The following is a 115,343-nucleotide window of genomic DNA, read 5'->3' on the forward strand; positions in this document are numbered from 1 at the left end:
CCAATGAGACCAAATCCCAGCGTAGCGACAAGCAATACATAAAAGTCTGTGTTTTTGACCGCTGAGAATTTAAGAAACGCCAGCGTGAACGCAAGTAAGATTACAACTCCGCCCATCGTTGGGGTTCCGCTTTTTTTCAAATGGCTCTGAGGCCCGTCTTCCCTGACCTGTTGTCCGAACTTCATCCGCCGCAAGAGCGGAATAAGCAGCGGTGCGGCAATCACCGCCAAAATAAATGAAACGCCGATTGTTAACAGTAATACCTGAAAATCCATGGGTTCACCCCTCTAGTCTACTCGATTCTGTAATGGTGCCGTCTGCAGTGCTTGAGCTACATCCTCCAGTTTCATGCCCCGTGAGGCTTTAAACAAAACTGCATCTTTCGGATGAAGATTCTCCAGCAGATAACGGGTTAATTCTTCTTTATTATCAAAAGCATGCACAGCTTCAGCTGCCATATGCTTCTTTGCTCCCTCAGCAATATGCACAGATAATGGACCGTATACCAGCACTTTATCCAATTTATCAGGAGTAATATACGTTCCGATTTCATGATGAAGCTGCTGCTCCTCCGAACCTAACTCCAGCATATCTCCCAGTACAGCCACTTTCATCCGATATCCTTTTAACCCTTCTAACACATCGATCGCAGCCTTCATGGAAGTCGGGCTTGCATTATATGCATCATTCAGGAGAGTAAGTCCGCTGACCGCTTGTGTAACCTCGATACGCATACCTGTCAATTTCAACTGTGACAAGCCTGTTGCCATATTTTCCTCAGTCACCCCAAAATGACGTGCTACGGTCATGGCAGCCAAACAGTTAATTACATTGTGCGTACCCAGCAAGGGAAGGGTATAGGCTTTGTCGCCAGACTGTTTGGTTGTAAACACCATCCCGTGCTGCGCATTCATCAGCCCTGTTGGATAATCATCATTATCCGTTTGTAACCCAAATCTAAACCGCTGCATGCCCTCTGGCTGCTTCGTTGCAGACTCTTCAAGCACCTGAGCGATTAAAGGCTCGTCTCCGTTGTATATGAGTAATCCGCCAGGTTTCATACCAGCAGCAATTTCAGCCTTTGCTCTAGCAATTTCAAGTCTTGAGCCAAGCTGAAGCAAATGCGATTCGCCAATGTTCGTGATGATTGCTACATCCGGCTGAGCAATGACAGAAAGGTCATAGATTTCACCGCGACCGCTCATGCCCATCTCCAAAATGATGATTTCCGTGTCTGGAGTCATACTCAATACCGTTAGCGGCAGACCGATATGATTGTTGAAATTGCCCTGCGTTTTATGCACCTTAAATGTGGAAGAGAGAAGCGCGTTAACAATATCCTTGGTTGTTGTTTTCCCATTACTGCCTGTGATGCCAACGACAGCTGCCTTGTTCTCATGAAGATAAGCCGATGCAAGTGTCTGTAGTGCAGCCAAGGTATCGTCCACCAAAATAACAGCTCCCTGCGGGGGAACACCATGATTCTTTTGCCACATCGCACCGGCAGCACCCTGCTCCAGACAAGCTTGCACAAACTCGTGCCCATCAAAACGTTCACCCACCAAAGGGATAAACAAACTGTCTGCCACCGGTTTACGTGAATCTGTAAATACCCCTTCGGCGATAATTTCACTATAAACCGCGGCATCACTTAGTGTGCCACCACACATATCGGCGATTTGCGCTAATGTTCGTTTTATCAATTGGATTTGCCCCTTATCGCTTCTTTGGCTATGATCCGGTCATCGAAATCTGTCTTGGTTGTTCCAATAATTTGATAAGTCTCGTGACCCTTGCCCGCAATCAATACTACATCGGCCGGGCTTGCCATTTCAATAGCTTCATGAATGGCCTGACGCCGATCCACGATCATTGTGTAGCGCTCAGACGGAACAGACTCTTCCAGCAAACCTTGCTCAATGTCTTTGAGGATCAGAGCCGGATCTTCCGTCCGCGGGTTGTCAGAAGTCACTAATACAAAATCACTGTACTTCGCAGCAATCTTACCCATCAATGGGCGTTTTGTGCGATCCCTGTCACCTCCGCACCCAAATACGCAGATGACACGTCCTTCCGCAAACTCATTGACTGTACGCAGTACATTTTCAAGTCCATCCGGTGTATGGGCATAATCAACGATAACCGCGAATGCCTGACCTTCATTGACAGCTTCTACCCTGCCATCGACACCCGGTACGGTTTCCAGACTACGCTTGATTTCTTCCAGTGGAACACCTTCCACCAGCGTTGCCGAGATGGCTGCCATCGCATTGTACACGTTGAACTTACCTACCATACGCAGCTCAATGTCTGCGCTACCCGCAAAGGTATCTACATGAAAGGTCGTCCCCTGAGCTGTGATTGAAATTGCAGATGCACGAACATCCGCTTGTTCTTCCATGCCGTATGTAATAACCTCAGCAGCCGTTACAGCAATAAAATAATCCGCGGCTGGATCATCCGCATTGATCACTGCATACTTCCGCTCGGCAGCATCTTCCGCATAACCGTTACCCAGCCGAGCAAAAAACAACCCCTTAGCTCCCCGATACTCCTCCATGGAATGATGGTAATCGAGATGATCCTGAGACAGGTTTGTAAACACCGCTGTACGGAAATCCGTGCCTTTCACCCGCCCTTGCTCCAATGCATGAGAAGAAACTTCCATAACACAACATTCCGTACCAGCCTGAACCATATCATGCAAACTACGTTGCAAATCCAAAGCTTCAGGTGTTGTTCCCGACATCGGGTAAGTGCGCCCATCATAACGCATCTGGATGGTACCGATCAGTCCGGTTTTCTGACCGTAATCGCTCATAATTTTTTCAATCAAATACGTCGTTGTTGTTTTGCCGTTCGTTCCTGTTATACCAATCATTTTCATCTTGCGGCTTGGCGAATCAAAAAAGAAGTCAGACAGAACTGCCATCGCAAAGCGACTGTCTTTCACGATCAACTGCGGTACAGGCAAGTCAAGCTGCCGTTCCACAACGAGAGCAGATGCTCCGGCCTGAACTGCTTTATCTGCATAATCATGTCCATCGACCGTATGTCCCGGAAGACAGATAAACAGATCACCCGGTTTGACTTGCCGGGAATCTGTCTGAAGGTTGTGACATTCTGTATGGGGGTCGCCCACGAGACGGGCGGTAATCAACTTGGATTCAAACTGTTTTAAAAGCACATGAATAACCTCACTTTTCCAAATATACTTCTGTATCCACAGATTCCTATAGTATTAATATCGACCAGATCACCAAATAATGAAACGCGATCCCCTGAATTTTGTTGCGGTGTGAGACTGAATCTCCGTTTAAGCCTTTATAAGAGCGTCACTAAACGATCCATTCGAGAACTTTATTCGTGCTTCGAATGATCATGCCCATCCTCTTTCAGGACGTTGCCCATATAGATACGTATCGTTGAGCCTTGCTCTACTCTTGCTCCTGGTTTAGGTGCCTGATTAATTACGTATTTGCCACTGCCCGACTTCGCCAGCATAAAGTTCATGTTGAGATCCTCGTACAAATCTTCCACCGTAGCCCCAGTAAGATCAGGAACCGTCACAATTTTGGTTTCACCATATTTGTACTCTTTAGCGAGTTGGTCCTTACGTACAGGCACATTCATATAATGGAGCGAATCTTCCAAAATATTTTGTACGATGGGGGCTGCAACGACACCGCCAAACTGAATACCTTTCGGATTGTCTACAGCGGTGTATACTACGATCTGCGGATCATCAGCCGGAGCAAACCCGATAAACGAAACGATGTGCTCACTCGACGAGTAACGCCCGTTAATAACCTTCTGGGCTGTACCTGTTTTGCCTCCAACCCGGTATCCATCGATAAATGCTGGACGACCCGTACCTTTGGCAACAACACTTTCGAGCGCTTCTCGTACTTGTTTGGACGTATCCTCCGAGATGACCTCGCGAACGAGTTCAGGCTTTACTTCCTCAAGCACCTCTCCGGTTTCTGGATGTACCCAGGCTTTCGTAACGAAAGGTTTATAGAGCTTGCCACCGTTGATGGCAGCCGATACCGCTGCTACTTGCTGAATGGGGGTTACGGATACCCCCTGCCCAAAGGCGGTCGTTGCAAGTTCAACTGGCCCTACATTTGCTAATTTGAAAAGAATACCACTCGCTTCTCCGCTAAGATCAATTCCAGTTTTGGAACCAAAACCGAAATTTTTAATGTAGGAGAACAACGATTCTTTACCAAGCTTTTGTCCCAAAGCAACAAATCCAGGGTTGCAGGAGTTCTCCACCACTTGAAGGAAAGTCTGGCTTCCATGTCCACCTTTTTTCCAACAGCGCAAGCGTGCTCCGCCAACTTCTACAAATCCGGGATCAAAAAATTGATCATGCTGCAGGTTTACCTTTTTTTCTTGCAGCGCAGCAGCCAGTGTAATAATTTTGAAAGTTGAACCCGGTTCATACGTCATCCAGATGGGCAAGTTCCGGTTATAAATTTCGGAAGGATATTGCTGATAATCTGCCGGCTCGTAGCCTGGTCTGCTAGACATCCCTAAAATTTCTCCTGTTTTGGGATTCATTGCAATAGCCAAAGCGGAATTGGCCTGAAACTTAACCATGGCCTGATCCAATTCCCGTTCCATAATCGACTGAATGGATTTATCAATGGTCAGCTTGAGGTTAAGCCCGTCCTTCGGTTCCACATACTTCTCAGATGAGCCCGGCATGAGCCTTCCGGCCGCATCGGACAAGTAGGATACACTCCCATTTAAACCATTCAGCTTGTCATCATATCTTTTTTCAACGCCAGTCAGTCCCTGATTATCAATCCCTGTAAATCCGAGAATATGAGCAGCTAGATCATCATACGGATAGAAACGTTTGTTATCCTCGGCAACAACGATACCCGGAAGCTTCAAATCACGGATGCGCTGAGCTTTCTCCATCGTAATTTTGCGGCCACCGGGTTGTAGTCGTACAATCAATTCTCGTTTCTTGATGGTTGCCAGCACTTTCTCTTCTGTCATACCCAGTAGCGGTGCCAGCGATCTGGCTGTTGTCTCCGCTTCCTTAACTTGAGCCGGGATCGCCATGATCGTTGGGGTTGTCACATTGTAGGCTAGAGAAGTTCCGTTTCGATCCAGAATCTCTCCCCTTTTAGCCGTGTACGGAATGTTACGACGCCAAGATTCCTCCGCTTTGGCCGATAACTCCGGCCCTTTCCCTAACTGTACATAAGCAAGCCTGATGACCAAGGCCGAAAATAACATAACCAGAATCAACAAACTCCACAGCAACCTGCGTCGCAGATTAACACTTGTTCCCTTCACGAAAAGATCCCCCCACTCGTCCCAAAATCATGAACTGTCTCATTCATGAATATTCAGGACAACCGGGGGTTAGAACAAGCTGTCTATGCAGTCTATGGCAGGGAAGCCCCTTCAGTAGCTGGTTTACCAGATGTTTCGTCTTGACCCTTTTGCTTGTCAGACTGACTCTGATTCGAGGCGCTTCCTGGCGGGTCAGCCCCCTCCGTTTTACCCTCATCAGCTGTTTTCGTATTTTTGTCTTGGTTTTTCGCATTCGGATCAGAAGAATCCGGTGCTTCATCAGCAATACCGGTTACCGCTGCCTTTGCTGTCTGTAAGGTTAGCTGCACCGTTCGTTGCTCACCTGACACCTGCTCCTTCTGTTTCACGACATAGCCTTCACCCTTGACTGTTACGCCTACTTTCATCAGTGAAAGAACCTCCAATGCATCACGAAGAGATTCACCTGTCAGATCTGGAATCTTCATTTTACTGCTTTCTTCCGTCAGTAAGTAGACTCGTTGGCCTGGATTCATCGAAGCACCCGCTTGTGGATACTGGCGAATCACGTTCTCACCCTGACCAAGCGTGACGTAAGCAATTCCGGAGCTGAGAAGCTGGCTTCTGGCCTGTTTGGCCGTTTTACCACTCAAGTCTGGAGCCTTAGCCTGTACGACAGCTAAATCCTTTGATTTTTTGTCTGTTGATTTGGCTGTATCTTTCGGTATGCCCATATATTGCAACGTCTGGCTTACAACCTTTTTGAACACTGGAGCCGCTGCAGTTCCTCCGCCAATGTTTGTACCGTCTGGCTGGTCAATCACAATCAACATCGCAATCTTCGGATTGTTGACCGGTGCAAATCCGATAAACGAAACAACATCTTTGTTTTTACTGTATTGACCGTTAATAACTTTTCTCGCCGTTCCTGTTTTGCCCGCAACGCGATATCCCTCGATATAGGCATTACGTCCTGTGCCTATTGTCTGATCTGCTACGACCTGCTCAAGATAACCGCCAACAAGCTTGGCCGATTCTTGCGAGATGACCTGTCGAATCACTTTCGGCTTGATCACTTCCGTTGTGCCATCATTCGGGTTAATAATCTCCTTCACGAGATGAGGCTGGAGTAACTTACCGCCGTTTGCAATCGCCGAGATGGCAGATAACTGCTGGATCGGTGTTACTTGTACGAGACCATGACCATATGCTGCGGTAGCAATCTCTGATTTGTATACAAGAGGTTTGATTGGCGAAGCCGCTTCACTTGGCAGGTCAATGCCCGTCTTTTTACCAAAACCGAACTGATCGATATAGTGACGCAACCGCTCTCCCCCAAGCATGCTGTACCCAAGATTGACAAAGGCAATGTTACTGGAACGCTTCACGCCTTCAAGATAAGAGATTCGTCCATATGAATGACCGTTATCACCGATGGTATAACCACCGATACGCGTTGGCTTGGATTCAAATGTAGCATTCGGATCAAACAATTTTTCCTCCACGGCTCCTGCAAGCGTAACAATTTTGAATGTGGAACCTGGTTCGTAGATCGACTGCGTTGCATGGTTGATGAAGTTTTTCTGATCCGGCGTGCTCGCATACGTATTCGGATTAAACGTTGGCCAGTTTGCCATCCCCAGAATCTCCATCGTGTTTGGATCGGCTGCAATGACGGTCATACTCATCGGGTTATATTTCGCAATCGTTTCTTTCATTGCACTCTCAATGTACAGCTGGATGGTATCATCAATCGTCAGCTTCAGATTTTTACCATTCTTTGGAGGCAAGTAGTTATCCTGTGAATTGGGTAGTTTAGTTCCTTTAGCGTCCTTCTGATAGTTGAGAAAACCATCTGTGCCTGTCAGCACGTCGTCATACGAGACTTCGAGCCCATTGACAGCTTTGCCATCACGACTCATATAACCCAGCACATGAGAGGCAAGCGACTCTTCCGGATAAAAACGTTTGGATTCCTGCGTCATGACAATTGCATTTTTTGCCTTATGTTCATCCTGAAGCTCTTCGCGCAGCTCGTTTACTTTTCCGGCAAGTTCAGGACTAATTTTGTACCCTTCACTGCGTACTTCACGTTGTTGAAAAAAATCTCCATCACTTTTTTTCGCTGTAACCAGAGCACGCATCTCACTCTCATTTTTCTTGAGCAGTGCGGACAATTTTGTCGTCACCTCGTCCTCAATCCCCAACTGATTGATCAGGAGCGGATTAACCGAAACGGTATACGCTGGCGAATCCGTAGCAAGCACATTCCCATTTCGATCTGTAATCGTTCCACGAGCAGCCTTGATCGTCTGTTCCCTTTCGATTAGACCCGCCGCACGCTCCTGCCATTTGTCACCATTAACGACCTGAATGAAAAATATACGGGTTACGAGTACAAGAAAAAAGAGGGTAATGAATCCCCCTATTAACAACGTGCGCATTTTTATTCTTTTTACCATCGAAACACCTCTTTACTTGCTACTGGTTGCCTTCGAGGATGATTCAGTACCTGTTGATGTATTCGTTGTTGAGCGTGGTACAAAAATAACATCCTTATCGGAAGCTTCTACGTAACCCAGCCTTTTTGCATTCTCGACAACCTGGTTATTCAATGTTTCTCTCTCCACCCGTAAATCGGCAATGGTCTTCTCAGCCTCTTTAATTTTTACAATGGTCGACTGAGCCTGCTTGTTTAGTTCATAAATATGAGCGTAACGAGACATCAGAGCACCACCTACAATAATGACGGCTAAGAGTGTGATCAGGTATAAAAATTTTTCACGGGCTGGCAGACCTGTGCGACGTGTCACGACTTTGGTTGTTTCCTTGTACCTCTGCTGCGTTACACGTTCCTGGGCTTTTTCTTTGACCGCTAGATTGCCGCGTGTATATGCCATTAGAAGGCTCCTCTCCACTTTTATTCTACAATTTCTCAGCTACACGCAACTTGGCTGATCGTGCACGAGAGTTCTCGGTCAGTTCCGCTTCTGTTGGAATCAGCGGTTTTCGGTTGACGAGACGTAACGTCCCTTTACCATTGCATACACATAACGGAAAGTCAGGTGGACATGTACATTTTTCAAGATAGCTGCTGAAGATCTGTTTACATATCCGGTCCTCAAGGGAATGGAAGGTGATAACAGATACGCGCCCCCCTGGCGCTAAACAACGAACAGCCTGATGCAGTCCTTCTTCAAAAGCCCCAAGTTCATCATTCACAGCAATACGCAGCGCCTGAAAACTTCGCTTCGCAGGATGTCCACCTGTACGGCGGGCTGCTGCAGGAATACCTTCTTTGATCAATTCCACAAGTTCACCTGTCGTTGCGATTTCAGACTGACTACGTCGATTCACAATAACACGAGCAATCCGTTTGGAAAACTTCTCTTCACCATAGCGATACAGAATTCGCGCAATCTCTGCTTCTGGCCATTCATTCACAATCTCCTTGGCTGTCAAAAGTGCATCCTGGTCCATTCGCATATCAAGCGGTGCATCGTGATTGTAACTGAATCCACGTTCTCCTTCATCAAACTGTGGTGATGACACACCAAGGTCATACAGAATTCCATCAACCTGTGGTACACCATCCTTCATAGGAACATCAAGATCTTTGAGAACCTGCTCCAAATCTCTAAAATTGGTTTTCACCAATGTAACCTGGTTTTCATAAGCAGCGAGTTTCTCGCGTGCATTGTCCAAAGCCCAATCATCCTGATCAAGTGCGATCAGACGTCCCCCCGGACCTAGCTTGGATGCAATCACGGAACTGTGTCCCGCCCCTCCTAAAGTGCAGTCCACGTATATACCGTCCTGCTTGATGTTTAATCCCTCGGTTGCCTCTTCTTTGAGTACGGTGATGTGGTGAAACAACCTGCACCCCTCCTTACTTTATAAGTCAAAATTAAAATCGACCAGCTTTTCGGCAATGTCGTTGAATGCTTCTTCGGATTGATTGAAATAACTTTCCCATATGCCTTTGCTCCAAATCTCCACCCGGGTCGACACGCCAAGAACAACGCAATCCTTGTCCAATTTGGCATACTCTCTCAGGTTACCCGGCAGATTTACCCTGCCCTGTTTATCCAGTTCACATTCAGTTGCACCTGAGAAAAAAAACCGGGTAAACGCACGTGCGTCGGATTTCATCAGCGGCAGTGCTTTGAGTTTCTGTTCCATGACCCCCCACTCCTCCATGGGGTACACGAAAAGACACTGGTCCAAACCTCGTGTGACAACGAAAGTGGATCCAAGAGATTCGCGGAATTTAGCCGGAATAATGACCCGGCCTTTATCATCAATGCTATGTTGAAACTCGCCCATAAACATTGCCGCACTCACTCCTCACCCTTTTCCCCCACTTTGCCCCACTTTCCACCACCTAAGCATAATAGATTCGGTTAAAAAAATCAAAACCCTTCTTGACTTTTCTATTTTTTTATTTAATTTCACCGAAAAAAACGCCTTCGATCCTGTCATTCAGGACCAAAGACGTTTCCCGGTTACGGGCGATCGTATGTGCACCCGTACATGAGCCATATCTTCAATACACCATTCTACTACTTTTGAAGCAGTTTAGCTGTTTGTAATTATTGGATAACCTTTAAAATTTCCAACTATCCAAGTATTTTTCTTGCTCAGCGGATAAAGAATCAATGGCAATATTCAGGCTTTCCAGCTTATAACTCGCCACTTGCTGATCAATATCATAGGGAACATTAACTACGTTTTTACCAAGAGATTCATAGTTTTCACTCACATAACGCAAACCTAGTGCTTGCAGTGCAAACGTAGTATCCATGATCTCGGCCGGATGTCCGTCAGCCGCTCCCAGATTTACCAAGCGACCCTCGGCGAGAAGATACATTTTACGCCCATCTTTGAAACGGTACTCCTCAATGTTGCGGCGAACAGTACGAATGGATTCGGAACGTTTGGCAAGCTCCGGTTTGTTAACCTCAACGTCGAAGTGACCTGCGTTGCTCAAAATAGCTCCGTCTTTCATAACATCGTAATGTTCACCCGTAATAACATCCTTGTTCCCTGTTACCGCAATAAAGAAATCACCCAACTTTGCTGCTTCCAGCATCGTCATAACCCGGAAACCATCCATATGTGCTTCCACAGCTTTGATCGGGTCAATTTCAGTTACAATGACATTGGCACCCAAACCTTTTGCACGCATGGCCACTCCTTTACCACACCAGCCATACCCAGCTACAACAACATTTTTACCTGCGACCACCAGATTCGTTGTCCGAATGATACCGTCAAATGCAGACTGCCCCGTACCATAACGGTTATCAAACAGATACTTGCAATATGCGTCATTTACCGCAACCATCGGGAATTTCAGTTGTCCTTCTTTCGCCAATGCTTTCAAACGGATAATACCTGTTGTCGTTTCTTCTGCGCCCCCGCGAATCGTTGCTGCAAGATCAGGACGCTCAGAAGCAATGATCGTTGCGAAATCCCCACCATCATCAATAATGAGATCAGGCTTCGCTTCAAGAGCACGGAGTTGCAGTGCTTTGAACTCGGCTGGCTCAGGATTATATTTCGCATAAACAGTCACACCGTCTTCTACCAAAGCCGCACAAACATCATCTTGAGTAGACAGTGGGTTGCTGTGCGTGATCGTCACTTCAGCACCACCAGCCTGAATGACTTTTGCCAGATATGCAGTTTTAGCTTCCAGGTGAAGGCAAATCGATACCTTCAGACCTTTAAAAGGCAAATCCTGCTCAAATTGACGACGAATCCGGTTTAACACTGGCATATGCGCCTCGACCCAATCAATTTTCAAATGGCCCTCAGCAGCAAGCCCTATATCTTTGACGATGCTGTTTTGTAATGCAGATGTGGTCACTTTATCTCCTCCTCAAATGTGTTTCTTCTATTATAAAGATCAATATAATCTAAATAGATACTTACAGGGATATAACCTTGTGTTCTCCCCGGAAGTCAGTAGATGCTTGAATCAGTTCCTCGATCCAGTCGGTTCCATAACGATTCAGGTAAAAGAGTGCATTATGTACTCGTTCCTGGGGTTTGCCCATTGGGAACAGAGCATTTTGAATACCGTTCCAATGCCTCAAACTCACTTGATGTTTATCCTCAATAGCCTTGCGAGTCTGACGTTCCAAATACTGAATCTGTTCGTTCATTTTGGCTAAATTCGCTTCACCGATCCGGTTCAATCCTGGATGCACTTCTGCAACCTGATCCAGCAGCGGACGATAAAGCGCCATAAATTGCTCACGGATCTGTGTGAACTGCTCGTCAACCTGGAATGTTTCCTGCTGAGCCAGCCACTGTGCTTTCTTTTCTTCCAATTGGTTCTGTACATCCTGGAAAGAAAGTCCGTATTGTTTCATATATTTGCACTGCACATCCTCCATAATTGTGAAGGAAAGGCGTGGAAGTAATATCGGCATTTGTAGCCCAAAAGTACGGAACGCTTCGCGAGTCAGTCCCCAATATGCAATTTCTCCATGCCCTAAAATAACTGCCGCCACAGGCAGCAATGAATCTTGCATTAAAGGTCGGGTGAGCACATTGTTACTGAAACGCTCAGGATGATCTGCTAATTCTTGTAACAAACGTTCCTCCGTAAAAGACACCAGCCCTTTTCGATCTTGATACAGGTTATCTTTCAGCGTTAATAACAAGCGGGTGCCTTCATGAATATAAAAGAGATTGGCCCCATCTTCAGCTACTTCTGCTGGCATAGCATAACCAGCTTGTTCTACAAGCGATGCTCCTTGTAAATAGGCTTCACGCAACGAATCATTCTTCCGAATTAAACGCTCGAATATGGGCTTCTCTAACTTACGCAATTCAGGATCAGCAGCATCCATGAGTACCAGTCCAGTGCCTGCAAACAAAGCTGATATCATTCGCGCAAACGCATCACTTAGATTCGTAGTGGACTGATGGATTTCTGTAACCAGCTTTATTAACTCCGGCTTATGAATGGTATCAGGCAACAATTGTTCTACCTGCTGCAGTACCGTCCTCCACTGTTCCCACTTCACTTCCACACGACTTACCGAATCTCTGCCTTTAAAATGTCCTTGCAGTTTGACTTTGTGAATCTGTCCTTGCGTATCAGGTAAATGCGTATGATTTACCTCATCCCAGTCATGGTCTTCGCCCGCAATCCAGAACACAGGAATAACTGGACGTTTCAATTGCTGTTCTGCTTCACGCGCAGCTGCGACCACACTAGCCGCCTTGTATATCACAAACAATGGTCCAGTGAACAAGCCGCTCTGTTGTCCCCCAGTAACGACGAGTGCATTCTCTTCAACAAGGCGGGTAATTGAAGCATGAACCTTGTCATGATCATTTACTCGCTTATTATATAAACGTAAATACGCCGCCAGTTCACGACGGTCAACACGTGTATGCTCCGATTGTTTCAGCCATTCAGCACGCGCGTGGAGGCCATCTTCCCAGCGAATGTTATATTCGTAAAGGCTTCGCGCAGCATCTGTCATACAGATATAATCCTCTGCAAGCTTTGATCCGCTGCGGAGCGCCTCGGTGATCCCTTTCATGAGGTCTGCCTCCTATTCTGCTTCTAAAGAGCCTTCCTTGATTGTACCGAATTCAGTAGCTCTTCGTCAAAGCAAAGTCATAAATAATATAAAAAAAACCGCCGATTTAAATCGGCGGTTATGATGTATATAATAGCATATTCGTTTTCGAAACTATTATACGTAAGGTTCTGACACCCAGTGCCCTTTGGAAACCTCAATCAATTGAGCATTTTCCAAATTATACGGATCATTTTTAGGACCGCCCGATGCATTTTGAATTGGGCCAGATTGTTCTTCCGGCAACAAAATGCGGCGTTTATTCGCTTCTACTTCCGGATCTGGAACAGGGATCGCAGAAAGCAATGTTTTGGTGTATGGATGAATTGGATTCGCGTACAGCTCTTCACTCTCAGCCAATTCTACCACTTTACCCATATACATAACAGCAACACGGTCACTGATATGTTTCACCATGGACAAGTCATGGGCGATAAAGAGGTACGTCAATCCAAGGCGTTGCTGCAATTCCTCAAGCAATTTAACAACCTGAGCCTGAATGGATACATCCAGTGCAGAAAGCGGCTCATCACAGATGATAAATTTAGGGTCAACAGCAAGTGCACGCGCAATCCCGATCCGCTGTCTTTGTCCACCGGAAAATTCATGCGGATAACGCAAAGCATGACTTGGGTTAAGACCTACGAGGTCTAATAGCTCCTCTACCCGTCTCTTGCGCTCTTTAGAACTTGTTGCCAGCCCGTGAATATCCAAAGACTCTCCGATAATATCCATAACGTTAAAACGCGGATTCAGTGAGGCATATGGATCTTGGAAAATCATCTGCATGTCTTTACGCATTTCTTTCATCTTGCGCGGAGACAATTTGTAAATGTCTGTACCATTGAAGTTAACACTTCCGCCCGTTGGTTCATAAAGGCGCAGAATAGTGCGTCCAGTCGTCGATTTCCCGCAACCTGACTCACCTACAACACCAAGTGTTTCTCCTTCAAAGATGTCGAAGCTCACATCGTTTACAGCTTTAAGGATATTACCTTTGCCAAGGTTAAAGTATTGTTTCAGGTTTTTCACTTGAACCAAAGGCTTGTTACTTCCTTTGACAATACCTGCCGGAGTTGGCTTTTCTTTTTTCGGCTCGTCCAGACGCGGGAGAGCATTCAACAATTTAATCGTGTAAGGATGCTGTGGGTTACTGAAGATTTCAGCCGTTGTCCCTGTTTCTACAACTTCGCCTTCCTTCATAACAACTACACGGTCACACATGCCCGCTACAACACCAAGATCATGAGTAATCAGCATAATGGATGTTCCAAGCTTTTTCTGCATGTCTTTCATGACATCCAGAATTTGAGCCTGAATGGTAACGTCGAGTGCTGTTGTCGGCTCATCCGCAATCAGCAAAGACGGACGACAAGCAAGTGCAATTGCAATCATCGCACGCTGACGCATACCACCAGAGAATTGGTGCGGATAATGATTCATGCGAATCGCTGCATTTTTGATTCCTACAAGTTCAAGCATCTCAAGAGCAGCTTTGTTCGCTGCCTGCTTGGACATATTTTGGTGTTTACGCAATACTTCCGTAATCTGTTTACCAATTTTAATTGTAGGATTCAAGGAAGTCATTGGATCCTGGAAGATCATACCGATATCTTTACCACGAATAGATTCCATTTGTTTATCTGTCTTATTTAGCAAATCCTGCCCGTGAAACGTAATTTCTCCGCTCTTAACCTTCGAAGGCGGGGAAGGGATCAATTTCATGATCGTCTGGGCGGTAACACTCTTACCACTACCGGATTCACCTACGATCCCTAGCGTTTCTCCTCTGCCAATTTCGAAACTCACATTTTTAACGGCATCAAATTCACCCGAGCGCGTCGAAAACGATACACTTAAGTCTTTGACTGTTAAAATCGGCTCCATAATCCCACCTCCTCTTTCTATTTACGTAATTTCGGATCAAGTGCGTCGCGCAGCCCATCACCGAGCAAATTAAATGCAAGCATTGTAACAACCATCAAACCAGCCGGGAACCACATCCGCCATGGATACAGCGTCCAGCCCGTAAGTGCATCGTTAATCATGGATCCAAGGGAAGATCTTGGTGCAGATACACCCAGACCGAGGAAACTCAGGAATGCCTCAGCAAAAATCGCATTTGGAATGGACAATGTCAATGTAACGATAATCGGCCCAACTGCATTTGGCAACAAGTGGCGGAACAATTGACGTCCAGTACTTGCCCCCATCGATCTTGCAGCAAGGATAAAGTCTCTATTTTTCAGTTGCATAATCTCACCACGTACAATCCAGGACATACTAATCCAGCCTGTAATAGTGAGCGCAATAATAATCGTTGTAAGACTTGGCTCCAAAACAACCAGCAACAGGATAACAACCAGCATGTAAGGCAATGAGTACAAAATCTCGGAGAACTTATTCATAATCCCATCAACTCGTCCACCGTAGAAACCCATGATCGCACCATAGATGACCCCGATCACAAGGTCAATCAACGCCGCAGCCAGACCTACTGTCAAGGAGACACGCGCGCCTACCCATGTTCTTACCCATACATCGCGGCCCAGATCATCTGTACCAAACCAGTGATCCGCACTTGGAGCAGCGTTCGAATTAAGCAAATCATTGGAATAATAATTGTACTTCGTAAACAAAGAAGTTGGTCCAATTATAGCAAACAGTACAACAAGCACCAGCACACCCAGGCTAATCATTGCCGCTTTATTGGTTGCCAGTCTGTACATTGCGTCTCTAAAAAGGGAAATACTCTCTTGCGGCTTTACCGCTGCCTGACTGTTCAGGTCAGTGTTCGCCGTTCCATTATTGTTATTATTCATGCCAGACAACGTTATGCCCCCTTCCGGCTTTCCAGCTTAATTCTAGGATCAACCAATACGTAAGCGATATCTGTAAGGAAACGCGCTAACATTAGGAGAATACCATAGAAAATAGTAATTCCCATGATCATAGTGTAATCCCGGTTCGTAATACTTTCGACAAATACTTTGCCAATTCCACCAATGTTAAAGATCTGCTCAATGACAACAGAACCTGTAATAATGTTAGCGGTCATTGGTCCTACATACGTAACAACAGGCAAAATACCGTTCCGTACAACGTGCTTAAACATGATGGCAGGCCATTTCAAACCTTTGGCTTTCGCCGTTTTGATATAGTCTGCATGTAAAACTTCCAGCATGCTTGAACGCGTTAGACGTGCGATAAAAGCAATCGGTGATGCGGACAGAGCAGCAACAGGCAGAACATAGTCAAGCGGCCCATCAAAGCCCATAACGTTAAACCAGCCTAGTTTAAACGCAAACACATACTGTAATAAGGATGCGAGCAAGAAACTCGGTACAGCGATCCCTATGACAGCAAGCACCATAGTTACATCATCAATCAGTTTACGGTGATATACTGCTGCAAGCAGACCAAGCAATACCCCTACAATGATAGAGATGATGATTGCAAAGATACCTAGCTTCAACGAAGCTGTAAATGTTTCACCAATCATGTCAGAGACATCCCGGTTTAGATACTTCATTGAAACTCCGAAGTCTCCTTTAACAATCCCACCCATGTACTTCAGGTATTGTTCATACATCGGTTTGTTCAGACCGTACTTTTCTTCGAGGAGAACCCGAATTTCAGGTGAGACTTTTTTCTCCGATGTAAAAGGGTCACCAGGAATGGCCTTCATCAGGAAGAAAGTCATCGATGCGAGTATGAAAAGCGATAGCAGCATAAATAGCAGTTTTTTCAAAACGTACTTAACCAACCCTTGCACACCTCCACAAACAATATTTTGTATACAAATCGATTGTAGAATCAGACCACAATAAAGTCCAATCCATTTATCGGAAATTTCAAGAATTATAAGGAAAATCAGTGCACATACAAAAAAATCGGGATATATATGGAATTCCACATATATATCCCGAAGCAATCATATTAGACTTCAGAACAACTTACTTCTCTTCCAGATATGCACGAGTGAAGTCAATCGCTCCACTGAAATCAAGTTGTACACCTTTCAGGTAAGGCTTAGTCAAAGATACGTTAGTGTAGTAGTAGATAGGCATTACAGCCATTTCATCTTGAACCAAAATTTTCTCAGCATCAGCAAAAGCAGTCATACGTGCTGCTGCATCAGCTGTTTTCACAGTGTCTTTTACATCTTTATCATACTGCTCGTTGCTGAATTTAGAGTCGTTGTTTGTGTTGCCAGTAGTCCACATTTCCAAGAAGTTGTACGGATCATTATAGTCAGCAGACCAGCCCGCACGAGCGATTTGGAAGTTTTGATTTTGGCGGTTCTCAAGGAATACGCCCCACTCTTGGTTTTCAGTTTTCACATCAACACCAAGGTTCTTTTTCCACATATCAGCAATAGCCAAAGCAATTTTAGCGTGATTGTCACTTGTGTTGTAGATCAAAGTGACTGTTGGCAATGTAGTATAGCCTTCTTCTTTCATACCTTCAGCAAGCAACGCTTTAGCTTCATCCACATTTTCAGTGAAGTAGTCGTCTTTGTGCTCGTCGCGGAATTCGCCGTTTTCACCACGGATACCTGGAGGAACGAATCCGAATGCTGGAATTTGTCCACCTTGTGTTACTTTATCAACAATCAGTTGACGTTGAATAGCCATTGCAAATGCTTTACGGATTTTAACATTGTTGAATGGTGCTTCATTTACGTTGAACTGATAGTAGTACGTACTTGCGATACCCGTAGCTTTGAACTCGTTTGGCAATTCAGCCTTCAAAGAAGGAATTTGGTCCGTAGGAACCTCACCGTTAGGTGCACCAGTATAGTCCAGTTGTCCTGATTTGTAAGCTTGCAGTTCGGAAGCACTACTGCTTGTCAGAGACATATCGATTTGAGTCAATTTGATATCAGAAGCTGCATGGTAGCCTTCGTTTTTCTTCACTACAATTTTTTGACCTTTAGAATATTGATCCATTACAAACGGACCGTTAACGATCATGTTTTTATAGTCTGTGAAGAATTTGTCATTCGTATCAGCAGATTTGTGTACTGGATAGTACGTGTAGAATGCTGTCAGACCCAAGAAGTAAGGCGTTGGGTTTTCCAATGTAACTTCAAGTGTGTGCTCATCATTAGCTTTCACACCCACTTGGGAGAAATCAGTGATTTTAGTACCTTTGTAGTCTTTATCTTTGCTCATGTTGAAACCTTCAGCACCCTTGATGTAGTACAATTGGTATGCATAAGGAGAAGCTGTTTCCGGTTTCAAAGCACGTTCCCAAGAACGAACGAAATCTTCAGCAGTAATAGGATCTCCATTGCTCCATTTTGCATCTGGGTTCAGGTTGAACACATATTTCAAACCATCTTCAGAAACTGTCCAGTCTTTAGCAACACCAGCGGCTTCTTTGCCGTTTTCGTCAATGCGTACCAGACCTTCGTACAAAAATTTCAAAACCGTGTTCGTTTGGCTGTCTTTTGCTTGAGCCGGGTCAAACGTAGGAGGTTCAGCCGTTAAGTTAATTTTCAAAACTTGATCTTTGGCAAGACCTTTTTCTCCGCTTGCAGAATTGTTATCTGTTGTGGTACCTGTGCCTTCATTTTTCGATCCGCACGCTGCAAGTACGGTACCGAACGCCAAGATCAGCGTCAAAAGGACTAATAGACTTTTCCTTTTCATCTAACTTTTCCCCCTAAATTGATGTGGTTTATGTTTATAGATTATACAACCACCGGTCAAAAAAATCTACATTACTTTTTCAGAAAGTAATGTTTTTTTCAGTTTTCGACAAAATCGACACATCTTTTCGAGATTTCGCGTTATGTAACCTCACATTTGATTCATAATGTATCTAAATAATCCAAATAAAGTAAACAAAATATAACCAAAACTCATCATTACAAACGACATGCGCCATACGGCCCGGAACATTCTTCCCCCATCAACCTTTCCTTTTAGTCGATTTTGCGCACCCCCGATAAAACCAAGCGCTATTAGTATGAGTATTAATGTCAGATAAAAACCAAAATTCGAATCAAATGTTAAGTTGAATAACGCAGACACGGAGAAAATAAGGAAAAATGTAGTGACATCCATAGCTGCTCGCAGTGCAGTCGACTTATCTTTCTTCCATACCATCATGCCCCAATACATGAGTAAAAAAGGAAAAAAGGGCAATATACTCAATACGATGAAAAATCCCATTAACTCACCCCTTCTGATTGCATACCTTGGATCAAATGAAAAAGCATTTCATGTGTAGGTACCTTCAGATTGAACTCCTTTGCCATTCTTATGATTGATCCGTTAATTGATTCAACCTCTGTTATGCGTTTATGTAGTACATCTGCCAGCATGGAGGACGTATTCGAAGCAGTGTCGCGGCATACCCCCTGAATCTGATCCCACAAATCTCCTTCCAATTGCACGTTCATAGCTCCATACACGGTCATTGCCTCATCATACAACTGGCGCATAATGCTAACTCGTTCCTTCATGTGAAGCAATTCACCATTGGGGATTCTCCATATTGCCGTAAGCGGGTTGATCACCGCATTAATGAGCAGTTTTCTGTATATCAGCTTATCGATTTCATTCGACACTGTACAGTCAAATCCTGCCTGTTGCACAACCCTGGCTAAAGTAAATATTTGTTGTTCATCTATTATTCCCACGTTTGTTTTCGTCAAACTCTTGCTCAGGCCCAGAAGTGTTTTTCCATCGCCGGCCCGGTTCACCTCACCTTTGGTACGTTTAGCCCCTTCAGTTGTAATCGCACTACACAGCAATGCATTTGGCAAAGCAGCCTGTAGCTTCTCCAGATGACCAAGACCATTTTGATAACAAGCAATCTTTAATGGCTGCCGTGTCTCTAACGTTAACGTTGCTGTCTGTTCAATAAAATGATCAATATGAGTTTGCTTCACAGTGAGTAGTATCCAGTCTCCAGGCTCCTTGTTCCAATGATTCTCCAGTTGCGATGCCGGGTAAGCCCGAATCTCGTTGGGCCTAATGTGAATTTCTTTCTCCTTCTCAGTAATCGTAATCCCTTCTCGCTTAAGCTCATCGGCCTGTACTGATGTTCTAGTCCAAAAACGTACACTTTCACCTGATGCTTGCAACTTCCCTCCATATAAAAGTCCTAGCGAGCCTGCTCCTACTACATCTATAATCATCTGATCCCCCTGTTCTGGTCATGTTACTGTACCATTTGAATCAATCCGAAAAATCTTCTTCTATAATAGAACAAAATGCACACAACTAAAAACCCGTCATACCAACCGTATAATTACGGAGGTTTGGCGGGTAAATATTACAAGGTTACTTTTACTTTTGAATATAGCTACTCAATCCGTTCCAAGTTTCCGTTGGCATCCATTTTGAACCTTGTCTTGAGTTCTTCTTCTTCTTCAGATAAAAAGGCAAGCCTGCGTGCACGATCCATAATTTGGATCAATGCTTTGTAATCATCGTTCACCACGCGATAATCGGTTTGAACCTCATTAACTTCCTTGGACAACCTGTCGTTCTCACAACGTAATTCATGCAGTTCGTCTTCCTTCTCACGCAATTCCTTTTCAAGCATTTTAAGCTGACGATTACTCTCCTGTGCAGTTCCTTTCCACTGCCTTAGGAAACGGATGACTGCATCCATAGATAAGGATTCATCCGACACACCCTCCGTCTTGAAAACACCTTCCTCAGCGTCTAATGTTGCCAGTGCAGCAACCTGTGGACCAAGCATTGCCGGCTGTTTTCTTAGATAGCTCCGCTTCTGCCTTTGTGCTTTAGCATTGCTAATCGCAGATTCATACTTTTTACGCACACAGCTGTTCCAACGGAACCCACAGGCAGCCGAAGTTCTGCCTATTTTTTCGCCCACTTCTTCAAAAGCGGCTAGCTGCGTACTGCCTTCCCGAATATGACGCAATGTAACCTCCGCCAAAATCAAATCATCCTCTGTGCTCCAAGCATCCTGTCTCACTGCAGTCATGCTATAATACCCTCCTAACACCATCCTGAAATAACCGTCCCCATAACCGGTAACCCGTTATGTGAATTAGGTATAAAAGTTGCTTTACTCAATCTTATGCCTCTCATAGAGTTCATAGAATTGATTTCATACTAAAATGTATTTCCACATTCAGGTCCCCTCATACGTGATTAATATAATTCTGCATACTTTTAATCTAAAGCGTATTAAAAAAAGAATTCGCTTTCATACCCAAATTTGTTTACACGTTTTTCCTTTGTCGGTATAATATTATGTAGACAATCTATGAACGTACATAAGAGAGGAGGATTTACCGTGGCACGCATGTTTCGGGTACTCGGGTTCTTCACGCTTGCGATTGGCCTGATGGCTTTTGCAGGAGATTTAGTCGAAATGGCTTTACTGTTCTTCCTGCAGACTGCGTTTTTTGTTCTTTTGGGATACTTGAAGTTTACAGAACGTACGTACATATTGCTCTTCTGGGGTTATATGATCGTGACGTTCACAGGGTTCAGCTACTGGACTGTATTTCAAATGGGACTGCCGCTCTAATCCGCCAGCAGCATCAAAGCAATCCGGCTCTTGTCGGATTGTTTTTTTGTTTTTAAGATTACATATGAAGATATAATGGTATGTAACCATTAAGGATATTTTTCGTACGGATTTCATATATTGTTTGGAAGAGTACTCATCTGCAGGATTTTACAAGGATTAAAGAAAGGAGAATGATTGTGAAGCATCGATATGGCCTAATCGCCATCTTGTACATTATCATATTGTTCGTGCAGTCCGCCTCATCATACGTTTATGGAGAAACTTCACCCGAAGAGACGCAAGCCATTCTGCAAAAGACATTATCTATTGTAGAGATTGATCATGAAATTAAACGTATAACTGAACAGCAGACACAATTAGCCAAGCAACATGAGACACTAACTGCCCAACTGCTGCAACAGAAAAAGGAAATACATATCCAGCAAGACCGCGCCGGAGCTGTTGTAAGGTCCTACTACACGGGAGAGCGTGACAGCCTGCTCATGACAGTACTTGGAGCAAGATCATTTAAAGATTTGTTTGTTCTATATGACTACTATCAAATCATCATTGGTAAAGATCAAGCCGTTTTGGACAAGTATCAGACCCGCTACAATCAACTGCAGCATACGTCTGATCAAATCCGCCAAACCTCTATAGAGCTCACCGAGATGAAAACCAATCTCGAGAACCAGCGAACAAGGGTAGCCTCACTGCAAAAAGAAGTGGATAAGCAAATAACCGCCAGCGGTGACGCGGCAGCTATCCAAAAATTAATGAATGAATTAACGTTGTATTGGGAAAACGTCGGCATATACGAGGTAAAACGTTATTTCAAGGCATTGGCGTCAGCCATGCAAAACTTGCCCGATTTTGTGCAAAAGCAAAACGGAGCCATTTCTACTACGGGCACAACGTATACCATCCGCATTGGTCAGGACGAATTAAATGCGTTTTTACGCTCACAAAATGAAATTTTTGAAGATTTTGCGTTCACATTTGATCAGGATAAAATTACAGCTTCGGGTAAGCGTGATCAATTACAATTAAGCATTGAAGGACACTATACGGTCGAGAACGAACCGCAAAATTCCATTCGTTTTCATGTGGATAAGCTGGTGTTCAATCAGCTTGAACTGCCTGATACAACACGCAGCATGTTGGAGAAAGAGTTCGATCTCGGTTTTTATCCGCAAAAAATACTGTCCTTTGTCAAAGCTACGGATGTTTCCACAGATGAAGGGGTTTTGGAAGTGAAATTAGCGATTTCATTTTAGGGGTTAACCGTTTTTCTAATGCTGCTCACATACTGGGCAGCACTGATCTCCCCTTCGAGAACCTGTTGCACTCGTTTTTGAAAACGATCGATCATCATTTTGTTTTCAATCGATTGCACCGGAGACTCTTTGGCGAACCATGATTGGTTTAAAGCCATATTATACCGACTCTCAACATCCCCAACTTCCTTCTCACTCTCTTGTTTTCTTGCAGGCAAACGTTTGGTTTGTTTATACCACTTTTTCTGCGTTACTGCAGAAGACATGCCTTCAATCCAATGACTCGCTGCATCCGTTTCCACAGCTCCTGCTGTAATAACCAGACTTCTGGATTCTACCGCCCGCAAAGCCTGCAAAGAGACAGGTGAAGAAAATGTCCCCCGACCTTTGGCAGCTTCATCTGCATGTAAAATACGAGATAATGTAGATACAAACATCGGGGTTGGCACCTTATCATCCGAAGCAGCTAATACTGGATCTACAGACATGGTTATAATATGGGGTTGGAGCTCGCCGAGTAAGCTGATCCCCTGTTGAAATTCATTTGTCATAGAGGTACGCTGCATTCTTAGAATCTGGTCGGGACTCATTCCTGGCGGCAAGTAACTCAACCACGCACTCGCTTCGTAAATATCATCTATATTCAACGAAATCAAAGGTGCGCTCTTTGTTTGAGATTCCTTGATTAACTTAGACCATTGCTCCCTATTCTGTGGAAAGCCCTGCAACCCAGCCTCATTCAAATATGAGGGTATTACTCCCATCACATAAGGATCTACATCAAAGGGCATTGCCCATTGATATCCGTTCCACTCTGTTATTCCTCGTAACTCAGCAACTGAATCGCCAAGAGCTTTGGAAAGCGTTGTCGCATTTAAAGGAAGCAAATAACCTTTTTTGGCATAATGTTGAACTTGGTCACTATCCAATAAAATAATATCTCCGTTCTCCCCCAAGGAAAACTCCTGATCGAGCACCTCTTTATACTCATCCGGTTCCACATTGCGGAGATTAATCTCAACGTAAATAGAAGCCGCTACTTCTTTAGCCACTTTTTGAAAAGACTCAAACTCGGCTTTGGACATGGATACCATTACATCGAGAGGTGCACTTGTATTTTGATTACGGGATGAAACACCCGTGTATGTATCTTTCTCTTGATTTCGTCCCTGATTATGCTGCGAACCTCTAAAATCAAAGCTAGGTGAAAGGATTGTTAGCGAAAGCAGTAAAACTGCAAATAAAACAACCTGATGTCTACGCTTCATTCACTCTCCCCCTTGAAATAACTTATTTTATATTTTCTCGCAACCATTATTGTAACAAATATGTAGTGCTCTTGTCCTACCCTGCCAAAAAACACTTTTCTTGTATTTTGCATATTAAGAGCATATACAGTTCTGTATAACATTTGATTTTAATTTTTTCAGCAAAAAAAGCCGACTTCAAAAGTCGGCTTGTGCTTTAAATCATTTTCCGGGAAATAAATCCAACTTTGTAACGATCGAGAGCTTGTTACAACAAGTCTGCCGCAAGCTGTGCCAGCTTGGAACGTTCTCCTTTTTCAAGCATAATATGCCCACTGATTCCCTCTTGTTTGAAACGTTCGACAATGTAGGTCAATCCGTTGCTTGCGGAATCCAGGTAAGGGTGGTCAATCTGCTCAGGGTCACCCATCAAAATAATTTTACTACCTTCACCCACCCGGGATACTATTGTTTTCACTTCATGACGAGACAAGTTCTGTGCTTCATCGATAATGATGAATTGACCGGGAATCGATCTTCCGCGGATATAGGTCAGTGCTTCAACTTGAATGCTGCCGAGACCCATCAGTATTTTGTCTATATCTCCAGCCTTTTTTGTATCAAATAAAAATTCAAGATTATCATAGATGGGTTGCATCCAAGGACGAAGCTTTTCTTCCTTCTCTCCTGGCAAATACCCGATATCCTTGCCCATCGGCACGACGGGACGCGCGATCAGCAGTTTTTTGTATTTGTGATCATCCTCTACTTTCAGCAATCCTGCTGCCAAGGCGAGCAGTGTTTTACCTGTACCCGCTTTGCCAGTTATTGTCACAAGCGGAATATCGTCGTTCAACAGAAGCTCCAATGCCATCCTTTGTTGTGCATTTCGGGCGCTAATCCCCCAGACATTATCATTACTGAGGAACAATGGCTCCAGCTTTGTACCTTCGGTATTCACTTTAAGCAAAGCGGATTTGTTCGTACCCATCTCATCCTTCAGAATGACAAATTCATTCGGATAGAGTGAATAAGACAGTTGTAACGGTTTGATCGGCAAGAAACGATATGTGTAAAACTCATCAATGACAGACGGGTGAACTTTCAGCGCTGTATATCCAGGGTACAACTCGCTAAGTCCAGCAGTCCGATCCGATAAGTAATCCTGTGTGATCAGTCCAAGTACGTCCGCCTTGATCCGTACCAGAACGTCTTTACTAACAAGAACAACTTGTCGCTCCACCACTTCTTTTTCATTCTCTTCAATCTGATAATTCAGCGCGACGGCCAAGATTCGATTGTCATTGGACACTTCCCCGAACATTTCCTGAACTCTCACAAAACTGCGGTGATTAAGCTCAACTTTTAGATTGCCTCCATTCGCAAGAGGTACGCCACTGTGCAAGTGACCCAGTTCCCTGAGTCCATCCAGCAGTCTGGACACATTGCGTGCGTTACGGCCGATCTCATCGGCATTTCTTTTTTTGGAGTCAATCTCCTCCAGTACAACCGCGGGAATGATTACCTCATGTTCTTCAAAGGCAAATATGGCATTGGGGTCATGCAGAAGCACGTTGGTATCCAATACAAAAATCTTTTTCATTCAATCCCCTCCAAAGCGGCGTCGTTAAAGGCATGGGCTGGAACGTGTTCTCGGGAATGACGAAGTTGCTCTTACGAGCCTTCCGTTTCCCCTCATTCCCGAGTTCATCTTGATCATGTGATCTTCAGCAGCGGCATGGACAATCATGCTCCCATACATAAATGTATTCGACTAGGGCAAAATAATTGTCAACCATTCTGAAAAACTCCAAGAAAGGATGAACATTTATGAAAATGGGGATATGCACGCTGCTTCTAATCTTTGTTCTTACTGGCTGTAATACTTCTACACGTAACGCTTCACAGGAACCGCATGAGATGCATCCAAGAAGTTACGGAGGAAACATAACCACACAGCAAGAAGATCGAATGAATCCTTCACGCTTAGATCACTTCAACGAAAATACAGGCGAGGTACATGATCTCAATGTTGCGGATGATACAGAAATGGGCCGAATGACAAATAAAAAACGAGTGAGTCACCTCAAAGCACTTGCCAAGCAAGTTGAAGGTGTGCAAGATGCTAACTGCGTTATACTCGGCAACACAGCGGTTGTCGGCATTGATGTCGATGGTGATCTCGAACGGGCACGCGTTGGTACGATTAAATACGCCGTTGCAGAAGCTTTGCGCAAAGACCCGGAAGGTGTGGATTCCATCGTAACCGCCGATGCTGATGTCACGGAGCGTATCAAAGAAATTGGTGAGCATATCCGTAAAGGCCATCCAATTTCCGGTTTTGCTTCAGAACTTGCCGATATGGTTGGGCGCATCATTCCACAGCTTCCGAAAGACGTCAAAGTTCGCCAAAACCCGGATGAACCTGCTCAGGATCAGTACATGCAACAACACAAATCGGAAAAAAGACAACAAAAAGCCCAGTGATCTCTCACTAGGCTTTTTTCATTGCCGCAAAGACTTGCTCATCAAGCTTCTCTGCGGCACGTTGGTCGTATATTTTGACAAATTGAGGCACAGAGGACAGTTGAGCACCATAGAACAGGGCATTCCTCACCGCTTCAATCCGAATGTCGAAACAGCACATATTAAAGGGTACGTCTTGCAATGGATCTTGTCGCACGGAAGCACGTCCATTGACTGCATACACCATCTCTTCGCCAAAAACAGTAATCGTAATCAGCGGATTGTGTATCATATTATTTACCAGACGGGAACGATGATCAATCGCCAAACGAAAAGTCGATGCATTTTCAGCATAAATCCAGGAGATTGCTGTAGAAGTCGGACCTCCAGATTCGACATCAACGGTGTTAAGAAGCACAAAAGTCTCGTCTTTAAACTGCTGTAAAAGAGAATCTGTTAACTGTGTGACGGCTTCGGACATTCAACCAGCCCCCTAACCTTCTTTATGCAATTCTCATCTTGGTTGATGTTATTATAGCACACCGCGAACCGAGCTTCCAATCCCCAAAACGTAAGCTATTCTTTGGGGGTTGATGCCGTCACTTTACCTGAAAGTGTATCTTGCAGCGCCTGTTTGGCATTGGCCAATTCTGTCTCATTAATATATACATAAGGACTTCTCCACTCCCCCGTAACCGGAGTAAAGTGTACATTTTCGGTGGAAATATTCCAATAAGTCGCTATAAAGTTTTTCATTTGTTCGGATTCCACATCCGTAGTCATGTTTTTATCTACCGCACTAATCACTTTGCCAATCTTGGTGATTCCGCCAAGCGATTTCATCTGATCCAGCATAGCATTCATTACTTGGCTCTGGCGTTTATTGCGATCAAAATCATTGGACTCGGCCGTCTTTGGCTTACAGTTGGACTTACGATAGCGAACAAAGTCAAGCGCCTCTTTTCCGTCCAAATGCTGGGCTCCTGCCTTCAAATTAATATCCGTATTGTCAGCCGTATCTCGGTAACACATGTTTTTATCAACCGTAACATCAACTCCACCGACGGCGTTTATCGCATCACGGAAAGCCTGAAAATTCAGAACCGTTGTATAGTTGATATCCACACCGAGGTACTTTTCCATCATTTCTTTCATCTGATCCTCTGCCTTTTTGCCAGAGGTCTTTTCTTGTGTTTTGAATCGTGGATAATAAGCATTTAGTTTGTTCGACTTGTAGCCGCCCAGCTGAATACGCGTATCACGAGGTAAGGATACTACCGTTGCAGTCTTCGTATTCGGATTAAGTGCAGCAACCATCACAACATCGGATAAAAACGTACCCGTTTCGGGACGATTATCTGTACCTAACAGCAACATCGTCAGTGGTTTGGTTGTAGCCGACATGCCTGGAGGAACGGGTTTATCAATCCCCGTATTCGCAACTTGGTTGTATAGCCAGTACACATATCCCCCACCGACCAAAATACCGATCACAAGCAGACTGAGAAACACCCTGATGAATCCGCGCATACGCTTCTTCTTCTTCGGCGGCTTTCCCTTATTGCTTTTGTTGCCTGAATTGCTAGGTGAATTCGAAGCTTGTCTTCGTGGAGGCAATCCGTTTGAATTTGAATTCATGTTCTCAACACCTTTATCACATCTGTTTGGTCTACATAAAACACAACCGCTTTCCCAAGGGAAAACGGATGTGTTTATGCATAGACAGCATTATGAGTTTCGAGCGGAAGCTTCCGCTTTTTTCTTTTGACGACCTTCAACGAAATAACGCACGCGCACTAACAGCATCAGACCAACAGCTACCAGCAAACATTGAATGATGGGCAACTTATCGATCTGAAAAATAAGAAGCATGAACGTACCCATCGCCATCAAGATATATAACACAATTTCCTTACCGATTGGCAATTTCTGACGAACCCGAAAGACCTTGTTATACACGTAAGTAATCAGTACAAAGATGACGATATAGGCGATGATCGGGTGTGATGCAAACCATGCTTGCATGTTAAGGCATCTCCTTTCATGATCATGCTGTACAAACTTCAAGCATTGGCGGGACTTTACTGCTGCACAATGAGATTCTTCGTCGCTCGTTCGACCGTTCCGAGATCGGATCGTTCTTTTGATCGCTGTTGTCCCCGAATTTCTATGAACACTCTATCAAGTGTTGAAATTCGGGGACAAAGGCGAGCGCTTCGCTTCTGCAGAATCGATTCCTCTCCCTCCACTACAAGTGGCGAGAGACAGGAATCGTTCCATCGTGCAATAGGGTCCCTTCAAACATTGACTTTTGTATCTCTTAGGGTAGTGGGTGTTACGCGTTATTTTGAGCCATTTTGCGTTGTTTTTCTGCACGCTCACGCTCGGATTTGTTCAAAAGCTTCTTACGAAGACGAATGGATTTCGGCGTGATTTCACAGTACTCATCATCGTTCAAATATTCAAGCGCTTGTTCCAACGAGAAAATAATCGGCGTTTTAATTTTAACCGTATCATCTTTACCGGAAGAACGAACGTTAGTCAGTTGTTTTTCTTTACAGATGTTAACAACGATATCATTGTCACGTGTATGCTCACCAACAATCATACCTTCGTAAATTTCTGTTCCAGGCTCAAGGAAGAGCGTACCACGATCCTCAACACCCATCATTCCGTAGAACGTAGATGTGCCCGTTTCCGTTGAGATCAGTACACCTTGGTGACGTCCACCCACTTGACCGGATACGACTGGAGCATAGCTGTCAAATGCATGGTTCATTACGCCATAACCACGAGTCAATGTGAGGAAGTTCGTGCTATATCCAATCAGACCACGTGCAGGAATCAGGAACTCCAGACGTACTTGACCGCTACCATTGTTGATCATGTTAACCATCTCTGCTTTACGTGCGCCTAGGCTCTCCATAACGGAACCCATGCTTTCTTCAGGGATGTCAATCAACAAGCGCTCAACAGGCTCCATTTTCTTACCGTCAACTTCTTTGATGATAACTTCCGGTTTGGATACTTGAAGCTCATATCCTTCACGACGCATATTTTCAATCAGGATACCGAGGTGAAGTTCACCACGTCCGGAAACGATAAATGCATCTGGGCTCTCTGTTTCTTCAACACGAAGAGATACGTCGGTTTCTAATTCTTTTAACAAACGCTCGCGCAGTTTACGGGAAGTTACCCATTTACCTTCGCGGCCTGCGAATGGACTGTTGTTTACGAGGAATGTCATTTGCAGTGTTGGCTCATCAATTTTCAGAACCGGCAAAGCTTCAGGGTTGTTCGGATCAGCAATCGTTTCACCGATGTTGATATCCTTAATACCTGCGATCGCAACGATGTCACCTGCGCCGGCTTCCTCTGTCTCTACACGTTTCAGACCTTGGAAACCGAACAGTTTCTCGATACGAGCTGTTTTGCTTTTGCCATCACGCATAATAACAGTAACGGATTGGCCTTGACGGATCACACCGCGGTTTACACGACCGATAGCGATACGTCCAAGGTATTCATTGTAGTCCATCAGCGTAACGAGGAATTGCAGTGGCTCTTCAACGTTCTCTGTTGGATGAGGGATATGACTTACGATGGTATCGTAGATCGCCATCATGTTGTCATCTTGTTTGGCAGGATCGTCTTCCATGCTGGATGTTCCGTTCAATGCGGAAGCATATACAACAGGGAATTCGAGTTGTTGATCGTTGGCACCCAGTTCGATGAACAGGTCAAGTACTTCATCAATAACCTCAGCCGGACGAGCCGCTGGACGGTCAATTTTGTTTACAATTACGATTGGAGTCAGGTTGTGCTCCAGGGCTTTACGAAGTACGAACTTCGTTTGTGGCATACAGCCCTCATAAGCATCAACAACGAGCAATACGCCGTCAACCATTTTCATGATACGTTCTACTTCACCACCGAAGTCGGCGTGTCCAGGTGTATCTACAATGTTAATCAGATAATCTTTATACGTTATAGCCGTGTTTTTGGCCAAAATCGTAATACCGCGTTCACGCTCCAAATCGTTGGAGTCCATTGCGCGCTCCTGTACAGTCTCGTGGTCACGGAATGTACCGGATTGCTGGAGCAACTTGTCGACTAGTGTCGTTTTCCCGTGGTCGACGTGGGCAATAATCGCAATATTGCGAATGTGTTCTCTTGAATGCATGGTTTGTATCCATATCCTTTCCAATTTCAATTCTTATCTACTAAACTTCCCGCAAAATCGCAGGTTACTCACAAAATAAGCGTCGGTGATAACCCGACGCATGTCTATATCCCTTATATTATAGTTTATCATAGGTAAAAATCAAGATATTTCGCTCGAAACTCCATAGGTTAAGACAGGAGATGTTTACCATCCCTTACCTCGCCCTATACGCCCTCGCCCAGCAAGCAACCAGACTCCACCCAAGATGAGCAGAACAGCGAGTACATAAATGATCCCTGTCTGTAGCAGCGTAAACGCCAGCAATACGATGGAAACCGCCCCGATAATTAGGGCAGCAGGATAGACAAATTCGGGTCTTCGCCGCTCAACTGCACCGTATCCAAGCAAGCCGACAGCAATTGCAAGCAACAGGATTGGCCACAAATTTCTCATGAGTCCAGCCCCCCATATATTCGTTATACTGAACAGTACACCATATACTGTGAGAACTCCCGCAGGCACTAACGACCAGGACGGCGTCATCCGGGCATAAAACAACGCATAAAGAGCAATACCTGGCAGTAATAGCAACAGTGGCCAGAAATTTCGACCGATAAACCCAAACACCCCTAATTTGCCGAGCAAAATGACAAGACCAGCAACTACAATAAATAGTCCGATTGCTCTTTCATTCTTCATTATAATCACCTCTGGTTTTTGTTAATTATGTAATTTCTAAACTGTGCTGATTCCCGGCACTGAACACCTTTTGAATTGCAAAAGCGAGCTATAACCTGATGTTAACAGTGTATCTGATGTTTCCACAAAAAACTATACTGATGTCGAAAATGAGTCGTCCTAGCTCAGGTAAAATAAACATAACGCCTCCAACCTTAATCTGTATTCCCCTTAGAGACACCATATATAATATTATAGCAGCTTACGACACAAAGATTACTTTCCCTCCTTAATGCTCTATCCTCTACACCTTTATCGTTCACAGGCGAAAAAAACGCAGACTCTTCTTGGCGGAACTCCTCAGGAAGATTTAAAAACAGAAAAGGTATCCCTTATGGGACACCTCTCAAACAAAAATTATTCCAACCCATGTTGACATCTACGCATTCCGTCGAACAAATCTGTGTGCCCCTCCCGCTGCTATAACCAGACAAGCCAGAGCTGCTGGCAACATCGCATGAGCTTGTGCTGCCATTCCACCTAGCCAGTCCCCCAGCTTCGGATCTCTCATTAACATTTCTCCTGCAGTAAACGCCAGTATACCTGAACCCGCAAACACCAAAATCGGAAACCGTTTAAGCAGACCCACAATGATGCCGCTGCCCCACACTACAATAGGAATACTAATTGCAATCCCGATGACGATTAGTGCCAGATCTCCGTCCGCCAAAGCAGCTATCGCTAATACATTATCCAGACTCATCACGAAATCAGCAACCAGAATCGTCTGAATCGCTTTCCATGTTGTAGATGCATTACGGATATGTACTTCATCGTCGTTTTGAAGCAACAGCTTCAGCGCGATCCAGAACAATAGCAAACCGCCTGCCGCCTGAATAAAAGGGATCCCCAGCAACAGTACAGCTGCGAAAGTAAGTACGCAACGTAGAAGTACTGCACCAAGTGCGCCCCACCACACCGCTTTTTTACGTTGAGCCGGAGGTAAATCTTTGCTAGCCATTGCAATGACAACCGCGTTATCTCCACTCAACACCAGATTGATCATTAAAATTTGCGTTAATAACCATAGTGTATTCATCTCCTCATCCCCCCACTCTAACTTGTATGTGAAAGATGTACATGCTATTCTTAGTGTTTGAAGAATATATAAGGAGTGACATATCGCATGGAGCTGTTTAGTCCAACATTCTGGCTGTCCTTGTTGAATGTTGTTTTTATTGATCTGATCCTGGCTGGCGATAATGCCATCGTCATTGGTCTTGCAGCCAGAAATCTCCATTCTTCTGTGCAAAAAAAGGCGATCCTGTTCGGCACTGGCGGTGCACTTCTCATCCGAATTGCAGCTACCGTCGTTGTATTATGGTTGCTCAAAGTGCCTTGGCTCTTGCTTGTAGGAGGTTTGCTTCTGGTCTGGATTGCCTATAAACTGCTGGCTGATCAGGGAGAGGAGCACAATGACATTCAAGCTGATACTTCCCTCTGGGCCGCTGTTCGTACAATCATTATTGCAGATGCAGCCATGGGACTAGACAATGTGATTGCCGTAGCGGGGGCTGCACAGCAACATCTAGTACTTGTTATCCTCGGATTGCTGATTAGTGTCCCGATTATCGTTTGGGGCAGCACCTTATTTATCAAACTGATTAACCACTTTCCCTGGATTATCTATCTTGGCGCCGTTGTACTAGGTTATACTGCTGCCAATATGATTACTGAAGAAAAACGGATTATGCCTTTTTTCACGGAGCATCCGGCACTCCGCTTCCTGTTCATCGTTGTAGTGATTGGAGGCGTTGTCTTTGCGGGTTACCGTAAACGAACCACAAGTAGGAAAGCTCACCAACGTTCCTATTCATAGACGAGTCAGGGATATGGAAGCAATACAAGCAATGCATTTACGAGATAACGTCTCACAAAAAAGAACAGGACCGAACCCTTCTTACATGGGTTAGTCCTGTTCTTTTTGTGTTCTATTTACATTTCATTTGTTATGTCTACCTCTAATGTAGTATGCCTACAGATAGCAATCACAATTAAAACCAGTCATCCTTCATTTCACTGTTCTCTGGCTGCCCCGTCAATACTGAAGCTTCCCCGGCATACAAAGTTATTGTTTCTGTCTGTTCTACCGCTTGATCCAGCCATTCCGGCAGATGGCTCATCGTTGCTTCGATTTTGTCCACAATCCGCAGATTCGGATTGGTTGATGGTGATTTTGGAACAAACAATGTACAGCAATCCTCATAAGGCAGAATGGAGATGTCATAGGTACCAATCTGTTTGGAAAGTGAAACAATCTCCTGTTTGTCCATCATGACCAGTGGTCTCAGTAGAGGCAGGTCTGTAGCGCGTCCGATGACATTCATGCTCGGAAGGGTTTGGCTTGCCACCTGACCCAGACTATCACCAGTAATGAGCGCCAGTGCACGTTCGCGTTCTGCCAGCTTGGTGGCAATTCGTAGCATGGAACGCCGCATTAATGTAATAATCAGATTATCCTGGCCCAACTGAGTGAATGCGGTCTGAATCTCCGTAAATGGAACCAAATGTAATTTGATTGAACCGGCATGATCTGCAAGTGCACGTGCAAGATCAATCACCTTTTCTTTGGCCCGCTGACTGGTAAAAGGATAACTATAAAAATGCACACACTCGACTTCAAGCCCCCGGCGCATGGAAGACCATGCGGCTACAGGACTGTCTATCCCCCCGGATAAAAGAACCATTGCCCTGCCATTTGTTCCAAGCGGGAACCCACCTGCGGCAGGAATGACTTCACTGAAAATATAAGTGCCTTGTTCGCGGATTTCTACACGCAGCTCGATATCAGGGTCACGAACATCGACCTTCAACTGTTGAAATTTGCGTAAAATCGGTGAACCAACCAAATGGTTTGTTTCATGAGAAGAATGCGGGAAGACCTTCCACACTCGACGTGCGTTTACCTTGAAGGTCGTGACTTCGCCGAATTCTTGAGCTCGTTCATCCATAAAAGCAACCGCTGTTTGCACAATTTCTTCAATCTCGGAAGGCGTTACTTTCACAGGACTGATGGACGCCACACCAAATACACGTTTGAGCACGGGAATAAGCTGTGTGTGGGATTCACCGCCAAGATCCACGTAGACTCGGCCATATTCTTTACGCAGACTTGCACCCGGATAAGGCTTAAGCAGTGCCTTAACTTGAGTGATGATGGTTTTCTCAAATCGCGCACGATTTTTTCCTTTTAACATAAACTCTCCAAAACGGAGAAGAAGCATATCATAATTCAACATTTAATTTACAACCGCCTTTCGAGTGGCCGTAATTGTGCCACCATCTGATGCAGCGCCTTTTCCAACATGGCTGCATCCTCTTCTGTATGTTCATCACCAAAACTAATTCGCAATCCCCCAGAGGCACAGGCAACATCTCTTCCCATGGCAAGCAGCACCCGGCTTGGTTCAGCCGAACGGGAGGAGCATGCAGACTGGGTGGACACCGTGCATCCAAATTGCTCTAGGGTATGCAGTGCTACTTCTGCTTTCATAGCAGGATAGGAAAAATGCACAATATGTGGCGCTCCGTCTTGTGTACTGTTGAGCTCGAGCTCTGGGATAGAAGCAATCGTCTTCATCACCCGGTCTCGGAGTAAGCGGATGCGACTCGAAAAATCAATTTGTCTTTCCGTTGCGATCCGCATCGCCTTGGCCATGCCCACAATCAGAGCCGTATTCTCTGTTCCTGCCCTGAGCCCATGCTCCTGCGAACCACCAGATAGAAGAGGTGTAAGCTCTACGCCACTTCTCACATAGAGGAGCCCGGCACCTTTCGGCCCACGGACTTTATGAGCCGACAAACTGTACAGATCAGCTTTCCATTTGGCTGGTGCAACGTGCACTTTTCCGAACCCCTGAACACCGTCCACATGAAAAAGGACTCGCGGTGCGTTTTTTTTAAGCAGATTACCAATCTCTTCTACCGGGTGAATCGCACCCGTCTCATTGTTTACATGCATCAGACTAACAAGCACGGTATCCGAACGAACAGCTTTTACTACCTGCTCAGCAGTAACGACACCTGTTGAATCTACAGGGATAAAGGTTACGTCCCATCCCCATTGCTGTAACTGCAACACACTTTCATACACAGATGCGTGCTCCGTTGCTGTCGTTATAATATGTTTTCCCCGTGAGCTATACCGAAGAGCAGCCCCCTTGATCGCAAGATTATTACTCTCCGTTGCTCCGGATGTAAATACGATTTCATCTGCTTTTACACCGATTGCAGCAGCACAGCCTGTCCGCGCTCGGCGTAGTAATTGATCTGCACGTTCACCGTATCCATGAATCGACGACGCATTTCCGAACTGTGTTTCCATAATTTCCGTCATTGTGCGAACCACATCTGGATATGGAGGAGTCGTTGCCGCATAATCAAAATATTTCAAAACGAGGCGCACCTTCCTTATTCGTTCGTTCATTCATTAACCTATAGTGAGCATTGTACCACGATCTCCGTACAACACAAAAAAAGACCAACCGAAAGCAGGCAATGAAGGCCTGCCTTTTAAGCTGGATCTCTATGTTTGGGGCATGCTCAGAAAATGTCCCTTTTAGATCATAAATTTAGAACGAGCTCGCTCCACTTTAGTAATATAGTTCTGTGTTTCCACAGGCAGCAGATGAAGCATGCTCATCAGTTCATTATCATTCGTAACTCCAAGTCTAGATACTCGCCCCGGGCCAGCATTATATGCAGCTAAAGCCATTTTCTCCTGTCCGCCAAAGCGCTGGAGTTGAAGGGATAAATATTGGGTCCCGGCATCAATATTTTGACCCGGATCAAAGGAGTCACTCACACCAAGTCCAGCTGCCGTACCATCCATTAATTGCATCAGACCCTTCGCACCTGCAGAAGAAACAACATTTGGATTAAAACCCGATTCTGTATCGATAACAGCTTTGATTAAAGATTCAGGTACACCGTACTTCGCACTAGCCTGTGAGATTAGTGATTCGAAATCCGTAGGCACCGATTTGCTGGAATCAGCTTGTCCTGTATTGCTCAAAGCAAGCAATGAATCCGGATTACCTGCCTGGGAAGAACCCGTTATATTCATATCGGGACTATAGGTACTGCCAAGTTGCAACCACAACAAACCGTCGTTGGATCGTTTAGAGGTCGAAGCCTGAATCACCGTATCGCTCAGACTACGAGTATCCGCATTTAACAATCCATCCATCATATTTGAAAAGTCAGTCGTCGAACCAGTCGGCACAGCAGATCCGTTCGTTTGATTATTGATATTAGACAATTGCAGCTCCAGTAATTGCCGCGAATTGCGTGGATCGATTTGCATGAGTTATCTCCACTCCCGTTTCATTCAAGCTAGATGACTTTATTCTACATGGTTTTACAGACAGGTTCCATCATTTTCATAAAAAATAGCTGATTAGGCGTTAAAAATATGCGCAAATGTGAAAAAACCTTCTGATTCACTATAAGGAAGTGAATACAGAAGGCTTTTCTAATGTCCTGCGATCTGAGGATAACTTTCTCATCCCATGAACGGATGTCCGCTTTTTTTAACGTGCAAAAGGAATCATAAAAAAGTAACTGAGTGTAGCGACGATGCCCAATCCGATGGACCATGCGCCCGCTGTTTTACGGCCATTCACGAATGCAAAATAGCCAAGCACAGCCGCTGCGGGACCCAGTACAATAGACCACATAAACAATGATGCAATACCAAAAGCAAGACCCATATAACCTGCAACGCGGCCCGAAGACTCCATTACACGGTCAGCCTCATGTTTCTGCGGTACTGCATCTGAATGCACGCGGTCGCTCTCCCTGGTTCGCACGGTTGCTCGCGGCGTAATCTCCGCACCGTACTCCTCACGATATGCTTTTCTTGGATAATCCACACGCTGGCGCTGTTGTTGACCCTGCGATTCTGTGTTGTAACGATCCAGATGTTCGTCTTTGAAATCATCATTCTTCACGTGAAAGCACCTCCGTTAATGGATGGGATGACTGCTTACTTAGGTCTGAATGTGTGACAGCATGTTGCTGAAGAGGTACGTGCATGATCATGATGATCGGAGTCAAATGTCTCTCCGGCAAATTCCTCATGCAGACGACGGGTAGCGTGCTGGTCAATGTCAATCATGATGGCATCGGCCTGGCAAAAGTTGTTTTCTCCCCAGAAATGACAGTTGGAAACGCTGCATTTGACAATTGGTTTGTCATGGCTCATTTTTTATCACCTCGACATCTAATGTTCCCACGCACCAAATCCGATATTCTTCGCCAAAATGCCAGATGATAACATGTCTCAGGGTATACATTTATCTAGAGCCATTCAGGTCGAAACGAACGTTCCATCTTTACATCCAAACAAAAAAAACCGCCTCAAGGGCGGTCTATGTTTTACGAAATATTAAGCGTGGTTACGTTGGCTTTGCATACGACGCTGGGTCAGATAATCACTCTCGTAATAGGCCAAGTCGTCACGCAGTTCTTCATAAGTCTTGGAAATTTCCAAAATGACGTCGCGTACAGCACGAATGGGCTTATCACGGAAACGGATAGCATCCTGACCTGTGTAAGCATATCTTCCGTCCTCAGAGTAGCACTCATTTTTCGGATAGAAAAAGCTGTTCACACTTTGGTGATACGTATTATAAAGAGCCTTTTCGGCAAATTCGACATCAAAGTTGGCACGACGCAGCACAACGCCAAGTTTTTCGTAAGAAACTTCAGAAAAAACGAGCAAATGACGGAGATCTGAAAGGAAACCTTTGTAGAAGGCGGTTGATTCCTCCGTCTGGTTCTGATCCAGTTCAGGCAAAGCATTTTCATTCAAAAACTTTTCGATCCGATCGATCGCCGGTTTTAACTTTTCTCTGGTTGACTCACATGTTTTTTGTACATTGGCTGCTGACATAAAGGTAGCTCCCCCTTAAATAAGTCCTTACATTTTTACATCCAGGTAGGCCAAACCATGTTTGTTTCCTGACCTTTTGAATACTCAGATATAATCCTACCATAAAAAGTTGACGAGCGGTATCCCTTAATCGCGCTTTCCATTCCTGTCATGATACATGCTTCGGAATAAGCAATGACTCGAAACTCTTTTGTATAAAAATATGTGCTTCTCCTAACGATAACTACATCCGTGACAACGACGATGCGTTCATGCACGCCGTATGATCATCGTCCAAAATGAACGAGGAGGTTCTGTCTTATGTCCAGACCAAGGTGGATCAACTGGGCTCTTGCAGCAGGTGCAGGCGCATTAGCGCTGACCTTACTGCTTCCAACATCCAACCGTACCGTACCCAAGCCAAGCGCTATGCAGGAAAATCCTCAGAAGGAACATGCCAGTAAACAGCGTTTGAAAGTTCAGGATATCAAAGCCACTGATCTGCTGACACGTGTAGATGCCAAACAGCACCTCGGGATCATACTGAATAAAACGAACACGATGACAGATGCACAGGTGACCCGTTATATGAAAGATCTTCAAGATTCACACGGGCACATGCGGTCTATTCAATTGATGAATATCGATGACTCATCGAGTAAAAGATTTGATCGTGCGTTCAAAGAAGGAAGTAAACTGGAGCAGCAAAAATTATCTCATGCCATGAATTTGGCAAAAAAAGCGGTACACAAGCGTCAAAGCTTCGAGTCCTCTTCGTTTCCACTTGGAAAGGAAAAATACTTTGTCATGGGACAACCCTCCAAGGATGGCAAACGAGCTATCATCGCTCTGTTTAGTCAAAGCGTATTAAATGCCGTGGAAGAACATCAGCGCAAAAATTTACGGATGATTCCTTATCCACGTGAAGGAAAATTTAAAATCGAATCGGTTCATCCCGACACGTTAAACGAAATCACGGTAAAAACCGGGCATGACAACGCCAATGCAAGCCATTTTTACGAAAATGAAATCGTCATTCGTTTCCGGCAAGATCCGGGTGAACGAGATATGCGCATGATTCGTTCTGACGTGAAGACGCAGTCTGCTCGCAAGTTAGGTTATACGTATGTTTTTCGGTCTGAAACAATGAGTTATGCACAGCTGCGGGATTATTTCGGAAGTAAATGGAATCCCCTGTATATGGAGCCTCACTATATGTACTTAACCAATGAAACGGCTGCTGAACAACCGGATGTCCCCATCCCTAACGATGTACTGTTTTCCGATTATCAGTGGAATCTTCCTGCCATTGAGACAAATCGCGGGTGGAACATTACGAAGGGCAACAAAGATGTTATCGTAGCCGTGGTAGATACAGGTGTTGATGTGAATCACCCGGATCTCAAAGGAAAATTGCTCGAAGGATACAATGTTGTGAATCCGGGCAACAAACCGCTCGATGATGTCGGTCACGGGACCCATGTTGCCGGAATTATCGGCGCGATTGTGAACAATAACGAAGGTGTAGCTGGCATGAGCTGGTACAATAAGGTGCTCCCCGTCAAAGTGCTGGATAACTCGGGATCAGGTACAACGTATGCCGTAGCTGAGGGAATCATTTGGGCAGCCGATCATGGCGCCAAAGTCATTAACATGAGTCTCGGTAACTATGCGGACGCTCAATTTCTCCATGATGCTATTAAATACGCTTTTGATCGGGATATCGTGCTTATCGCTGCAACCGGCAACGATAATACCGAGCGTCCAGGATACCCTGCTGCTTATCCCGAAGTTTTTGCTGTCTCTGCTACAGACCCGGATATGAATAAAGCCTCCTATTCCAACTATGGCGACTATGTGGATGTCATGGCTCCCGGATCAAGTATTGCTAGTACGTACCCGGACAATCAGTACGCCGCTCTGTCAGGTACATCCATGGCCAGTCCCCACGTTGCAGCACTTGCAGGATTAATTCGCTCGTTGAACCCGGATTTGACCAATACGGAGGTCATGGATCTGATGCGACAAAGTGTAATTGATCTAGGAGAACCCGGCCACGATAAGTACTACGGCTATGGGCAGATTGATGTATACAAAGCGCTGCAAGCCGCATCCGGAAGCAGTGCCCCGTTACAGTTCTGGCCTCAGCATGTCAGACAGCAGATGGATAACACGATGAAAAAATATATCCGATAATAACTTATGGCATAATCGTTAATTTCCAGGTTATTCGGATATCAGAGTGAACGTGCCACATTTTCCAAATAGAGTTATACAAGAAAATAAAAGCAGCTGCGCCCCGGGGCGTATGCTGCTCTTTGGTTTGATTCTTTATTCCCGGGGCGCCAACTGCGATTAGCGCTTGCGAGAAGTCGAGCGGGCTTTGCTTGATTTTTTCACGGATTTTTTCTTATGGCTGGATACATACATCGGACCTTCTTCTCTTATAACAACGGGGTACATATGATGAGGTATTGGAACACAGTGGTGTTGCTTCACAACTTCAATCGGGTGGATTACAGGCACAATCTGTGGAATGTAATAATCCTGAACAACCTGAATCGGGTCACATACAATCGGTGAAACCTGTGGACAACAATGGTTCATTTCAAACCAACTCCCTTTCAAGTGATACTATAACCTATTGCAGTGAACCCGATGTGGTATGGATGGATGTCCATATCCTTAAAAATTAAATGAGCGGTAGCCTGTCCGCCGTTGCCCCAGATTGTTGGGATGAGACCTTCTCAATGACAGTGCACAGAATTCGAAGCCCTTGCTTCAGCGCTTCGCTACTCGTCACAGTGAAACATATTCTTAAACTCGTCGTGTCACTTTCCGCAACATAACAAGCTGAACCAGGCAGAAAAGACACGCCCGCAGCGAGAGACTGCCGATGCAGTTCATGCATATCCATATTCCCCTGCAATTCGAGCCATAAATTAAGCCCTCCCTCAGGAAGACGCCATTGCATCTCCTTCGTTGCACACTGCTCCAGCACCTCTGAGGCAGCACACAAGCGTGAGTAGAGTTCTTCTCGGAGCTGATAAACGTAAGTGTCATACTGTTCCTGAATATAAGCCTGAAGTGCTTTCTGTGTTAATAACGGACTCCCCAGATCGGCCGTAGACTTCGCGGCCACAAGCCGGGTTAGCACACTCCCATCGGCTATAGCACAAGCTACACGGCAACCGGGGGAGAGTACTTTGCTGAAACTTTTAATATATACCACATGCCCTGCACGATCCATGGACTTAATCGAAGCCGGTGGCGGCTCACGAAAGTATAAATCTGCAAACGGATCATCTTCCAGAATGAGGCAATGATAACTTTGTGCAATATTTAGCAATTGGGCCCGCCTTTGAGCACTCATCGTCACACCTGTCGGATTGTGATATGTAGGGATCGTATAGATTAACTTGGGTGGATATGTGTCACACAAGCGGGTAAGCAGATCAATACGCATACCTTCATTGTCCACAGGAACGGTAATGATTTTGGCTCCTCGACTCGTGAACACATCTATAGCCCCTGTATACGTTGGTGCCTCCATATATACGACATCTCCAGGACCGATAAATGTACGAGCTACCAGATCAATCCCCTGCTGTGCTCCGCTTGTAATTAACATTCTTTCGGGTGTGACTTGCATTCCGCGAGAAGCAAAATGTGTTGCAAAGGTCTGTCTTAGTTCCCAATCCCCCTGAAATGATCCATAGGCCGCCATGCGCTCTGCATGTTCTGAGGACAAGTGATAGGCGCTATTGATAATATCACGTGTAGGTAATAACTCAGGTTGAATCGCTGACATATGCAGTTCATAGCGGACTTGAGGGGATGCGTCAAAATGTCTCCATAGTTGTGCTCTGGGTAAATAATCAACCAGTGTCATCTGCCAGTTCAACGAAACGCCTGAGCCTCTGATGCTCATTTTGCTATGGGCAACTGCTTCTCTGGACATTTGACCGGAAGGCTCTGTTCCCCTTACATAACAGCCCTTTCCCTGAGAGCAACGAACGAGTTGTATAGCCTCCAGTTCCGCATAGGCTTTAGTTACAGTTACCAAGCTAACGCCTAAATCAGCGGTAAGCTTACGAACAGATGGCAATCTCGTTCCCGGTTCAATCAAACCTGAGCGGATACGATCTGCAATGGTCAGAGCAATCTGCATATATAATTTGGTACTGCTTCCCCGTTTAAGCTCAATATGCATGTCTACTCATCGCCCCTAACTGTTATGATCGTTGTTTTACTGTTATAGTGTGCTACGTCTAATATAGGTTATAGTATCAGTATAACAGTGAATAACAGGAGATGAGAATAATATGAGTACACCTTGGTCTAAAATGGCACAAAACACACCGTCCTCTGTCGTTCGCGACATGTTGCAGGCTGCTCAGGCACCTGGAATGATATCACTTGCTGGTGGATTGCCAGCACAGACTTCATTTCCGCTGGAAGCTATTCGTCTGGCGTATGAAAAAGTATTTATGAGCGGATCAGCCGCTCTTCAATATGCAGAAACGGAAGGTTACCGTCCTCTTCGTGTCAAAATCGCCGAGCGCCTGGAATCGAAAGGACTTCCGGCATCACCTGATCATATGCTTTTGACTACTGGATCACAGCAATCTATTGATCTCATCTGCCGAATCCTTTTAGATCCTGGTGATCGCGTGCTCGTGGAATCCCCCACTTATTTAGCTGCCTTGCAAGTCATTCAATCCTATCAAGGAGTCTCTCATGGGGTGGCCTGTGATGATCACGGCATGTTGCCTGAATCACTCGAAGAACTGCTTCAGCTACACCGCCCTAAACTCGTCTACATCAACCCTACGTTCTCCAATCCGACAGGAAAAGTCTGGTCACGAGAAAGAAGACAACAAGCCGTCGATTTGTGCCGCAAATATGGTGTGCTTATTCTGGAAGATGACCCTTATGGCGAAATTCGCTTTAACCCGGAACAGCTGGACGTACCCGCTCTCGCTGCACTGGATGCCGCTTCCTATGAAGGACCATCTAACGTAATTTACACCAGCACTTTTTCCAAAACGGTAGCCCCAGGTCTTCGTACGGGCTGGATTCTAGCCGCTCCAGATATTGTAAAAATCGCTGCTAGAGCCAAACAGGGTGCAGACTTGCATTCGAGCAGCATCGATCAGCGTGCACTCCATGCCTTGCTTGAAACCTTTGATTTGGATGGCCACATTCGTCACATCTCTCAGGACTATGAAGAACGCATGAAAAAGCTAACTACACTCATGGCTTCTAAATCTTGGGATGGAATTACATGGAATTCTCCACAAGGTGGGATGTTCCTATGGTTGCAATTGCCTGAAGGCATGCTCGCTAGCAATCTATTTACTTATGGCATTCAGGAAAAAGTGTGCATCGTGCCTGGAGATTCCTTCTATGCCGGCACACCAGAGCTTAACCGGATGCGTATTAACTTTACGCATACTGACCCTGAACTTCTTCCTGAGGCCGCCCAGCGAATGGATCGCGCGATTCAGCGCTGGCATGCTTCCAATCAATCAGATCATGTCGTTACCATGTAACTAACAGGCAAGCATGTAACTGTAATCATCTGTAATTGATCAACATAACAGTTAGCCGCTTATTCCATATAAGGGATAGGCGGTTTCTTTATGCGTGGGTGTTTCTCTTTTCACACATGATATATAAATAAAAAATAAGGCGGCAGATTCGTTAAAACGAATCTGCCGCCTTATTTTATATAACCTGTCCTGGCGCGAACAGGAGCATTACATTTTAAAAGGTCAATTTTGAAAAGTTCCTCATGTGATGAGCATTGATAATGCCTAACATCAAAACTCTGATGCTGTTAACTATTGTTGTTGCAGTTAGGAAAGCTTACCGTAAGCCGGGTTCTGTGCTCTTCGTGGTTCAAACGGGAACTACCCTCCCACCAGAAGCGACAATCATCTATCTAGGCCATGCATTGCTGCACAGCTCAAGCGACCAACCTAGACACACCTCGGGCTAAGGCTGTCTCCTCCAAAGAGGAGACCGTGTCCCATTAGGTCTTGCTCCAGATGGGGTTTACCAGGAACGAAGTCACCAGCGTTCCTCGGGGTCTCTTACACCTCGGTTCCATCCTTGCCTGTGCCGGGAAACCCGGCCATCGGCGGTCCATTTCTGTGGCACTATCCTTCAACTCGCGCTGACTGGACGTTATCCAGCATCCTGCCCTGTGGAGCCCGGACTTTCCTCTCGTGGCAACAAAGGCCACCAGCGATTGTCTGTCAAGCTTTCCGAACAACATTACATAGTATACAGGCATTTGCTGTCCCACACAAGCTAAATATTAATGGAAATCAGACTAACATGCTCGCTTTTACAGAAAGCGAAATACTTCGGTATCTACCTCGGATGCAGTCACCTGTGTCTCATATCGCTGATCCTCTAGCCGGACACGAAGCCAATCTGCTGTTTTAGGTTTCATGATTTTCTCCGTGTTATGACCCGGATCAATAATGCACATCCCAGCCATCAGCGCGTCATGTGCCGTGTGGTAATCAATATCTCCGGTTACAATGACATCCGCACCCTTGAAGCGTGCAGTAAGCGCATAACGACTACCCGAGCCGCCGAGCACAGCCGCTTTCTTGATCCTTTTGCTCAAATCACCGACAACGCGCACATGAGGCACATTTAATTGGGCTTTCACGACCTCTACCAGTTCGCCAAGTGTTTTAGGCTCCCGAAGAGGACCAAGACGTCCTAGGCCAAGTGTGCGCCCTTTTAAATCCAATGCATAAAGATCATATGCCACTTCTTCGTACGGATGCGCCTTTAACATCGCCTGTATGACCTTGCCCCGCAAACTTTGAGGTACGACCGTTTCAATACGTATCTCTTCCACACGTTCCATCTGTCCCTGTGATCCGATAAACGGCTGCGTCCCTTCACCAGGTACAAATGTGCCTGTTCCTTCCGTGCTAAAACTGCATTTATTATATTGACCGATGCTGCCTGCTCCCGCTTCCAAAATCGCCTGTAGTACCTGCTCATGATGCGTTCTAGGCACAAATACCGCCAGCTTGTACAACTGATCTGTGTGCACATCCTCGAGCGATTCCTTGCTCTCAATGCCAAGCGCCTCAGCCATCCAGTCATTGATACCACCCTCAGTAACGTCGAGATTCGTATGACTGATGTAAACCGCGATATCATGCTTGATCAACTTTTCATACAATTTGCCCATAGGCGTATCCGTGCTGAGTGATTTTACGGGACGGAAAATAATAGCATGATGGGCAATAATCAGATTGGCTCCGATCCGAATCGCTTCATCCACAACCTCGTTTGTGACGTCCAGCGCTACAAGCACATGAGTAATGTCCTTTTGCAAACTTCCCAGTTGCAGACCAATACGGTCGTCGGGTACAGCCAGATGTTTGGGAGCAAGTTGCTCCATCAATTGAATTACGGTTTGACCTTTGGCAAACATGCCAGTACCTCCTTCAAACTCGTGATAAGCTGTTCCACCTCTGCTGCTTTGTCCCTGGAAGAATCTTGATCGGACTTGGAGATGGATTGCACCACGCTCTCTAATTTGAGTATCTCACTTTCCCATTTGGAAAAAAATACGTCCGTTGCACGGTCTACCAAGTATGGCCCCATACGTAACAGCAAATCTTCCGTCAACTCCACCTCACCCTGCAGGGGACGAGCACGGTATACCTCTTCATTCGTGATTGGGCTACCATCCTCCGGCATTGCGGTAATAATTTCATAAATCTTGCCATCTTCTTCAAGAAGTTTCTCAGCCACAACAACCCAGTGATGCTGGAGTAGCCAGCGTCGCAAGATATCCTCGCCTACATTGGGCTGCAGAATCAATAACTGTACACCTTCCAGTTTGGAGATTCCCCGGTCTAAAATGGAAGCGATCAGTGCGCCGCCCATGCCAGCAATGGTAATTACATCGACTTCTCCAGCAGTAATGACATCGAGACCATCTCCACGATGTACCGTAATTTGCGTTTTAAGTCCGGCATCACTGACTTGTTTAGAAGCGGCATCATAAGGACCAGGATTGACTTCCCCAGCTATTGCACTCACCGCTTTTCCGCTACGTATTGCAGCGACAGGTAGTAAAGCGTGGTCTGATCCAATATCCGCCATCCGGCTGCCTTCAGGAATTTGATCAAGTATTTGTTGTAATCGATTCGAAAGTTTCATGGAGCACCTACACCATTCTTTTAATTTATTGATTTGCATTGCGTAAAGAAAAGCGATAAAATAAAATCCAATCAAACATTTCAAGGATGAATTTCCAAAAGAAAGAAATCTAACCGTTCAAATTAAAACGAAAGGAGACCCCGCCGCCGCCAAAGCGTCTCGCAGAAAGTCTCCTACAGTTCAATTATTCGAGGAAATCCTTAAGTCGTTTGCTTCGACTCGGGTGACGCAATTTACGAAGAGCCTTGGCTTCAATCTGACGAATACGCTCACGCGTAACACCAAACACTTTACCAACTTCTTCGAGTGTTCTCGTACGTCCATCATCCAGACCAAAACGCAGACGAAGAACATTTTCTTCACGCTCCGTCAATGTGTCCAGAACATCTTCAAGTTGCTCTTTCAAAAGCTCATAGGCAGCAGCATCTGCAGGAGCCAGTGCTTCCTGATCTTCGATGAAATCACCCAGATGGGAATCGTCTTCTTCACCGATTGGTGTTTCCAAGGAAACCGGTTCCTGAGCAATCTTTGTAATCTCACGCACTTTTTCTACGCTTAGATCCATCTCCGCAGCGATTTCTTCAGGAGTCGGTTCGCGTCCAAGTTCCTGCAATAGTTGACGGGATACCCGAATCAGCTTATTAATGGTTTCTACCATGTGCACAGGGATACGGATGGTACGCGCTTGGTCAGCAATCGCACGTGTAATCGCCTGACGAATCCACCATGTCGCATACGTACTGAACTTGTAACCCTTTTTATGGTCAAACTTCTCTACCGCTTTAATCAGACCCATGTTACCTTCCTGAATCAGATCAAGGAACAGCATTCCGCGTCCTACATAACGTTTGGCAATACTTACAACGAGACGAAGGTTGGCTTCAGCCAAACGGCGTTTCGCTTCTTCATCCCCGTTTTCGATCCGTTTTGCGAGTTGCACCTCGTCATCAGCGGACAACAAAGGTACACGTCCGATCTCCTTCAGGTACATCCGTACAGGGTCATTAATTTTGATACCAGGTGGCAAGCTCAGATCATCATCAAAGTGGAACTCATCGTCTCCATCTCTGCCGCCATTTTCGGAATCATCGTTGGGACGAAGAGTCACCTCTTCATCATTTTCGTTAACAACATCAATACCGAGGTCGCTGAGTTGTTCGTAAAACTCATCCATTTGCTCTGCATCCTGCTCAAATGGAGAAAGTTTCTCAATAATTTCCTTATAGTTGAGTGAAGCTCTTTTCTTACCTGATTCAATCAATTGATCTTTAACCTGATCCAGTGTCAATTCTGTTTCTAGTTCAGTATGCTGATCATTCGCCATAACTCGACTCCCTCCTCCCTAGAAACATCCAAGTCATCCAGACGTTCACTGTCTCTCTAGGGCAATCATCTCAAGTGCAATTTGTGCCGCGCGTACAGAATCCCCTGCCCGCTCTGCAGCAATCATTTCTTCCTTTTTTAAATCGTACTGTTTTTTGCGCGGATACTTCAACACTTCCCTGATGCAATCATCGAGCACTTGGACGCTCCATTCACCTGGGCCATCCATCATCGAGATTGAGCTGACCGTCTTCTCCAGACGATCATCATGTAGCGAAGACATAAAACGACTTGTATCCGGCGGTTTGCCCTGTGCATAATAGGCATATAGATAAGCAGCAATTGCTGCATGATCATCTAAGTTAAAAGCTTCGCCAAGATGTTCATTTACATACTGAGCCGCTTCATCATCCTGTAACATCCAGGCAATCAGCTTGCGCTCAGCAGCATGGTATGCCGGCAACAGATTGGGTGTAGGTACCTGCCTATTTTGTTGCCTACCATTATTCCACCTTTTCGGGTTATTATCCCCATAATCCTCGTTATTTTTCATCGCTTCCCGTTCCTCGTTACATTCTTGCTTCAATGTTTCGAAGGATACGTCGACTTCAGCAGCAAGTTCACGAAGATACACTTCACGCTCTGTTGGTGAGGACAAGGGAGCAATCAATTTCACTGCTTCTTTGGAATAAGCGATTTGTCCGCCGCCTTCTAGCAGTATATGGTTTTTTTTGAGGTTTATAAGCTTAAATTTTGTAGTTGTTACGGCACCATCTACAATCTGGTTACGGAATCGTTCACCGCCGTGCTTTCGGATAAAATCATCTGGATCAAGCCCTTCAGGAATGAGCGCCACCTTAACCTGCAACCCAGCCTCCTCCAAAATGGGGAAGTTTTTCATTGCGGCAGCCTGTCCGGCTCGGTCGCCATCATAACAGAGGATAACCTCATCACACATGCCTTTGATCATCAGAGCCTGATTTTCCGTAAGCGCCGTCCCCATGGCTGCGACACCATTCTGAACGTCCTGATCCCACGCAGAGATAACATCGCCGTAGCCTTCAAACAAAATGACCTGTCTCTGTTTGCGTATTGCATTTTTAGCTTGGTGCAGATTGTAGAGAACACGGCCTTTGTTGAACAACCTGGTTTCTGGTGAGTTCAAATATTTCGGCTGTCCCTCTCCCAGAATCCGGCCTGCAAATGCAATCGGTTTGCCGCTTCTACCATGGATTGGAAACATGATTCGATCTCTGAATTTGTCCACATATCCTTGACCTTCACTTCGCTCTGACAGAAGTCCGCCTCGTTCCATCTCTTCTAGCGGATAGTTGCGCTTTTCCAGAAATTGCACGAGCGTGTCCCAACGATTTGGTGCATAACCAATCTGGAACTGATCAATCAATTTGTCACCAATACCTCGTGAGCGTAAATATTCCATGGCTACTTTGCCATGCTCTGTATTTTTCAACAGAAAATGATACAGCTTCGAGGTAAGCTCATAAGCTTCCAGCAGACGTGCCGTCTCCGGATTTACATGAGCGGATTCACGCCCCTGCCAGTCACCCATGGAGATATGACTTTCTTCTGCCATCGTTTTGACAGCCTCGGGAAAGGATAACCCTTCGATTTCCATCCTAAATTTGATGGCATTTCCGCCCGTGCCGCAACCGTAGCAATAGAAAATCTGTTTCTCAGGTGTAACGGTGAACGAAGGCGTCTTCTCGGAATGAAAAGGGCAGAGGCCTTTCATGTACTTCCCCTGCTTGGTCAGATGCACAAATCGGCTTACCGTATCGACGATATCATGCTGTTGCAATACCGATTCAATAATACTTTCGGGTATACCGCCTTGTCCGGTACTCATCTCGGCCACCTTCATCTCTTCTAACACGTAAATATAATTCGATAAACTTACACATTCTCCTGCAAATCTTTCAAAAGTTTTGTCAGTTTATGTTGAAAAATTTCTCGATCCTGCTCTGTAAAGGGTTTTGGGCCTTTCCCATAATGCCCCCTGCGTCTAGCTTTGGCCGCAGTATGACGGGAATCGAGCATAAAATCAATATCTTGATCTTTAAATTCTCGACCTCTAAACGATAAAACATAACAACGTTTGCCAAGAGCCAGCGCCGCTAGGCCATAATCTTGCGTAATAACCACATCATACGGCTTAATATGATTCGCAATGTACAGATCTGCGCTTTGATCACTGCGGTCTACTTGCACGGTCCGCACCCCCTCTCCCCCTTGTAGCAAATGGTCAAAGGAAGAGACAAGCAAAACAGGAACCTGAAAGAGACGTGCAGTATTGGCAATCTCGGTCTTAACCGGGCAAGCATCTCCATCAACAACGATGTGACGTATATTCAATTCACTCAAACCTATACCACCCGGCTTCATAAAATATCTGCATATTGTAATATACGACCCCAGTCACTGAAAATCCTTCTGTGTCTAATGGAGAAAAAACAGAGGCTAAAATACGGAGCGGTTATTTAAAACATTAAACAACCCGTTCCGTATATTTATACCCTCATATTTCGTTCTTTAATACTGTACTTATGTTTTGCTGAAAAGTACAAAGATAATCATTGAACTGCAGAGCTTATCCAACCAGTTTGGAGAAATCAGCAAAACCTTTCAAATCTTGATCTATGGCAGCAAGAAGGGCCAGTCGATTCGCACGCACCGCATCATCTTCCGCCATAACCATAACCGAATCAAAGAACAGCGTGATAGCACCCTTCCATGCTGAAGCGATAGCCAAAGCTTCTGAAGCATTATGCTTAGACAATGCATCGCGATAAGTTTCGTTCGTTTGATTCCAGGCATCAAACAGCTGACGCTCCCCATCTTCTACAAACAGTTCAGGATGTACCGAAGCGTTTGATGCTTTACTTGCCAGGTTTCCTACACGGTTGAACGATTCCAGCGTTGTTTTGAATTCTTCCGCCGCCAGTACGGCTTTCATCAACGCTTCACCTTTTGGAACAATTGCACTGATATCATCGAAACCGGAAGCAATCACTGCATCAACAACGTCATAACGTACCGTTTCCGATAGCAATTTTTTCACACGCAATGCGAAGAAGTCCTGCAAATCTTTACGCACTTCTGCATCTGCACGTTTCAACAGATTCATCTGAGCGTGAACTTCAAGTGCTGCGCCGAACACATCGGATAAGGTCAGCGGAAGTTGATGATCCAGCAAGATTTGTACAATACCTGCTGCTTGGCGGCGAAGTGCATACGGATCTTGAGAACCTGTAGGAATAATATTAATAGAGAAACATCCTACAATTGTATCCATTTTGTCCGCTGCACTAACAATTGCACCTACAAGAGATGCAGGAGATTGATCGCCAGCGAAACGAGGTTGATAATGCTCGAATACAGCCTTAGCAACTTCTTCTTTTTCACCAGCTTTGCGAGCGTAATCCTCACCCATTACACCTTGCAATTCAGGGAATTCACCAACCATCAGCGTAACCAGATCAAATTTGCAGATATCTGCGGATCGGCTAACCGATTCAGCCACATCACCAGATACTTGCAATTTCGTAGCCAGGATGTCAGCAATTTTGCGAATGCGGCGAACCTTATCTCCCACCGTGCCAAGTTCTTCTTGGAAGACGATGCTTTCGAGCTTGGACAATGCGTCCTTAATCTCCAGCTTCTGGTCTTCCTCGTAGAAGAATTTTGCATCCGACAGACGGGCACGCAGTACCTTCTCGTTACCTTTAGCGATAACATCAAGCGAATCACTGCCACCATTGCGAACCGTAACAAAATACGGCAACAACTGACCTTCCTGGTCCAATACAGGGAAATAACGTTGATGCTCACGCATGGAGGTAATCAAAACTTCCTGCGGAATGTTCAAGAATGAGGAATCAAATGTACCAAATAATACGGTTGGCGTTTCGACAAGGAAAAGTACCTCTTCAAGCAAATCTTCTTTGATTGCAATATTCCAGTTTTTCTCGGCAGCAAGTGCCTCGATCTGGGATACAATCATCTGCTCACGTTCAGAAATATCTGCAATGACATGCTGAGCACGAAGCACATCGATGAACGCCGAAGGCACAGATACCACAGCTTCATTGCCTAGGAAACGATGCCCACGCGTTACATTACCCGCTTTTACACCCGTTACTTCAAGATCAATCACTTCGGTGCCAAACAATGCAACAATCCAGCGAATAGGGCGAACAAATTTGAAATCATAGGATGCCCAGCGCATAAATTTAGGGAAAGTCATGGCGTGTAATACGGATAATAAACCTTCGCCAATAACGGATGCTGTATCTACACCTTTGCTGCTTTTCGTTGCATAAATATATTCAACACCATTCAGTTCTTTGAAGGTAAATTGATCAGGTTCTACACCTTGACTGCGTGCAAATCCAAGTGCGGCTTTGCTCCAGTTGCCACTGTCATCCAGCGCTATTTTGCGGGAAGGCCCTTTTACCTCTTCCTCCACATCTTCCTGTTTGTCGGCTACGTTCTGAATCAAAATGGCTAGACGGCGAGGTGTCGCGTAAGCTTGCACTTCACCATAAGCAATACGGGATGAATCAAGCCATTTCACAATGCGTTCCTGAAGTTGTGCAATAGCTGCGCGCATAAAACGTGCAGGCACTTCTTCCAGACCAATCTCAAACAACAGATCCTTAGACATTCTCGGCTCCCCCTTTCTTGATCAGCGGGAAGCCCAGCTTCTCACGCTCTTCCACATATGTTGCTGCCACTTGACGAGCGAGGTTGCGGACACGGGTAATGTATCCTGTGCGTTCTGTAACACTGATCGCGCCACGCGCATCGAGCAAGTTGAACGTATGGGAACACTTCAACACATAGTCATATGCCGGGAATACCAAGTGCTGTGCCATCGCTTTGTTCGCTTCATCTTCATACATATTAAAAAGGGTAAATAGCATTTTTACGTCAGAGATTTCAAATGTATACTTGGAATGCTCATATTCAGGTTGACGGAATACGTCGCCATAGGCAATCCCTTCAACCCATTCAAGATCAAATACATTTTCTTTTTCCTGTATGTAAGAAGCAAGACGCTCCATACCATACGTAATTTCCACTGCTACTGGATTCGTTTCGATTCCACCGACTTGCTGGAAATACGTAAATTGCGTGATTTCCATCCCGTCCAGCCATACTTCCCAGCCAAGACCTGCGCAACCAAGCGAAGGATTCTCCCAGTTGTCTTCAACAAACCGGATATCGTGCTTGAGCGGATCAATTCCCAGACGATTCAAACTTTCCAGGTAGATTTCCTGGATATTATCCGGAGAAGGCTTGATAATGACCTGGAACTGGTGGTGCTGATACAACCTGTTAGGGTTCTCACCATAGCGTCCGTCGGATGGACGGCGGGAAGGTTCAACATAAGCCACTTTCCAAGGCTCTGGTCCAAGTGAACGTAAAAAGGTCATCGGGTTCATCGTGCCTGCCCCTTTTTCCGTGTCATATGGCTGAACGATAATACAGTTATGCTCGGCCCAGAATTGTTGCAGCGTCAAGATCATCTGCTGAAAATTCATAATCATGCTCCTTTTCGGGTAGTTTGTTAGCAAGCATAGGAGGTGTACAGGCAATAATAAATAGCCCTCGTCCCACTACGCCTGATGTACAGACGTAGGGACGAGAGCTATTCCCGCGGTTCCACCCTACTTGGCCTGAATCAAACAAATCCTTGTCTAATCCGGCCCACTTTTCCGTGTCCATTCATGCTCCCGAGTGCCTTGTTCACAAACCGATTCAATCAGGCTCTCACCGTCCCTGACTCGCTTATCATTGATACACAAGCTAATTCTCTCAACTCATACGTGTATCAATCATACTCTGAATCCAGTTTCCTACTTTCTCGTTCAATGCATGTCTCTAAAAAGAGAATTTATATTTCATAATATATAAATTGAAAGATGAAGTCAATAACTATTTTCAAGTATGAACGCAGTTCAAATCCCGTACTTTTCCATTTGATCCAGGAAAGAACGGGACTTGAGATTCAAACCTAGCTGGTGATCCATGAAAGCTCGCATGACCTTTTTAATTTCATTACGCGTAGATTCACTTACAGAGATATTTCCCAAGCGTTGCAGATCCAGTTGCACAAACAGGCGCAACAACTTCAAAGTCTTTGGACTAACGGACGTCGCTGGCGGGTCAAAATGTTTACACGCCCTGCATAAGACACCGCCAAGTCTGGGACTAATAAATAATTGCTCATCCGGCCGCTCTTGGTTGCACGATATACACTCACCCAACTGTGGTCCGTAACCAGCCGCCTGTAATATTTTCATCTCATACAGACTTATAATGACTAAAGGATCTTTATCTTCCTTCAAAGCCTGCAAACAAGCTTTTAATTGCTTGAACCAAAACACTCCCGTCTCTTCATCCTGAAGTACTCGATCGAGCAGTTCACATGCATAAGAAGCATAAGCAGCCTTCACCAAATCTTCCCTGAGTTCATGATTGGATTCGATAATTTCTCCAGCATTCAGTGTACCAAGGCCTGTGTTGCGAAAATAAACATATTGTCCATAAGTAAAGGGCTGCACTAGTGCAGCATGCCGACTTTTGGGCTTTTTGGCACCCCGAACGAGTACTCCTGCTTTTCCACCACTTTCGGTGCAAAGCGTTACAATTTTATTTCCCTCACCGTAGTCCATGCTGCGGATGACAATGCCTTCCACCCTATATAACATGCCTCGTCACCTAACCATTCCTGAATCAGCCCTTTATTCTTTAGCTTCTTCATCTTCACTCACTTCCCTTGCAGTCTCTGACTCCTGTAATGACGAGTTACACGTCTCGGTATATAACAAATAGGATTCCACGTCCCCTGTCATTGAAAATACCTTCCATGAAAAATCCCGCATCGGAAATTCATCCTCTCTTCGGAAATGACGTCTGTTATACCCGATAGGATGGAGTCCTGCAAGGAAAACTATGTGTTGCAATTAATGGATAAACATTTTGCTGATATCACATTACGTAACGATTACTCTCGTCCAAAACCAAGGTCACGCAGAACGCGATCCTGATTTCTCCAGTCTTTTTTCACTTTAACCCACAGATCCATAAAAATTCTGGAACCAAGCAGATTTTGGATATCTTGACGAGCGCGCTTACCTACCTCTTTAAGTAACGCCCCTTGCTTGCCGATAATGATCCCCTTTTGTGAATCACGTTCTACAAAGATGACCGCGGATATATATACGACACCGTTATCCTGAACTTTCATATCTTCAATCGTCACAGCGATGGAGTGGGGTACTTCTTCGCGTGTCATTTGTAAAATTTTCTCACGAATAAGCTCTGCGCAGACAAACTGCTCAGGGTGATCCGTTATTTGATCGTCCGGATAGTACTGAGGACCCTCCGGCATATACTTGCCAATTTGCTCCAGCAGCGTGCTCACATTGCTGCCCAGCATAGCAGACACAGGCACAATCTCGGCAAAATCATGCAGTTTGCGATATTCCTCAATCAGTGGAAGCAACGCCTCTGGCGCAATTTTATCAATTTTATTCATGACCAAAATGACAGGTGTCCGCACGCTTTTCAATTGTTCAGCAATGTATCGATCCCCGCCCCCCATACCTTCGGAAGCGTCAATCAAAAACAAAGCAGCTTCAACCTCGCCAAGTGTGTTCAATGCGGTTTCATTCATGTAATCCCCGAGCTTGGATTGACGTTTGTGAATACCCGGCGTGTCCAGGAAAACGATTTGTTGTTCTTCGGATGTATAAACCCCGTGAATTTTGTTACGCGTTGTTTGCGGCTTGTCCGACATAATTGCAATTTTCTGACCAATCACCTGATTCATCAAAGTAGACTTACCTACGTTAGGACGTCCGATAATTGCAACGAATCCGGATTTAAATGCTTGTTTTTTCATATGTTCCTCCTCAGGCGCCTAGGCCTGGAATTTTATTTTTTGGCAGAGTTTAAGTCTGTGGGGCCAAACGCCCATGGCAACAATTCAGCCACTGTCGTTTCTAACAAGTCGCCTTTCAAATTACCCAGAATGACTTTCATATCCGGCTCACACAGTTCAAACATCACTTGGCGACATACGCCACATGGAGCAATCGGCCCTTCGGTATCTCCAACGATAGCCATCGCTTTGAAACTGCGCGGCTTATGTCCTCCGGCAATAGCACTGAACATAGCGGTACGCTCAGCACAGTTGCCCGGTGTGTATGCCGCATTTTCAATGTTGCATCCATGATGCACATGTCCTTCGCTATCGAGCAATGCTGCGCCTACCCCAAAATGGGAATATGGCGTATACGCCTTTGTACGTGCCTTTATCGCTTCCTGCATTAACAAGCCATTATCCATTGATTTTTCTCTCCCTTAGAGTGTGTGTAAAGGTATGCTCTTTGAGTTAAGTTGCTTACAGCCGTTTGATTGCACTGAGTCACTCCGATGACAGAATAACCTTTCGATCGCTGTTATCCCAATAAAACTCTCAACCAGGTAAGCACTGGTTTAAGAAAAACAATACATCCTATGATGACAGCGAACACCGCAGCCAGTAAAACCGCTCCAGCCGCGGTGTCTTTTGCCGCTTTTGCGAGCGGATGAATATCAGGCTGGGCCAAATCAACAGCGGCTTCTACGGCTGTGTTCATCAATTCAGTGACCAGCACCATAAATACAGCTGTCAACACAAACATCCAGTCCGTTCTGGAGATGTGGAAAAAAAATCCGGCTGCACACATCAAAATGGCTACTCCTGTGTGAACTCTAACATTCCGCTGCGTACGCAAGCCGTAAGCAATTCCTTCCAGAGCGTTGAGAAATACCTGACCCCAGGAGCGCCTTTTCATTATCGTGTCAACCCGGCTTGAGCAAGAACAGCTTCCTGTTTCCCCATCATCTCTGCCTCACTTGCTTCATCCTGATGGTCATAACCAAGCAGGTGCAAGAAACCATGAACAAACAGGAATCCAAGCTCACGCTCAAATGAGTGTCCATACTCCTCACTCTGCAATATCGTCCGCGGAACAGAAATAATGATGTCTCCAAGGATATCTGGCATTTCTTCCATTTCCTCGTCCTCATCAAGCTCGTAGATAATGTCGAGCTCTTCATCCACCGTTTCGTTCATCGCAAAAGACAATACGTCTGTAGGACGGTCGATACCACGATAATCACGGTTCAGTTCGTGAATCTGCTCATCATCCACAAACGTGAGCGCGACTTCTCCTTCCGTGATTCCCTCAGCTTCACCTGCGAGAGTCAACAATTGCTCCAGCATCGCGATCATCGGTTCTGTAATTTCTTTATCCTGTTGTTCATTATTCCATGCGAGGTTAAGACTCATTCTTTCATAACTCCTGTCTGCTCGTAATATTGATTAACCGGCTTCAGGCGACGTCGGTTTTGGTTTCTTGATCTCTTCCGGATACTCGATTCTGGAGTGGAAAATGCCCATCACCGTTTCCTTTAATGTTTTGGCCACGATATCTAGTTCACGCATCGTAAGGTCACAATCGTTAAACTGATGATCGTCCAGGCGACCTTTGATAATTTTTTCAATCATGGACTCTACCTGCTCTACGGTCGGCTTGCGCAGTGAGCGCACAGCCGCTTCTACACTATCCGCAATTCCCACTATAGCAGATTCCTTGGATTGAGCCTTCGGCCCAGGATAACGAAAATCTTCTTCCGTGAAATCCGGTTCAATCCCCGCTTCTTCCGCTTGACGCAGCGCCTTGTGGTAGAAGTAATGGAGGAATGTTGTACCATGATGTTGTTCGGCAATATCCCGTATCGGCTTCGGCAGCTTATAGTCTTTCTGCATCTCAACACCATCCCGCGCATGCGCAACGATAATGGACTTACTTAGTTTGGGATCAATCGAATCATGCGGATTCTCCATGTTGTTTTGGTTCTCAATAAAATAGATAGGCCGCTTGGTCTTCCCGATATCATGATAATACGACCCTACGCGACATAACAATCCATTAGCACCGATAGCCTCAGCGGCCGCTTCAGACAGATTGCCAACCATAACGCTATGATGATACGTACCCGGTGTCTCTGTAAGCAACTTGCGAAGTAATGGATGATTTGGATTCGAAAGCTCAACCAGTTTAAGCGCGGATAGAATGCCAAACGACGTTTCAAAAAACGGCATCAGCCCGATAACCAGAATAGCTGTGAGTACCCCGCCTGCAAAGGCGTATCCAATGCCATACAGCGTTGTTGTTCTGTTCCAATCGCCTGTGTCAATTAGAGCCAGTGTAAAGACAGCTAGAGATCCGAACAGACAGACCATGATAGCTCCTTTTAAGATGGTTGATCGCTGACTCGCTCGGTGCGTTGCAAAAATCGCTACAAACGAAACGACAACTGCAAAGAAGCCAAGTTCAAAGTCAAAAAGCTGACCCTGGTGTGTATTCAAAATAATACTGGACAGTATGCCGATAAGAATCGAGCACACAAATGCAAGCGATGTATCCAGTAGCAGCGCGATCAGCATCGCTCCAACAGCCACCGGTGCTAGAAAACCGATAAATGGACGTTCATTGGTCTGAATCAAGGCTGTCACATACATTACAACAATTGAAATAATAAAGATGAGAACAAGCATAAGCAGTTGGGCATTATTATATTTGAAATGTGTTCCACTGCCTTGCTGAATAAACATTAAAATCGCAGCCGACAGCATGCAGGAGAACAAAAGTAATCCCAGCTGCGGCCAGTAGTTGACTTCATTTTTCAGCAAATCATTCTCATTAAGCAGTGCATACATTTCCGGGGTAATGATTTCCCCTTTAGATACAAGGGGGTCGCCTTGCTTGATAAACACCGTCGGTGTATTTTCACGAGCTTGGACCTTTGCTTCCTTGGTACCCTCTTCATCATAGAAACGGTTAGCCGTTACCACCAATCGTGTAAGCTCCTGTACCACTTCACGCTGCGTACGTTTGCTAAGCGAACTTGCACTGACCATCTCTGCCACTTTCGCCCGCGCAGTGGTAGCCTCACTAACTTGGTCTGTCATCAATCTCGCTACAATGTCTCTTGCGACAGGTTTCATTTCCTGAATATCATCCGAAGTCAGACGTGAGATTTTGATATACGTTTCTTCAGGAATACGGTAACTTTGTTCCTGCACGACGTTTCGAATCTCTTCCAGCAACGTGTCGGAGTATGTACCAGTTTTCCGATTGTTATTGATATAGTTAGACACAAAGTCTTTCTGACGCTGCGGAATCTCATCCCGATAAATATCAATCTTATCCTGACTTGAGATCTGATCATCCTGATTCAAACGGTCGATGCGATCCAGTAGCGTTGTCATCAGGTTCTCATTACGCATCTGCACGATCTGATATATCGGCTGCACACGTTCGGCCGCTTCTTCCTGCGCTTTCAGTGTAGCCTTGTTATTCGGAATCTGCATTGGCGCAACAATGTCCACCTCACTACGAGTACCTTCCTGAATGTCGTAGCGCTCAGGTAACAGTTTGGAAGAAAGACTCACGTAAAAGAGGATCACTAAAAACAAAAAGAGAAGATAGCGCGCCCACACGCTATACTTCCATCCTGTCGCTCTATTTTGAAAAGATTTGCCTTTTGACATTTCTTTCGAGGTCACTTTAGACAATCCCTTTCTATGCTTGATTTTCTGCGGCGTGGTTATAAGCCACAATGATTTTCTGGACGAGGGAGTGACGAACGACATCCTGCTCGGCGAAATGCACGAATCCAATTTCCTGAACTTCACCCAGGATCGTACTCGCTTCCACAAGTCCTGATTTTTTGCCGCGCGGTAAATCAATCTGTGTCACGTCTCCGGTAATGACCATTTTGGAACCAAATCCAAGACGGGTTAAAAACATTTTCATCTGTTCAGGCGTTGTGTTCTGTGCCTCATCCAGAATGATAAAGGAATCATCCAACGTACGACCACGCATATAGGCCAAGGGAGCGATTTCAATTAATCCTCGTTCTAGAGCCTTGGCCGTCTGTTCTTGTCCCATAACGTCGTATAGAGCGTCATACAGCGGTCTTAGGTACGGATCTACTTTCTCCTGCAGATCACCTGGCAGGAAACCCAGACTTTCGCCCGCTTCGACCGCAGGCCGTGTAAGCACGATGCGTTTGGCACTGCCCTCTTTAAGTGCGGCTACAGCCAGCACAACAGCCAGATACGTTTTACCGGTTCCGGCAGGACCAATCCCGAATACAATATCCCGTTTTTTAATCGTGGTTACGTAATGTTTCTGTCCAATCGTTTTTACACGAATCGGCTTACCACGGTATGTTGTCGTAATTTCACCTTTAAACAGATCCAGCAGCTGATCTGCACGCAAATCTTTAGCAAGCTCAATCGCATATTGGACATCTCTTTCAGTTAACACATATCCATTGCGGATCAATTGCAGTAATACATCAAACAGTTGTTCAAGTGATTCCACCTGTTGCACAGTACCAAAGATATTAATCTCTGCTTCGCGTGAAGCGATCTGGGCTGGAATCTCGGATTCAATCAGTTTCAGAAAAATATCTTGGGGTCCAAACAGAGATTGCCCCTCTCCCGCACTTTTGAGCGAGATTTGTATACTGCGTGTTTGCTCTGACAAATATCCTCATTCTCCTTGACTATGGACTAACGGAAGTTCTTCCGCGATGCTTTCTTCCACTTCAAATAATACTTTCATATAAACTTTACCATTCTCTTTCTTCTCATGCAAAATTTTTTCACTTAAAATTTTTGTACCTTTACCGTTTTTGGCTAAAATATCATTTCTTGCCCCTTCTAATCCTTTCGTTTTGGCCCAATCCACACCTTGCTCTTCCTGATGGAAATTCGTTTCCATATCCTTCTCCGTCATCCATCCCATCGGCAAGGTGAATGAACGCCAGGTCAGAGGTTTGTGATACGTATCCGTGTCATATGAACTGAAGGGAGTTTTTCCGTACCCCCATAGTTGAATCGCCCAATCTCCAAGCACCACGTAAAATCGCTCTTTACTTTCCCCGGTCATCGTCTGATATTTCTGAATCAGGGGAACCTGTATATCATATTCCCGCCAAACCATCCCCCGGACTTCACCTTTGGCAACAATCGTTTTTGTATTTTCCTCATCACCCAGGATGCCCGAGATCAGCACTTGTCCTTTCTTCACACGTGTGTTCTTCTGTACTACGGGGCGTCCCTGTTCAGCATAGATCTGAGTGACCACCGCGTCGGATTTACTGATGAGATGTCTTGGATTCAGTAGAGGCTCGCGCTTAGGCTGTGCTGACTCAACGACCTGAATCGTAACCCTTGTCCCCTCTTTCGTTACGCCAATCCAGGTCACATCAGGCAGTGCCAGCGCGAGCTGTCTGGAGAGCTTGTCCTGACTTTTCATTCGGAACCCCCATTGAAAGGGGTAGATGCCTTCTTTTTTAGCTGCGGCCAACACTTCATCTGTCGGAATCGTTACATTTCCTTTCACTTCTACATTCCAGACCATGGACGATAGCGCAAATAGTGCCGCTACAAAGAACAGCATGCCCCCTACAAAAAACTTTCTGCGAAACAGACGAGCCAGAAAAAATGGAAAACCACTGCGGTGCATGATTTTCACTCTGCAGCCTGTCCCTTTTACAACAGGACGCAGTCTGAAAAAATGCGGAAGCAAAATGCTCATCTCCGCCTGGCGTCCATCCTGTGCACGTAGATCCCATACACTCAGTCTCTGCTCTGTTATCGTATTAATTAATGTCTCGATATCTCCGCCTGTAACTTTGATCCGCACGGCTCCACGCAATTTATACAGACTAGGCTGCTTCATCCGTTCCCCTCCACTCCATTCATATGAATATCCAGAATCGTACCTTCGATGGCTACTTCATCCGGCAAAATGTTACGTATGACCAAGGCGCTGCCTTTGATCTCCAATTGACCTTGTGACAGAGCCAGTACGATGCGATCCGGCGTGAAATGGATGACACCGCGATGATTCTCTATATACAGTTGCTTACTGCCGATCAGGGTTAACCGTGGCATATCATAAAGCACATCCTGCGGCAGATCCAGCACCTCACTGGTCCATCTGCGCAGCTTGCGGCTGATCCGGGTCATTCGAAGGTCTTCCCCCTTCCTCTACAGTTCAACTTATGCGCAAATTCAGGGAATTATGAAGAATTGGTGAGCAGTTACGTACATATTTTGCTGAAAATACAGGCGTACGAAAAAAGCCTTCTCTGGAGGCGTTGTGCTCCCCAGAAAAGGCTTCGTTCTATCTTGAAACGGACGATTCACTGATCGTCTTTTACTTTTACAACTTCCCTCTCGTTCCAAAAGGTTGCTTCGAACGAGGAGAACCCAGTACCTCTGCCCAAAGCACCCCCGTACGGATGTCCTCTTGACGAAGACGAGAAGGCATTGAATCCGTTGTATCTCCCTCTTCCGTACTTGAATTCGATACAGATGGAGAACTCGCTGAAGAAATGCGATTCAGTCTGTCCTGTATCATACGTTGTTGCTCTTCCATCAATCTCATCTGTTCATCCACCGAACTCCGCATGCTGTCCGGTGACTGGTCACCTCTAAAATCAACTTCTGGATAAGAAGAGGGTACTTGTTCAGAGTAAGGCTGATCATACCGCTCGTCGTAACGCTCATCATAACGTTCATCGTCATAACGCTCATCATATTGCTCCTCATAACGGCGGTCATCCGGTCTGGATGACTGTTGCTGCGAAGAGTCATTTCCTGAGCGACGATTCGCATCTTCTCCGCCCCCAAATGTTGGCATTCCGTTACCGGGACGCTTCTGATTCGGGTTTGCAGACTTCCCAAGCTTTCCAAGGACTGAAAAGAGGGCAAAGGCAATAACCGCTACCACATACAGGTTGTTAAATATCCATTCGAATAGGCTCATATGCACTCACCGCCTATCTTCCGTTTTTGGAATCACCTTGATCGCTGGAATTCGAACCTTCAGCAGGTTTTCCCAAAGTGTTACGCATCTGAGTATCCGCTTCAATGTTTTTCAGGTTCATATAATCCATCACGCCAATTTTACCACTACGAAGCGCTTCGGACATAGCCAGTGGTACTTGGGACTCGGACTCAACGACACGCGCTCTCATCTCAACAACGCGGGCTTTCATCTCTTGTTCTTGAGCTACGGCCATTGCACGACGTTCTTCAGCTTTTGCTTGCGCGATGCGTTTATCCGCTTCAGCCTGCTCGGTTTGCAAGAAGGCACCGATGTTTTTACCTACGTCTACGTCCGCGATATCGATCGACAGGATTTCGAACGCAGTACCTGCATCCAAACCTTTGGACAATACAGTACGAGAGATCAAATCCGGATTTTCCAAGACATCTTTGTGAGAGTTCGAAGAACCGTTCGTACTTACAATACCTTCGCCGACACGGGCAATGATGGTTTCTTCACCAGCACCACCGACGAGGCGATCAATGTTGGCACGAACCGTAACTCGTGCTCTAACTTTAACTTCGATACCGTCTTTGGCAACGGCAGATACGATTGGTGTTTCAATAACACGCGGGTTTACACTCATTTGTACGGCTTGCAATACGTCACGGCCTGCGAGGTCAATCGCAGCAGCACGTTCGAATTCGAGTGGAATGTTTGCACGCTGCGCAGCAATCAGGGCATTAACAACACGGTCAACGTTACCACCAGCCAGGAAGTGACTTTCCAGTTGGTTAATATTCAAGCCAAGGCCTGCTTTCGTTGCTTTGATCAACGGGTTAACGATTCGGCTTGGTGTTACACGTCTCAATCTCATCGCCACCAGCGTAATGATACCTACACGCACGCCTGATGCAATAGCCGAGATCCAGAGCATAACCGGGAAAAAGCTGAAAAATACGCTCAGTACGATAATAGCCAGTACCGCGATGAGCAAAATCGTAATCATTGGATCCATAGATTTAATTCCTCCGTTTGCAATATGTTTTTTGGTAAAAGAGAGCATCAGAACTGACGCTGATTAATCCGCTGCTGAAACATCACTCCACCCCATTGCCCGCAGGTTGGCAAAGGTTATGTACTTCGCCGAAGTGATATCCATCACTCCGGCAAACGCAGAATTACACCGGCAAAGCCTGTTGTACTACAATCCGGGAACCTTCCGCTTTGATGACAATTATGGGTGTATCCACAGGAATGAATGCACCATCTGTGACCACATCGACGCGTTCACCATCAAACATCGCCGTTCCTGCTGGACGAAGCGGTGTCAGACTGATGCCTTGCAAGCCGATCAGCTCTTTACGCTCTGCCGCCGAGGAGTATCCACGATCAGCTGATAACTTATCGCTTAATATGAATCGATTCCATATTCCTCGATCCTTGAAGACCACAGCGATAATCGCGATTACGACCAGCGCAGCTCCAAAGGCAATACCCAGGGACACAAACGCATCACTTGTGTCGTAAGCCGCCCTGACAACCCCGGCCACCAGCGCAATGGATCCCAAAATGCCCAGAATACCAAAGCTCGGGATAAACATCTCCAGTATCATCATGACAAGCCCGACCGTAAATAATACCCATGTCTCCGCCCCTGCAAACCCCGCAATGTAGTTTCCAGAGAAATAAAGCACAAAACATACAATTCCGACAATTCCCGGAACGCCAAATCCAGGCACAATCAGTTCAATAATGACACCGGCAATACCAAGAAACAACAGTATGGTCATCACAATTGGATTGGTCAAGAAGGTAGAAATATTCTCTGCTGCAGTGCGTTCTAGCTTGAACACATTTTCTTGACTGTAACCAAGCCATGCCGCTGCTTCCTCAGGTGTGTCGCTGATGTGGTCCGCATAACCCACTTTCAGCGCATCCTCCGCGGAAAGAGCGATAATTTCACCTTTTTGTTTGGTTTTATTGATCTCTGGCATTTCTACCACCATATTGACGTCGGCCATGCCTGCCGCAATATCACCATCCCGGCCGCTCTTTTGGGCAGCGCCCTCCATTTTACTCGTCCAGTATGCAACCAGCTTGGGATCGTCAACATGTTTGCCTGTGCTGTCCACCATAGCTGCAGCACCAATCATGCTTCCTGGTGACATTACGATCTTATCTGCATTCAGCGCAAGAAAACTCCCTGCCGATGCAGCATCGCCCCGAACAAATGCCAACGTTTCAATAGGGCTGTCTTTAATCATCGTGCCAAGCGCATCTGCAGTATCCACACGGCCTCCCGGCGTATTGATATCAAGAATGATCAAGCCAGCATTCATTTTCTCTGCTTCCTTGAACCCGCGCTCCATGAATTTGCCTAATCCCTGCTCGATTGGTTTATCCACCGGAATAACGTATACGGCGCCGCTTTTCTCAGCTGCATGCGCTGAAGGTATTCCAATCCAGACAGGAAGTAAAAGCGTCAGCAGCATCAAGAGCATCATTGACCCCGTAAGCTTCTTCCGGCGCTTTCCCCTCACATTAGTCCCCCCTTTTCCAATAATGTTATACTGTCCAGCTTATGGTATTTATTACGTACAATGCAACATTACGTTTCAAAAACTTAAAATTATATTTGAATATTCCGGCAAATGCAAGAAATATATATCCATAATCAAGTTTATAATCCATTTTTTATAAGTTTCAAGTGTTTTCGCTGAGTAGAGAGTAAGACACGCCATAATAAGTGCTGCTAATCAAGCTTATGTGATCTTTTATATGCCAGCTTGTTTGCAAACAGTGCGCTCAAAGAAGCTTTTCCGCATTCTCATATAGAGACGAGGTATGGATCGGAGTAGAGTATCGAATAAATCATGAAAAAACACCCCCTGACAAGTCAGGGGGTGTTTATTGAATTTGCTTTATTGCAGAAATTGTTGAACTGCTTGATTAACCAGTTTGCCGTCCGCTTTGCCTTTAACTTTCGGCATAAGGGCCGCCATCACTTTCCCCATCTCGGCTTTCGAAGAAGCACCGGTTTCCTGGATGGTCTGCTGTACAATTACTTTAATTTCTTCTTCGGTAAGCTGTGCAGGAAGATACTGGATAAGTATTTCAATTTCCGCTTCGGCATTTGCCGCGAGTTCTTCGCGACCTGCTTTGCCAAATTCTTGGAGGGCATCTTTGCGCTGTTTGATTTCACGACTCAGGATATCAAGCACTTCGTTGTCATCCAAATCTCTTTTCAAATCTATTTCAAGATTCTTGATCGTCGAACGAATCAACCGAATGGTGGAGAGTCTGAACTTGTCCTTACTCTTCATCGCTTGCTTCATATCTTCGTTCAATCGTTCGCTAAGATTCATGTAGTTAAAATCCTCCTAAAACTTTCTCTTACGAGCAGCCTCGGACTTTTTCTTGCGCTTTACGCTTGGCTTCTCATAATGCTTACGTTTCTTCACCTCAGCCAATACGCCATCTTTAGCGATGGAACGTTTAAAGCGACGAAGTGCAGCATCAATAGTCTCGTTTTTGCGAACTTTAGTTTCAGACACCAGTTTTCCCTCCCTCCGACCAGACCGTCCAAGAGCAATAACACGGTTCATCATCTTTCATTATAGGCGAAAGGCAATAAAAGTGTCAACCTTAACGTGATCCCTTAATATTAGCTGAGCTGCAGCATTTTTTCAAGTGCAAAAACAAATTTACAACTTGAGTAACGTTATACGGCCCTCTTATCGGTGTGAATCAGACAGACTCGTGAGCGCACCCAACCTGGTTCCGCCCAGCACATGGTAATGCAAATGGTGCACGGTTTGCTCGCCATCCCTACCACAATTGTTAATCAAGCGGTATCCTGAATCCTGCACACCGAGCCGCTTGGCCGCTTCTTGTGCAGCCGCATGGATCTCCCCGATCAAGGGTAAATCTTCAGCGGTTACATCATTCATGGAAGCGATATGTTTCTTCGGCACGACCAGCACATGTGTTGGCGCCGCAGGCTGAATATCGTGAAATACGATTACATGATCGTTTTCCAGTACTTTGTTGGAGGGAATGGTGCCCTCTACAATTTTGCAAAATAAGCAATCCATCGTACAATCCCTCCTTCCTTTGAGTTCGAATTATGTATACCCCTATATCATACTAAAAGTAAAATCGTACGTCCAATGCTTGACATGGCAAATAACTCCTTCCCCCTGTGTGTTCATCTGTAAAAGAAAAAGTCACACCTGAAGGCAGGGTATCCCATGATCCCCTTGCCGAGGTATGACCGTGATTGAATTATGATTTCTTTGATACGAATGAAAGAGGATTTAAACCATTTTAATAGTACGGCAATAAGGTTAATGCCGTAAGGGCAAATAAAGGCAGAACCAGTCTGTTAAAGCGTCTGCGGCCATATCCATAATAAGGGTAAGGAGCAGGGTACCCGTATCCAGGATAAAATCCACGAGCAGGTGTGGCCGGATAATGAACCATAGGCATCATATTTGGAGCTGCATTTGCATGGCCTGCCATAACTTCATTACCAACTGGAACAGCCAAATAAATCATCTCATCATCCACATTCTCTACAATGCCATCATAATACGAACCATCATTCATCTGAATACATACATAACGATGGATATGATCCTTACACAGTTTCTTTGCCGTACCTTTATCCATGCCTAATCGCCTCCCAGTTCAGCTCTTCTTCACCCTTCATCCTATTCAACTCTGGGCGGATTGACACTGTGTTAAAGACGTTTTGAAAAAGAATGAAAAAAGAAGCCCCTCGTGAGCGGCCTTCCGAAGAAGTCCGGCTACCCGGACATCTATACAGGAAGCTTCCTGAACAGATGTCCGACGGGGGGCTTAAAACAAGTTTGTCGGCTTAGCTGTAGTATAACAGCGTGTTGAACCTGTATCTGTGATGAAACTCACTTGTTATCGCGTGATATAAAAAAAGAAATATTTTTACAAATACATCATTTTTGAACAGACTGGACTTATAAGCTTTCCATCACAACCCTGGAACCTGTACCCGCATCACCAGCCGGAATCACGACCAATTTGCGTTGCAAACGCGCACGCAGTTCAGGGACGTGACTGATGATGCCCACAGCCAGTCGATCGTCATGCAATTTTTCCAGTGAAGTAATGACCGTATCCAGCAGTTCCGGGTCCAATGTGCCAAACCCTTCATCCAGGAAGAAAAATTGAAGCGGATACTGCCCGCGCAGCTGAATCTGTGCGGATAGCGCCAGCGCCAGCGACAAAGAAGTCAAGAAGGTTTCTCCACCAGACAGGGTTGATACCGGACGTTTCACACCGCCGTTGGCATCGTCACAGATCACAAAGCCTCCGCCCGAATCCACCTCAAGGGAATACCTCTGCTTGGTGAGAAAACGCAGCCGCTGGGAAGCCGCATGACTTACCTGCATCAGCTGCTCTTCGGCAATGTACTCCACAAATGTATTCCCCCGGAACGCGGTCTGCAACTTGCTGAGCAACTCACCCTGGTGACTGATCTCCAGTCGTTTCGTCTCCAGCTCCGTCCAGCGAACATGACGTTGCTGCACATCCTCCAGATCCCGTTCGGCACGTGCTTTCACCTGCAAGGCAGTTTCATCCTCATATCTGGCCTGTTTCAAACGTTCTGTGCAAGCGATCCACTGTTCCTCGGTCACAACCGCACCATCTAGTTTTTGCTCCAGTTCACGTAGCTGAGAAGCAAGTTCACGCTCTCGTTCACGATGATGCTGAATTTCTTTCTGCAACCGTTCCGCTTCCTCGGCAGCCAGCGCTGCCTGTGTGACAGCGACATCTGTCTCGAACGCGGATGACTCCAAGAGCAGCCGCCAGCGCCCCTGTGCCAGCTCCAGATGTTCTGCTGCTGATGCGGCGGCCTGCCCAGCCATTACGTCACGTTTCACCGATTCCTGCTTCTGTGCATCCGCTTGTTTGAATCGCTCTGCAGCTAGCTCAGCAGTCTTGCGCAGTCCATCCAGGCGAGCCTGTGTCTCGCGGATTAGATCTTCTACCCGCTGCTCACCTACCCACTGGCGCAAACGTTCTTCTTTCTCGGCCAGTTGTTTGCTGCCGCCTTGCCATTCGGTCTGCCACTGAATAAGCTGCTTGTCCAATTCCACCAGCTTCTGCTGCAATGACTGGACAAGCTGCTCTTTCTCCTCAAGGAACGTCACGCTTTTGGCCAGACGTTCCTTGATGTCTTCGGCGCGTGCATCGCGCTCCTGCATCGCTTGATAGAGGCCAGCGGCCTCCTCCTGTGCGATGTCAGGCAGTTCCGCGGCCCAGCGGCCCTGCAACGCAGCCGCAGCGGCTTCGCTCTCGGCCAGCTTGCGCTCCGCCTGGACGAGCCCGGCACGGCCGGCCTCTTGCGCAGCTGCCGCTTCCATGCGGCGCTGCTGCGCGCCTGAAGCCGCCTGCTGCAACGCTGCGGCTTCTCCCTGCAGCGGCGCTGCTGCGGCAGCCAGCGCCTGCGCGGCTTCGCGCAGCGCAGCGGCACGCGCCGCCCAGCCCGCCGGAGATCGCCCATCCTCGGGCGATCCGGCAGGCTCGGGCTCCGCTGCCGCAGGCGCGGCCTCGGCTGCGGCCGTGGCATCGCCGGCCGCGGCGCCAAGCTGCGCGAGCAGGCTGCGACGTTCGTGCAGCTGCTGGCGCAGCCCAAAGCGCAGCTCCTGCAGCTCCGCGTGCAGGCTGCGCAGCAGTTCCAGGTCCGCATCGTCTGCGTGCGGACCATCTCCCGGCGGGGCACCCGGGAGCGGGTGGTGTGCGGAGCCGCACACCGGGCATGGCTCGCCGTCCCGCAGTTCGGCGCGCAAGGCAGCGGACAGCCGGTGCATCTCCTGCTCACGCATCGAACGGCGTAGCTGCTCCTCCGCACGGGCCAGCAAGCGCTGTTCGCTGTTAATATCCTGCTCACAGGCAAGCAATGCCTCAAGACCTGCTGACGCCTGTTCCACCAATTGCTGGCGCTGTTCGGTCAGGCGTCCCTCTTCCGCAGCCGCCGCCTCCAGTTTGGCAGCCCCTTGTTCTGCAGACTGTTGATAGGTCTGCATGTCCGCTTTATGCTGTTTCACCTGCTCGAATGCTGTATCGATCCGATGTTTCAGCTCAAGTGATGTTTGTAGCCGTCTGCGCTCATCAGACTTCACTTCATTCGGTTTGAGACTTTCCTGCAATTCCTCACGACGTTTGCGTCCACGCATTTGCAGTTCCTGCTCTTTATCCAGCTGTTGTCTCAGCGTTGCCTGTTCGGCCTGCCCTTTCTCCATCAACTGCGCAAGCCGTGAACAATCCGCCTGCAAAACATCACGTTCCCGTTGCAGCTCTTTGGCCTGTTCCAATTGATCCAGACGCAGGAGCAGTTTGGGCTCTTCTGCTCCAAGCTGTTGCCTTGCCTCTTCTGCCTTTTCAGCTTCCTGCACAGCCAAACGTTCATGCTCCGCTGCCTGTTTCCCAGCAGTTTCTGCCTCCAACTGTCGCTGCTGGTGGGCTTCTGACGCGTCCCGAGCTGACTGAAGCGCAGGTAGCATCTTCTCGGCTGCTCCCGACCGTTTCAAACGCTCCTCATCGGCTTCAATCTGTTCCGCCTTGGCATGGAGTTGTTGCTGTTCTTGCAATCGCACTTGTTGTTCCTTACTCAGCTCACGAATTCGGCCGAATTGTTCTGCTTCCTTCACCGCCGAATCCAGCTCTTTCCGTGAGGATTCGGCGTGCTGAACCGCTGCCTTAAGCAAATGTTTTGTTTCTTCAAGTATTTCTTTACTGGCATTGCCAAGTCCCTGCTGCTCCGCAGCAAGGGATTGATGAGCCATATCATTATCTTTGACCCGCCGACTTAATTTAATGGCGAGTTGATCCCCATACTTCTCCAGATGAAAGAGACGTTGCAGCATCTGCCTCCGCTCACTGCCTTTCAGGGAAAGGAACTCGGCAAATTTCCCTTGCGGTAATACTACGGCTCTCGTAAAATCATCCATTTTCAGACCAATGACGTCTTCAACGCACCGATTGACTTCTGCCAGCTTATCAGCAAGCACTTGATCTTCCCCATCAATCGTTTCAATAAACTTGCTGACCGTATTGCTAACGGACACTTCATTGTTACGCTTAAAACGCCGTTCGACCCGAAATCTACGAGTTCCCGCTGCCGAAGCAAGCTCAAATGTAAAAGCAACCGATAGCGAATCTTCAGCATGGTTCATAATGCCTTGTGTACCATTGACTGCCCGTTCCACCTTGCCATACATGGCAAGGGTGATCGCATCAAGCAAAGAAGATTTTCCGCTACCGGTAGGCCCGAAAATACCAAACAAACCTGTTTCGGTCAGTACCGTAAAATCAATCTCCTGCATCTCACGATAACTTTGTAGCCCGGCGACTTTCAATAAAATCGGTCTCATCGGCCTTCGACCTCCTCACGTACGCCTGGCTCATCTTCATCGACCAGCTCCAGGAAAAGCTGTACCAGACTATCTTCTGGTAGGGCTCCACCCGTTTGGCGCTGGTAAAACTTGCGAAAAAGTTCATGCACAGGCAGTTCTGAACGCTGTTCTATGAACCCTGCGGCCTCCATCTCCGGATATACTGGACGAATATGGATAATGCCCTCATGAGCTTTACGCAACTGCTGAATCTCTTTTAGAGACATTGCATCCTCCAACCAGACCTCCATATCAATGTATGCCTGTGAGTCACGCCCCTCATCCAGCCAACGGTACACTTCTGCCAGACCACCTCTCGCCTTCCAACGAACAAGTGGGTTGCCTGAGGTAAGCAATACTTCTTCTACTTGTGCAACTCCGCCTGGCGTAAGATCAACCATTGTAACGGATTTGCTCTGCCCTGCTTCCGAGAAGCTGTACGCCAGGGGAGAACCACTATACCGAATCACACCGTCTCCTTTGACGGCTTGCGCACGATGGAGATGTCCCAGAGCCGTGTATTGAGCACCAGTAGACAGGGAAGAAGGGTCTACGGTGTACGCTCCCCCCACCTGGATAGGCCGTTCAGAATCGCTCTCTACTCCGCCTAGTACATATATATGACTCATAGCGAGATTCACTGTATCCGGACGAAAGGAAGAAGCCAAACGTTGCATTAACATCCCTACTCTGCGGCTGTATGCTTGACGTAGTACATTTTCGTCACCATCTGTAGTTAACAGCTCATTTAATCTCGCTTCTGATGGATAGGGCAAAGCCGCAATATGTGCTGTCTCCCCGGTTCGACGAGTATGAATAGTCACAGCCTCTGACACTGGTGTACCTACTAACGTAATTCCTTGTCTGTTCACAAGCGGAGTTACCGAGGCTACACGTTCGGGTTGATCGTGGTTGCCTGCAATGACAACAAGTGGCCTGCCGTTTTCAGTCAAACGTGCTGCCGCCTCATAAAACAGCTGTTCCGCCGACGCAGGCGGATTTACCGAATCGTACACATCTCCAGCCATCAAAATGGCATCAGCCTGCTGATCGTCGGCTAGTTTGACGAGTTCATCGACGAAATCCTCCTGTTCACGAAGCCGGCTTCGTCCCTCCAGCGTTTTCCCCAGATGCCAGTCTCCCGTATGCAAGATACGCATCGTCCGCTCCACCTCTTTCCACTACATCTTCTATCATTCCATCTCTCGCCCGTCGCTCATTGAACAAGAGGTATTCAAAACACAAAAACTCTCTAAACCTTTTATAATTTAACCGCATGACCGCCATCGAAAAAATAAAGCCACATGTGGTCGACTTGGCGACCCAATATATCTTCAATTGCCCGTTTATACAGCCGTAGCTGGAAACGATAGTTTTCAACCAGAGGTTCCACTCCTCCGCGATGTTCAAGCACTCGATCCGTCTTGTAATCTAGCAGAACAAGTTCACCATCAACCTCATAGAGACAGTCAATAATCCCCCTGACGAGCACCGTTTCATCCTGCAGCACAGCCTGTACTCTATCGTTTTCACTGTGTATCTCCTGCTCCTCGTTTGGCCGTAACCCACGAATCCATTCCTCAGGAGATTGATCTGCCGGGAGACCATACGTGAACGGGATTTCCCTTCGAATCCACGCCGCACGCAACATCTCCATTCCTGGTTGTGTATCAAAAAAAGCAATCAATTCACTTCGTTCAATCGCCTCTGCTTGATAAGGAAGCAATATTTGAATCGCCAGCAGGCGCGAAATCGTCTCATCAACAATCGCTTCATCCACAACAGATCCGTCTACAGGGAGATGCTGCATGAGCGTGTGGTACACCGTTCCCCGTTCTGTTCCTGTCAGTTGCCGCTCTCCCATGAATTTGGGACGACGCAAGTGTAGTTTGAACGAAGCTTGTGTCGCTGGACTCGTCTTACTATCATTGCTTCCATTCCACTTACTATCACTGCCTCCAGTCCAAGCTTGCTCCTGCAGCTCTTCCATAACGGGGTATGAAGTATCCTCCTGCGTCGATAACAGACTCTTGATTTCGGTTACTGAAGTGCTCGCCGCCACTTGTGAAGCTGATTCATATGGATAGGTCCAGGAAAGCCGCTTATCTATCTCACGCACAAGTGCATTTTGAACATTAACTTCCAGAACCTCTTCACTGTCCGCCTTTAGTTCTGTCCGTTCATCCGTCTTCTGATCTGCCGTTACCGATTCAATCTCTGAAACCGGATTGGCCTGTACGCCCTCGGTATGATCGATCACTTCTGTCGATGGGTTTAATCTGACGGGTTTCGCCGCATGCAGAGCAGCCAATCGTTCTCTCCGCAATCCAGTTAATTCATCTTCTTCACGCTCCACAAGGTCGGCGTGTTGCTGGAGAGATACCCTATCCGCAGCAACCACGGATATGCTCCAGCGTGATTCATCACTCGCAAGGCAAGCCGCATAAGAATCACGATCACCTGCAAGCTCACGTAGCACCGCGGCGTCCCGGTGTCTAATCAAAGCTGGCCCGATCCAATCCAGATAATTTCGTCCGGCAGCAAGCAGATAATCAGGTAGCGCAAGCTCTGGACTGTCTTTAACCTGTGACCAGGTTTGTGCTTTTTTGGCAGCGTCCTTCACCGTGCCTATCAGCACCATTTTTTCTTTTGGCCGGGTTAAAGCCACATACAGCACACGCATTTCTTCCGCCAGCAGTTCAAACTGAGCCCGGCGACGTATAGCCAGATTGGCTAATGTAGGATAGGCCACCCTGTTGTCACGATCCACAAACCTCGGGCCAAAGCCAAGTTCCTTGTGCATCAGAAACGGTGCATGCAGATCTTGCTGATTAAACATTTTGGAGATACCGCCAACAAACACAATCGGGAACTCCAACCCTTTGCTTCGATGAATTGTCATAATTCGTACAGCATTATCCTGTTCCCCTGAACCGCTGGCTACGGTGCCAAGGTCTCCACCATTTTCCCGTAGTCGTGAGACATATGTCAGGAACCGGAACAACCCGCGGTTTGCAGTTGCTTCCTCATATTGACGCGCCCGATCATACAGAGCCTTCAGATTACTTTGGCGTTGCTGACCGCCAGGAAGTCCGCCAACCCAATCCAAATATCCGGTCTCCCGATAAATCCGCCAGATCAGCTCACTTAAACTGCCTTGTCTTGCCTCAAGTCTCCACTGCTCCAGCTGACGCATGAAATGAATGAGTTTCTGTTGCAACCGCGAGCGCGCGAGTTCTTTTCCACCCATAAAGCCTGCATCTTGCTCACCCGTTTCAATTTGCAGATCAGCTCCCGAATCAACTTCCATCTCCGCAGTAACGGCTGATTGGCGTTGAGCCTGTTCGATTTCTGACCAGCCTTCTGGCCACTGCATCTGAACCATCCCGTCGACATACGAATCCCGTCCCAACTCAGAACGTTGACCAGTCCCATCGGATGCATTCCTCCACTCTCCTGCAGCAGAAACAACGGCATCATAGAAGGACTGTCTCTTATCCCCCAGACGAATGTGAGCAAGCTCTTCTTCATTTAATCCAACCATGGGAGAACGAAGTACGGAGGCTAGAGGAATATCCTGTCTTGGATTGTCCACAAGCTGCAACAGAGATAACATCACTTCCACTTCCGTAGCTTGAAAATATCCCTTGCTCTGCTCTCCACCTGCGGGTATGCCCTGCTGTCTGAATTCCTCAATCATCAGCGGTGCCCACATCAGCGTGGAACGCAACAAAATAACAATGTCTCCATAACGTGCCGGACGCATCGTTTGCAAAGCCTTGTCATACACACTCAGTGCAGGCTTGTCTGTCTCCCCGACCATCTCTCGGATACGCCCGGCGATGGCGCGCGCTTCCAATTGAGCCGTTTCAAGTTCGGCACTCTCCAGTTCTGCAGCTGCGGTTGCATCTACACCGTCTTCCGTACCTTCCGGTATTTCGGTTCCGCTACCTTGGCGATCAATCAACATAAGTTCAGGTGTGTAGGCTTCGTTTCCAAGTGTCTCTGATGGAAAAGAAGCCCCGTAAGCCAGCTGAGCCCGCTCATCATAAGCAATCTCAGCGACCCCTTCATTCATCAACTGTCTGAATATGACGTTGACGGAATGCACCACTTCGGCACGACTACGGAAATTGCGCGCAAGGTCGATTCGTTTCCCCGTTACCGTTGCTATACCCGTTCTTGTACCATTCTCTTCGTTGATCTCTGTATCCACATGAACACTCGGAGTGTAGTTGCGATATTTGTTCATGAACAGGCCGGGTTCAGCCAAGCGGAAACGGTAAATGCTCTGTTTAACATCACCAACCATAAATCGGTTACCTGGATTCTCTCGGGAGATTAGCCTAACGATATCCTCCTGAACCGTGTTCGTATCCTGGTATTCATCCAGCAGCACTTCATCAAAACGTGCACGGTATTCCATCGCCGCATCCGAAGGCATCGAATGTTCAGGTGTGGAATCCTCATGACGCAAAATGTGCAGACAATAGTGCTCCAGATCGTTAAAATCGACTTGTCCGCGTTCCTGCTTCGCCTGAAGATACCGTTCACCAAAGGTGCTGACTAGACGGGAAAGCTCCTGCATCAACGGTGCAGCCTGTTCCAGCTCCTGCCAAAAAGAGAATGCACTCCTTCCAAAAAGTGAACCTTTTAGATCAGCAACAGCTTTTTTTGCCGTTTCTCGCAACTCCTTCACCTGTTCTTGCAGCCCAGGGTCGGTCTGATCTTTTTTACAAGGCTTCAATTTGCCAAATGCAGCTGGCTGGAATACCTCAGGCAACCTTTCCCAAGGCATGACTTCGACGGCGGATAAAAGCTCTTCAACCATCGCCAAATCCTCTTTGAGTGTCTCCGCATAAGGTGCAGGACCCTCAGGCTGCAACGAAATCTGAATTCCTTGTCGCAGCAAACCCGCCGCCCCGCTCAATGCGAGAGCCGCATCCCGTAAAATGCTCTGCACCCATGCAGATTGCCCCAGTGCCTCTACACTTTCCACCTGAAAAGCTTCAGCCATCTCCATCAGCCAGTGATCAGGCCAGGAATGACTTCGCGAGAAATCGTATAAACGCTGCACTAGCCGGTGCATCGCATCATCATTTCGCTCTCCACTGAACCAGTCCACCAGTTCGCGGAACGTGCTCCCCTCGTCTTCTTCGCCATACTTTTCCTCGAACAACTCCTCCAGCAATTCCTGACGAAGCATCTCAGCCTCATTTTCATTCAGAATACGAAAAGCCGGATTTAGCGGAATCTGCTGATAATACCTGCGAATGACCTCCATACAGAAGGAGTGCAGCGTTGTAATGGATGCTCGTCCGAGCAATGACAACTGCCTGCGCAAATGCTCCTCCTCCGGTTGCTCCTCGAGCGCACGTTCCAGCGCTTCCCGAATACGCTGTTTCATCTCGGCCGCCGCCGCCTTCGTAAACGTGGCTACCAGCAAGCGGTCCACGCTGAATCCTTGGGAAGGGTCTGCAATTTTGCGAATAATCCGCTCCACCAGAACAGCTGTTTTTCCCGATCCTGCAGCTGCGGCGACCAGAATATCTTCCCCACCCTCGGAAATGGCGCTCCACTGATCATCACTCCAGAAGCTGCCTTCCGGTTTAGGCATATGCATCATAACGTTTCCCCTTCCCTGCTGTGAGACAGCATATCCCAAACTTGCTGTTTGCCCGGTTTGGACAGCAGTTTATAGTCGTTCCCCTCAATATTTTCATCAAACTGACAGACCGATTTATATGAACAGAACGTACATGCAATCTCCTGCTGTATCCGGTACGGTTCAATGGCTGTATCTCCATCTGTAATGCGAGTTCCAATCTCGCGGATATTACCGCGAACAGCAGCAAGCAGCGTATCCCATTGTTCTGGCGTCGCTACAGCAGCACTGCTGTAAAAGCTGCCATCTGCTTTTAATGCCACTGGAATAATCGCGGAATGTCCTTTATCAAGCGTGTTATCCATTTGAGCAACGGCATCACGGTCAGCGAGCAACAGACCCTTCATTTTAAAGCGTTTCAGAAGTTCCTGTCCTGCCTGTTCGGATGTCATGCCGTTTGCCGATTGCAGTAGTGGGTTATGCACATGGAAATAGAGTGTACCTCCTGGCATTGCCGTTTCCCCTAACCATTCCTCAGCAGCGCTAAGCAACACCTCCAGATAGGTGAGCATTTGCAGCGATAGCCCGTAGTAAACTTCATGAAGCTTGAGATCGGTCTGACTGGATTTGTAGTCAATTACTCTTAACAACAGACCGTTCTCTCCTTCAGCGACATCCACGCGGTCGATCCGGCCGACAATCTCCAGTACACACCCATTCTCCAGTTCAAAACGCAACGGCGGCAAAGGTTTCCCTGGACCAAAATCCAGTTCCAATCCAATCGGTTCAAAACTACCACGTCTGGACTGCTCACCCAAAATAACGGATGCCCGGCTGACGATATCTTTTAATTTGCGAAAAATATAGCCATAGCGCTTTGTGCTAAGCAAAATTTCCCCTTGGAGCTGCGGAGCGATCTGCTCCACCGTCTGCTCGGCTTCCTGGCGACATTGTTCGGGTGTCAGGCTGCCCCAGCTACGATTTTCCTCACGCAGGCGCATCGCCAGTTGACTCAGTGCAGCATGGAACAGTTGGCCGATATCCGGAGCTTGAAGACGATATAATTGCCGTTCCTTAAGCTTCAGCCCATGTGAAGCAAAATGAGAGAATGGACAGGCTACAAAACGTTCCATCCGTGATACACTCGTTCTTACCTCCGTACCGTACAGCCTGCGGCTGGTTGCCGTTTCCAGTCTCCGCGCACGGTTACGATAAAAGACAGAACTCAGCAACCGCTCCAGCCCAGGGCGGCTCTCTTCCCGGTTTACATGCCAATTGTAGACTGCCCACCATATTTCAGGAATGTCTTCTCCCCTACGCCATCTGCGCAATTGTCCAATCAGCATGGAGAGGCTTTGTTCTGGATGAATCGCGTAAGAGAGGTGCACGGCTTCCAGATCCGAGACGGGCGGCTGAGCAAGCAAAGGCTGCTCCTGCAATCCAAACATTTTGCGTACATGGCGCACAATCTCGGAAGGGAGTAGTGATTTACCTTCATCATCTGCGACAGGATAGCTCAGCCATAACTGCTTGCTGGCAGCGGTCAGAGCGGTATAGATGAGAAAACGTTCATCCAACATGAGTCTCGTTGCACCAGGTCCCAGCCCCATGCCTCTCTCTGTCAGCAATAACCTTTCCTGCTCCGTTAGTACTCCGTTGTCCTGAGGGATCGCTGGCAATTCCCCATCAACCGCCCCAAGAATAAATACATATTTCATATCACGCAGACGTGTACGATCCATCGAACCAAACAGCACCTGGTCAAGGGCCGGGGGAACAAGCCCCAGCTTGAGCTCAGTCAGTCCTGTCTCCATCATGCCCGCAAACAAAGTGATGTCCAGACGTTCATTGCCCATCATATCAACCATCTGGTCAAGAAGATCCAGCACGGCTCCCCACATTTGACGATGCTCTCTCGAACGCTCCGGGTCTCCCTGAGCCTTGGCCTCAGCAGACATCTGATCCAGCTTATGTGCAATATCTGCATCCTCTAACAGTCTAAATAATGCCTCGCACTGAGCGGCAGCCGTTTTTGCTTTTTTCATTCGTTTCTCAAACGTACCGAGTGCCGATGTAATCAAGGCTCTGCAACTTTCCATCAGCGATAACACTGCATCGCGTCCTCGGCTGCTTCCTTCCTGTCCCTGATCCTCCAAAGACAGACTCGGCACATACTTCCACGGCTTACCATCCGTCCAGCGATATCCATGGATACCGCAAGCAAGCACATAGTTCTCCAGCTGATCCATATCCTCACGAGTAATTGAACCATCCAGCGGAAGCAGCAGATCCGTTTTGACACAGCGAAAAACATCCTCATACCGCCAGTTGCGCCGAACGATATCTAGCGCTGAACGAATAAATTCGGATAATGGATGATGCAACTCACTTCGTCTTCGGTCCAGGAAGACCGGAACATCATAGTCCCTGAATAAAGGCTCTGCAATATCAGCATAAGTCTCCAATCCGCGAACCAGCACCGCCATGTCCCGATATCTCGCTCCATCCTCTTGCGCAAGGCGACGCATTTCACGTAGTGCACCCTCCAGCTCTGCCCTGCGATTCTCCGCAGCCATCAATCGAATCCCCGAGTCCTCGCCTTGACTTCTCCAGCGAACACGCCGATCAAAACCGGCCTCCAGATGGGCAAGTCCCGGCCGGTCCTTAAATCTCGGAAGCACCTCGTCATGAAGTAGCGTGGTATCGCTGGTTACACCCAAATGTTCGGCCATGCCTTTGAGGCGCGCATAGGCATTGGCAGTTGGATAAAATAATTCCAGCTCTCCTGGCAGGATACCTTGCTCGTAAGAACCATCGAGTGTTAGGGAAATCGTTACAGACGAGGCTTGTAACATGAGCTGTCCTATTACACTCATCTCCTGCGGGGTGAATCCATGGAATCCGTCAATCCAAACCTCGGCCCCCTGCAACCATGTACTTTCTGGCAAACGACCTGTCAGTTCATTCAGTGTATCTTCATCATCTATATATAAATCAGCCAATTCCTTCTCATAATCATGGTAGATCAGATTCAAATCATGAAGCTTGTCTTCCAAAATAGGTGAAGCCGATGCAATGCTCCATGTTGCAAGCCCTTCTTCGAGTGCCGAAGCATGAACTTCATATCGTTTAAACTCACTATATAAATTAGTCAATTCCCCGATAAAGCCAAGCTGGCTGCCCGAAGCAGCAAACAGTCTCAGTTCTTCTTTCCTACGCTGAATGACTTTATATAAAAGCATCTTCTTGCCCTCGGCTCCAATCGGAACGCGAGCAGAACCGCCAGCCTCCTGCATGACGCGATAAGCCAGACGGCGAAATCCAAGAACTTCGGCACGCATCGTACCTTTAATATCTCCGGAAGATATCAGGGCCTGCTCTGTCCGGAATGAGCTTTGTTCGGGAACGAGTAGAATCAACGGTTTTCCTTGGGGCTCCTGCCTAAGCAGAGATGTGATTTCTCGGGTAATCAGTGTGCTTTTACCACTGCCTGCCCGGCCAATAACAAAGCGTACGGACATGTGTCATCCTCCAAACTGCACGTACAAGATTTTAATTTCCAGTATACCATACCTTCTTCACTTCGGAACATACGTTTGCCATGATCCACCAAATAAGAACACAATATGGCTATTGAAAAAAAAGCCGCCGCCTGTACAATACAGCCAGCAGCTTCTTATGGATTTACGTTTATTACCAAACTCGGTGACAGATACGCCTAGTAGTTGTTTTCAAGTTTACAATTTCGTTAAATGAATTCATGCTCTACAGCCTTCTGCAAGGCCTCGAAAAAATCCCGGTTTCTCTGGCTATATCCCGGCTTGTTCAAAATCTCAAATGTACGTTCGATCCCCTTTTGCACTAATGCCCGATCATTGGTAAGCAACCCGTAGCTTAAAATCGTTACGCAGCAGTTAAAAAGATCACCCGTAGGCCAGTGGTGTGGCCGTTTGGTCAAATATTCATCAACAGCAACACCTTGATCTATGCGCGGCAGCAAATACTTGCTTTCAGCTTCCTTGAACCTGTCTGCTGTTTGCTGAGCAGCTTCTTGTATATTTTCAGAGGAAACAAGAACAGAATGTTTTTGCTGTGTATACCTTTCAACACTATTGCCGAAGCCGACTGGAGCATTTGAGATCAACGTTATTTGATGCTTTTCAAGAAAAGTACGTAAACGTTCAGTGGCAGCTTCATAACGGCAGGCCATGATTGTATATACAGCATACGGCGGTTTTGAATGACCAAGATGGCTATGTAAGCTCCAAACTACACCCGGCTTAACATTTTTTTTGAACGTATAGTCCGTCGGACTGGAATCAGCCTCTCTATGTTCCACATACCCTTCCGGTGCAATGAATTTCCCCAATTCAGTATAAAATTGTTTTCGAATACCTTCTTTTAGATTTCGCATGTCAATGTACGCCTGCTACGTCTATAATTACGCGTTTCAAATAACATACCCGTAACCATAGCGAGCAGACCTCCTCCTTTTTTCAAACTAAATCCTGCGGTTGCCAACCTAGATATAAATGAGTCGGGATGAAGACTGAACACTGTATCCTTTTCAATCAATAATATAAGCTGTTCGCCAAGAGCAAGCTTTTCTTCATAAATAAAATACCCTATAAGATGGACTTTTTAAAGTGTCTATCTCACAGGGTACATGTGTCATTCTATAAATAGAGTAATCTTAATTTTTTTTGCTTCTCACTTCAAAAATAGCGAATTTCAGGTAATGCCCTTCATCTACGCCCAAAATTTGCGGGTGATCCTTACCGGCTGCTTTCCAGTCGATTAAACGTAATACCTTACCTGCATCTTCAGCTGCATCCGCAATCGTTTCCAGGAAGAGGTCAGGACGCATGTGGTAGGAACAGCTTGCGGTTACCAAATATCCACCCTCGTTGACCAGTTTCATGCCCTGCAAGTTGATATCCTTGTAGCCGCGGCATGCCCCTTTGACAGCTGATTTTGTTTTGGCAAAGGCAGGTGGATCAAGGATAACGACATCAAACGTTTTTCCAGCACTGGACAATGCTTTGGAGGTATCTACCTTTTGCTCCGCTGCTCGTGCTCGTGCATTGCGCTCATCAAGTCCTTTGACTTGCTCACGCAGATATTGAAAAGCATCGGCTACAACGAACTCAACCCGATCCGTGAAACCATTTAGCTCCACATTGGTTCGTGCGCTCTCGATCGCATGTTCGGAAATATCGAGGCAGGTTACCTTTTTCGCTCCAAATTTGCAAGCATTCAGGGTAAAGCTGCCGGTATGAGAGAAACATTCCAGCACGGTGGCACCGTCCCAATATGGGAAAGTAACCACTTTGCCACCCTTATTCACAGGCAACAGCTGCTCTGTTCCTTCATGCTCGACCTGTTGCACGGTGATGCCGCTTTTGTATCCCCAGCCTTTCATCAACGGTTCAATGGCAGCCCGGTTTTCACGCTGGTCGAAGAAGTACCCTGTCTTCTGTCCTTCTACGATGTCCACCTTGATGAGCAGCCCATTTTCGGTCACAGTCACATGACGCGGGCATTCCCCGTAGAGCGGTCCTTTGATCTGCTCCAGACCTTCCAGTTCACGGATCGATACATCACTGCGCTCATAGATACCTTCCGGCTGCATCACTTCAATGAGAGCCTGGACAATCGCTTCACGGCAACGGTCCATACCCAGTGTAAGGATCTGCACAACTAAAATGCTACCGAACCGATCAACGATCAATCCAGGCAGGAAATCAGCTTCACCATAAACAAGACGGTAGGCTTCGCCATCCTGAATGAAGCGTTCCCGGTGACGCAGACAATCATGGAAACGAGCAGCAAAAAAGACGGTATCCATCTGTTCAAACTCCAAAGGCTGGTATGAGACTACACGAACGGTAATCTGGGAAGCCGGATTATAATATCCCGTTGCCAAGTAACGACCTTGATGATTCAGTACATTAACGATATCACCCGGTTCCGGGTTGCCGTCTACGGATGCAATTTCATTTTTGAAAATCCAGGGATGTGCATGTTCCAACCGCTTTTTGCGGCTTCGTTCCAGTGTAACGGATGACAAGATTGATCCACTTCTTTCTTATTTTAGTTGAAAAGATAGGTTTGGGCGGCAACGAGACGCTCCGGGGACGAATCGATCCTATGATCGCTGTTGTCCTCAGATTTTTTGGATTCCCTTCTCCAAAGGTAAAAATCCGACGACAAGCCTATGCTTCCGATGTAGCTTTCTTTCAGAAAGCTTTCAGGCGAGCCCTTCGCTTCCTTGGATTCGATTCCGTCCCCTCCGCTCCGTTTGCCGAATCACCGTATCTTTTACATGGGGGCTAGCAGTCTCAATTCCTCTTGTGCTTGTCATGCTTGTCTCTGCTTCCTCATAGGATAAGTGATAAGGAATGGGACGGGAGGAATGATTCGGATGTTCAGAGAAGTAATTCTGCCTCTGTTATATGGGCTGATTATCTTTTTTGGCGGTATGAAGCTGATGGAGACAGCGCTGCAACGCATGGCGGGGCCGATGCTGGCAGACTGGTTAAACCGTGCCACTTCTGCCCCATGGAAGGGCATGGCATTCAGTGCAGGCGCAACCGCTTTGCTGCAGAGCAGCACTGCGGTAACGGTACTCACCATAGGATTAGCTAACGCGCGCTTAATTACCTATGGACGCACTCTCGGCATTATCTTGGGGACCAATATTGGAACCTGCTTAACTACAGAGCTTGTCGGTCTTCAGATTGGACTTGCCGCACTGCCGTTGTTGCTTCTATCTCTAACAGGCTGGGCTGTTTTTGTTGTCCTTGGTGAACGCAACCAAACTGCCCATGAACGGACTCGCCGTACTTTGACCAATATCCAATTCAGTTTCCTTGCGGCAGCAGGATTTGCTCTTGTCATGACAGGCATTCAAGTCATGCAGTCCATCGCCGTTCCACTTCGGAGCATGGGCGTATTTCAATGGTTTCTGGAGCGGTCGACCGACAGCCTATGGTGGGGCTTTCTTGCCGGTGCGTGCCTGACCGCGCTGATTCACAGCAGCGCCGCGGTTATCAGCATGGCGATTACACTTGCAGCGACAGGCGTGCTGCCTGTAGAGATCGGCATCGCCATTGTGATCGGATCTAACGTAGGAACCTGTATCACTGCTGTTATTGCAGCCGCAGGCGGGGCTTCCGCAGGCAAATTTGTAGCAGCCTCCCATGTTGTGCTCAACATTGCGGGAGCACTGCTGTTTATGCCGCTGATCAGCCAGCTGCATGCAGCGTCAGCCTGGCTGTCAGCGGACCACGGGGCACAGATAGCGCATGCCCAGACCCTTTTTAACATCATCAGTTCATTGCTAGCTTTACCGTTCTGTTACCTACCGATTTGGCACAAAAAAACACCTGTGCTTACCCCGTCGGCAAAGAGACCTGTCGCTTAATAAGTTGCCACAATATCGGCGTTATTGACGACAGAATGGGTAGGTAAGTAGCCATCATTGAAGCGTAACGTCGTAAGATTTTAAACGTTGATGCCCAGTTTATTCAAGCCAATGCGCAAAATGTCATCGTTATTATCGTATCCACTCTGCTGTTGTTTGGACCATGCTTCTTCGGGAGAGTACCAATCCACACCTTTAATCTCTTCCATCTGAGGCTGGAGATCACCGCTTTGTGCTTCAACGAGATAATAGTGCACTTCCTTGTCCACTGGACCAAACTCGGCATGCTGATACGTATAAGCAATGATATTGATCGGCTCCACAATGCGTCCCACCATGCCTGTTTCTTCCAAAATCTCACGGAGCGCCGTCTGTTCGATCGTTTCTCCATCTTCCATCTTGCCCTTGGCAAGTGTCGTTTTACCATAACGGTCTACGATAAGCTGGATTTGAATCTGGCCATCCTCACCTGTTCTGTAAACAACGCCGCCTGCTGAAATTTCTTTTTTGTTCATGATGTTCTCCCCCATCTGACTTCAATTTCTTTTCTTGGCAAAGAAGGACCTCATCTCCTCGGGTATTTTCCCCAAGGAAATGAAATCCTTGTTCATAACGCCTGAATTACATCGCGGCAGGTTTCACATTCTCTTCCAGTACACGAACCAACGTACCTTGGCTTTCATTCGCACCGGCTTCGGTCAACTTCACGCGGCACACCTTGCCTACCATATCCGGCGTTCCATCAAACACCAGTTGAATGTAGTTATCACTGTATCCGTGCAGCTTGCCACTGCCTTCGCGGCCTTTTGCTTCACCTTCAGGAATAACCTCGAGCACTTGTCCAACGAATTTCTCAGCATACTCCAGTTGCATCTGCTCAGACAGTTCAATCAATTCATGCACCCGTGCATTTTTGATTTCCTCATCCACTTGATCCTCCATGCGTGCTGCCGGAGTACCCGTACGTTTGGAGTATGGGAATACGTGCATTTCCGAGAAACCGATTTTGCGCATCAATTCGTAACCGTTACGATACATCTCATCTGTTTCGCCTGGGAAACCAACGATAACATCGGTTGTGATCGCAACATCTGGCATCGCCTCACGTATACGCAACATTTTGTTATAGAACTCTTCAGTCGTATATTTGCGGCGCATACGTTTCAGAACAGTGTCATCTCCTGCTTGCAACGGAATATGGAAATGACGAACCAGTTTGTCTGAACGTTTGATCACATCCAGCATCCGATCATCAATCTGACTTGCTTCAATCGAGCTGATGCGAATACGCTCCAGACCTTCCACTTTGTCCAAGTCCCACAGCAGGTCGGTCAGATCATAGTTTTCCATGTCATCTCCGTACCCGCCTGTATGAATACCTGTCAGGACAATCTCCTTGTAACCCGCTTGTACGAGCTGGTGTGCCTGCTGAACAATGCTATTTGCCTCACGGCTACGCGACAGACCACGGGACCACGGAATGATGCAGAAGGTACAGAAGTTGTTGCAACCATCCTGAATTTTGAGGAACGCACGCGTGCGATCCGCGAAATCCGGTACATCCATTTCCTCAAATACACGTGTTTTCATAATGTTACGCACCGCGTTTACCGGCTGACGCGATTCCTGAATTTCATTGACATATGGCAAAATTTTATCCCGATCCTGGGTTCCGATGACCAAATCTACGCCAGGAATATCCAAAATCTCGGCAGGAGATGTCTGTGCATAACATCCGGTTACTGCTACAATGGCATCCGGATTGCGTCGAATAGCACGGCGGATAATTTGACGACTCTTCTTGTCACCTGTGTTAGTTACGGTACACGTATTAATCAAATAAACATCGGCTGTCTGTTCGTCGAAATCTACCTGTTCGTAGCCTTCGTTTTTGAATAGTTGCCAGATCGCTTCTGTATCATAAAAGTTAACTTTGCAGCCCAAGGTGTAAAACGCCACGGATGGCATAATTACATTCCCCCCATTTCTCCAGATTCATATAAAACACAAGTCAGCGCAGCCATACCAGCCGTCTCAGCTCGCAAAATACGCTTGCCCAGTCCAACCGATATCGCACCTGCCTCATCGGCCTGAGCCGTTTCCTTCTCGGAAAATCCGCCCTCAGGTCCAACAACAATCAACACATTCGCCCCTGCATCAGCAGCAAGCTGCTCCACAAACGGCTTCAGAACATCTCTAAGATGTTTACCGTCTTCTTTTTCATAACAATAACATACCAGGTCGTAGTCCCCAAAAGAAGATAACAGCCCTTTCCAGGAAAGCGGCTGCTCAACGGTTGGAATGCGGTTACGATGGCTCTGTTCAGCAGCTTCCTTGGCGATTTTCCGCCAACGCTCCAGACGTTTGCCTTCCTTCTTGGCGTCGTATTGCACAATCGTACGTTCTGATAGAAAAGGTACAAAAGATACGGCCCCGATCTCCGTACATCTCTGAATGACCGTCTCCATCTTGTCCCCTTTGGGCAAGCTTTGTGCTACCGTTACATTCAACCTTGCTTCGCGATCCATAACCAGCGGTTCCAGGATTGTCGCTTTTACTTCCCCTGCTTCAATACTATCGATGGCGACCAGTGCTTCTTTAGAGCTTCCGTCGCTGACAATCAGCTTGTCCCCGGGTTTGCCACGCATGACTTTGCCGATATGACGGGCATCGTCGCCTGTTATCACCACTGCATGTTCACTGAACTGCTCTGCAGATACAAAATATCGCTGCATATGTTGTCCACCCATTCTTTCCTGTTATGACTGGAATTCTTCCTGCTGGAAGCAGGCAAGAATCCAATCGCCACAGATGATCATACAACTTTTATGTGCTTATGACCAGCACTACGGTTCGATTACAGACCATTTATGAGCTTATATTTAAAGATATAATTCAATAACGAGACCAACTAAATCCCTGTACATGTCATTGGCAAACAGATATAGTGGTTGAATTGTGACTGCCTGTAATGGCGGAATAATTAAGATCAATAGGAAGACAATGATGGACCATTGTTCCACACCTTGCAGCTTGCGGCTGATTGAAGGCGGCAGCACATCTTCCAGAATACGGTAACCGTCCAGTGGTGGAAGCGGGATGAGATTGAACATAAACAAGAAAAAGTTCGTGACACTGAACATCGGCAAAAATGTCATCACAGCTGTAACGACCCGCTCATTTTCAATGTTCCCCAGTACACCTGATCCAAACAATATTCCATAGATCACTGCCCCGATAATAGCCAACAGCAGATTGCTCAGTGGACCTACTACAGAAACAATCGTTCCCATGAGTCTCGGTTTGTCAAAGTTTGCACGGTTTACAGGTACAGGACGTGCCCACCCAAACCCTGCAATGACAAGCAAAAGCACCCCGAGCAGGTCAAAGTGCGCCACCGGATTTAATGTGACCCTTCCCAGCAGCTTGGCTGTTGGATCACCGAATTTGTTGGCAAAATACGCATGCGAAAATTCATGAATCGTAAATGCAATCAGAATGGTCACCAGGAAGAACGGCAGTTGATCCAGCGGCAGACGGAAAATCCGATCTAAGAAGTCCATAGACTACCTCTTTCTGGCTTCAAAGGCTAGCCAGTCCTCTTCACGCTCGATCGCACGAACTTCAAATCCTGATGCCACCAGCGCATCATGTACAACCTGCTCCTTGTTCTTCCATATGCCCGAAACGATATAGATGCCACCAGACTCCAGTGCTTTATACACATCATCAACGAACAGCAAAATAATTTCAGCCAAGATGTTGGCTACAATAATTTTGACTGGCAGCTTAACACCAAGAGCAGGATCTTGGCTTCCAAGCACAGACAATAGGTCACTTTCTTTGACCGTAATCTGCTGTTGCATCTTGTTCAGTTCCACGTTTTCTATCGCACTTGTTACTGCAACCGGATCAAGATCAAGTGCGAGCACATGCTTTGCACCCAGATGTACCGCGCCGATAGACAGAATACCGGAACCCGTACCCACATCTATCATTTCCTCGCCACCCTGAATCACTTTTTCCAGTGTACGCAAACAGAGTGTTGTCGTTGGATGTGTACCCGTACCAAAAGCCATTCCAGGGTCCAGCTCAATAATTTTCTCGTCTGGGCTCTCCGGCGTATATTCCTCCCACGTTGGCTTGATCGTCAGACGATCGGATATGCGCACAGGTTTGAAGTATTGTTTCCAAGCCGTTGCCCAGTCATTTTCATCCACCGTACGTGTTTCGTAACGAATCTCCCCGGCATCAATACCAAACTCGGACAATTCTTCAATTCTCGGGTTTACTTCTGCCTGTAAGGCAACCATATCTGTACCTTCGGAGTAATATCCTTTGATGACCGCAAAACCTTCGGGAATATCATTCAAAGGAACGTCATATAACTCGCCATACGTCGTATCCCGTTTTTTATTTAAAGTGCCGGACTCTTCAATCGACACCCCTCCAGCACCCGCTTCATGCAAAAAATTCGAAATCATCTCCACAGCTTCTTCTGTGGTATGTATTGTTAGTTCATGCCATAACATACGTGGTTTTGCCTCCTCAATAATTAAAAACGTCTTTTGCCTGCTAATAATTCAAACATCCCAACTATTGTACTACACATGCAAGCCGAAGCACAAAGCATACTCATAAAAGAAAACAAAACAGGATATCCGCAGTCAAACCGCTCGAATATCCTGTCCCATTTTTCGGTACCTGTCGATCTTTCTCGTGAGCACCACTAATAAAAACGTCCGCCGTTCTGTGTGATCATCTCTGCAGCTTGCGGTAAAGAATCGTGAGAAACGGATACCGTCAGTAAAATGCCCTGCTTTACACTTCGCGCTGCATCTTCTGGTGAATGGTCATACACCTGTCCTCCCGATAACATCTCGGTCTCATCACTGATTAGAGCAAGTACATTCAGCTCGCCGCTGAAGCCGCCAACAACAGCTGTTGGTAAATGCTCTTCTCCTTTAATATTATTTGACCCAGCTGTCCCTGCATGCTCACGCAGACTCTCGATGCGCAGCTGGTTCGGATGCAGCAACTCCAGAGCTCTGCGAGCAGATTCAGCTTCAGACCAACTCGTAAATACAGCCTCAAGTGTGACCGCCGAGCGATCTTCAGTCATGAATTTCTCTTCCTTGACGACGATCTGCTGCCTCACTGCGGCGCAAAGCTTCGATATCCTCGTGATCTGCCGCTTCTGCGCTGAACTCAACATCCTCATTTTTCGCAGACTGAAGACGTTTCATCTTTTCAGTTTTTGTTAAAATTTCACCTGGTCGTTGTCGATTAGCCATTTCATTTTTCCTCCCTTTGTATTTACACATACACTCCGATGACAGAATAACCTGGAGAGTAGCTGTTATCCCCAGATTTTTTGATTCCCTTTTTCAAGGGGAAAATCCGGTGATAAAGGCGAAACCTATGCTTCCGATGTAGCTTTCTTTTAGAAAGCTTTTAGCTCCGCTTTTTCAGGTCTTTTCTGTCCTCTCCGTTGCTGTGTAAATGATCTTATTGCTCAAATTCAGATCATTCCACCGGCTTGTTCAATGATCGACATCGCTCGGTGATGCACCTCTTCATCCACAACGACAGTTAATAGAATATCCCTGCCTGTAGGGCCGCCTTGTCCGCCATCACTCATTCCGCTTGCAGCAGGGTCTGCCGCAGCCATAATGCCTGAGCTGGCATTGGTTTGCATCGCATCAGGTATCCAAGATGAGTAACTGCCGGAGATACCTGGTTTATAGGAGGCTCCACTTGGTCCAACACCCGCATAACGGCTAAAACGATTAATGGACACGTCTTCCACCCGCAGCGCCTCCAATTTTTTGACCGCTCCCTGTGCCTGCTCTGGGCTATGAAAATAGGCCAAAATATTTTTCTCCGTCATTTGCTTCACCTGCTTCCTGTAATTCTGTCAATCTGTATCTATTTCACAGATCGTCCCGCCATGCTATCTTTCCGCAACCGAGCCCAGAATATACCGAATTTCTAACATGTGGGGACACTTGGGGACACTTGGGAACACTTCGAAGCAACCTAATTTACATAAGAAAAACACCTTCGATCATCAAAGATCATCGAAGGTGTTCTCATAACTACTTCATATATGAATCAGTCGCCGCGAAAGGCGCGTTTTACTCGATCAAAGAACGATTGCTCATGCTCATGGGTTTGTTCGCCATCCAGTGCAGCAATTTGACGAAGCAGATCTTTCTGTTCGTCATTCAGCTTACTTGGTGTAACCACAACAACCTTCACATGTTGATCTCCTTGTCCCATACCGCGGAGGCGTGGCACGCCTTTGCCTTTGAGGCGGAAATACGTACCGGTTTGTGTACCCGCCGGAATTTTCAGCTTCACTTTTTCGGTCAATGTCGGGATTTCTATCTCGTCTCCGAGTGCGGCTTGGGCAAACGTCAACGGAATTTCACAATAAATGTCATCGCCTTCGCGCTCAAAGAAGTCATGAGACTTCACACGAATAACAATGTACAGGTCGCCTGCAGGACCACCGCGCAGACCGCCTTCACCCTCACCTGTCATACGCAACTGTGCACCGTCATCCACACCAGCTGGAATGCGAACATTGATTTTGCGCTGTTTGCGAACTTTACCGCTGCCGCTGCACGTTGTACATTTTTCTTTGATAATCTGTCCAGTACCGCTACAGTTCGAACAAGCGCGGCGATTGACCATACGACCAAATGGTGTATTCTGAACGACTTCCTGTTGTCCACTACCTTTGCAGACTGTACATGTTTCCGGTTTCGTTCCTGGTTTGGCACCTGAACCGTGACAAGTGTCACAGCCTTCCGTACGCGGAATCGTAATATCCGTTTCCTTGCCAAATACAGCTTCCTTGAACTCAATCGTCATGGTGTACTGCAAATCGTTCCCCCGCTGCGGAGCGTTAGGGTCACGGCGCCCGCCACCGCCACCAAAGAACATATCAAAGATGTCGCCGAAGCCGCCGCCACCAAAGTCTCCACCGCCAAATCCACCTTGATTCGGATCGATGTGACCGTATTGGTCGTACTGAGCACGCTTCTGGCTGTCACTTACGACATCATAAGCTTCTTTTACTTCTTTAAACTTGGCTTCCGCATCTGCTGCTTTGTTCACGTCAGGGTGATACTGACGGGCCAGCTTACGGTAAGCTTTTTTGATTTCCTCGTCGCTTGCATTTTTGCTTACGCCGAGCACCTCATAATAATCACGTTTTTCAGCCACTCTTCCACCCCCATAACATTCACCTTATCGCACATCGTGACAAAAGGAAAGTCAAAGCACGGGAGCCCCGGCTATGACTTTCCCTTTAATCCGAACGTCACCGATGTTTAACTCGCAGACTATGGCGAATTAATTATTTTTTATCTTCGTCTACAACTTCGTAATCAGCGTCTACGACGTTGTCACGTTTAGCAGAACCTTGTTGCTCTTCAGCACCTTGAGTCGCTTGTGCATCAGCTTGAGCTTGCTCATACAATTTAACAGACAACTGTTGAACAATCTCAGTCAGTTCTTCTGTAGCGGCTTTGATGTCTTCCAGATTGTCGGAAGCCAGTACGCCTTGCAATTTTTCTTTGGCAGCATTTGCTTTTTCTACTTCGCCTGCATCTGCTTTTTCACCAAGATCTTTAATTGTTTTGTCTACAGAGTAGATCAATTGGTCTGCACTGTTTTTCGCTTCAACAAGTTCTTTACGTTTTCTGTCTTCCTCAGCATGAAGTTCAGCATCTTTCATCATTTGCTCAACTTCAGCATCGCTCAGACCGCTGGAAGAAGTGATGGTAATTTTTTGCGTTTTGTTTGTACCTTTGTCTGTTGCAGATACGTTAACAATACCGTTGGCATCGATATCGAAGCTAACTTCGATTTGCGGCACACCGCGTGGGGCTGGCGGGATATCTCCCAGCATGAAGCGACCAAGCGTTTTGTTGCCAGCAGCCATCTCGCGCTCACCTTGCAGAACGTGAATCTCAACGCTAGGTTGATTGTCTGCGTAAGTGGAGAACACTTGAGATTTACTTGTAGGAATCGTCGTATTACGCTCGATCATTTTCGTAAATACGCCACCTGCAGTTTCAATACCCAGGGACAGTGGAGTTACATCCAGCAATACCACGTCTTTAACGTCACCTGTTAGTACGCCCGCTTGTACAGCTGCACCAAGTGCAACAACTTCGTCCGGGTTCACGCCTTTGTGAGGCTCTTTACCTGTCAGTTTTTTGATGGCTTCTTGCACCGCTGGAATACGTGTAGAACCACCAACCAATACGATTTTGTCGATATCGTTAGGTGTCATGCCCGCATCACTCAACGCACGGCGAGTTGGTTCGAGCGTACGCTCAACCAGGCCAGCAGAAAGTTCTTCAAATTTCGCACGGCTGAGGTTCAATTCCAAGTGCTGAGGAACGCCGTCAGCAACCGTGATGAATGGCAGGGAAATCGTTGTAGTCAATACGCCGGAAAGCTCTTTTTTCGCTTTTTCAGCTGCATCTTTCAAACGTTGCACCGCTGCTTTATCTTTGCTCAGATCAATGCCTTGATCTTTTTTGAATTCATTCACGAGATAGTCGATGATCACTTGGTCAAAGTCATCGCCGCCCAGTTGGTTGTCACCACTAGTTGCTTTAACTTCGAAGAAACCATCACCCAGTTCCAGAATGGATACGTCGAACGTACCGCCGCCCAGGTCATATACAAGAATGGTTTGGTCTTCGGATTTTTCCATACCATATGCCAAAGCTGCTGCTGTTGGCTCGTTGACGATACGAAGTACTTCCAGACCTGCGATTTTACCCGCATCTTTCGTCGCTTGACGCTGACTGTCATTGAAATAAGCTGGAACGGTGATAACCGCTTGAGTTACCGTTTGGCCCAAGTATGCTTCTGCATCAGCTTTCAGCTTTTGCAGGATGATTGCAGAGATCTCTTGTGGAGAATAATCTTTGCTATCGATCGTTTCTTTGTGGGATGTACCCATGTGACGCTTAATGGAAATGATCGTCCGATCCGGGTTGGTGATCGCTTGACGTTTTGCTGTTTCACCAACGACACGCTCGCCATCTTTTTTGAAACCTACAACAGAAGGAGTAGTACGCGCACCCTCCGGGTTTGGAATAACTACAGCCTCGCCGCCTTCCATAACGGCTACGCATGAGTTGGTTGTTCCTAAGTCAATACCGATTACTTTGCTCATCGGAAAATTTCCTCCTCAACAATTTAAAATGAATAGGCACTTGTCAGCCTTATTGTGTTAGTAAGTGATCTGCTCTATGTGTATAAAAGCTGTATATTAAACTTCGTCCCTTTGTTCAGCCTCGGATTAAGAACTTACTTTAACCATTGCCGGACGAAGTACTTTATCCTTCAGCATGTAGCCTTTTTGAACCTCTTCCACAACGATGCCTTCTTCATGCTCATCGCTCTCCACTTGCATAATCGCTTGGTGGAATTCAGGATTAAACGGTTTTCCAACCGTTTCCATCGCAGTCAGTCCTTCGTTCGTCAGCACGGTTTCCAATTGACGCAAGATCATTTGAAATCCTTTGGCAAAAGATTCAGTCTCCGTACCTTCCGGTACCGTAGCCATAGCGCGTTCAAAGTTATCCATAACCGGTACCAGTTCGGTGACCAGCTTCATTGAAGCGTATTTGGCAAGTTCCTCTTTTTCCTTCTGTGTCCGACGGCGGAAGTTATCAAAGTCAGCCTGTGCACGAACAAAACGTTGCTGGGTTTCCTCAGCCTCTGCTTTCACACGTGCCAGTTCACTTTGTTCCTGATCTGTTATCTCCTCAGCTTGGGCTTCAGCTGCTGCAGCCTCATTGACCGGCTCCTGCTCGGCTGTTACTTCTTGCTCTTCTGTAATTGATTGCTCCTCTTTCAAGATGTTCACCTCCTTATAAGAATGAATCGTATTCCCGTTGCTTATTTGAAGCGAGTCGTCAGCATTGTTGTAAGGTCACGGGATAATGTATTTAAAATATGGATGACGCGTGCATAATCCATGCGGGTTGGTCCTAAAATTCCTATGGACCCAAGTGCCTCGCCGTCCAAGGAATACGACGCTGTAATCAAGCTACAGTTCGCAAAGGCTTCATGATCATTCTCGGTGCCAATTCGCACCTGAATTCCGGGCCCGCCGGGCACTGGCATCATCAATTTCATTAATGTTGGTGTCTCATCTAACAAATCGAGAATATCCTTAACTTTCTCTACATCTTTGAACTCAGGTTGTGTCAACATATTGGTAGCACCGCTGAGGAACAAACGGTTGTCATGCTCATTGTCAAACGCGTTGTTGAGCACCTGCATAACTTCCTCATATCGCGTGATATGACGCTCCATTTCCTGACCGAGCTCAGTATAAAGACGTGATTTCAACTTGTAAATCGGTACGCCTACCAACTTGGTATTTAACAGACGAACGACATTCTCCATCTCGGCAACCGAGATTTCGGGTGGAATCTGAACCGTCTTGTTCTCCACTTGACCGGTGTTCGTCACTATAATAGCTACAGCTTCATTCTCATTCAGCGGAAGCAACTGGAAGTGACGCAGTGATGTATGAAACACCTCTGGTCCAAGCAAAATCGAAGTATAATTGGTCATATGAGACAAAATGTTGGAAGCATGCTGAATAACCTGTTCCATCACATTAAGCTTCTCCGCGAAAAATGACTTTAAATCGTCCAATTCCTGCGGCTCCACCTGATTCCAGGGAACCAAATGGTCGACATAATATCGATAACCCTTATGAGAAGGAATGCGTCCAGCTGAAGTATGCGGCTGTTCGAGAAACCCCATCTCTTCGAGGTCGGCCATTTCATTACGAATCGTTGCCGGACTATATCCAACATCTCCTCTTTTGGAAATGCTTCGGGACCCTACGGGCTCAGCTGAACGGATATAGTCATCCACTATAGCGTTCAGAATCATTCGTTGACGCTCTGTTAACATGGTGAGTATTCCCTCCTTCTGACACTGTACTGCCCCATGTCGTTAGCACTCCAGTTAGATGAGTGCTAATCGGTAATACAAAAATACCAAACTGACATGATCATTGTCAAGTGAGTTTGCGGAATGGGATCATCTATTTATAGTATAGGCCAATAACCTTACCTTATAACGTATATTATGAACCTTGATGCTGGATTTCTCGCTCGGCAGGATAATGTCTCAGACTGAAACGTGCTCCACCTAGCGGTGAATCACTATACACCAAATCTGCATGGAGACGTGCTGCCAGTTGCTTGCTAATCGTTAGTCCCAGTCCTGTCACCCCATTATTTCCCGTATAAAAACGACGGAAAATATGCTGCCTGTCATGCTCATTCAAGCCTGGCCCATCATCATCAACATGAAAAATCCAGTCTGCGTGATCATCGGCAGAGAGTTCCAATGTCAATTTCACTTGCGTTTCGGTATGGCGCACAGCATTTTGCAGCAAATTCAGCAGAATCTGAAACAATTGCTCCCCTGCTGTTTCCACCATGAACGAATTTGCTTCCGCTGTCAAATGTATTCCTCGCTGAAACGCAGTTGGCATGAGCAGATACACTGCTTCTTCGGCCATGTTTTTCAGGTCAATAACTGCCACAGGCCATTCCTCATCCACAGTTTCCAGTCTGGAGAGCTGAATCAGCTTTCCAACCATATCAATGAGACGCTGCGACTGGGCAGCAATAATTTCAAGCCCCTGATCCGTGGATACGACCTGATCCTGAATCGCATACACGTAACCCTGAATGGACATCAATGGTGTCTTAAGTTCATGTGATACATTTTGCAAAAACTCCAGCTGATGGCGGTGATGGTCATCGATTCTGTTACTCATTAATTGAAAGGTCTGAATCAATTCGCCGATTTCTGTATGGTCAGCCTGTAGGAATTGATCTCTGTCAGGCATGTTTGGTTCATATTTGTTAACAGCCTCTTTCAAGCGATTGAGTGGCTGTACCGTTCGCCACACGGCGAATAAACCAATCAACAGGATAACGACGAAACTTGCAGCAATCGACAGAAGGGTTGTCCGAAACAACGGAATATACATCGCCCTAAGTGATGATAGCGGAGAATACAAAATTACCCGAAACTGTTTATGTGACAGCTCCGCCTCACTGTACAGTACCTTTTTTCCATTCAAAATCATATACCCTTCGTGTGTACCTGGAAATCCTTGCAGCTTCATCCCCACACGTCCTGCACTACTCGAAGCCACGATCTTGTCGTCTCCATCAATTACAAAATAGTCGGCATAAAAAAGGATGTCCTTAATAAAGAAGCGGAAACTGTCATTGTCCAGATCCTCCAGGTCATCTACACGAATGATTTTAACAGCTTTCTTCGTTTGGCCATTTAATTGCTCTTTGACCTGATTGAGCAAAATATCATCAAAAAGATGGATAAAAAACAGAACCGTAAACGCCACAGTAACCAACATACTTGCAAACAAAGCGAGCAGCATTTTGCTGCGTATCGTCTTCATCGTGTATGTACAGCTGCTTTATAGCCGAACCCCCACACGGTATCAATGGTCAGTGTTGCTTGAACCTGCGCAAGCTTTTTACGAATCCGTTTCACGAGATCATCCACTACACGCACTTCACCGTAAAAATCATAATTCCAGACTTGCTGAATTAACTGTTCCCGGCTGAAAGGACGATCCAGGTGTTGGGAAAGAAATAACAAAAGCTCGTATTCCCTTCCGGTTAGCCCCAATTCTTCTCCTCTAACATTGACACGTCGGAATTCTTCTGAAATCTGCACGTCGCCTATACTAAAATAGGACCCTTCCTTCGGCTGATGCCGATCCGTTTCTTTTAGTTCAATGCCTTGTGATAAGCGACTGCTGTGTATCAAACGAAGCATGCCTTTTACTCTCGCAACCAATTCACGCGGATTGAAAGGTTTGCTCAAAAAATCGTTACACCCCAGTTCCAAACCATTTAAACGATCGATTTCCTCCCCCCGTGCCGATACCATAATAATCGGAATTTCAGTGAACGTTCTCAGTTCTGTCAAGAGCGTAAGCCCATCAACCCCGGGCATCATAATATCGAGAATCAAACAATCTGGCTTTTTCGAGCGAACTTCCCCGACCAGCTCTCTGCCGTGCGCAAAGGAGGTCACTTCATATTGTTCCTTTTTCAAGTAACCTGTAATGAGTTGTAGAATATATGGATCATCATCCACTACAAAAATATGCGGCATTGGCATTCACCTCATTCATGAATATATCACTTCTGATATGTTTGTTATTAGATATGTCACTATTAATGTAACAGAGTCTGTGCACGAATTTCAAAACTTCCCATGAACACACCCAATACGCGCTTCCCAACTCCTGCTTAAGATAGCAAAGACGGAGATTCCCTATAGAGAACTCCGTCTGTAAGCCTTTGTCATTCACATCTCACTGATACAATAAATCGTTGTTCTGAACAGGTAGAGCGAAGATGCATCAACGGCTTTATACTTATTTATGGGATGAGCTTGATTTTGCTGCCTCGTTTTTGTTTGTCACTTTGGTTGTAGCCGGCGCTTTCGTAGCAGATGTTGCTTTGTGTGTTGTAGCCGTTGTTGTTTTGTGTGCTGTTGCAGCTGGTGTTTTGTGCGTAGTTACGGCTGTTGTTTTTGGAGTTGTTGCAGTTGTTGCAGTTGTTGTTTTTTTCACTCCTGTTTTTGTTGTAGTTGTTTTGTTTACAGTCGTTTTAGCTACTGGCGTTTTGGTTCCCACTGCTTTTTTAGCTGTTGCTTTGTGTGCTGCGATTTTGTGAGCGGTTTTTTTCGCTTTGTGTGCTGTTTGTTTTTCTTGATGTGCAGTAGCCTTTGCTGTTGCGGAAGCTTTGTGTGCTGCCTGTTTCGCTTTATGAGCCGTTTTTCTGCCCTTGTGATGCATTGCTGTTGTTTTATGAGAAGCTCTTTTTGCTTTGTGAGTTACTTTTGATTTGTGTACAGCCTTTTTTGCTTTATGCTTCGTCACTTTTGCTTTATGCGCAGTCTTTTTGGCTTTATGCGTTACTGTGTTAGCTTTGTGAGTTGTTGTTTCCTTCTTCGTTGTAGCTGTTGTTTTGGAAGGAGTAGTTTTAGCTCCTGTCGTTTTTGTAGGCGCTACAGTGGATTTGGTTGCTGGAGTCGTTGTTGATTTTGTCGTAGGTTTGCTCGTTGAGTTAGCGGACGCTCCAGCCTTTTGTGTTTCAGACGGTTTTACGGAATTTACAACAGGCGTTGCGGCAAAAGCACTGCCGGCTCCACCAATTACACTCATCGCTGTTACCAAAGCTGCTACATGTTTTGTCCATTTTTTCATCATCGGTCACCTCATTCTTAAGATTGAGCTATCTGCATATTTCCTGCTGGGTACGTTGAAAACCTTATCTTTATCCTTGCTCTTCAACTGTTCCACTGTGAAGTTTTTGCAGATCGCTTATGTAAGTTCATCTTAACAAGAGGATGTGTGAGAATAATGGAATAAGTGTGTGAAAAGTATATGAAAAAAACGATGCACAAAAAAAGACCACAAGCCCTTTGAAAACCATAGGTTTTCTGGGTTGTGATCTTTATATTTTTATTCATATAAGCGTATAACTACGCTGACACATTCAGTTCTTTCAGAACCGCAATCTCGTCACAGCAATCCTGCTTGCTGCAATGAACGCAGTCCGTCCATACTTTCTCAGGGAAGATTTCTTTTTCCACAACAGCAAAGCCATTTTTCAGAAAAAAGGAAACTTCATACGTGAGAGCCATCACCTTTGGAATCTGTTGTCTCTCCGCCTCTTCTACAAGCCGGTCAAGTAGACGGGATCCGATGCCCAGCCCTTTATACCCCTCTGAAATGCCCAGCGATCTTACTTCCACCAGATCATTGCCCAGACGACATAACGAACCGCAGCCTACGACCACTCCATCCACCTCAGCCACAATAAAATGCTCCAGCTGCCGATGCAGTACTTCCCGTGAACGCGGAAGCATGATCCCACGCTCTGCATATCCCTTAATCATTTCAAACAGTGGTTCAACATCTTCCGGTACAGCTTTCCTGCATATAACCGACATCCAGCTCTCCTCCTATAACGACGCTTTCCGAGGAAAGCTAGCTTCGTAGTTGTTTAAATTGACACGCCCTGTAAAACAATATGAATAAATATACAACAGAGCGTATAGAATTTCAAGCTACGAATTTAGCGATATAGAGCCGATAAACTCGGCAAAAACGTCATTGCCGAACAGAATACCTTGTTCACTCAGTTTAAAGCCGTCTGCTGTCCGCTCAAGCAATCCTGCATGCAACATTTTGCCCAGCGGCTTCGCAAATACATCCTCCATGGATTCCCCGAACTGATCATGGAATCTGGAAGATGAAGCGCCCTCCAGCATACGGAGTCCTACCATTAGATAATCCTCCATCGCTTCCGCACGGCCAATCTCAAAATGATCCAAACGAGGCAGTCCCGCACGTGAGGCTTCCACATAAGGATTAATTCCCTTAATGTTCATATGGCGTTCACGGCCTACGTATCCGTGTGCACCCGCACCGAGTCCGTAATAATCCTCATTACGCCAATAAGTGATATTATGACGGCTCTCGAAGCCAGGCTTGGCAAAGTTACTGATCTCATACTGTTCATAACCTGCTTCTTTCATGCGCTTCATTAATAGAAGATACATTTGCAACTCATCATCCTCATGCGGAAGAGGCAGTTGATTTTTTTGATACAGGGTATGGAAAAGGGTGTTCTCTTCTACCTTCAGGCTGTAGATCGAATAATGCTTCAGATCCAGCTCCAGCGCCTTGTCGATGCTCTCGTTCAACATCTCCACCGTCTGGTTTGGCAGTCCAAACATCAGATCAATCGACAGGTTATCCAGTCCCGCCTTGCGTGCATTTTCCAAGCTTCGGTATACATCATCTGTATTATGAATCCGACCAATGCCTGTCAGCAGATCATTCTGAAAAGCCTGAACGCCAAAGCTGACCCGGTTAACACCGCCCTCTTTCATCGCGGCCAGCTTTTCGGCATCCGTCGTTCCCGGGTTGGCTTCCATCGAAAATTCAATATCCTCTGCCCAATTCGGGAAATAGGTTTTGACCGACCGCAGGAAATATGCCATCTCGTCCGGTTTCAACGCGGTTGGTGTTCCGCCGCCGACAAAGATCGTTTTAATTTCACCTGGCGGATTCGCCTTGACGGTATGTTCCATCTCCCGTTCCAGCGCCTCCAAGTATTGCATAACGGGCTGATCCTTCAAAACATAAGAGTTAAAGTCACAGTAAAAACATTTATTGGTACAAAATGGAATGTGAAGGTACACCGCTTGGGGCGCACCTGTTTTCTGGTTGTGTGCTGCAAGTGTCACGGTAAGTCCCCCTTGATTTGAAAAAAGGAAAGCCAGTTGGCTTCCCTTTCAGCTAAAATGTTAATTCAATTTCGATACGCACACTCTGTGCTGTACCCAAAATTAAATTATTAGAATGCATTTTTAATACACACAATCTGTGCTGTACCTAAAAATGCATTTTTAATCATCAATTTTTAGTACCGCCATAAATGCCTCTTGTGGCACCTCAACGTTACCCACCTGTTTCATCCGCTTCTTACCTTCCTTCTGCTTCTCAAGCAGTTTCCGTTTCCGCGAGATGTCACCGCCGTAACACTTGGCAAGTACGTTTTTGCGCATCGCTTTGACCGTTTCACGAGCCACAACCTTGGTTCCAACGGATGCTTGAATCGGTACTTCAAACATTTGCCGCGGAATCAGTTCGCGCAGTTTCTCACAGATGATACGGCCGCGATTGTATGCACGATCTCTGTGAACGATGAAGGACAAGGCATCGACTTGTTCGCCGTTAAGCAGGATATCCATTTTCACCAGATTCGACTGGCGGTAACCGGACAACTCATAGTCAAACGAAGCATAACCTTTAGTGCTTGATTTCAACTGGTCGAAGAAGTCATATACGATCTCAGACAACGGGATCTGATATGTAATCGTAACCCGTGTTGTGTCCATATATTCCATATTGATAAATTCGCCGCGTTTATTTTGGCACAGTTCCATAACGGTTCCCACGTAATCATTAGGCACGATGATTGAAGCCTTCACATAAGGCTCTTCAACGTAATCAATCCGTCCTACCTCTGGATAGTTGGATGGGTTATCGATTTGAATCTGCTCGCCGTTAGTTAGCGTTACATGGTAAATTACGCTTGGAGCCGTTGTGATCAGCGGAATGTTGAACTCACGCTCAATCCGCTCCTGAATAACGTCCATATGCAACAGTCCCAGGAATCCGCAACGGAATCCAAAGCCCAGTGCACTGGAAGTCTCCGGCTCAAAGCTGAGTGATGCATCGTTCAGCTGCAGCTTTTCCAATGCTTCACGCAGATCCACATAGTCCGATGTTTCGATCGGATACAGACCGCAATATACCATTGGATTGATTTTACGATATCCAGGTAGTGGTTCAAGCGTCGGATTTTTCGCGTCAGTAACCGTATCCCCGACTTGTGTATCGCCGACGTGACGGATACCCGCAACGATGAATCCTACATCCCCGACGTTCAGCTCGTCCACAATGGTCATGCGCGGCTTGAACGCTCCCACTTCGATCACTTCAAACGATTTGTTTGTGGCCATCATTTTGATTTTGGAACCCGCCTTGATTTTACCGTCAATAACACGCACATACACGATAACCCCTTTGTAAGGGTCGTAATGCGAGTCAAAAATCAGCGCTTTAAGCGGTTGATCCGGATCACCCACAGGTGCGGGCACACTCTGTACCACTTGCTCCAAAATCTCTTTGATCCCGATGCCCGCTTTGGCCGAAGCCAATACAGCATTGCTGGTATCCAGTCCGATAACATCTTCAACTTCCTGCTTCACCCGTTCCGGATCGGCACTTGGCAAGTCGATTTTGTTGATAACCGGCAAAATCTCCAAATTGTTGTCCAGCGCAAGATATACGTTAGCCAGTGTTTGCGCTTCGATCCCTTGAGCCGCGTCAACGACAAGCAACGCCCCTTCACATGCAGCAAGACTACGTGATACCTCGTACGTAAAGTCTACGTGTCCTGGTGTATCAATGAGGTTCAGTAGATACTCTTCACCGTCATCTGCCTTGTAATTCAGGGCAACCGCTTGCAGTTTAATCGTGATTCCGCGTTCGCGTTCCAGATCCATCTGATCCAGTACTTGTTCCTGCATTTCACGTGATGTCAGCGCACCTGTGTACTCCAAGATCCGGTCCGCAAGTGTTGATTTACCGTGATCTATATGTGCAATAATTGAAAAGTTACGAATTTTACGTTGTCTTTCCCGAATGTCAGTCATTCCTTACCCCCAGAAACAGCCTAGTGTCAATCACTTCATTATAACAGTTGCTGCAAGGTGCATCAATCCCATGATGGTTTAACTTTATAATAAAGTGCACTGGATGAGTGCCTCGAAGGATTAGTTTTCCTTTATTCCATCTGCTTCTATTCATCTACTCCGCCAAAAAGAGAGACAACCCACTTGATGCCGCTGTTTGACAAGTTTTGTAGCAAGCCAGCCGTTTTTTCCGCCAGAACATCCACCGGAGCTTTCTGCTGATCTGCCCCAAGCACCTGGCTTGGGGTCTGGACAGGAACGAACGGCTTTTTAACCTCGGGCTGCACAGGCTCGGCGGGTACAGGTTTATTTTCCTCGGGTGCGGTTTCTGTGGTCGCCACTGCAGGGACACTTTTCACAGGACTGTTATGCTGAAAACCACTGCCCGCCAGCTGCATGCCAAGCAGGACACCAAGTAACATAAGCACACTGACAGACAGCAGTTTTTTGCCAAATCTGGACATCTCGCAGATCTCCCTTCTTCTATAGATAGCTAATCGAATAGATCATCGTTTCATTACACTTCTGCAATCGCTACGAAAGTTTTCCGAATCTTTCCTTCATTTATCCGCCCTTGGATACCGGTTTTGCACTTGCTTTATCTACGTTTTGCTCGTTCCAATATACTTCCGCGATCATATCCGCCAGAATTTTGGATGTTCGTTTCAGCTCAGCTGCCGTATTGTCAATGCCACCGATTTCGATGAGAATGCTGTTCGGGGAAAGCGTCTGATTATATTCCCCATTGTTGCCTCCTCCGCCATTCTTCCCCCACACTCCTCGGGATACCCCCGGGTACTTCGCTTCCAGCTTTTTGTGAATTTTTGCAGCAAAGGCTTCATTTTTACGCCAATTTGGGTTCTCATGCCCGATGATAAAATATACCTTGGCGTAACTCTGATCACCGATCGTTGTTGTCGTTTTTTTGTGCCGCTGGGAATCGCGGTGAATATCAATTAGATATGTCAGGTCGTCATTCTGAGCAAGCGCCGCTTTGACGGTCTGTCTGGAATATTTATAGGAAAAGTTCCAATTGTAATCTTTGATTTTAGTTTGATAATCTTCCTTCGCATGCTCTACACCCACACCCAGCTTCTCCAAGCTATCCGATAGATAGGTTCCCACTTGAAAAACATTACCTGTCGGTTTGCCGGAAGATGGGTTGTCGCTATCCGTGCCTAGCAGTGGATTATATCCTTCACGCGGGTGAGAGTGATAGATAAGGACGGATTTTTTAGTAATGGCCGGATTCCCCTTGTCTTGCCCATTCCCTTTTGCTGGTGGATCTTCATCTACGGCACCCTTTCCCGGATCATCCTCACCGGAAACGTTTGGATCATCCTGACCCGGAGGGACATGCAGCTCACTTCCTGGCTTACCTTCACCTGATGAGGCTGTTTCTGTCAGGCCTGGGCCTGGCTGATAATCCTCAGGTGCTTCTGCCTTGGTATTGCCAGAGCCTGGCCTAAGCAGAACGGGCTGATTTGCACCCATGCCTGGCATTTCTCGTGCGATTAAACTTTTGGGATCTTGAGGATTCACATTGGTGAGCAATTGAAACACAAAAGAAGTTAGATTTTCACCGGAAATCGCAGTGTTCTGTTCCTTCTGGGTAAGATGAGGCACTTCCATACCCAACATGTCCACAAAAAAGCGGCTTGAGACTGAACCTGCAAATCCCTTCATCGAAGAAACAGGGGAACTATTCAACCGTTTCTCCGCCATGCCTCCAAGCCCGAGTGCAACAAAAAAGAGGGCAGATATGATCATAAGCAGCAACAGTGTACGGCCCATGGCCAGCACGTGCAGACATCTTTTTTTCCACTTGCCAATGTTCCATGCCAATATCTTGTTCATTCTTATGTCTCCTTCCCTTGCAGAACAACTCTTATACTTCAACTCTATGAGCGTGTGCAATTTGATAGAACAGGAAGTAGAAAGATAAAGTGAACAAAAAAAGAAAGTCCGATAGATTCGGACCTTCTTTCTCGTTCCATATTAGGGGATACGCTCTAGTGCGTGTAAGCCGCAACGTTATCTGGATTTACCGCTTCGTGAAGAGCCGCATTAAGTCCGGTTGCAATGACATTGGCGATGCCTTCAATGAACTCATCAATTTCCTTCGGGGTAACGATCAGATCATGTCCAAGCGGTTCAAGCACTTCTTTAACCAGACTCAAACGATCCTCTTCACCGATGTCATCGAGCATGCCCATAATTTGTTTGGTCTGATCGGTTTCCTGGCGAAAGTGAGAACGCATCATTTCGATGACGTTGTTCACGATGGTCGAAGCATAACATACCGTTGGCACACCGATGGCAATGCAAGGAACACCCAGAATTTCCTTCGTTAATCCACGACGTTTGTTACCAATACCAGAGCCAGGATGAATCCCGATATCGGCCACTTGAATCGTTGTATTCACCCGTTCAAGAGAGCGGGAAGCAAGCGCATCAATGGCGATAATGGCATCAGGACGGGTACGCTCAACAATGCCCTGCACGATGTCACTCGACTCAATCCCCGTTGTACCAAGCACACCCGGAGCAATAGCACTGACCTCACGATATCCAGGCGCAACCTGATCGGGTACCAATTCAAAATACTGCCGGGTCACCATCAGATTCTCTACAACCAACGGACCAAGAGAATCTGGAGTGACATTCAAGTTGCCGAGACCCACAATCAGTACCTTGGAATCTTTGCCAATGCCCGCCTTGGTCATAAACGCTTCCATTTCTCGTGTAAATTCGGCGGCCACCCGTTCCTGTAGTTCAGTATCTCCGTTGCGAAGGGAAGGCACCTCGAGTGTGACATAGTGGCCTTTTACACGCCCTATGGCTTTCGCTGCTTCATCATTCAACACATCAATCCGTGTGATCGTAATGCCGTCTTTCTTATCAACATCCTCACGTAATCCGGGGATCGTCTGTCTCTGACTGCCTTGTGCCATTTCTTTGGAGTCGATAGCCAAATCCGTGCGTACGGTATAATTTTGCAAATCCAGTGTCATCTGTGTCCCTGCCTCCCTTATTGCATTTGAGCATATTGTGTGGGAAAAAGGCGGGCTTTATGCAACATGCCAAACAACGATGCAAAATCTGTTGCAATTTATATGCTAGCGTGATAGAATATTTTAAGTTGTGAAACGTTTGTATTCATGCGAATGCCTTACAGGAGGTGAATGTAATGCCAAACATCAAATCCGCTGTTAAACGCGTAAAAACGAGCGACAAGCGCCGCGCACTCAACGCTTCTCAGAAGTCTGCACTCCGCACAGCTGTTAAAGCTGCTGATGCTGCTCTGGTAAGCAACGAAGTTGAAACTGCTAAAGCTGCGATTCAAGCTGCTTCCAAAAAGCTGGACAAGGCTGTAACTAAAGGTCTGGTTCACAAAAATGCAGCTGCACGCAAAAAGTCTCGCTTGGCGAAAAAACTGAACGCTCTTTCCGCACAAGCGTAAGAAGCGTTACTTATACGAACCAATGGAAAAATCCTGAACAGCATGGGCTTTCAGGATTTTTTAGCATCTGTTCCGCCAAGTAAAAAGAACATACCATAAAAAAACAACCTGAATCTCTCTGATCTTATGTTGAAATATCAACATGCGGAGAACGTTCAGGTTGTTTTTTTTGCTCTTGCCTACGGCTATGCTCCAAGTCTTAACAAAAATAACTCCAAGCCAAGCACCTTATCCACTGCTCCTGTTTTCATCTGATAATCCAGCTCACTCAAATGACTCAGAATCTTCCGTAGACGGTCAGCTTCAAATTTTCGAGCCTGTTCCCCGGCAATTTTGATAGCATACGGATGCAAGCCAAGTTGACTGGCAATCTGCTGCTGCGAGTAACTTTGTTGCCCGAGTTCCTTCACTTGAATCATAATGCGGAACTGCCGCGCAATCAGCGCTGCAATCTTGATCGGTTCTTCGCGTTGCTTCAAAAGTTCATAAAAGAGTGAAAGTGCTTTTTCCAATCTCAGGTTGGCTAGTTCCTCCACAAGTGCAAATACGTTCTGTTCCGTGCTACGAGCCACCAGTGACTCAATATCTGCACGGCGAATTGTTCCTCCGTTTCCAGCAAACAAACAAAGCTTATCTACTTCGGCAGATAGCCCCTGTAGTCCTGTTCCAGCATAACTGACTAGCGTATCTGCTGCCCCAGCTTCAAAGGTCACCTCTCTCTGTTTTGCAAGTTTAACAATCCATTGGATCAATTCTTCTCCACTTAGCGGTGCAAAGGCGAGAACAACCGCCTGTTTCTTGGCTGCTTTCACCAGCTTCTTCCGTTCATCCAGCTTGTCCCCTTGCGCTAAAAAAACGATCGTGCTGTAGTCAGCAGGGTTATCCATATATGTAATCAAGCGATCTACCTGATGCTCTATTTTGGATTCCTTTCCCGCCGTAAACAAGCTTGTGTCCCTTACAATAATCAATTTGCGTGGAACAAGAAAAGGAACTGTTTCTGCTTCTTCCACAACAGCCTCAATCGGTGTTTCGGAGAGATCATATGGAATAACCGCAAAATCCCGATGCTCCTCTTCAATAACATGCGTTTTTAACATCTCTGTGAACTGCTGTATCTGGTACTTCTCCGTTCCATACAGCACATAGATTGGCGCAGTTTCCCCGCTGCGTATTGCCTTTGTTGCGCTTTTTACGTCCATTCACCGTTCCTCCTTATCCCTTTTATCCTACCAGAAAATACACAAGACAACAAAGGGACCTTCATCCATGTATGGATAAAGGTCCACTGTTCTGCATCTATATAAACGCAAGCACAGCCATTCTAGAAATAGCTGGCGTGCGGTCATACGACGTCAGTTGTTGGATCAGAGATAGGACGTTCTTTAGTTATATCCAGTATATGCTTGTTCATAGAAAAAGGTTCTCTCTACATGCCTTGCAGGAACCATATACACAGAACTATTTCGCAGGTGACACATTAGATGAGATACCAACTTTGAAGGTATCCTTTGTGGTCGCTCCGTCTTTGTCCATTTCATAATTAAACTGCTGGCTGTCTTTGGACCAACTTCCCGACTTTAACGTACCTTCTACACTCCGTTGCTCAATTAGATTCAGAACATCCGGATCATTCGCAGATTTCGCATAAATACTTAACTGGTCACCAAGCAACATAACAACATAAGAACCATCAGGTGATTTCCATTCCTTTGCTCCAGTCGCTGCAGTGATTCCCTGTTCAGGAGCCATCAGTCCCTGCTGACCTCCAGCAGCACCCGATTCCGTTCCAGTTCCTGCATTGTCAGTTTCACTGCCTTGAGCTGGGTTATCCTGATTTGGAATGATCGTTTGAGCCGAAAATGTCTCGTCTAACTGATCGTTTGAATCGGACGCGCTTCTTCCCTTGTCATTAGGAGTGGAAACATCACCTTCACTTGTGTCCGGCTTTTTCTGCTCCGTTCCCTGTTTTGGTTCCATGCTCTTCTGCGTATTGGCAGAGTCAGAAGAAGGGCTTGAATTCACCTCTTGCTTGCCATTGTCTTGAGAAACCGGTCCCTCTGTGGGAGGTTTGGCTGACTCTTGATCACCTGAAGCATCTGGGGTTTTCAGTTCTGTTCCGTTGCTCTCGTCAGGTTGATCCGCATTCGGTTGCATAGAACCTTCCATCTCCGGATCATTTGAAGAGTCAGGCGCAATCGCACTACCTTCAGCTTGGTTGGTTGTGTCTGCTTGATCGTTATTCACTTTCATACTCATTGAAGGTTGCTCGTCACTATTACTATCTTGCGATGCGCCAGAGCTCATCATCATCGAATCTGCATTCTCAATCTGTTCGGGCTGATAACCCCAGATGGCAAATCCTAATACTACAGCCGCAGCCGCTGCACCCATAGACGTCCGTCCCACCATTGAATTAAACCATTTAGTCTTCGCTTTTTGCTCACTTGAGCTTGATCGCTGTAGACTCTCAAATGCCGCAGGGACAGGACTCATTTCTTGCACGGTACTGCTTTGTTCTTTACGCGCTTCGTCAATCGCATCCAATTGAGGCATAATCGCATCAACCAGACTGAACTTAGGGCTTACTTGCGGTAAATCTTCCAGTTCCCTGGATAGAGCTCTGAGCATACTAAAATTTTCGGCGCACTCCGGACACTTGGCCACATGCTGTAGCATCTGCGTCGTTTCCGCCTCGCCCAGATCATGATCCAGATACCGGTGCATCCATTCCACCACCTCTTCGCATTTCATCCTGTCACACCACCTTTCTGATACTCCTGTAGTAGATTTTGTAACTGTTGTCTGGCTCTAAATAAGTAAGACTTCACCGTATTGAGCGGAAGATCGAGACAATCCGCAATTTCGTTATAGGATAAATCTTGCAAATATCTTAGAACAATGACGGTCCGATGATGCTCTGGCAACTTGTTGATCGCATCCTGAATGTCCTTGGCTACATAAGTGGACATCACTTCGAATTCCACATCCTGTTTATCCTGAAAAACCATTTCGTGTTCATCGATGGACACGGAAGGCTTGGTTCTTCTGAACTTGTCAATGCAGATGTTCGTTACGATGCGTTGCACCCAGGTTTTGAACTGGGCTTTTTCTTCATAAGAATTAATCTTGGTGTAAATGCGGATCAACGCTTCCTGCGCAGCATCCAAGGCGTCCTGTTCATTATTTAGAATATAATATGCGGTCCGATAGACGTGCTGTTCAATCTCCCGCAATAGGGTAATTAGAGCGTCGCGATCGCCCGATTGAGCGGCTCTGATGAGTTCCGGCTCTACCACAAAGGATCCCCCTCTCCCTGCAACCTTACTGACGTAATCATCGATAAAATTGTTGCAAAGTTAAGTATATTTTAATTTTCCATCACAAAATAACGGCATATGTATAAGGGCCGCCGAATCTTATCTTAGAATAACAGAAAATGCAAACGTAGTCATCAAACGTCTGAGATCACGGATTCCATTACTTACACGACTCAAAATAAATGCAACGGCATACATTATGGTTAAGTACTTTTATAGGCCTAAAAATAAAAAAAGTCGAAATTTGTCCAAATTTAAGCTTTTTTTAATGCATTATTCATGAAAATGGTGTATTGTAAATTTACATTCATAAGACGAGGTGATGAGCATGCCAGCTCTAGCGAAAATTCAACAATTAAAAGAACAAATGCCAAAGGAATATCAAAGCATTTCCCACTTTGTAGAACATGCTTTGGAATCCATCGATACTCTGGTCGAAGAGCATCGTAAATACGTAGCTGCACAGGCGTTATACGGCGATAAAATCGTCGGATCGGAAGAACGCTTGTACAGAGAAACGGTACTGGATGTCAGAGCACAACTACTGGCGACACTCGAAAAAACCGTTGAAGACATTCTTCACAAAGGCGACAAACATTGGAATAAACATTTCAAAGACGGCGTGGAGTAATTCAATATTTACATTTATATTCAGTGATTAGAACGGATATGAAAAAGCCCTTTCCCTTAATTCTCTTTTGAAGAGAGTTATGGAGAACAGGGCTTTTTCTTGTGTTATATTGGTAGTTGTTATAAAAAACGAGCTAGATTATAAAGAAATCAATAAATGGCCATCAACTTTCCACTGAGGAATCCTAAAGCTCTGACTCCTTCAGAACTTGCATAAACCCAAACTTCAATCTTGCCTTTTGAGCTTGATTCTTGCGTAATACTGTTTGGATCTCCCCATGCCAGACGCGCTTGTGTAGTATTCATCCCTAGAGCTACTTCACCCGCAATGATTTTCTTCCATGTAGATGAAGACCAGTTGTATTTTTTATATGGATCGTAAGAAAAGAATTGATCTGAATCCGCCAGCATCTCCGTTACACTCGATGAAACACCGCCTGCATAAGCAATAACGGTTTTACCCTTGGTATTACGGAAAACAATGGAGTAACTTCGTTCATTATACTTCCCTTTTTCAATTTTAATATCGGTGATAGTGACTTTACTAAAGCGTTGCCCTAAGCTTGTATCACTGTTAATCCAGTAGGACTTGCCAATGAACCGGCTCAGATTCCCTAACTCTTTTTTCTTAATCAAAGCAAGCGTATACTTCGACTCCACCACAATAGCAGAATTTCCAACGAACACTTTGGCTTGTTTCAACTCAGCATCCCAATTCACCTGTATACGTGCCACTTGTTTTAACAGTTCCGCAGGAAATACGGTCTGCCCGTTAATGGTCTGCACCTTACCTTTCATTGTGATCGCTTTATCGTTGAAATCTGCTACTGCACTTCCTTTTGTCAGTGTGATAAGGTCATTTCCCATCTGTATCTTGAAATGAACTCCCTGAACATCGATTTTGGCTCCTAGCATTTTGAAGACAGATTGTACAGGCAAATACACATTTCCGTTTAATAGTTCAGCTCCTGTCAATTTCTGTTGAGAGTTAACGGTCAGTTGTGTATCGGAAGACTTATCCCCTATTTTCAGCATCACTTTTGTAGTTCCCATGCCTGTTGCTTTCAGCTTGCCTTCTGGCAGAATCAGAGCTACTTGCGACTGTTCCAACGTAATTTCACCAGGCAAAGGCGCACGTTTTGTTTTGAACCCGTTACTATAATTCTCCTGAACAGTAAGTGTGACTGTATCCCCGATATTAGCTTCCTTGGTTGATGCCGTAAGCGTTACTTGATTCAGAGTCGGTGCCGATAGAGAAGTTAACTTCCCACTATGATATGCAGCCCACGAGCCGTCCTGTAACTGTGCATATAATTCGTCCAGATCAAGTGCATACACCATTCTGGATACATTGTTTAGTCCCGGTAACTGCTCACCCTTGTAATTGTCATTCCGGTCATAGCTCCAGACTGTTCCATCCTTTTTCACCACGAGTAGTTTATACTTGTTTCCCCACCAGATCAAGGATTGGACATCACTCGCAATCGTAATTTGCTCTTCCTGATACAGCATATTGACAATAACTACCGAGTTGTCATCTTTTAATACTGCTGCATAAACACTATTTGCTGCGATTGCGGTAGCGTTAGCTACATTTCCAGCTTTTCGAATTTTACTATATTTTGAATAATATATATCACCTGATGAAGACAAAATGGTGTCGGTGATGTCACTTCCATATGAATAGGAACTTACATCTAGAGCAGAATCCAGAACTTTCTCCTGATCTCTGAACTTATACAGGCCCCCATCCTGAAGCTGAACCCATCCATTACCATATACCTTCTTAACTCCTTTGAATTGTTTGGTTGTTGGCAAATGAGCATTATCCATATCCCACATGATCACTTGATCATCCGCAGTCCAACCAAAAATAACTCCATTATATGATCCTGAGATTCCGATTAAATTTCGATTTTGTGTCCACACTCCAGCAATACTTCCTTTTGACCAAAGGGTTCCATCATTTAGCAGATTGTTATTTCGGTCAAGAACAGAATGAATAGAACGATTCGACTCAGACGAAGCAAATGCTCCAGGTATCCCCACCAGAACACTAAGAACCAGAATCCCGATCCACAATGTAAACGTTCTAACTCGTGCTTTTTTGAATGGCAGCATTTCTATACGTTCCCTTCTCTCTATGTATCTAGTAAACTAAATTCTTCATTTGACCCCTCCTAAGCCAAGCCTAATACTATTCGGCAAAAATAACCAAATTTCCTTCAAGGTATCCTTCAAGCTTTATGATTCACTCTTATCTCGGAGCCAGCTTATACCGCACACTTATTTCCCCATCTTTCACGCTCATCTGTACCTCACCCATCTGGTCCGTCCGAAAAATCTGGGAACCTACTGCTTCCAAACGTTTCATTACGTCTGGGTTGGGATGACCATAGGTATTGTTTACACCTGCAGAGATCAGTGCAGCTTTAGCATTCCAATATTGAAGCCATGCTTCTGAGGATGATGTTTTGCTGCCATGGTGGGCAACCTTAAGTACATCTAAGGATAGATGTGATCGTAGTCGTGGTAAGGCCACCACTGAAGAACTATGATCTCTGCCATTGTCAGCTAGACTCCCCATCCATTCAGGCACAACTATATTCGTATCACTACTCGGAACAGTTCCCCCCGATTTTTGAACGACCTGCCCAAAAGAGGTTGCCAGCGAACCATCCTGAATGTCATACAACACATTCTGTTCCGTTGCCGCATCCATATCTCCGGTAAATAGCATTGACGAGCCCGCCATCTCTAGCAAAAAAACGACCGACTCACCGTTCTGATTCTCAAGAACAGGCACATCTCCTGATGGAATAGCCCGTCCACTCCGCTCTGGTGAGATAAAATATAAAGCCGTTTCTGAATCGGGCTTATATGTCATGCCCTGATGAATAGCGAATAGCGGAATTTGGCGTTGTATCGCTGTATCCAGCAGCTGATCAAATTTCTTTTTTCCACTCGTCGTTCCGTTAAACACAAAGCGTCTAACTGGAATTTGCTCCAGTACAGCCTGTAGGCCACCGGCATGATCCTGATCGGCATGAGTCACAATGACCGCATCAAGCTGGTGAATACCTCTCTTTTTCAATAAAGGAACAACAACCTTAGCTCCCACCTCATACGGGTCACGCCTCGTTTTCCACGAGTGTTCGCTGCCACCAAAGTTAACCGTACCTCCGCCATCTACAAGGATATGTTTGCCTCCTGGTGTTGTAATCAAAGTACTGTCGCCTTGACCAATGTCCAAAAATTGTACTACACCTGTTCCCGCTGGACGCGGCGTCTGATATGCCCACCATAATCCTGCCGCAAAACTGACCGCAAGCACACCACATAACCATCGCTTCGCTTGGCTCATGCGTACTTCGCTATAGAAGGCCGCACCTCTAGATGTAAATGCGCTTGCATACTCAGGCCAGGCGATACTGGCGCCGAGAGTAGAGAGCGATCCTTGAGTTGAAGCTACTTTTTGAGTATGCAAGGCATGGGGCGCTGGAAGTTGCAAGCGATCGTTCGCTTGCGCTGTGTTAAGTGATTTAGCCTCAACAGACCGTGAAGAATGAAAGCCAAGTGCCAGTGTAGCTCCCTTTTGTACAGCACCTCCTGCTGACAGATTAAGCGGCGCTGTATCCTCTTCTGCAACATGAATATGTTTTGGCATGTCACCGCCGCTCCGCTGATGAAGCAAATATAGTAACACATACAGAATCACATAATAAGCTGCAATCCATAACAAGGACGGTGTCGGCCAGATCATCACAAAACCTGGCAAACTGTTCATCCATTCCACGCAAAGAAAGATGAGCTTGTTCAATTGAATTGCAATCCATGCCAGAAGTTTCGCAAGCGGAAACCACACAAAGGATAGAATCATCGCAACCGTACCTAAGGGAAGCACTACAGCACTAATCAAAGACACCAGCAAAAAGTTGGCTGCAAAAGACAGCAACGAGAACTGGTTGAAGTACAGAATCGTCACTGGAAAAGAAATCAGCTGCGCTGTCACCGTAACTGAAGCTGTAGCCGCTAAGGATTTGGGCCACTTGTCAAACAATCTGTTGATAAGCGGCATGTAAATCATCAGTCCCGCCGTCACCAGAAAAGAGAGTTGAAAACTGACATTTAATAAGAAATAGGGATTCCACCAAAGCATCAGCATAGCCGCCGCACTGATAATCTGGATTCCATCTCTGGCAAATCCACGCTTTGCCATATACAGACCAATCATAGACATGATGCCTGCCCGAATGACCGATGGAGAACCACCCGAGAGCAGTACATATGCTGGCACGAGAACCAGCACAATCGTTAGAGCTGTCTCTCTTGTTAGTCTCAGCCATGATAAGAGCATGAGCAATGAAGTCACATACACTGCAACATGTGTACCTGAGATGGCGAGGATATGAGTTAATCCGAGCTGAGAGAATTGACCATACGTATCGGGGTTAATATCCTTCGCCATTCCGATGATCAGGCCTTTCATATAACCGGCATGTGGCTCAGGAAACAACCGATCTACCGCCGAACCAAGCAGTTTTCTTACCGAATCTGTCCACCGTAGGATGTTTATTTTCCCCATCCCTTCAGGAGACGAAGCATTAACCGAACTAGCCCCCTTCACTTTGACCATCCAATGGATATACTGCGTCTTTAGATAGCTGCGATAGTCAAATCCCCCAAAATTTCTGGCTTCACCAGGAAGAACTATCGAGCCCGACAATTTCAGCTTATCCCCTCGCTTCCAAGATGCTGCTATATGCTGTTCCTGCTCTTCCATTAATCGGACTTGCACAATGACTCGTTCATTCATTTTGTCTGAGGACACTTGTGACTTTAAAGATTGCAAGGATGTATCTGGCGAAGAAACTTTATTCTCTACCTCCTTATCTATCTCTTCGTACAGCCTCAGAGAAGAAAGCTGCATCTCAAAACCTGCCCGATCCCCATCCACCTGCACATCCGTTACAAGTTCCCCTTCAATCAGAGCATCTAACCCATCAATTTCATACGTAGAGCTATGTAAATATGCTGGCAATGTACTGTAATTACGAGAATCATTCCATTCCCATTGTATTAAACCACCTGCAAAAGCAATAACTAAAAGAAGAATCGACCACCCGCGAATATTCATGAATCGAAATAAGAGTGGAAGACATGCCATCGCCCCGACTATTCCCCAAAATAAAGCCCATCCCGTCAATAAACACGCCATGCTGCTACCGCACAACCAAAAGATTGTAAAGCGAAGCAATGGTCTGCCTTTCATTCCGTCCCTCTCCCTTCTGCTCATCTCCAAGGCAATAAATACACAAAAAACCCCCGGAAGCCTATTCAGGCCTGCCAGAGGTTCTTCCCCATACGTATGAAAGTTATTTTGAAAAAGCAGACTTCCCCGCCCTAACATGTACTAACAATGTACTACTATCTACTAACGTGCTCTAA

99 protein-coding genes and 1 other RNA gene (1 of these 100 cut by a window edge) are annotated in these 115,343 nt (G+C 46.3%); 9 read left to right on the forward strand and 91 right to left on the reverse strand.

Going from position 1 to position 115,343, the window contains the following annotated elements:
- The 17 genes from mraY to EC604_RS02190 form a co-directional block, all read right to left on the reverse strand.
- Positions 1-275: the start of a phospho-N-acetylmuramoyl-pentapeptide-transferase gene (mraY, locus tag EC604_RS02110; protein WP_123062528.1), read on the reverse strand. Its footprint begins 694 nt before the window's first position; only the first 275 of its 969 coding nucleotides appear in the window; its start codon is at positions 273-275; the stop codon falls past the left edge of the window.
- A 12-nt stretch (positions 276-287) separates the two neighbouring features.
- Positions 288-1,700 (reverse strand): UDP-N-acetylmuramoyl-tripeptide--D-alanyl-D-alanine ligase, encoded by a 1,413-nt coding sequence (locus EC604_RS02115; protein WP_123062859.1) that lies wholly within the window; start codon positions 1,698-1,700, stop codon positions 288-290.
- A complete protein-coding gene (locus tag EC604_RS02120) occupies positions 1,700-3,187 on the reverse strand; it encodes a UDP-N-acetylmuramoyl-L-alanyl-D-glutamate--2,6-diaminopimelate ligase (RefSeq protein WP_123062529.1) in 1,488 nt (495 codons plus the stop codon). The genes EC604_RS02115 and EC604_RS02120 overlap by 1 nt, the downstream gene beginning before the upstream one ends.
- Before the next feature lie 173 nt (positions 3,188-3,360).
- A complete protein-coding gene (locus tag EC604_RS02125) occupies positions 3,361-5,256 on the reverse strand; it encodes a stage V sporulation protein D (protein ID WP_430538735.1) in 1,896 nt (631 codons plus the stop codon).
- A gap of 152 nt (positions 5,257-5,408) precedes the next feature.
- Complete coding sequence (locus EC604_RS02130) at positions 5,409-7,757, reverse strand: penicillin-binding transpeptidase domain-containing protein (protein WP_123062531.1); 2,349 nt, start codon at positions 7,755-7,757, stop codon at positions 5,409-5,411.
- Positions 7,758-7,769: 12 nt separating this feature from the next.
- Positions 7,770-8,195 (reverse strand): hypothetical protein, encoded by a 426-nt coding sequence (locus tag EC604_RS02135; RefSeq protein ID WP_123062532.1) that lies wholly within the window; start codon positions 8,193-8,195, stop codon positions 7,770-7,772.
- 25 nt (positions 8,196-8,220) lie between these two features.
- On the reverse strand, positions 8,221-9,171 hold the full coding sequence (gene rsmH / locus EC604_RS02140; protein ID WP_123062533.1) for a 16S rRNA (cytosine(1402)-N(4))-methyltransferase RsmH: 951 nt from the start codon (positions 9,169-9,171) through the stop codon (positions 8,221-8,223).
- Positions 9,172-9,189: 18 nt separating this feature from the next.
- Complete coding sequence (mraZ, locus tag EC604_RS02145; protein ID WP_123062534.1) at positions 9,190-9,627, reverse strand: division/cell wall cluster transcriptional repressor MraZ; 438 nt, start codon at positions 9,625-9,627, stop codon at positions 9,190-9,192.
- Positions 9,628-9,901: 274 nt separating this feature from the next.
- Positions 9,902-11,167: an adenosylhomocysteinase gene (locus EC604_RS02150; protein WP_123062535.1), complete on the reverse strand. Its 1,266-nt coding sequence runs from the start codon at positions 11,165-11,167 to the stop codon at positions 9,902-9,904.
- 61 nt (positions 11,168-11,228) lie between these two features.
- Positions 11,229-12,860 carry a bacillithiol biosynthesis cysteine-adding enzyme BshC gene (bshC, locus tag EC604_RS02155; protein WP_123062536.1) on the reverse strand — a complete coding sequence of 544 codons (1,632 nt, stop codon included), beginning with the start codon at positions 12,858-12,860 and terminating at the stop codon, positions 11,229-11,231.
- A 156-nt stretch (positions 12,861-13,016) separates the two neighbouring features.
- Entirely contained in the window at positions 13,017-14,786 is a 1,770-nt protein-coding gene (locus EC604_RS30785) for an ABC transporter ATP-binding protein (RefSeq protein ID WP_123062537.1), read from the reverse strand.
- 17 nt (positions 14,787-14,803) lie between these two features.
- Positions 14,804-15,721, reverse strand: coding sequence for an ABC transporter permease (locus EC604_RS02165; protein ID WP_240036646.1), 918 nt, complete (start codon positions 15,719-15,721; stop codon positions 14,804-14,806).
- A gap of 11 nt (positions 15,722-15,732) precedes the next feature.
- Positions 15,733-16,665: an ABC transporter permease gene (locus EC604_RS02170; RefSeq protein WP_123062539.1), complete on the reverse strand. Its 933-nt coding sequence runs from the start codon at positions 16,663-16,665 to the stop codon at positions 15,733-15,735.
- A 190-nt stretch (positions 16,666-16,855) separates the two neighbouring features.
- Positions 16,856-18,556 (reverse strand): peptide ABC transporter substrate-binding protein, encoded by a 1,701-nt coding sequence (locus EC604_RS02175; RefSeq protein ID WP_123062540.1) that lies wholly within the window; start codon positions 18,554-18,556, stop codon positions 16,856-16,858.
- A 150-nt stretch (positions 18,557-18,706) separates the two neighbouring features.
- Positions 18,707-19,081 (reverse strand): DUF3397 domain-containing protein, encoded by a 375-nt coding sequence (locus tag EC604_RS02180; protein ID WP_123062541.1) that lies wholly within the window; start codon positions 19,079-19,081, stop codon positions 18,707-18,709.
- Positions 19,081-20,052 (reverse strand): ketopantoate reductase family protein, encoded by a 972-nt coding sequence (locus tag EC604_RS02185; RefSeq protein WP_123062542.1) that lies wholly within the window; start codon positions 20,050-20,052, stop codon positions 19,081-19,083. Before EC604_RS02185 ends, EC604_RS02180 begins: the two co-directional genes overlap by 1 nt.
- Positions 20,053-20,219: 167 nt before the next feature.
- Complete coding sequence (locus tag EC604_RS02190; protein ID WP_123062543.1) at positions 20,220-20,870, reverse strand: RsfA family transcriptional regulator; 651 nt, start codon at positions 20,868-20,870, stop codon at positions 20,220-20,222.
- A gap of 315 nt (positions 20,871-21,185) precedes the next feature.
- Here EC604_RS02190 and EC604_RS02195 point away from each other — a divergent pair, with 315 nt between their 5' ends.
- Positions 21,186-21,422: a DUF2626 domain-containing protein gene (locus tag EC604_RS02195; RefSeq protein WP_090923772.1), complete on the forward strand. Its 237-nt coding sequence runs from the start codon at positions 21,186-21,188 to the stop codon at positions 21,420-21,422.
- A gap of 179 nt (positions 21,423-21,601) precedes the next feature.
- Positions 21,602-22,681, forward strand: coding sequence for a hypothetical protein (locus EC604_RS02200; protein WP_123062544.1), 1,080 nt, complete (start codon positions 21,602-21,604; stop codon positions 22,679-22,681).
- On the opposite strand, the gene EC604_RS02205 is transcribed toward EC604_RS02200, so the two are convergent.
- Both EC604_RS02205 and EC604_RS02210 read right to left on the reverse strand, forming a co-directional pair.
- Positions 22,678-23,949, reverse strand: coding sequence for an extracellular solute-binding protein (locus tag EC604_RS02205; protein WP_123062545.1), 1,272 nt, complete (start codon positions 23,947-23,949; stop codon positions 22,678-22,680). The two genes, EC604_RS02200 and EC604_RS02205, sit on opposite strands and share 4 nt — an antisense overlap.
- A gap of 247 nt (positions 23,950-24,196) precedes the next feature.
- A complete protein-coding gene (locus tag EC604_RS02210; protein ID WP_123062546.1) occupies positions 24,197-25,531 on the reverse strand; it encodes a PhoH family protein in 1,335 nt (444 codons plus the stop codon).
- 227 nt (positions 25,532-25,758) lie between these two features.
- Between EC604_RS02210 and EC604_RS02215 the strand changes: the two genes are divergently transcribed.
- Positions 25,759-26,415: a YhcN/YlaJ family sporulation lipoprotein gene (locus tag EC604_RS02215; RefSeq protein ID WP_123062547.1), complete on the forward strand. Its 657-nt coding sequence runs from the start codon at positions 25,759-25,761 to the stop codon at positions 26,413-26,415.
- 7 nt (positions 26,416-26,422) lie between these two features.
- Here the strand turns inward: EC604_RS02215 and EC604_RS02220 are convergent, their stop codons facing one another.
- From EC604_RS02220 to EC604_RS02245, 6 genes are all read right to left on the reverse strand, one after another.
- A complete protein-coding gene (locus tag EC604_RS02220; protein ID WP_123062548.1) occupies positions 26,423-26,875 on the reverse strand; it encodes a pyridoxamine 5'-phosphate oxidase family protein in 453 nt (150 codons plus the stop codon).
- A gap of 95 nt (positions 26,876-26,970) precedes the next feature.
- Positions 26,971-28,032, reverse strand: a complete 1,062-nt coding sequence (locus tag EC604_RS02225) for an LCP family protein (RefSeq protein ID WP_123062549.1) — start codon at positions 28,030-28,032, stop codon at positions 26,971-26,973.
- Positions 28,033-28,122: 90 nt separating this feature from the next.
- Positions 28,123-28,419, reverse strand: a complete 297-nt coding sequence (locus EC604_RS02230) for a YlaH-like family protein (RefSeq protein ID WP_090923778.1) — start codon at positions 28,417-28,419, stop codon at positions 28,123-28,125.
- A 310-nt stretch (positions 28,420-28,729) separates the two neighbouring features.
- Positions 28,730-30,577, reverse strand: a complete 1,848-nt coding sequence (gene typA / locus EC604_RS02235; protein ID WP_090923779.1) for a translational GTPase TypA — start codon at positions 30,575-30,577, stop codon at positions 28,730-28,732.
- Positions 30,578-30,763: 186 nt separating this feature from the next.
- The gene (locus EC604_RS02240; RefSeq protein WP_429349870.1) at positions 30,764-31,258 is read right to left on the reverse strand and encodes a LiaF transmembrane domain-containing protein; all 495 of its coding nucleotides are present in this window, start codon (positions 31,256-31,258) and stop codon (positions 30,764-30,766) included.
- 418 nt (positions 31,259-31,676) lie between these two features.
- Positions 31,677-32,336, reverse strand: coding sequence for a TerC family protein (locus tag EC604_RS02245; RefSeq protein ID WP_123062550.1), 660 nt, complete (start codon positions 32,334-32,336; stop codon positions 31,677-31,679).
- Positions 32,337-32,423: 87 nt separating this feature from the next.
- Here EC604_RS02245 and EC604_RS02250 point away from each other — a divergent pair, with 87 nt between their 5' ends.
- Positions 32,424-33,116 (forward strand): TerC family protein, encoded by a 693-nt coding sequence (locus tag EC604_RS02250; protein WP_123062551.1) that lies wholly within the window; start codon positions 32,424-32,426, stop codon positions 33,114-33,116.
- A 175-nt stretch (positions 33,117-33,291) separates the two neighbouring features.
- On the opposite strand, the gene thiI is transcribed toward EC604_RS02250, so the two are convergent.
- The 6 genes from thiI to EC604_RS02280 form a co-directional block, all read right to left on the reverse strand.
- Positions 33,292-34,533 (reverse strand): tRNA uracil 4-sulfurtransferase ThiI, encoded by a 1,242-nt coding sequence (gene thiI / locus EC604_RS02255; RefSeq protein ID WP_123062861.1) that lies wholly within the window; start codon positions 34,531-34,533, stop codon positions 33,292-33,294.
- 8 nt (positions 34,534-34,541) lie between these two features.
- A complete protein-coding gene (locus EC604_RS02260) occupies positions 34,542-35,690 on the reverse strand; it encodes a cysteine desulfurase family protein (protein WP_123062552.1) in 1,149 nt (382 codons plus the stop codon).
- Positions 35,691-35,855: 165 nt separating this feature from the next.
- Positions 35,856-36,602 carry a lytic transglycosylase domain-containing protein gene (locus tag EC604_RS02265; protein ID WP_123062553.1) on the reverse strand — a complete coding sequence of 249 codons (747 nt, stop codon included), beginning with the start codon at positions 36,600-36,602 and terminating at the stop codon, positions 35,856-35,858.
- A 226-nt stretch (positions 36,603-36,828) separates the two neighbouring features.
- Entirely contained in the window at positions 36,829-37,248 is a 420-nt protein-coding gene (locus EC604_RS02270) for a hypothetical protein (RefSeq protein WP_429349866.1), read from the reverse strand.
- A gap of 35 nt (positions 37,249-37,283) precedes the next feature.
- Positions 37,284-37,502 (reverse strand): DUF1540 domain-containing protein, encoded by a 219-nt coding sequence (locus EC604_RS02275; RefSeq protein ID WP_090914705.1) that lies wholly within the window; start codon positions 37,500-37,502, stop codon positions 37,284-37,286.
- A 183-nt stretch (positions 37,503-37,685) separates the two neighbouring features.
- On the reverse strand, positions 37,686-38,192 hold the full coding sequence (locus EC604_RS02280) for a YpuI family protein (RefSeq protein ID WP_090914707.1): 507 nt from the start codon (positions 38,190-38,192) through the stop codon (positions 37,686-37,688).
- 300 nt (positions 38,193-38,492) lie between these two features.
- On the opposite strand from EC604_RS02280, the gene EC604_RS02285 reads away from it, so the two are divergent.
- Positions 38,493-40,367 carry a S8 family peptidase gene (locus EC604_RS02285; RefSeq protein ID WP_123062554.1) on the forward strand — a complete coding sequence of 625 codons (1,875 nt, stop codon included), beginning with the start codon at positions 38,493-38,495 and terminating at the stop codon, positions 40,365-40,367.
- Positions 40,368-40,526: 159 nt separating this feature from the next.
- On the opposite strand, the gene EC604_RS02290 is transcribed toward EC604_RS02285, so the two are convergent.
- Positions 40,527-40,778, reverse strand: a complete 252-nt coding sequence (locus EC604_RS02290; RefSeq protein ID WP_123062555.1) for a hypothetical protein — start codon at positions 40,776-40,778, stop codon at positions 40,527-40,529.
- 85 nt (positions 40,779-40,863) lie between these two features.
- On the reverse strand, positions 40,864-42,384 hold the full coding sequence (locus tag EC604_RS02295) for a PLP-dependent aminotransferase family protein (RefSeq protein ID WP_123062556.1): 1,521 nt from the start codon (positions 42,382-42,384) through the stop codon (positions 40,864-40,866).
- A 112-nt stretch (positions 42,385-42,496) separates the two neighbouring features.
- On the opposite strand from EC604_RS02295, the gene EC604_RS02300 reads away from it, so the two are divergent.
- Positions 42,497-43,726, forward strand: coding sequence for a PLP-dependent aminotransferase family protein (locus EC604_RS02300; RefSeq protein ID WP_123062557.1), 1,230 nt, complete (start codon positions 42,497-42,499; stop codon positions 43,724-43,726).
- 307 nt (positions 43,727-44,033) lie between these two features.
- Here the strand turns inward: EC604_RS02300 and rnpB are convergent.
- The 32 genes from rnpB to EC604_RS02455 all read right to left on the reverse strand — a co-directional run bounded on the left by rnpB (position 44,034) and on the right by EC604_RS02455 (position 82,742).
- Positions 44,034-44,443, reverse strand: an RNA gene (gene rnpB, locus EC604_RS02305) — RNase P RNA component class A.
- Between the two features lie 83 nt (positions 44,444-44,526).
- Entirely contained in the window at positions 44,527-45,642 is a 1,116-nt protein-coding gene (locus EC604_RS02310; protein WP_123062558.1) for a Nif3-like dinuclear metal center hexameric protein, read from the reverse strand.
- Positions 45,618-46,376: a tRNA (adenine(22)-N(1))-methyltransferase gene (locus EC604_RS02315; protein ID WP_123062559.1), complete on the reverse strand. Its 759-nt coding sequence runs from the start codon at positions 46,374-46,376 to the stop codon at positions 45,618-45,620. Before EC604_RS02315 ends, EC604_RS02310 begins: the two co-directional genes overlap by 25 nt.
- Before the next feature lie 184 nt (positions 46,377-46,560).
- Complete coding sequence (gene rpoD, locus EC604_RS02320; protein ID WP_110897979.1) at positions 46,561-47,700, reverse strand: RNA polymerase sigma factor RpoD; 1,140 nt, start codon at positions 47,698-47,700, stop codon at positions 46,561-46,563.
- A gap of 45 nt (positions 47,701-47,745) precedes the next feature.
- On the reverse strand, positions 47,746-49,566 hold the full coding sequence (dnaG, locus tag EC604_RS02325) for a DNA primase (protein WP_123062863.1): 1,821 nt from the start codon (positions 49,564-49,566) through the stop codon (positions 47,746-47,748).
- A gap of 47 nt (positions 49,567-49,613) precedes the next feature.
- Positions 49,614-50,081: a YaiI/YqxD family protein gene (locus EC604_RS02330; RefSeq protein WP_430538727.1), complete on the reverse strand. Its 468-nt coding sequence runs from the start codon at positions 50,079-50,081 to the stop codon at positions 49,614-49,616.
- Between the two features lie 226 nt (positions 50,082-50,307).
- Positions 50,308-52,383 (reverse strand): glycine--tRNA ligase subunit beta, encoded by a 2,076-nt coding sequence (glyS, locus tag EC604_RS02335; protein ID WP_123062560.1) that lies wholly within the window; start codon positions 52,381-52,383, stop codon positions 50,308-50,310.
- Positions 52,376-53,263, reverse strand: a complete 888-nt coding sequence (gene glyQ / locus EC604_RS02340) for a glycine--tRNA ligase subunit alpha (RefSeq protein ID WP_123062561.1) — start codon at positions 53,261-53,263, stop codon at positions 52,376-52,378. Before glyQ ends, glyS begins: the two co-directional genes overlap by 8 nt.
- Positions 53,211-53,447, reverse strand: a complete 237-nt coding sequence (locus tag EC604_RS30225; RefSeq protein ID WP_205127904.1) for a hypothetical protein — start codon at positions 53,445-53,447, stop codon at positions 53,211-53,213. Before EC604_RS30225 ends, glyQ begins: the two co-directional genes overlap by 53 nt.
- A 233-nt stretch (positions 53,448-53,680) precedes the next feature.
- Positions 53,681-54,433, reverse strand: coding sequence for a DNA repair protein RecO (recO, locus tag EC604_RS02345; RefSeq protein WP_123062562.1), 753 nt, complete (start codon positions 54,431-54,433; stop codon positions 53,681-53,683).
- Between the two features lie 33 nt (positions 54,434-54,466).
- Positions 54,467-54,607 (reverse strand): YqzL family protein, encoded by a 141-nt coding sequence (locus EC604_RS02350; RefSeq protein ID WP_123062563.1) that lies wholly within the window; start codon positions 54,605-54,607, stop codon positions 54,467-54,469.
- Between the two features lie 122 nt (positions 54,608-54,729).
- Positions 54,730-55,629 carry a GTPase Era gene (gene era / locus EC604_RS02355; RefSeq protein ID WP_123062564.1) on the reverse strand — a complete coding sequence of 300 codons (900 nt, stop codon included), beginning with the start codon at positions 55,627-55,629 and terminating at the stop codon, positions 54,730-54,732.
- Positions 55,630-55,661: 32 nt separating this feature from the next.
- Positions 55,662-56,075, reverse strand: a complete 414-nt coding sequence (locus EC604_RS02360; protein WP_123062565.1) for a cytidine deaminase — start codon at positions 56,073-56,075, stop codon at positions 55,662-55,664.
- Positions 56,076-56,188: 113 nt separating this feature from the next.
- Positions 56,189-56,566: a diacylglycerol kinase family protein gene (locus EC604_RS02365; protein WP_123062566.1), complete on the reverse strand. Its 378-nt coding sequence runs from the start codon at positions 56,564-56,566 to the stop codon at positions 56,189-56,191.
- Positions 56,566-57,063 carry an rRNA maturation RNase YbeY gene (ybeY, locus tag EC604_RS02370; protein WP_123062567.1) on the reverse strand — a complete coding sequence of 166 codons (498 nt, stop codon included), beginning with the start codon at positions 57,061-57,063 and terminating at the stop codon, positions 56,566-56,568. The genes EC604_RS02365 and ybeY overlap by 1 nt, the downstream gene beginning before the upstream one ends.
- A gap of 33 nt (positions 57,064-57,096) precedes the next feature.
- Positions 57,097-59,346 carry an HD family phosphohydrolase gene (locus EC604_RS02375; protein WP_123062568.1) on the reverse strand — a complete coding sequence of 750 codons (2,250 nt, stop codon included), beginning with the start codon at positions 59,344-59,346 and terminating at the stop codon, positions 57,097-57,099.
- A 16-nt stretch (positions 59,347-59,362) separates the two neighbouring features.
- Positions 59,363-60,334, reverse strand: coding sequence for a PhoH family protein (locus EC604_RS02380; protein WP_123062569.1), 972 nt, complete (start codon positions 60,332-60,334; stop codon positions 59,363-59,365).
- A gap of 6 nt (positions 60,335-60,340) precedes the next feature.
- Entirely contained in the window at positions 60,341-61,534 is a 1,194-nt protein-coding gene (yqfD, locus tag EC604_RS02385) for a sporulation protein YqfD (protein ID WP_123062570.1), read from the reverse strand.
- The gene (gene yqfC / locus EC604_RS02390) at positions 61,531-61,824 is read right to left on the reverse strand and encodes a sporulation protein YqfC (RefSeq protein ID WP_123062571.1); all 294 of its coding nucleotides are present in this window, start codon (positions 61,822-61,824) and stop codon (positions 61,531-61,533) included. Before yqfC ends, yqfD begins: the two co-directional genes overlap by 4 nt.
- Positions 61,825-62,020: 196 nt before the next feature.
- A complete protein-coding gene (locus tag EC604_RS02395; protein ID WP_123062572.1) occupies positions 62,021-62,626 on the reverse strand; it encodes a hypothetical protein in 606 nt (201 codons plus the stop codon).
- 13 nt (positions 62,627-62,639) lie between these two features.
- Entirely contained in the window at positions 62,640-63,647 is a 1,008-nt protein-coding gene (gene floA, locus EC604_RS02400; RefSeq protein ID WP_123062573.1) for a flotillin-like protein FloA, read from the reverse strand.
- Between the two features lie 163 nt (positions 63,648-63,810).
- On the reverse strand, positions 63,811-65,136 hold the full coding sequence (locus EC604_RS02405) for an NfeD family protein (protein WP_123062865.1): 1,326 nt from the start codon (positions 65,134-65,136) through the stop codon (positions 63,811-63,813).
- A 417-nt stretch (positions 65,137-65,553) separates the two neighbouring features.
- A complete protein-coding gene (locus EC604_RS02410) occupies positions 65,554-65,997 on the reverse strand; it encodes a GatB/YqeY domain-containing protein (RefSeq protein WP_090914751.1) in 444 nt (147 codons plus the stop codon).
- A 15-nt stretch (positions 65,998-66,012) separates the two neighbouring features.
- Positions 66,013-66,186 carry a 30S ribosomal protein S21 gene (rpsU, locus tag EC604_RS02415; protein ID WP_005547957.1) on the reverse strand — a complete coding sequence of 58 codons (174 nt, stop codon included), beginning with the start codon at positions 66,184-66,186 and terminating at the stop codon, positions 66,013-66,015.
- A 180-nt stretch (positions 66,187-66,366) separates the two neighbouring features.
- On the reverse strand, positions 66,367-66,726 hold the full coding sequence (locus EC604_RS02420; protein ID WP_123062574.1) for a histidine triad nucleotide-binding protein: 360 nt from the start codon (positions 66,724-66,726) through the stop codon (positions 66,367-66,369).
- Between the two features lie 232 nt (positions 66,727-66,958).
- Complete coding sequence (locus EC604_RS02425; RefSeq protein ID WP_123062575.1) at positions 66,959-67,303, reverse strand: hypothetical protein; 345 nt, start codon at positions 67,301-67,303, stop codon at positions 66,959-66,961.
- Positions 67,304-67,626: 323 nt separating this feature from the next.
- Positions 67,627-71,046 carry an SbcC/MukB-like Walker B domain-containing protein gene (locus EC604_RS02430; RefSeq protein ID WP_123062576.1) on the reverse strand — a complete coding sequence of 1,140 codons (3,420 nt, stop codon included), beginning with the start codon at positions 71,044-71,046 and terminating at the stop codon, positions 67,627-67,629.
- Complete coding sequence (locus EC604_RS02435) at positions 71,043-72,227, reverse strand: exonuclease SbcCD subunit D (protein WP_123062577.1); 1,185 nt, start codon at positions 72,225-72,227, stop codon at positions 71,043-71,045. The genes EC604_RS02430 and EC604_RS02435 overlap by 4 nt, the downstream gene beginning before the upstream one ends.
- A gap of 101 nt (positions 72,228-72,328) precedes the next feature.
- Entirely contained in the window at positions 72,329-76,693 is a 4,365-nt protein-coding gene (gene addA / locus EC604_RS02440; RefSeq protein ID WP_123062578.1) for a helicase-exonuclease AddAB subunit AddA, read from the reverse strand.
- Positions 76,690-80,193, reverse strand: a complete 3,504-nt coding sequence (gene addB, locus EC604_RS02445) for a helicase-exonuclease AddAB subunit AddB (protein WP_123062579.1) — start codon at positions 80,191-80,193, stop codon at positions 76,690-76,692. Before addB ends, addA begins: the two co-directional genes overlap by 4 nt.
- Before the next feature lie 227 nt (positions 80,194-80,420).
- Complete coding sequence (locus EC604_RS02450) at positions 80,421-81,086, reverse strand: hypothetical protein (RefSeq protein WP_123062580.1); 666 nt, start codon at positions 81,084-81,086, stop codon at positions 80,421-80,423.
- Between the two features lie 279 nt (positions 81,087-81,365).
- Positions 81,366-82,742, reverse strand: coding sequence for a class I SAM-dependent rRNA methyltransferase (locus tag EC604_RS02455; protein WP_123062581.1), 1,377 nt, complete (start codon positions 82,740-82,742; stop codon positions 81,366-81,368).
- Positions 82,743-83,096: 354 nt separating this feature from the next.
- Here EC604_RS02455 and EC604_RS02465 point away from each other — a divergent pair, with 354 nt between their 5' ends.
- The gene (locus tag EC604_RS02465; RefSeq protein ID WP_123062583.1) at positions 83,097-84,098 is read left to right on the forward strand and encodes a Na/Pi cotransporter family protein; all 1,002 of its coding nucleotides are present in this window, start codon (positions 83,097-83,099) and stop codon (positions 84,096-84,098) included.
- 80 nt (positions 84,099-84,178) lie between these two features.
- Here EC604_RS02465 and EC604_RS02470 read toward each other — a convergent pair whose 3' ends face one another.
- The 21 genes from EC604_RS02470 to gpr form a co-directional block, all read right to left on the reverse strand.
- Positions 84,179-84,616, reverse strand: coding sequence for an NUDIX hydrolase (locus tag EC604_RS02470; protein ID WP_123062866.1), 438 nt, complete (start codon positions 84,614-84,616; stop codon positions 84,179-84,181).
- A 103-nt stretch (positions 84,617-84,719) separates the two neighbouring features.
- Complete coding sequence (gene mtaB, locus EC604_RS02475) at positions 84,720-86,066, reverse strand: tRNA (N(6)-L-threonylcarbamoyladenosine(37)-C(2))-methylthiotransferase MtaB (RefSeq protein ID WP_123062584.1); 1,347 nt, start codon at positions 86,064-86,066, stop codon at positions 84,720-84,722.
- Between the two features lie 2 nt (positions 86,067-86,068).
- Positions 86,069-86,833, reverse strand: a complete 765-nt coding sequence (locus EC604_RS02480) for an RsmE family RNA methyltransferase (RefSeq protein ID WP_123062585.1) — start codon at positions 86,831-86,833, stop codon at positions 86,069-86,071.
- Positions 86,834-86,980: 147 nt separating this feature from the next.
- On the reverse strand, positions 86,981-87,661 hold the full coding sequence (locus EC604_RS02485; protein WP_090914779.1) for a site-2 protease family protein: 681 nt from the start codon (positions 87,659-87,661) through the stop codon (positions 86,981-86,983).
- Between the two features lie 3 nt (positions 87,662-87,664).
- A complete protein-coding gene (prmA, locus tag EC604_RS02490; protein WP_123062586.1) occupies positions 87,665-88,630 on the reverse strand; it encodes a 50S ribosomal protein L11 methyltransferase in 966 nt (321 codons plus the stop codon).
- Positions 88,631-88,827: 197 nt separating this feature from the next.
- Entirely contained in the window at positions 88,828-89,220 is a 393-nt protein-coding gene (locus EC604_RS02495) for a hypothetical protein (protein ID WP_123062587.1), read from the reverse strand.
- Positions 89,213-89,392 carry a YfhD family protein gene (locus EC604_RS02500; protein WP_123062588.1) on the reverse strand — a complete coding sequence of 60 codons (180 nt, stop codon included), beginning with the start codon at positions 89,390-89,392 and terminating at the stop codon, positions 89,213-89,215. Before EC604_RS02500 ends, EC604_RS02495 begins: the two co-directional genes overlap by 8 nt.
- Before the next feature lie 227 nt (positions 89,393-89,619).
- Complete coding sequence (locus tag EC604_RS02505; protein WP_123062589.1) at positions 89,620-89,988, reverse strand: hypothetical protein; 369 nt, start codon at positions 89,986-89,988, stop codon at positions 89,620-89,622.
- Between the two features lie 224 nt (positions 89,989-90,212).
- Entirely contained in the window at positions 90,213-91,331 is a 1,119-nt protein-coding gene (gene dnaJ, locus EC604_RS02510) for a molecular chaperone DnaJ (RefSeq protein WP_123062590.1), read from the reverse strand.
- A gap of 133 nt (positions 91,332-91,464) precedes the next feature.
- The gene (gene dnaK, locus EC604_RS02515) at positions 91,465-93,303 is read right to left on the reverse strand and encodes a molecular chaperone DnaK (RefSeq protein ID WP_090914791.1); all 1,839 of its coding nucleotides are present in this window, start codon (positions 93,301-93,303) and stop codon (positions 91,465-91,467) included.
- 126 nt (positions 93,304-93,429) lie between these two features.
- On the reverse strand, positions 93,430-93,990 hold the full coding sequence (grpE, locus tag EC604_RS02520; RefSeq protein ID WP_123062591.1) for a nucleotide exchange factor GrpE: 561 nt from the start codon (positions 93,988-93,990) through the stop codon (positions 93,430-93,432).
- Positions 93,991-94,031: 41 nt separating this feature from the next.
- A complete protein-coding gene (hrcA, locus tag EC604_RS02525) occupies positions 94,032-95,063 on the reverse strand; it encodes a heat-inducible transcriptional repressor HrcA (RefSeq protein ID WP_123062592.1) in 1,032 nt (343 codons plus the stop codon).
- Between the two features lie 175 nt (positions 95,064-95,238).
- Positions 95,239-96,591: a sensor histidine kinase gene (locus EC604_RS02530; RefSeq protein ID WP_123062593.1), complete on the reverse strand. Its 1,353-nt coding sequence runs from the start codon at positions 96,589-96,591 to the stop codon at positions 95,239-95,241.
- Positions 96,588-97,316, reverse strand: a complete 729-nt coding sequence (locus EC604_RS02535) for a response regulator transcription factor (RefSeq protein ID WP_123062594.1) — start codon at positions 97,314-97,316, stop codon at positions 96,588-96,590. Before EC604_RS02535 ends, EC604_RS02530 begins: the two co-directional genes overlap by 4 nt.
- A 265-nt stretch (positions 97,317-97,581) precedes the next feature.
- Positions 97,582-98,415: a hypothetical protein gene (locus EC604_RS02545; RefSeq protein ID WP_192895043.1), complete on the reverse strand. Its 834-nt coding sequence runs from the start codon at positions 98,413-98,415 to the stop codon at positions 97,582-97,584.
- 278 nt (positions 98,416-98,693) lie between these two features.
- Positions 98,694-99,164, reverse strand: a complete 471-nt coding sequence (locus tag EC604_RS02550; protein WP_090914803.1) for an N-acetyltransferase — start codon at positions 99,162-99,164, stop codon at positions 98,694-98,696.
- 117 nt (positions 99,165-99,281) lie between these two features.
- Positions 99,282-100,466, reverse strand: a complete 1,185-nt coding sequence (gene hemW, locus EC604_RS02555; RefSeq protein ID WP_123062595.1) for a radical SAM family heme chaperone HemW — start codon at positions 100,464-100,466, stop codon at positions 99,282-99,284.
- 162 nt (positions 100,467-100,628) lie between these two features.
- Positions 100,629-102,443, reverse strand: coding sequence for a translation elongation factor 4 (gene lepA / locus EC604_RS02560; RefSeq protein ID WP_123062596.1), 1,815 nt, complete (start codon positions 102,441-102,443; stop codon positions 100,629-100,631).
- A gap of 146 nt (positions 102,444-102,589) precedes the next feature.
- The gene (locus EC604_RS02565; RefSeq protein WP_123062597.1) at positions 102,590-102,946 is read right to left on the reverse strand and encodes a DUF3679 domain-containing protein; all 357 of its coding nucleotides are present in this window, start codon (positions 102,944-102,946) and stop codon (positions 102,590-102,592) included.
- Positions 102,947-103,046: 100 nt separating this feature from the next.
- Entirely contained in the window at positions 103,047-104,339 is a 1,293-nt protein-coding gene (locus EC604_RS02570) for a stage II sporulation protein P (RefSeq protein WP_123062598.1), read from the reverse strand.
- Between the two features lie 155 nt (positions 104,340-104,494).
- Entirely contained in the window at positions 104,495-105,496 is a 1,002-nt protein-coding gene (gene gpr, locus EC604_RS02575; RefSeq protein WP_123062599.1) for a GPR endopeptidase, read from the reverse strand.
- Positions 105,497-105,672: 176 nt separating this feature from the next.
- Between gpr and rpsT the strand changes: the two genes are divergently transcribed.
- Entirely contained in the window at positions 105,673-105,945 is a 273-nt protein-coding gene (gene rpsT, locus EC604_RS02580; protein ID WP_090914815.1) for a 30S ribosomal protein S20, read from the forward strand.
- A gap of 185 nt (positions 105,946-106,130) precedes the next feature.
- Here rpsT and holA read toward each other — a convergent pair whose 3' ends face one another.
- From holA to EC604_RS02595, 3 genes are all read right to left on the reverse strand, one after another.
- Positions 106,131-107,147, reverse strand: a complete 1,017-nt coding sequence (gene holA, locus EC604_RS02585) for a DNA polymerase III subunit delta (RefSeq protein WP_123062600.1) — start codon at positions 107,145-107,147, stop codon at positions 106,131-106,133.
- Between the two features lie 259 nt (positions 107,148-107,406).
- A complete protein-coding gene (locus tag EC604_RS02590; RefSeq protein ID WP_123062601.1) occupies positions 107,407-108,699 on the reverse strand; it encodes a zf-HC2 domain-containing protein in 1,293 nt (430 codons plus the stop codon).
- A complete protein-coding gene (locus tag EC604_RS02595; protein WP_090914823.1) occupies positions 108,696-109,244 on the reverse strand; it encodes an RNA polymerase sigma factor in 549 nt (182 codons plus the stop codon). The genes EC604_RS02590 and EC604_RS02595 overlap by 4 nt, the downstream gene beginning before the upstream one ends.
- A gap of 349 nt (positions 109,245-109,593) precedes the next feature.
- Between EC604_RS02595 and EC604_RS02600 the strand changes: the two genes are divergently transcribed.
- Positions 109,594-109,896: a hypothetical protein gene (locus EC604_RS02600; RefSeq protein WP_123062602.1), complete on the forward strand. Its 303-nt coding sequence runs from the start codon at positions 109,594-109,596 to the stop codon at positions 109,894-109,896.
- Positions 109,897-110,045: 149 nt separating this feature from the next.
- Here the strand turns inward: EC604_RS02600 and EC604_RS02605 are convergent, their stop codons facing one another.
- Both EC604_RS02605 and EC604_RS02610 read right to left on the reverse strand, forming a co-directional pair.
- Positions 110,046-112,016, reverse strand: a complete 1,971-nt coding sequence (locus EC604_RS02605; RefSeq protein WP_123062603.1) for a copper amine oxidase N-terminal domain-containing protein — start codon at positions 112,014-112,016, stop codon at positions 110,046-110,048.
- A gap of 136 nt (positions 112,017-112,152) precedes the next feature.
- The gene (locus EC604_RS02610) at positions 112,153-115,167 is read right to left on the reverse strand and encodes a ComEC/Rec2 family competence protein (RefSeq protein WP_161556835.1); all 3,015 of its coding nucleotides are present in this window, start codon (positions 115,165-115,167) and stop codon (positions 112,153-112,155) included.
- Positions 115,168-115,343 lie beyond the last annotated feature (176 nt).

Origin of the sequence: Paenibacillus amylolyticus, assembly GCF_003719335.1 — a bacterium.
Lineage (GTDB): Bacteria > Bacillota > Bacilli > Paenibacillales > Paenibacillaceae > Paenibacillus > Paenibacillus amylolyticus_D.

Bases quoted from the DNA above. Each gene is read 5' to 3' on its own strand.
- EC604_RS02125 (WP_430538735.1), bottom strand. From the start codon at position 5,256: ATGTTATTTTCGGCCTTGGTCATCAGGCTTGCTTATGTACAGTTAGGG.
- EC604_RS02130 (WP_123062531.1), bottom strand. From the start codon at position 7,757: ATGGTAAAAAGAATAAAAATGCGCACGTTGTTAATAGGGGGATTCATT.
- EC604_RS02135 (WP_123062532.1), bottom strand. From the start codon at position 8,195: ATGGCATATACACGCGGCAATCTAGCGGTCAAAGAAAAAGCCCAGGAA.
- mraZ (WP_123062534.1), bottom strand. From the start codon at position 9,627: ATGTTTATGGGCGAGTTTCAACATAGCATTGATGATAAAGGCCGGGTC.
- bshC (WP_123062536.1), bottom strand. From the start codon at position 12,860: ATGAAAGGGATCACCGAGGCGCTCCGCAGCGGATCAAAGCTTGCAGAG.
- EC604_RS30785 (WP_123062537.1), bottom strand. From the start codon at position 14,786: ATGGAGCCGATTTTAACAGTCAAAGACTTAAGTGTATCGTTTTCGACG.
- EC604_RS02165 (WP_240036646.1), bottom strand. From the start codon at position 15,721: ATGAATAATAACAATAATGGAACGGCGAACACTGACCTGAACAGTCAG.
- EC604_RS02175 (WP_123062540.1), bottom strand. From the start codon at position 18,556: ATGAAAAGGAAAAGTCTATTAGTCCTTTTGACGCTGATCTTGGCGTTC.
- EC604_RS02180 (WP_123062541.1), bottom strand. From the start codon at position 19,081: ATGGGATTTTTCATCGTATTGAGTATATTGCCCTTTTTTCCTTTTTTA.
- EC604_RS02185 (WP_123062542.1), bottom strand. From the start codon at position 20,052: ATGATTATAGATGTAGTAGGAGCAGGCTCGCTAGGACTTTTATATGGA.
- EC604_RS02190 (WP_123062543.1), bottom strand. From the start codon at position 20,870: ATGACTGCAGTGAGACAGGATGCTTGGAGCACAGAGGATGATTTGATT.
- EC604_RS02205 (WP_123062545.1), bottom strand. From the start codon at position 23,949: ATGAAGCGTAGACATCAGGTTGTTTTATTTGCAGTTTTACTGCTTTCG.
- EC604_RS02210 (WP_123062546.1), bottom strand. From the start codon at position 25,531: ATGAAAAAGATTTTTGTATTGGATACCAACGTGCTTCTGCATGACCCC.
- EC604_RS02215 (WP_123062547.1), top strand. From the start codon at position 25,759: ATGAAAATGGGGATATGCACGCTGCTTCTAATCTTTGTTCTTACTGGC.
- EC604_RS02220 (WP_123062548.1), bottom strand. From the start codon at position 26,875: ATGTCCGAAGCCGTCACACAGTTAACAGATTCTCTTTTACAGCAGTTT.
- EC604_RS02225 (WP_123062549.1), bottom strand. From the start codon at position 28,032: ATGAATTCAAATTCAAACGGATTGCCTCCACGAAGACAAGCTTCGAAT.
- EC604_RS02230 (WP_090923778.1), bottom strand. From the start codon at position 28,419: ATGCAAGCATGGTTTGCATCACACCCGATCATCGCCTATATCGTCATC.
- typA (WP_090923779.1), bottom strand. From the start codon at position 30,577: ATGCATTCAAGAGAACACATTCGCAATATTGCGATTATTGCCCACGTC.
- EC604_RS02240 (WP_429349870.1), bottom strand. From the start codon at position 31,258: ATGAAGAATGAAAGAGCAATCGGACTATTTATTGTAGTTGCTGGTCTT.
- EC604_RS02245 (WP_123062550.1), bottom strand. From the start codon at position 32,336: ATGAATACACTATGGTTATTAACGCAAATTTTAATGATCAATCTGGTG.
- EC604_RS02250 (WP_123062551.1), top strand. From the start codon at position 32,424: ATGGAGCTGTTTAGTCCAACATTCTGGCTGTCCTTGTTGAATGTTGTT.
- EC604_RS02265 (WP_123062553.1), bottom strand. From the start codon at position 36,602: ATGCAAATCGATCCACGCAATTCGCGGCAATTACTGGAGCTGCAATTG.
- EC604_RS02275 (WP_090914705.1), bottom strand. From the start codon at position 37,502: ATGAGCCATGACAAACCAATTGTCAAATGCAGCGTTTCCAACTGTCAT.
- EC604_RS02280 (WP_090914707.1), bottom strand. From the start codon at position 38,192: ATGTCAGCAGCCAATGTACAAAAAACATGTGAGTCAACCAGAGAAAAG.
- EC604_RS02285 (WP_123062554.1), top strand. From the start codon at position 38,493: ATGTCCAGACCAAGGTGGATCAACTGGGCTCTTGCAGCAGGTGCAGGC.
- EC604_RS02290 (WP_123062555.1), bottom strand. From the start codon at position 40,778: ATGAACCATTGTTGTCCACAGGTTTCACCGATTGTATGTGACCCGATT.
- EC604_RS02295 (WP_123062556.1), bottom strand. From the start codon at position 42,384: ATGCATATTGAGCTTAAACGGGGAAGCAGTACCAAATTATATATGCAG.
- EC604_RS02300 (WP_123062557.1), top strand. From the start codon at position 42,497: ATGAGTACACCTTGGTCTAAAATGGCACAAAACACACCGTCCTCTGTC.
- EC604_RS02310 (WP_123062558.1), bottom strand. From the start codon at position 45,642: ATGTTTGCCAAAGGTCAAACCGTAATTCAATTGATGGAGCAACTTGCT.
- EC604_RS02315 (WP_123062559.1), bottom strand. From the start codon at position 46,376: ATGAAACTTTCGAATCGATTACAACAAATACTTGATCAAATTCCTGAA.
- rpoD (WP_110897979.1), bottom strand. From the start codon at position 47,700: ATGGCGAATGATCAGCATACTGAACTAGAAACAGAATTGACACTGGAT.
- dnaG (WP_123062863.1), bottom strand. From the start codon at position 49,566: ATGAGTACCGGACAAGGCGGTATACCCGAAAGTATTATTGAATCGGTA.
- glyS (WP_123062560.1), bottom strand. From the start codon at position 52,383: ATGTCTAAGGATCTGTTGTTTGAGATTGGTCTGGAAGAAGTGCCTGCA.
- glyQ (WP_123062561.1), bottom strand. From the start codon at position 53,263: ATGAATTTTCAGCAGATGATCTTGACGCTGCAACAATTCTGGGCCGAG.
- EC604_RS30225 (WP_205127904.1), bottom strand. From the start codon at position 53,447: ATGGACACGGAAAAGTGGGCCGGATTAGACAAGGATTTGTTTGATTCA.
- recO (WP_123062562.1), bottom strand. From the start codon at position 54,433: ATGTTATATAGGGTGGAAGGCATTGTCATCCGCAGCATGGACTACGGT.
- EC604_RS02350 (WP_123062563.1), bottom strand. From the start codon at position 54,607: ATGCGGGATTTTTCATGGAAGGTATTTTCAATGACAGGGGACGTGGAA.
- era (WP_123062564.1), bottom strand. From the start codon at position 55,629: ATGAAAAAACAAGCATTTAAATCCGGATTCGTTGCAATTATCGGACGT.
- EC604_RS02360 (WP_123062565.1), bottom strand. From the start codon at position 56,075: ATGGATAATGGCTTGTTAATGCAGGAAGCGATAAAGGCACGTACAAAG.
- EC604_RS02365 (WP_123062566.1), bottom strand. From the start codon at position 56,566: ATGAAAAGGCGCTCCTGGGGTCAGGTATTTCTCAACGCTCTGGAAGGA.
- ybeY (WP_123062567.1), bottom strand. From the start codon at position 57,063: ATGAGTCTTAACCTCGCATGGAATAATGAACAACAGGATAAAGAAATT.
- yqfD (WP_123062570.1), bottom strand. From the start codon at position 61,534: ATGAAGCAGCCTAGTCTGTATAAATTGCGTGGAGCCGTGCGGATCAAA.
- yqfC (WP_123062571.1), bottom strand. From the start codon at position 61,824: ATGACCCGGATCAGCCGCAAGCTGCGCAGATGGACCAGTGAGGTGCTG.
- EC604_RS02395 (WP_123062572.1), bottom strand. From the start codon at position 62,626: ATGAGCCTATTCGAATGGATATTTAACAACCTGTATGTGGTAGCGGTT.
- floA (WP_123062573.1), bottom strand. From the start codon at position 63,647: ATGGATCCAATGATTACGATTTTGCTCATCGCGGTACTGGCTATTATC.
- EC604_RS02405 (WP_123062865.1), bottom strand. From the start codon at position 65,136: ATGATGCTCTTGATGCTGCTGACGCTTTTACTTCCTGTCTGGATTGGA.
- EC604_RS02410 (WP_090914751.1), bottom strand. From the start codon at position 65,997: ATGAATCTTAGCGAACGATTGAACGAAGATATGAAGCAAGCGATGAAG.
- EC604_RS02420 (WP_123062574.1), bottom strand. From the start codon at position 66,726: ATGGATTGCTTATTTTGCAAAATTGTAGAGGGCACCATTCCCTCCAAC.
- EC604_RS02425 (WP_123062575.1), bottom strand. From the start codon at position 67,303: ATGGATAAAGGTACGGCAAAGAAACTGTGTAAGGATCATATCCATCGT.
- EC604_RS02430 (WP_123062576.1), bottom strand. From the start codon at position 71,046: ATGAGACCGATTTTATTGAAAGTCGCCGGGCTACAAAGTTATCGTGAG.
- EC604_RS02435 (WP_123062577.1), bottom strand. From the start codon at position 72,227: ATGCGTATCTTGCATACGGGAGACTGGCATCTGGGGAAAACGCTGGAG.
- addA (WP_123062578.1), bottom strand. From the start codon at position 76,693: ATGATGCATATGCCTAAACCGGAAGGCAGCTTCTGGAGTGATGATCAG.
- addB (WP_123062579.1), bottom strand. From the start codon at position 80,193: ATGTCCGTACGCTTTGTTATTGGCCGGGCAGGCAGTGGTAAAAGCACA.
- EC604_RS02450 (WP_123062580.1), bottom strand. From the start codon at position 81,086: ATGCGAAATCTAAAAGAAGGTATTCGAAAACAATTTTATACTGAATTG.
- EC604_RS02465 (WP_123062583.1), top strand. From the start codon at position 83,097: ATGTTCAGAGAAGTAATTCTGCCTCTGTTATATGGGCTGATTATCTTT.
- mtaB (WP_123062584.1), bottom strand. From the start codon at position 86,066: ATGCCATCCGTGGCGTTTTACACCTTGGGCTGCAAAGTTAACTTTTAT.
- EC604_RS02480 (WP_123062585.1), bottom strand. From the start codon at position 86,833: ATGCAGCGATATTTTGTATCTGCAGAGCAGTTCAGTGAACATGCAGTG.
- EC604_RS02485 (WP_090914779.1), bottom strand. From the start codon at position 87,661: ATGGACTTCTTAGATCGGATTTTCCGTCTGCCGCTGGATCAACTGCCG.
- prmA (WP_123062586.1), bottom strand. From the start codon at position 88,630: ATGTTATGGCATGAACTAACAATACATACCACAGAAGAAGCTGTGGAG.
- EC604_RS02495 (WP_123062587.1), bottom strand. From the start codon at position 89,220: ATGACTGAAGATCGCTCGGCGGTCACACTTGAGGCTGTATTTACGAGT.
- EC604_RS02500 (WP_123062588.1), bottom strand. From the start codon at position 89,392: ATGGCTAATCGACAACGACCAGGTGAAATTTTAACAAAAACTGAAAAG.
- EC604_RS02505 (WP_123062589.1), bottom strand. From the start codon at position 89,988: ATGACGGAGAAAAATATTTTGGCCTATTTTCATAGCCCAGAGCAGGCA.
- dnaK (WP_090914791.1), bottom strand. From the start codon at position 93,303: ATGAGCAAAGTAATCGGTATTGACTTAGGAACAACCAACTCATGCGTA.
- hrcA (WP_123062592.1), bottom strand. From the start codon at position 95,063: ATGTTAACAGAGCGTCAACGAATGATTCTGAACGCTATAGTGGATGAC.
- EC604_RS02530 (WP_123062593.1), bottom strand. From the start codon at position 96,591: ATGAAGACGATACGCAGCAAAATGCTGCTCGCTTTGTTTGCAAGTATG.
- EC604_RS02535 (WP_123062594.1), bottom strand. From the start codon at position 97,316: ATGCCGCATATTTTTGTAGTGGATGATGATCCATATATTCTACAACTC.
- EC604_RS02545 (WP_192895043.1), bottom strand. From the start codon at position 98,415: ATGAAAAAATGGACAAAACATGTAGCAGCTTTGGTAACAGCGATGAGT.
- EC604_RS02550 (WP_090914803.1), bottom strand. From the start codon at position 99,164: ATGTCGGTTATATGCAGGAAAGCTGTACCGGAAGATGTTGAACCACTG.
- lepA (WP_123062596.1), bottom strand. From the start codon at position 102,443: ATGACTGACATTCGGGAAAGACAACGTAAAATTCGTAACTTTTCAATT.
- EC604_RS02565 (WP_123062597.1), bottom strand. From the start codon at position 102,946: ATGTCCAGATTTGGCAAAAAACTGCTGTCTGTCAGTGTGCTTATGTTA.
- EC604_RS02570 (WP_123062598.1), bottom strand. From the start codon at position 104,339: ATGAACAAGATATTGGCATGGAACATTGGCAAGTGGAAAAAAAGATGT.
- gpr (WP_123062599.1), bottom strand. From the start codon at position 105,496: ATGACACTGGATTTGCAAAATTATACCGTACGCACGGATTTGGCTATC.
- rpsT (WP_090914815.1), top strand. From the start codon at position 105,673: ATGCCAAACATCAAATCCGCTGTTAAACGCGTAAAAACGAGCGACAAG.
- holA (WP_123062600.1), bottom strand. From the start codon at position 107,147: ATGGACGTAAAAAGCGCAACAAAGGCAATACGCAGCGGGGAAACTGCG.
- EC604_RS02590 (WP_123062601.1), bottom strand. From the start codon at position 108,699: ATGAAATGCGAAGAGGTGGTGGAATGGATGCACCGGTATCTGGATCAT.
- EC604_RS02600 (WP_123062602.1), top strand. From the start codon at position 109,594: ATGCCAGCTCTAGCGAAAATTCAACAATTAAAAGAACAAATGCCAAAG.
- EC604_RS02605 (WP_123062603.1), bottom strand. From the start codon at position 112,016: ATGCTGCCATTCAAAAAAGCACGAGTTAGAACGTTTACATTGTGGATC.
- EC604_RS02610 (WP_161556835.1), bottom strand. From the start codon at position 115,167: ATGAAAGGCAGACCATTGCTTCGCTTTACAATCTTTTGGTTGTGCGGT.